General features: G+C 65.7%; 110 protein-coding genes, 5 pseudogenes and 1 riboswitch (1 of these 116 cut by a window edge). Of the genes and pseudogenes, 53 read left to right on the forward strand and 62 right to left on the reverse strand.

All coding sequences use genetic code 11. The annotated features are described in order from the left end of the window. The coding region (locus A9W99_RS10980; RefSeq protein ID WP_067376889.1) for an IS481 family transposase at positions 1–921 on the forward strand (921 nt) is incomplete at its 5' end. A 233-nt stretch (positions 922–1,154) separates the two neighbouring features. Here A9W99_RS10980 and A9W99_RS10985 read toward each other — a convergent pair. After that, positions 1,155–1,807 (reverse strand): annotated as a pseudogene (locus tag A9W99_RS10985) (DUF2293 domain-containing protein); the annotation flags it as partial. Positions 1,808–1,904: 97 nt separating this feature from the next. On the opposite strand from A9W99_RS10985, the pseudogene A9W99_RS10990 reads away from it, so the two are divergent. Next, positions 1,905–2,859 (forward strand): annotated as a pseudogene (locus tag A9W99_RS10990) (dipeptidase). A 119-nt stretch (positions 2,860–2,978) separates the two neighbouring features. Here the strand turns inward: A9W99_RS10990 and A9W99_RS26540 are convergent. After that, positions 2,979–3,377 (reverse strand): hypothetical protein, encoded by a 399-nt coding sequence (locus tag A9W99_RS26540; protein ID WP_156623057.1) that lies wholly within the window; start codon positions 3,375–3,377, stop codon positions 2,979–2,981. Positions 3,378–4,067: 690 nt separating this feature from the next. Here A9W99_RS26540 and A9W99_RS11000 point away from each other — a divergent pair. Genes A9W99_RS11000 through A9W99_RS11010 form a run of 3 tightly spaced genes read left to right on the forward strand, consistent with a single transcriptional unit; the run spans position 4,068 to position 7,298 of the window. After that, positions 4,068–5,303, forward strand: a complete 1,236-nt coding sequence (locus tag A9W99_RS11000; RefSeq protein WP_067376895.1) for an acetyl-CoA acetyltransferase — start codon at positions 4,068–4,070, stop codon at positions 5,301–5,303. Between the two features lies 1 nt (position 5,304). Continuing rightward, positions 5,305–6,819: a carotenoid oxygenase family protein gene (locus A9W99_RS11005; protein ID WP_067376898.1), complete on the forward strand. Its 1,515-nt coding sequence runs from the start codon at positions 5,305–5,307 to the stop codon at positions 6,817–6,819. Further along, a complete protein-coding gene (locus tag A9W99_RS11010) occupies positions 6,816–7,298 on the forward strand; it encodes a VOC family protein (RefSeq protein ID WP_067377440.1) in 483 nt (160 codons plus the stop codon). Before A9W99_RS11005 ends, A9W99_RS11010 begins: the two co-directional genes overlap by 4 nt. Positions 7,299–7,303: 5 nt before the next feature. Here the strand turns inward: A9W99_RS11010 and A9W99_RS11015 are convergent, their stop codons facing one another. The 8 genes from A9W99_RS11015 to A9W99_RS11050 all read right to left on the reverse strand — a co-directional run bounded on the left by A9W99_RS11015 (position 7,304) and on the right by A9W99_RS11050 (position 16,380). Next, entirely contained in the window at positions 7,304–7,735 is a 432-nt protein-coding gene (locus A9W99_RS11015) for a hypothetical protein (RefSeq protein ID WP_067376901.1), read from the reverse strand. Positions 7,736–7,745: 10 nt separating this feature from the next. Then, positions 7,746–10,901, reverse strand: coding sequence for an adenylate/guanylate cyclase domain-containing protein (locus A9W99_RS11020; protein WP_067377443.1), 3,156 nt, complete (start codon positions 10,899–10,901; stop codon positions 7,746–7,748). A 152-nt stretch (positions 10,902–11,053) separates the two neighbouring features. Continuing rightward, positions 11,054–11,827 carry a VOC family protein gene (locus tag A9W99_RS11025; protein ID WP_067376904.1) on the reverse strand — a complete coding sequence of 258 codons (774 nt, stop codon included), beginning with the start codon at positions 11,825–11,827 and terminating at the stop codon, positions 11,054–11,056. 103 nt (positions 11,828–11,930) lie between these two features. Continuing rightward, positions 11,931–12,404, reverse strand: coding sequence for an SRPBCC family protein (locus A9W99_RS11030; protein ID WP_067376907.1), 474 nt, complete (start codon positions 12,402–12,404; stop codon positions 11,931–11,933). Between the two features lie 4 nt (positions 12,405–12,408). Continuing rightward, on the reverse strand, positions 12,409–12,600 hold the full coding sequence (locus A9W99_RS11035) for an antitoxin (protein WP_067376910.1): 192 nt from the start codon (positions 12,598–12,600) through the stop codon (positions 12,409–12,411). 258 nt (positions 12,601–12,858) lie between these two features. After that, complete coding sequence (locus A9W99_RS11040) at positions 12,859–14,427, reverse strand: serine hydrolase (RefSeq protein ID WP_067376913.1); 1,569 nt, start codon at positions 14,425–14,427, stop codon at positions 12,859–12,861. A gap of 97 nt (positions 14,428–14,524) precedes the next feature. After that, a complete protein-coding gene (locus A9W99_RS11045; protein ID WP_067376915.1) occupies positions 14,525–15,643 on the reverse strand; it encodes an MBL fold metallo-hydrolase in 1,119 nt (372 codons plus the stop codon). A gap of 5 nt (positions 15,644–15,648) precedes the next feature. Further along, entirely contained in the window at positions 15,649–16,380 is a 732-nt protein-coding gene (locus tag A9W99_RS11050; RefSeq protein WP_067376918.1) for an enoyl-CoA hydratase, read from the reverse strand. A gap of 85 nt (positions 16,381–16,465) precedes the next feature. Here A9W99_RS11050 and A9W99_RS11055 point away from each other — a divergent pair, with 85 nt between their 5' ends. Beyond that, positions 16,466–17,965 carry a carboxyl transferase domain-containing protein gene (locus A9W99_RS11055; protein WP_067376921.1) on the forward strand — a complete coding sequence of 500 codons (1,500 nt, stop codon included), beginning with the start codon at positions 16,466–16,468 and terminating at the stop codon, positions 17,963–17,965. A 29-nt stretch (positions 17,966–17,994) separates the two neighbouring features. On the opposite strand, the gene A9W99_RS11060 is transcribed toward A9W99_RS11055, so the two are convergent. Next, on the reverse strand, positions 17,995–18,579 hold the full coding sequence (locus tag A9W99_RS11060) for a TetR family transcriptional regulator (RefSeq protein WP_067376924.1): 585 nt from the start codon (positions 18,577–18,579) through the stop codon (positions 17,995–17,997). 104 nt (positions 18,580–18,683) lie between these two features. On the opposite strand from A9W99_RS11060, the gene A9W99_RS11065 reads away from it, so the two are divergent. The 5 genes from A9W99_RS11065 to A9W99_RS11085 are packed head-to-tail and all read left to right on the forward strand — an operon-like array spanning position 18,684 to position 23,783. Continuing rightward, complete coding sequence (locus A9W99_RS11065) at positions 18,684–19,817, forward strand: FAD-dependent monooxygenase (RefSeq protein ID WP_067376927.1); 1,134 nt, start codon at positions 18,684–18,686, stop codon at positions 19,815–19,817. A 33-nt stretch (positions 19,818–19,850) separates the two neighbouring features. Beyond that, on the forward strand, positions 19,851–20,561 hold the full coding sequence (gene prrA, locus A9W99_RS11070) for a two-component system response regulator PrrA (protein WP_156623058.1): 711 nt from the start codon (positions 19,851–19,853) through the stop codon (positions 20,559–20,561). A 26-nt stretch (positions 20,562–20,587) separates the two neighbouring features. After that, complete coding sequence (locus A9W99_RS11075) at positions 20,588–21,931, forward strand: HAMP domain-containing sensor histidine kinase (RefSeq protein WP_067376929.1); 1,344 nt, start codon at positions 20,588–20,590, stop codon at positions 21,929–21,931. 37 nt (positions 21,932–21,968) lie between these two features. Continuing rightward, a complete protein-coding gene (locus A9W99_RS11080) occupies positions 21,969–22,232 on the forward strand; it encodes a DUF2630 family protein (protein ID WP_067376931.1) in 264 nt (87 codons plus the stop codon). A 3-nt stretch (positions 22,233–22,235) separates the two neighbouring features. Then, positions 22,236–23,783, forward strand: a complete 1,548-nt coding sequence (locus A9W99_RS11085; RefSeq protein WP_067376935.1) for an NAD(P)/FAD-dependent oxidoreductase — start codon at positions 22,236–22,238, stop codon at positions 23,781–23,783. A 71-nt stretch (positions 23,784–23,854) separates the two neighbouring features. Here A9W99_RS11085 and A9W99_RS11090 read toward each other — a convergent pair whose 3' ends face one another. Continuing rightward, the gene (locus tag A9W99_RS11090; RefSeq protein ID WP_067376938.1) at positions 23,855–25,150 is read right to left on the reverse strand and encodes a citrate synthase; all 1,296 of its coding nucleotides are present in this window, start codon (positions 25,148–25,150) and stop codon (positions 23,855–23,857) included. 189 nt (positions 25,151–25,339) lie between these two features. After that, positions 25,340–25,999 (reverse strand): pyridoxamine 5'-phosphate oxidase, encoded by a 660-nt coding sequence (gene pdxH, locus A9W99_RS11095; protein WP_067376941.1) that lies wholly within the window; start codon positions 25,997–25,999, stop codon positions 25,340–25,342. A 72-nt stretch (positions 26,000–26,071) separates the two neighbouring features. Here pdxH and A9W99_RS11100 point away from each other — a divergent pair, with 72 nt between their 5' ends. Both A9W99_RS11100 and A9W99_RS11105 read left to right on the forward strand, forming a co-directional pair. Further along, positions 26,072–27,199: a citrate synthase 2 gene (locus tag A9W99_RS11100; protein ID WP_067376943.1), complete on the forward strand. Its 1,128-nt coding sequence runs from the start codon at positions 26,072–26,074 to the stop codon at positions 27,197–27,199. Positions 27,200–27,846: 647 nt separating this feature from the next. Further along, positions 27,847–28,305 (forward strand): VOC family protein, encoded by a 459-nt coding sequence (locus A9W99_RS11105; protein ID WP_067377446.1) that lies wholly within the window; start codon positions 27,847–27,849, stop codon positions 28,303–28,305. A 5-nt stretch (positions 28,306–28,310) separates the two neighbouring features. Here A9W99_RS11105 and A9W99_RS11110 read toward each other — a convergent pair whose 3' ends face one another. Continuing rightward, entirely contained in the window at positions 28,311–30,008 is a 1,698-nt protein-coding gene (locus tag A9W99_RS11110; RefSeq protein ID WP_067376946.1) for an FAD-dependent oxidoreductase, read from the reverse strand. Between the two features lie 31 nt (positions 30,009–30,039). Then, positions 30,040–31,065, reverse strand: coding sequence for a diiron oxygenase (locus tag A9W99_RS11115; RefSeq protein ID WP_067376949.1), 1,026 nt, complete (start codon positions 31,063–31,065; stop codon positions 30,040–30,042). 208 nt (positions 31,066–31,273) lie between these two features. Between A9W99_RS11115 and serC the strand changes: the two genes are divergently transcribed. Then, positions 31,274–32,392, forward strand: coding sequence for a phosphoserine transaminase (serC, locus tag A9W99_RS11120; RefSeq protein WP_067376952.1), 1,119 nt, complete (start codon positions 31,274–31,276; stop codon positions 32,390–32,392). Between the two features lie 103 nt (positions 32,393–32,495). Further along, entirely contained in the window at positions 32,496–33,266 is a 771-nt protein-coding gene (gene sepH / locus A9W99_RS11125; RefSeq protein WP_067376957.1) for a septation protein SepH, read from the forward strand. Here sepH and A9W99_RS11130 read toward each other — a convergent pair. From A9W99_RS11130 to A9W99_RS11140, 3 genes are read right to left on the reverse strand one after another with little or no spacing between them, the layout of a single operon-like run. Beyond that, entirely contained in the window at positions 33,263–33,535 is a 273-nt protein-coding gene (locus A9W99_RS11130; protein WP_067376960.1) for a DUF2537 domain-containing protein, read from the reverse strand. The two genes, sepH and A9W99_RS11130, sit on opposite strands and share 4 nt — an antisense overlap. Positions 33,536–33,566: 31 nt before the next feature. Further along, positions 33,567–34,379: an RNA methyltransferase gene (locus A9W99_RS11135; RefSeq protein WP_067376963.1), complete on the reverse strand. Its 813-nt coding sequence runs from the start codon at positions 34,377–34,379 to the stop codon at positions 33,567–33,569. Further along, complete coding sequence (locus A9W99_RS11140; protein ID WP_371514951.1) at positions 34,376–34,771, reverse strand: MarR family transcriptional regulator; 396 nt, start codon at positions 34,769–34,771, stop codon at positions 34,376–34,378. The genes A9W99_RS11135 and A9W99_RS11140 overlap by 4 nt, the downstream gene beginning before the upstream one ends. Positions 34,772–34,951: 180 nt before the next feature. Here A9W99_RS11140 and A9W99_RS11145 point away from each other — a divergent pair, with 180 nt between their 5' ends. Both A9W99_RS11145 and A9W99_RS11150 read left to right on the forward strand, forming a co-directional pair. Continuing rightward, positions 34,952–35,227: a DUF2530 domain-containing protein gene (locus A9W99_RS11145; protein WP_067376969.1), complete on the forward strand. Its 276-nt coding sequence runs from the start codon at positions 34,952–34,954 to the stop codon at positions 35,225–35,227. Between the two features lie 41 nt (positions 35,228–35,268). Then, entirely contained in the window at positions 35,269–35,724 is a 456-nt protein-coding gene (locus A9W99_RS11150; RefSeq protein ID WP_067376972.1) for an SRPBCC family protein, read from the forward strand. Here A9W99_RS11150 and A9W99_RS11155 read toward each other — a convergent pair. Beyond that, the gene (locus A9W99_RS11155; protein ID WP_067376975.1) at positions 35,721–36,530 is read right to left on the reverse strand and encodes a DUF3027 domain-containing protein; all 810 of its coding nucleotides are present in this window, start codon (positions 36,528–36,530) and stop codon (positions 35,721–35,723) included. The genes A9W99_RS11150 and A9W99_RS11155 overlap by 4 nt on opposite strands. A 203-nt stretch (positions 36,531–36,733) precedes the next feature. Between A9W99_RS11155 and A9W99_RS11160 the strand changes: the two genes are divergently transcribed. Both A9W99_RS11160 and A9W99_RS11165 read left to right on the forward strand, forming a co-directional pair. After that, positions 36,734–38,341, forward strand: a complete 1,608-nt coding sequence (locus tag A9W99_RS11160; RefSeq protein WP_156623067.1) for an MFS transporter — start codon at positions 36,734–36,736, stop codon at positions 38,339–38,341. Next, positions 38,338–38,829: a DUF2771 domain-containing protein gene (locus A9W99_RS11165; RefSeq protein ID WP_067376981.1), complete on the forward strand. Its 492-nt coding sequence runs from the start codon at positions 38,338–38,340 to the stop codon at positions 38,827–38,829. The genes A9W99_RS11160 and A9W99_RS11165 overlap by 4 nt, the downstream gene beginning before the upstream one ends. Positions 38,830–38,946: 117 nt before the next feature. Here A9W99_RS11165 and A9W99_RS11170 read toward each other — a convergent pair whose 3' ends face one another. From A9W99_RS11170 to A9W99_RS11180, 3 genes are all read right to left on the reverse strand, one after another. Next, the gene (locus A9W99_RS11170; RefSeq protein WP_067377449.1) at positions 38,947–39,951 is read right to left on the reverse strand and encodes a glutathione S-transferase family protein; all 1,005 of its coding nucleotides are present in this window, start codon (positions 39,949–39,951) and stop codon (positions 38,947–38,949) included. A 40-nt stretch (positions 39,952–39,991) separates the two neighbouring features. Continuing rightward, positions 39,992–41,941, reverse strand: a complete 1,950-nt coding sequence (locus A9W99_RS11175) for an acyl-CoA dehydrogenase family protein (protein WP_067376984.1) — start codon at positions 41,939–41,941, stop codon at positions 39,992–39,994. A 127-nt stretch (positions 41,942–42,068) separates the two neighbouring features. Beyond that, positions 42,069–42,476, reverse strand: coding sequence for a cold-shock protein (locus A9W99_RS11180; protein WP_067376987.1), 408 nt, complete (start codon positions 42,474–42,476; stop codon positions 42,069–42,071). A 164-nt stretch (positions 42,477–42,640) separates the two neighbouring features. On the opposite strand from A9W99_RS11180, the gene A9W99_RS11185 reads away from it, so the two are divergent. The 4 genes from A9W99_RS11185 to A9W99_RS11200 all read left to right on the forward strand — a co-directional run bounded on the left by A9W99_RS11185 (position 42,641) and on the right by A9W99_RS11200 (position 45,658). Next, positions 42,641–43,045, forward strand: coding sequence for a YccF domain-containing protein (locus tag A9W99_RS11185; RefSeq protein ID WP_067376990.1), 405 nt, complete (start codon positions 42,641–42,643; stop codon positions 43,043–43,045). Next, positions 43,042–44,124, forward strand: a complete 1,083-nt coding sequence (moaA, locus tag A9W99_RS11190; RefSeq protein WP_067376992.1) for a GTP 3',8-cyclase MoaA — start codon at positions 43,042–43,044, stop codon at positions 44,122–44,124. Before A9W99_RS11185 ends, moaA begins: the two co-directional genes overlap by 4 nt. 6 nt (positions 44,125–44,130) lie before the next feature. Beyond that, positions 44,131–44,400 carry a MoaD/ThiS family protein gene (locus A9W99_RS11195; protein WP_067376995.1) on the forward strand — a complete coding sequence of 90 codons (270 nt, stop codon included), beginning with the start codon at positions 44,131–44,133 and terminating at the stop codon, positions 44,398–44,400. 205 nt (positions 44,401–44,605) lie between these two features. Continuing rightward, positions 44,606–44,818, forward strand: a riboswitch (cyclic di-AMP (ydaO/yuaA leader). A 6-nt stretch (positions 44,819–44,824) separates the two neighbouring features. After that, positions 44,825–45,658, forward strand: a complete 834-nt coding sequence (locus A9W99_RS11200) for a transglycosylase family protein (RefSeq protein WP_067376998.1) — start codon at positions 44,825–44,827, stop codon at positions 45,656–45,658. Between the two features lie 97 nt (positions 45,659–45,755). On the opposite strand, the gene A9W99_RS11205 is transcribed toward A9W99_RS11200, so the two are convergent. From A9W99_RS11205 to A9W99_RS11220, 4 genes are read right to left on the reverse strand one after another with little or no spacing between them, the layout of a single operon-like run. Next, positions 45,756–46,184 carry a molybdenum cofactor biosynthesis protein MoaE gene (locus A9W99_RS11205; protein WP_067377002.1) on the reverse strand — a complete coding sequence of 143 codons (429 nt, stop codon included), beginning with the start codon at positions 46,182–46,184 and terminating at the stop codon, positions 45,756–45,758. Then, on the reverse strand, positions 46,181–46,663 hold the full coding sequence (locus tag A9W99_RS11210; protein WP_067377004.1) for a molybdenum cofactor biosynthesis protein B: 483 nt from the start codon (positions 46,661–46,663) through the stop codon (positions 46,181–46,183). Before A9W99_RS11210 ends, A9W99_RS11205 begins: the two co-directional genes overlap by 4 nt. Then, a complete protein-coding gene (gene moaC / locus A9W99_RS11215) occupies positions 46,660–47,196 on the reverse strand; it encodes a cyclic pyranopterin monophosphate synthase MoaC (protein ID WP_067377007.1) in 537 nt (178 codons plus the stop codon). The genes A9W99_RS11210 and moaC overlap by 4 nt, the downstream gene beginning before the upstream one ends. A 9-nt stretch (positions 47,197–47,205) precedes the next feature. Beyond that, entirely contained in the window at positions 47,206–47,406 is a 201-nt protein-coding gene (locus A9W99_RS11220) for a hypothetical protein (protein ID WP_156623059.1), read from the reverse strand. 143 nt (positions 47,407–47,549) lie between these two features. On the opposite strand from A9W99_RS11220, the gene A9W99_RS11225 reads away from it, so the two are divergent. Both A9W99_RS11225 and A9W99_RS11230 read left to right on the forward strand, forming a co-directional pair. Next, positions 47,550–49,805 (forward strand): helicase-associated domain-containing protein, encoded by a 2,256-nt coding sequence (locus tag A9W99_RS11225; protein ID WP_067377013.1) that lies wholly within the window; start codon positions 47,550–47,552, stop codon positions 49,803–49,805. Between the two features lie 46 nt (positions 49,806–49,851). Beyond that, the gene (locus A9W99_RS11230; protein ID WP_067377452.1) at positions 49,852–51,501 is read left to right on the forward strand and encodes a DNA repair helicase XPB; all 1,650 of its coding nucleotides are present in this window, start codon (positions 49,852–49,854) and stop codon (positions 51,499–51,501) included. Between the two features lie 409 nt (positions 51,502–51,910). Here A9W99_RS11230 and A9W99_RS11235 read toward each other — a convergent pair whose 3' ends face one another. From A9W99_RS11235 to A9W99_RS11240, 3 genes and pseudogenes are all read right to left on the reverse strand, one after another. Further along, positions 51,911–53,056: a thiolase family protein gene (locus A9W99_RS11235; RefSeq protein ID WP_067377016.1), complete on the reverse strand. Its 1,146-nt coding sequence runs from the start codon at positions 53,054–53,056 to the stop codon at positions 51,911–51,913. After that, positions 53,053–53,223 (reverse strand): annotated as a pseudogene (locus A9W99_RS27735) (hypothetical protein); the annotation flags it as partial. The pseudogene A9W99_RS27735 and the gene A9W99_RS11235, both read right to left, overlap by 4 nt. Beyond that, positions 53,223–53,636, reverse strand: coding sequence for a Zn-ribbon domain-containing OB-fold protein (locus A9W99_RS11240; RefSeq protein ID WP_067377019.1), 414 nt, complete (start codon positions 53,634–53,636; stop codon positions 53,223–53,225). The gene A9W99_RS11240 and the pseudogene A9W99_RS27735, both read right to left, overlap by 1 nt. 149 nt (positions 53,637–53,785) lie before the next feature. Here A9W99_RS11240 and A9W99_RS11245 point away from each other — a divergent pair, with 149 nt between their 5' ends. Beyond that, a complete protein-coding gene (locus A9W99_RS11245) occupies positions 53,786–54,079 on the forward strand; it encodes a putative quinol monooxygenase (RefSeq protein WP_067377023.1) in 294 nt (97 codons plus the stop codon). Here A9W99_RS11245 and A9W99_RS11250 read toward each other — a convergent pair. Both A9W99_RS11250 and A9W99_RS11255 read right to left on the reverse strand, forming a co-directional pair. Beyond that, positions 54,076–55,059 (reverse strand): LLM class F420-dependent oxidoreductase, encoded by a 984-nt coding sequence (locus A9W99_RS11250; RefSeq protein ID WP_067377026.1) that lies wholly within the window; start codon positions 55,057–55,059, stop codon positions 54,076–54,078. The genes A9W99_RS11245 and A9W99_RS11250 overlap by 4 nt on opposite strands. Before the next feature lie 38 nt (positions 55,060–55,097). Further along, entirely contained in the window at positions 55,098–55,634 is a 537-nt protein-coding gene (locus A9W99_RS11255; RefSeq protein WP_067377029.1) for a TetR/AcrR family transcriptional regulator, read from the reverse strand. Between the two features lie 79 nt (positions 55,635–55,713). Here A9W99_RS11255 and A9W99_RS11260 point away from each other — a divergent pair, with 79 nt between their 5' ends. Beyond that, complete coding sequence (locus A9W99_RS11260) at positions 55,714–56,916, forward strand: FAD-dependent monooxygenase (RefSeq protein ID WP_067377031.1); 1,203 nt, start codon at positions 55,714–55,716, stop codon at positions 56,914–56,916. 106 nt (positions 56,917–57,022) lie between these two features. Then, on the forward strand, positions 57,023–57,625 hold the full coding sequence (locus A9W99_RS11265) for a class I SAM-dependent methyltransferase (RefSeq protein ID WP_067377034.1): 603 nt from the start codon (positions 57,023–57,025) through the stop codon (positions 57,623–57,625). Between the two features lie 72 nt (positions 57,626–57,697). On the opposite strand, the gene A9W99_RS11270 is transcribed toward A9W99_RS11265, so the two are convergent. Further along, positions 57,698–58,597 (reverse strand): alpha/beta hydrolase family protein, encoded by a 900-nt coding sequence (locus A9W99_RS11270; RefSeq protein WP_067377037.1) that lies wholly within the window; start codon positions 58,595–58,597, stop codon positions 57,698–57,700. 72 nt (positions 58,598–58,669) lie between these two features. On the opposite strand from A9W99_RS11270, the gene A9W99_RS11275 reads away from it, so the two are divergent. After that, positions 58,670–59,287 carry a TetR/AcrR family transcriptional regulator gene (locus A9W99_RS11275; RefSeq protein ID WP_067377041.1) on the forward strand — a complete coding sequence of 206 codons (618 nt, stop codon included), beginning with the start codon at positions 58,670–58,672 and terminating at the stop codon, positions 59,285–59,287. Here A9W99_RS11275 and A9W99_RS11280 read toward each other — a convergent pair. Then, a pseudogene (locus A9W99_RS11280) lies at positions 59,241–60,022 on the reverse strand (DUF429 domain-containing protein). The gene A9W99_RS11275 and the pseudogene A9W99_RS11280 sit on opposite strands and share 47 nt — an antisense overlap. A 113-nt stretch (positions 60,023–60,135) precedes the next feature. Between A9W99_RS11280 and purB the strand changes: the two are divergent. The 3 genes from purB to A9W99_RS11295 are packed head-to-tail and all read left to right on the forward strand — an operon-like array spanning position 60,136 to position 63,772. Continuing rightward, a complete protein-coding gene (gene purB, locus A9W99_RS11285) occupies positions 60,136–61,554 on the forward strand; it encodes an adenylosuccinate lyase (RefSeq protein WP_067377047.1) in 1,419 nt (472 codons plus the stop codon). Next, a complete protein-coding gene (locus A9W99_RS11290; protein ID WP_067377050.1) occupies positions 61,551–62,789 on the forward strand; it encodes a cytochrome P450 in 1,239 nt (412 codons plus the stop codon). Before purB ends, A9W99_RS11290 begins: the two co-directional genes overlap by 4 nt. Next, positions 62,786–63,772, forward strand: coding sequence for a tellurite resistance/C4-dicarboxylate transporter family protein (locus A9W99_RS11295; RefSeq protein ID WP_067377053.1), 987 nt, complete (start codon positions 62,786–62,788; stop codon positions 63,770–63,772). Before A9W99_RS11290 ends, A9W99_RS11295 begins: the two co-directional genes overlap by 4 nt. Before the next feature lie 204 nt (positions 63,773–63,976). On the opposite strand, the gene A9W99_RS11300 is transcribed toward A9W99_RS11295, so the two are convergent. Continuing rightward, complete coding sequence (locus A9W99_RS11300) at positions 63,977–64,594, reverse strand: hypothetical protein (protein ID WP_067377056.1); 618 nt, start codon at positions 64,592–64,594, stop codon at positions 63,977–63,979. Between the two features lie 51 nt (positions 64,595–64,645). Between A9W99_RS11300 and A9W99_RS11305 the strand changes: the two genes are divergently transcribed. Continuing rightward, the gene (locus A9W99_RS11305) at positions 64,646–65,539 is read left to right on the forward strand and encodes a phosphoribosylaminoimidazolesuccinocarboxamide synthase (RefSeq protein WP_067377059.1); all 894 of its coding nucleotides are present in this window, start codon (positions 64,646–64,648) and stop codon (positions 65,537–65,539) included. Further along, the gene (locus tag A9W99_RS11310) at positions 65,536–67,647 is read left to right on the forward strand and encodes a S9 family peptidase (protein WP_067377061.1); all 2,112 of its coding nucleotides are present in this window, start codon (positions 65,536–65,538) and stop codon (positions 67,645–67,647) included. The genes A9W99_RS11305 and A9W99_RS11310 overlap by 4 nt, the downstream gene beginning before the upstream one ends. Positions 67,648–67,656: 9 nt before the next feature. Here the strand turns inward: A9W99_RS11310 and A9W99_RS11315 are convergent, their stop codons facing one another. Beyond that, positions 67,657–69,264 (reverse strand): DHA2 family efflux MFS transporter permease subunit, encoded by a 1,608-nt coding sequence (locus tag A9W99_RS11315; RefSeq protein ID WP_067377064.1) that lies wholly within the window; start codon positions 69,262–69,264, stop codon positions 67,657–67,659. 179 nt (positions 69,265–69,443) lie between these two features. On the opposite strand from A9W99_RS11315, the gene A9W99_RS11320 reads away from it, so the two are divergent. Further along, positions 69,444–70,148 carry a DUF2334 domain-containing protein gene (locus tag A9W99_RS11320; RefSeq protein WP_067377068.1) on the forward strand — a complete coding sequence of 235 codons (705 nt, stop codon included), beginning with the start codon at positions 69,444–69,446 and terminating at the stop codon, positions 70,146–70,148. Positions 70,149–70,185: 37 nt separating this feature from the next. Further along, positions 70,186–71,862, forward strand: coding sequence for an FAD-binding dehydrogenase (locus tag A9W99_RS11325; protein ID WP_067377071.1), 1,677 nt, complete (start codon positions 70,186–70,188; stop codon positions 71,860–71,862). Positions 71,863–71,920: 58 nt separating this feature from the next. On the opposite strand, the gene A9W99_RS11330 is transcribed toward A9W99_RS11325, so the two are convergent. Further along, a complete protein-coding gene (locus A9W99_RS11330; protein WP_067377074.1) occupies positions 71,921–72,559 on the reverse strand; it encodes an MBL fold metallo-hydrolase in 639 nt (212 codons plus the stop codon). Between the two features lie 128 nt (positions 72,560–72,687). Between A9W99_RS11330 and purS the strand changes: the two genes are divergently transcribed. Both purS and purQ read left to right on the forward strand, forming a co-directional pair. Beyond that, positions 72,688–72,927 (forward strand): phosphoribosylformylglycinamidine synthase subunit PurS, encoded by a 240-nt coding sequence (gene purS / locus A9W99_RS11335; RefSeq protein ID WP_067377454.1) that lies wholly within the window; start codon positions 72,688–72,690, stop codon positions 72,925–72,927. Further along, positions 72,924–73,598 carry a phosphoribosylformylglycinamidine synthase subunit PurQ gene (gene purQ, locus A9W99_RS11340; protein ID WP_067377077.1) on the forward strand — a complete coding sequence of 225 codons (675 nt, stop codon included), beginning with the start codon at positions 72,924–72,926 and terminating at the stop codon, positions 73,596–73,598. Before purS ends, purQ begins: the two co-directional genes overlap by 4 nt. On the opposite strand, the gene A9W99_RS11345 is transcribed toward purQ, so the two are convergent. Together A9W99_RS11345 and A9W99_RS11350 are read right to left on the reverse strand one after the other, a co-directional pair. Further along, positions 73,565–74,998, reverse strand: a complete 1,434-nt coding sequence (locus A9W99_RS11345) for a wax ester/triacylglycerol synthase family O-acyltransferase (protein ID WP_067377080.1) — start codon at positions 74,996–74,998, stop codon at positions 73,565–73,567. The genes purQ and A9W99_RS11345 overlap by 34 nt on opposite strands. A gap of 1 nt (position 74,999) precedes the next feature. Beyond that, positions 75,000–75,812: a lysophospholipid acyltransferase family protein gene (locus A9W99_RS11350; protein ID WP_067377083.1), complete on the reverse strand. Its 813-nt coding sequence runs from the start codon at positions 75,810–75,812 to the stop codon at positions 75,000–75,002. A gap of 145 nt (positions 75,813–75,957) precedes the next feature. On the opposite strand from A9W99_RS11350, the gene A9W99_RS11355 reads away from it, so the two are divergent. Then, positions 75,958–77,037: an NAD(P)-dependent oxidoreductase gene (locus A9W99_RS11355; RefSeq protein WP_067377086.1), complete on the forward strand. Its 1,080-nt coding sequence runs from the start codon at positions 75,958–75,960 to the stop codon at positions 77,035–77,037. On the opposite strand, the gene A9W99_RS11360 is transcribed toward A9W99_RS11355, so the two are convergent. From A9W99_RS11360 to A9W99_RS11410, 10 genes and pseudogenes are all read right to left on the reverse strand, one after another. Continuing rightward, positions 77,038–77,502, reverse strand: a complete 465-nt coding sequence (locus A9W99_RS11360; RefSeq protein ID WP_067377089.1) for a hypothetical protein — start codon at positions 77,500–77,502, stop codon at positions 77,038–77,040. Between the two features lie 163 nt (positions 77,503–77,665). Next, positions 77,666–78,121 (reverse strand): cupin domain-containing protein, encoded by a 456-nt coding sequence (locus A9W99_RS11365; protein WP_067377092.1) that lies wholly within the window; start codon positions 78,119–78,121, stop codon positions 77,666–77,668. After that, on the reverse strand, positions 78,118–79,569 hold the full coding sequence (locus A9W99_RS11370; protein WP_082929951.1) for an NAD(P)/FAD-dependent oxidoreductase: 1,452 nt from the start codon (positions 79,567–79,569) through the stop codon (positions 78,118–78,120). The genes A9W99_RS11365 and A9W99_RS11370 overlap by 4 nt, the downstream gene beginning before the upstream one ends. 39 nt (positions 79,570–79,608) lie before the next feature. Further along, positions 79,609–80,292: a haloacid dehalogenase type II gene (locus tag A9W99_RS11375; protein ID WP_067377098.1), complete on the reverse strand. Its 684-nt coding sequence runs from the start codon at positions 80,290–80,292 to the stop codon at positions 79,609–79,611. A gap of 3 nt (positions 80,293–80,295) precedes the next feature. Then, on the reverse strand, positions 80,296–80,889 hold the full coding sequence (locus A9W99_RS11380) for a TMEM175 family protein (protein WP_067377101.1): 594 nt from the start codon (positions 80,887–80,889) through the stop codon (positions 80,296–80,298). 17 nt (positions 80,890–80,906) lie between these two features. After that, entirely contained in the window at positions 80,907–81,338 is a 432-nt protein-coding gene (locus tag A9W99_RS11385) for a VOC family protein (RefSeq protein WP_067377104.1), read from the reverse strand. Then, the gene (locus A9W99_RS11390) at positions 81,335–82,216 is read right to left on the reverse strand and encodes a DUF427 domain-containing protein (protein WP_067377457.1); all 882 of its coding nucleotides are present in this window, start codon (positions 82,214–82,216) and stop codon (positions 81,335–81,337) included. The genes A9W99_RS11385 and A9W99_RS11390 overlap by 4 nt, the downstream gene beginning before the upstream one ends. A gap of 44 nt (positions 82,217–82,260) precedes the next feature. Continuing rightward, on the reverse strand, positions 82,261–83,322 hold the full coding sequence (locus A9W99_RS11395; RefSeq protein ID WP_082929952.1) for a zinc-binding alcohol dehydrogenase family protein: 1,062 nt from the start codon (positions 83,320–83,322) through the stop codon (positions 82,261–82,263). A gap of 293 nt (positions 83,323–83,615) precedes the next feature. Further along, positions 83,616–84,992 (reverse strand): annotated as a pseudogene (locus tag A9W99_RS27740) (TetR/AcrR family transcriptional regulator). Positions 84,993–85,067: 75 nt separating this feature from the next. Beyond that, positions 85,068–85,940 carry an alpha/beta fold hydrolase gene (locus tag A9W99_RS11410; RefSeq protein ID WP_067377113.1) on the reverse strand — a complete coding sequence of 291 codons (873 nt, stop codon included), beginning with the start codon at positions 85,938–85,940 and terminating at the stop codon, positions 85,068–85,070. 229 nt (positions 85,941–86,169) lie between these two features. On the opposite strand from A9W99_RS11410, the gene A9W99_RS11415 reads away from it, so the two are divergent. Beyond that, positions 86,170–87,879, forward strand: a complete 1,710-nt coding sequence (locus A9W99_RS11415; RefSeq protein ID WP_067377116.1) for an MOSC and FAD-binding oxidoreductase domain-containing protein — start codon at positions 86,170–86,172, stop codon at positions 87,877–87,879. 112 nt (positions 87,880–87,991) lie between these two features. Here A9W99_RS11415 and A9W99_RS11420 read toward each other — a convergent pair whose 3' ends face one another. Beyond that, positions 87,992–88,486: a YkgB family protein gene (locus tag A9W99_RS11420; protein ID WP_253869743.1), complete on the reverse strand. Its 495-nt coding sequence runs from the start codon at positions 88,484–88,486 to the stop codon at positions 87,992–87,994. Between the two features lie 204 nt (positions 88,487–88,690). Here A9W99_RS11420 and A9W99_RS11425 point away from each other — a divergent pair, with 204 nt between their 5' ends. Next, a complete protein-coding gene (locus tag A9W99_RS11425) occupies positions 88,691–89,320 on the forward strand; it encodes a TetR/AcrR family transcriptional regulator (RefSeq protein ID WP_067377466.1) in 630 nt (209 codons plus the stop codon). Positions 89,321–89,475: 155 nt separating this feature from the next. On the opposite strand, the gene A9W99_RS11430 is transcribed toward A9W99_RS11425, so the two are convergent. Beyond that, complete coding sequence (locus tag A9W99_RS11430) at positions 89,476–90,273, reverse strand: family 1 encapsulin nanocompartment shell protein (protein WP_067377119.1); 798 nt, start codon at positions 90,271–90,273, stop codon at positions 89,476–89,478. After that, complete coding sequence (locus A9W99_RS11435) at positions 90,270–91,289, reverse strand: Dyp-type peroxidase (protein WP_067377122.1); 1,020 nt, start codon at positions 91,287–91,289, stop codon at positions 90,270–90,272. The genes A9W99_RS11430 and A9W99_RS11435 overlap by 4 nt, the downstream gene beginning before the upstream one ends. A 109-nt stretch (positions 91,290–91,398) precedes the next feature. Here A9W99_RS11435 and A9W99_RS11440 point away from each other — a divergent pair, with 109 nt between their 5' ends. The 7 genes from A9W99_RS11440 (at position 91,399) to purM (ending at position 99,279) form a co-directional block, all read left to right on the forward strand. Further along, positions 91,399–92,664, forward strand: coding sequence for a M18 family aminopeptidase (locus tag A9W99_RS11440; protein WP_172828852.1), 1,266 nt, complete (start codon positions 91,399–91,401; stop codon positions 92,662–92,664). 87 nt (positions 92,665–92,751) lie between these two features. Then, a complete protein-coding gene (locus A9W99_RS11445) occupies positions 92,752–93,099 on the forward strand; it encodes a VOC family protein (RefSeq protein ID WP_067377127.1) in 348 nt (115 codons plus the stop codon). 69 nt (positions 93,100–93,168) lie between these two features. Further along, positions 93,169–95,433 carry a phosphoribosylformylglycinamidine synthase subunit PurL gene (purL, locus tag A9W99_RS11450; RefSeq protein ID WP_067377130.1) on the forward strand — a complete coding sequence of 755 codons (2,265 nt, stop codon included), beginning with the start codon at positions 93,169–93,171 and terminating at the stop codon, positions 95,431–95,433. Further along, the gene (locus tag A9W99_RS11455) at positions 95,430–96,056 is read left to right on the forward strand and encodes a CPBP family intramembrane glutamic endopeptidase (RefSeq protein WP_172828853.1); all 627 of its coding nucleotides are present in this window, start codon (positions 95,430–95,432) and stop codon (positions 96,054–96,056) included. The genes purL and A9W99_RS11455 overlap by 4 nt, the downstream gene beginning before the upstream one ends. A gap of 12 nt (positions 96,057–96,068) precedes the next feature. After that, positions 96,069–96,464 (forward strand): sterol carrier family protein, encoded by a 396-nt coding sequence (locus tag A9W99_RS11460; RefSeq protein WP_067377136.1) that lies wholly within the window; start codon positions 96,069–96,071, stop codon positions 96,462–96,464. 132 nt (positions 96,465–96,596) lie between these two features. Continuing rightward, entirely contained in the window at positions 96,597–98,123 is a 1,527-nt protein-coding gene (purF, locus tag A9W99_RS11465) for an amidophosphoribosyltransferase (protein WP_067377139.1), read from the forward strand. Between the two features lie 70 nt (positions 98,124–98,193). Next, a complete protein-coding gene (gene purM / locus A9W99_RS11470; RefSeq protein ID WP_067377142.1) occupies positions 98,194–99,279 on the forward strand; it encodes a phosphoribosylformylglycinamidine cyclo-ligase in 1,086 nt (361 codons plus the stop codon). A gap of 73 nt (positions 99,280–99,352) precedes the next feature. Here the strand turns inward: purM and A9W99_RS11475 are convergent, their stop codons facing one another. Both A9W99_RS11475 and A9W99_RS11480 read right to left on the reverse strand, forming a co-directional pair. Continuing rightward, a complete protein-coding gene (locus tag A9W99_RS11475) occupies positions 99,353–99,538 on the reverse strand; it encodes a DUF3073 domain-containing protein (RefSeq protein ID WP_067377145.1) in 186 nt (61 codons plus the stop codon). Between the two features lie 147 nt (positions 99,539–99,685). Continuing rightward, on the reverse strand, positions 99,686–100,783 hold the full coding sequence (locus A9W99_RS11480) for a folate-binding protein YgfZ (protein WP_067377148.1): 1,098 nt from the start codon (positions 100,781–100,783) through the stop codon (positions 99,686–99,688). Positions 100,784–100,912: 129 nt separating this feature from the next. Between A9W99_RS11480 and A9W99_RS11485 the strand changes: the two genes are divergently transcribed. After that, positions 100,913–101,788, forward strand: a complete 876-nt coding sequence (locus tag A9W99_RS11485) for an aminodeoxychorismate lyase (protein WP_067377151.1) — start codon at positions 100,913–100,915, stop codon at positions 101,786–101,788. 245 nt (positions 101,789–102,033) lie between these two features. Here A9W99_RS11485 and A9W99_RS11490 read toward each other — a convergent pair whose 3' ends face one another. From A9W99_RS11490 to lmeA, 5 genes are all read right to left on the reverse strand, one after another. Then, positions 102,034–102,669 (reverse strand): FABP family protein, encoded by a 636-nt coding sequence (locus tag A9W99_RS11490; RefSeq protein ID WP_253869757.1) that lies wholly within the window; start codon positions 102,667–102,669, stop codon positions 102,034–102,036. A gap of 163 nt (positions 102,670–102,832) precedes the next feature. Beyond that, the gene (locus tag A9W99_RS11495) at positions 102,833–103,135 is read right to left on the reverse strand and encodes a DUF1416 domain-containing protein (protein ID WP_067233032.1); all 303 of its coding nucleotides are present in this window, start codon (positions 103,133–103,135) and stop codon (positions 102,833–102,835) included. A 1-nt stretch (position 103,136) separates the two neighbouring features. Continuing rightward, entirely contained in the window at positions 103,137–103,970 is an 834-nt protein-coding gene (locus tag A9W99_RS11500; RefSeq protein ID WP_067377157.1) for a sulfurtransferase, read from the reverse strand. 242 nt (positions 103,971–104,212) lie between these two features. Beyond that, positions 104,213–104,326, reverse strand: a complete 114-nt coding sequence (locus A9W99_RS27745; protein ID WP_371514948.1) for an Ms5788A family Cys-rich leader peptide — start codon at positions 104,324–104,326, stop codon at positions 104,213–104,215. A 238-nt stretch (positions 104,327–104,564) separates the two neighbouring features. Next, positions 104,565–105,371 (reverse strand): mannan chain length control protein LmeA, encoded by an 807-nt coding sequence (lmeA, locus tag A9W99_RS11505; RefSeq protein ID WP_371514949.1) that lies wholly within the window; start codon positions 105,369–105,371, stop codon positions 104,565–104,567. A gap of 164 nt (positions 105,372–105,535) precedes the next feature. On the opposite strand from lmeA, the gene A9W99_RS11510 reads away from it, so the two are divergent. The 4 genes from A9W99_RS11510 (at position 105,536) to pstB (ending at position 109,251) form a co-directional block, all read left to right on the forward strand. Beyond that, positions 105,536–106,303, forward strand: a complete 768-nt coding sequence (locus tag A9W99_RS11510) for a response regulator transcription factor (protein WP_067377160.1) — start codon at positions 105,536–105,538, stop codon at positions 106,301–106,303. Further along, positions 106,300–107,250, forward strand: coding sequence for a mycothiol synthase (gene mshD / locus A9W99_RS11515; RefSeq protein WP_067377164.1), 951 nt, complete (start codon positions 106,300–106,302; stop codon positions 107,248–107,250). The genes A9W99_RS11510 and mshD overlap by 4 nt, the downstream gene beginning before the upstream one ends. A 63-nt stretch (positions 107,251–107,313) precedes the next feature. Beyond that, the gene (pstS, locus tag A9W99_RS11520; protein ID WP_067377167.1) at positions 107,314–108,414 is read left to right on the forward strand and encodes a phosphate ABC transporter substrate-binding protein PstS; all 1,101 of its coding nucleotides are present in this window, start codon (positions 107,314–107,316) and stop codon (positions 108,412–108,414) included. Positions 108,415–108,474: 60 nt separating this feature from the next. Then, on the forward strand, positions 108,475–109,251 hold the full coding sequence (gene pstB / locus A9W99_RS11525) for a phosphate ABC transporter ATP-binding protein PstB (RefSeq protein WP_067377170.1): 777 nt from the start codon (positions 108,475–108,477) through the stop codon (positions 109,249–109,251). 118 nt (positions 109,252–109,369) lie between these two features. Here the strand turns inward: pstB and phoU are convergent, their stop codons facing one another. The 4 genes from phoU to A9W99_RS11545 form a co-directional block, all read right to left on the reverse strand. Continuing rightward, a complete protein-coding gene (phoU, locus tag A9W99_RS11530; RefSeq protein WP_067377173.1) occupies positions 109,370–110,026 on the reverse strand; it encodes a phosphate signaling complex protein PhoU in 657 nt (218 codons plus the stop codon). 66 nt (positions 110,027–110,092) lie between these two features. Continuing rightward, on the reverse strand, positions 110,093–112,261 hold the full coding sequence (locus A9W99_RS11535) for an LCP family protein (RefSeq protein WP_067377176.1): 2,169 nt from the start codon (positions 112,259–112,261) through the stop codon (positions 110,093–110,095). A 183-nt stretch (positions 112,262–112,444) separates the two neighbouring features. Then, entirely contained in the window at positions 112,445–113,578 is a 1,134-nt protein-coding gene (gene dusB / locus A9W99_RS11540) for a tRNA dihydrouridine synthase DusB (protein WP_067377179.1), read from the reverse strand. 17 nt (positions 113,579–113,595) lie between these two features. Further along, on the reverse strand, positions 113,596–114,040 hold the end of the coding sequence (locus tag A9W99_RS11545; protein ID WP_067233010.1) for an acyl-ACP desaturase. It continues 572 nt past the right edge of the window; 445 of the gene's 1,017 nt are visible here — the last part of the coding sequence; its start codon lies off the right edge, out of view — the gene reads right to left on this strand; its stop codon occupies positions 113,596–113,598.

Here is a 114,040-nt window from a genome sequence, read left to right on the forward strand (position 1 = left end):
CGGCTGGTGTTCGAGTTGGATAAGCGCGGGGTGAGACCGTTGCCGTCGGAGTCTGCGGCGTATCGGGCGTTGCTGCGCGCCGCCATGATCGATCCGGGGGAGCGTGATCGGCGTTCGCGTAAGTGGAAACGCTGGGAACGCGGGGCGCCGATGGAGCTGTGGCAATTGGACGTCGTGGGCGGCTTTCCGCTTGCTGATGGTGGCTGCGCTAAAGCCCTGACCGGAATCGATGACCATTTGCGGCTGTGTGTGGCGGCCAAGGTGATGGCCGCTGAACGGACCCGGGCGGTCTGTGATGGGTTCCGCGCGGCCTTGGCGAAATACGGGGCGCCGCAGCAGGCGCTCACCGATAACGGCAAGGTCTTCACCGGCCGGTTTCATCACCCTCCGGTGGAGGTGCTTTTCGATGCGATCTGTCGTGAGCACGGGATTGATCATCTGTTGACTCAGCCGCGCAGCCCGACGACCACGGGCAAGATCGAGCGATTCCACCGCAGCCTGCGCGCTGAATTCCTCAGTGAGCAGCGACCTTTCACTAACCTCAAGACCGCTCAGCAAGCCGTCGATGAGTGGGTGGATTACTACAACAACCAGCGGCCACATCAAGCATTGGACATGGCCACCCCCGCCGAACGGTTCGGCTGCACTGTCGCGGCGCCGCGCCCGAAGACCGCAGCGCCGGGCGTGGATCGTGGCGGTCAGGATTGGGTCAGCCGGCGAGTGACGACCAATGGCGTGGTCAGCGTGGCCTGGCAACAGGTCTGCGTCGGCGCTCACCATGCCGGCGCCCGCTGCGATGTTCACGTCGATGGTGATCTGCTGCGGTTTTTCATCGGCGATGATCTGGTCAAGACCGTCGCGCGAACCAGCCGCGGCGAGGTAAGAAACAAACGGACCTTCCGCACCCGCGAACAGGCCTAACTACTAACCCAGAGTGTCAAGGATCAACCGACACAGAAATGTCAACCATCAACCGACTCTGAACAGGGGCACGTCAGGGCATGTATTACCTCGGGGCACGGCCGGGGGCACTGCCGGGGGCACCACCGAGGGCGCTGCCGGGGGGAACATTATTGCCGTTGGCTCCGCGTCCATGGCGGAAAAGTTCGAGTCCGTCGCGCCATAACCGCAGAATCAACTTCGGCGTCGACGCGCTAATGCGCCTGTCGCCAACCGCTCAACACATCCTCGACGTGCTGGCGTACCCGTTCCCGAGCCTTGTCCCGGTCGAGACCAGACATCAGCAACTCGTCGTAGGCCGTGTCGACGTGCCGTACCGATGCCGCAACGGCGAGGTGAACGGCCTCTGGGTCCAGGGTCCGTCCGGCCGCGCTGCGCCCGACCCGTCCGCTGCCGCGCATCGCCGCGTGCCGTGCGATCGCCTCGGCCCTGGCGGGCGGACAACCGGGAAACAATTTGCTGATTGCGGCGGCGAACTCGGCCTGGAACCGCACGTCTGCCGATTCACGTCGCACCTTATCCCGCTCGCGGTGGCGTGCACGGGCCTCGGCGTCGGAAAGGCACTGTTCTTCGGCACGCTCGATCGCGTCTGCTTCGGCCAGGATCCCTGGCGCTCGTAGCGCTTCCGCGTGCGACTCCACTGCACCGCCACCGCCGACAGCTTGCTGTTTGCCTTCGATCGCCTGGTCAGTGCCGCGTCTCCGGACGGCAAGAAAACGAGGTGACCGAGGTCGGCGCAGTCCATACACAGCGGGCCGCGGTCTTCCATTTTCAGGAAGTTGCCGGTGCCCGCGCAGGACGCGCAAGTCCACTCCTTGAGCGGCATTATCACCAGGAGATCCGATGGGTGACTGGCCAGCTTCGTCACCTTATCTGGCATTCAGACTGTCCTTGCACGAGTGCGTTGCACCGCTGCTGGCCGCCATCCTGCACTATCGGTATTCGTGACGTCACTGCTGTGGGACCAGCATGCCTGTCTGCCGCTAAAGCCCGATAGCGACGTCGAGCCCCTGACCCGCTACCTGCGCCGAGGTGGCGCATTCGTATCGGTCAATGCGGGGTATTCGCCGCACAGCTTCGACGACACAATGGCGCGCTGCTGCGGCACTATCGCGCCGCCATCGATGGCCACCCGGATCTGGAGTTGGCGGCTCACGCCGACGACGTCGCAACGATCACGTCCGCCGGCCGCATCGCGGTGGTGTTCGACCTGGAAGACTCCCGTCCCCTTGACGACAACCTCGACAACCTGGCCACGCTGGCCAACCTCGGCGTGCGCACCCTGCTGCCCACCTACAACCACGCCAACCGCGCAGGCAGCGGCTGCCTGGATACCGACGACGGCGGTCTCACCAGGTGGGGGCGTTCGATCGTCACCGAAATGAACAAGGTCGGTATCATCCCCGACAGTTCGCACTGCAGCGCCCGCACCGGCCTCGACATGTGCGAAACCTCAACCGGCCCAGTCGTATACAGCCACTCTTGCATGCGCGGGGTATGGGACCACCCGCGCAACATCACCGACGACCAGGCCCGGGCCTGCGCGGCTACCGGAGGTGTCGTCGGAATCACCGGCGTCGGGATCTTCCTCGGACCCAATACCCCCACGCTCGAAGCGATGACTCGGCACCTTGAATATGCCGTCGACCTGGTCGGCATCGACCACGTCGGGATTAGCTCGGACTTCTCTTTCGACTACGCCGACTTCGTCGAAGAACTCACGCGCAACCCTCAACTGTTCGACGCAGCTATACGCGGTGGGGACCAATCCAGTGGATGCCTCCGGAAACGCTGCTGACGCTAGGCGATCACCTCAACAGCCGCGGCTGGGCCGAAAGCGATATCCGCCCGGTGCTCGGCGACAACTTTCACCGCGTCGCGCGACACACCTGGAGCTGACGCGGCGCCGCTACTCGATGGCGGCGACCCGCAGCGCCCGGCTGCGCCGCGCTCGCGATCGCCGCTGGCTCGATGGCGGCGACCCGCCGCGCCCGGCTGCGCCGCGCTCGCGATCGCCGCTACAACCCGGGCAGGCACAGCGGGAAGATGCAGGGCGACGTAGGAGGCGTCTGCTCTTTCCGGAGAATGTCCGCCAGCCTGACGACCGCCACTCCCAGCATTGCTTCCACCTCCGGTTGTTGCTCGGGAGGCAGGTTGCGGGTGTCCCTGTCCACCACGGTGACCTGTTGCTGCAGCCCCGCTATTCGCTGATTTCGCTCAGCTGGGGAAAGACTGTCCCATTGGTCATCCAGTTCGGAGATCTGCCGCAGCAGCTCTTGAACCTCCGACTTGGGGTCGTTCTGCAGCTTGGGAACGGGGCTCAGCGCCGGCAGCGCGGTCAACTCGGCCTGGGCCGGACTCGTCGTGATCAGCGTGCCAGCCACCAGACAAGCCATCACTATCACCGTGAACTTCATGACGGTCCCCTTCTGCGCAACGCGGACAAGCACTTAGGCTGCCGCGCAACCCTTGTAAGTCCGTGGCGAAATCCTTGCGGAATTCTTGCGGAATCGTCAGGCCCCGGCCGATCCGTGGCACGGACCGCCGGGTAGACGCAGCCGGTGCATCGGGCCTGACCACTCATGTACCGTCAGTTACTCCTGCGGCGAGCTGAGCTGCTATAACCAGCGAGGGGCCATAACCGGGACTTTTGTACCAATACAGTGAAAGTCGTTGCGCCGCGGGCGATCAGCGTGTCGGCGGTTCACGTCCGGGCGTTTGCGTGCGGGTGCGTCGCCGTCCGCGAAGGCCGAAGCTGTTACTGATACGCGTGTGCAACACGGCCTCATGGCGGTGTCGAGCCGGTAAAGCCTTACCAACGTAGGGGTTTCACCGCCACCCGACCGCCCGTTGGTGCCCGACGGTACGCGTCGCAGCGGTCCTTCGCATTCCGCTCGATTTTTTCTGGGATGGGCCACCGGACCTGCCGTACATGTTTGTCAACGGCTACAGGTGGTAATGCACCCTGGGAGGCTGACGCGTTAGCCGGCTGATGCGTCCCTCTAGGTCCCGTCGGTTCAGCCCGAGAGCCGACGGGGCCGCCACTACTTGTTCCGCGTGATCCGATCTTCCGACGGACGACCTGATCTGTTGTACCGTTGCCGAATATGGACGGCTCGACGGGCTCTGCACCTGTGTGGATTCTCGCTGGCTACCAAAGCGACTTTGCCCGCAACCTCACCAAAGAGAATCGCGACTTCGCGGCTCTGACCGCAGAGGTGGTGGAACGCACGCTGAACTCCGCTCGAGTGGAAGCCGCGGATATCGGGGTGGTCCACATCGGCAACGCGTTCGGCGAGATGTTTGCCGGTCAGGGTCATCTAGGGGCGATGCCGGCCACGGTGTGCGCCGAGCTGTGGGACACCCCGGCCGCGCGGCACGAAGCCGCGTGCGCATCGGGCAGCATCGCGGTGCTGGCCGCGATGGCGGACTTGCGGTCGGGTGCTTATAACAGCGCGCTGGTCGTGGGCCTCGAATTGGAGAAGACGGTACCCGGCGACACCGCAGCCCAGTATCTAGGTGCCGCCGCGTGGACCGGGCACGAGGGAACTAATGCGCGCTACTTGTGGCCTTCGATGTTCGCCGAGGTCGCCGACGAGTACGACCGGCGCTACGGCGTCGACGAGACACACCTGCGGGCCATCGCGCAGCTCAACTTCGCCAACGCACGCCGCAATCCCAACGCGCAGACCCGCGGGTGGACGGTCCCCGACCCGATCACCGACGACGACGCGACCAACCCGATCACCGAAGGCCGGCTGCGCCGGTACGACTGCAGCCAAATGACCGACGGCGGAGCCGGGCTGGTTCTGGTCAACGACTCCTACCTGCGCGACCATCCCGATGTGCGCCCGATCGGCCGGATCGATGGCTGGGGGCATCGCACCGTCGGGCTGGGTCTGCGCCAGAAGCTGGACCGTAACGTCGACGATCCTTACGTGACGCCGCACGTGCGGGTGGCGGTGCTCGACGCCCTGCGCCGCGCGCAGGTGAACCTCGATGACGTCGACGGGTTCGAGGTGCATGACTGCTTCACCCCGAGCGAGTACCTGGCCATCGACCACATCGGGCTGACCGGCCCGGGCGAATCGTGGAAGGCGATCGAAAACGGCGAGATCGAGATCGGCGGCAGGCTGCCGATCAATCCCAGCGGCGGGCTGATCGGCGGCGGGCATCCGGTCGGAGCGTCGGGTGTGCGGATGCTGCTCGATGCGGCGAAACAAGTCAGCGGAACGGCCGGTGACTACCAGGTCGAGGGCGCAAGAAGGTTCGGCACCTTGAATTTCGGTGGCAGCACGGCGACCACGGTGAGTTTCGTTGTTTCAAGTGCAAGAGGCGAGTGACATGGACGTTGAGCTGGTCGGCAAGTATCTGTCGACGCTGCCCGAGGACGACGACCACCCCTATCGCACCGGTCCGTGGCGGCCCCAGTCCAACGAGTGGGACGCCGACGACCTGACCGCCGTCGAAGGAGCACTCCCCCACGACCTGGACGGCATCTACCTGCGCAACACCGAGAACCCGTTGCATCCGTCGTTTCAGACTTACCACCCGTTCGACGGCGACGGCATGCTGCACGTCGTAGGCTTCCGCGACGGAAAAGCCTTCTACCGCAACCGTTTCATCCAAACCGAAGGTTTCCTGGCGGAAAACGAGGCGGGTGAGGCGCTGTGGCCCGGACTGGCCGAGCCGGTCCAACTTGCGAAACGCGAAAAGGGTTGGGGCGCACGCACGCTGATGAAAGACGCGTCGAGCACCGACGTCATCGTGCATCGCGGTATCGCCCTGACCAGTTTCTACCAGTGTGGCGACCTGTACCGGATCGACCCGTACTCGGCCGCCACGCTGGGCAAGGAGAGCTGGAACGGCAGCTTCCCGGCCGACTGGGGCGTCTCGGCGCATCCGAAGGTGGACAACAAGACCGGCGAACTGTTGTTCTTCAACTACAGCAAGCAGCCCCCGTACATGCGCTACGGCGTGGTGGACGCGAACGGCGAACTGGTGAACTACGTCGACGTGCCACTGCCCGGGCCACGACTTCCGCACGATATGGCGTTCACCGAAAACTACGCGATTCTCAATGATTTCCCGCTGTTCTGGGATCCGAGACTGCTCGAGCACGATGTGCACCTGCCCCGCTTCTATCCCGACATTCCGTCGCGCTTCGCGGTGTTGCCACGTCACGGTGGAACGGACGACATCCGATGGTTCGAGGCGGACCCGACGTTCGTGCTGCACTTCGTCAACGCCTATGAGGACGGCGACGAGATCGTCCTCGATGGCTTCTTCGAGGGCGATCCTCAACCGCTTGACACTGGTGGATCCAAGTGGGACAAGGTCTTTCGCTTCCTGGCACTGGACCGCTTGCAGACCCGATTGCACCGATGGCGGCTCAACCTGGTAACCGGCGCGGTGAAGGAGGAGCAACTGTCGGAGTCCATCACCGAATTCGGGACCATGAACCCCGACTACGCGACCCTCAATTACCGCTACGCTTACGCCGCGACCGGTAAGCCGGGTTGGTTTCTCTTCGACGGGTTGATGAAACATGACCTGGTCACGGGAAACCAGGAGCGCTTCCGGTTTGGCGACGGCGTATACGGCAGTGAGACGCAAATGGCCCCGCGGCGGGGAGGCCGCGGGGAGGACGACGGCTACCTGATCACCCTAACCACCGACATGGACGCAGACGCGTCGTACTGCCTGGTCTTCGATGCCGACCGGGTCGGTGACGGGCCGGTGTGCAAACTTCAACTGCCGGAACGTATTTCCAGCGGGACACACTCGGCGTGGGTCGCCGGGTCGGAGTTGCGCCGGTGGAGTACGGCGGAGTCGGCGGCTGGGGCGGTCGGGCTATGAATACCCACCCGCCCCGTCGGAGAACGCACTGGCCCAGGGAGCTGGCGTCGATCGGGGGCATTCGCTTTGCTCGCCGCTCGCAGAACTTCGGCGAAACCGTTCGGTTCTACCGCGACTTGGTGGGGCTACCCCTCTTCGAGACTTTTGAGGCCAGCTACGGCAGCAACGGCGCAATCTTCGGCCTGCCCAGCTTCAACCTGACGATGGAGATCGTGGAGGCGGCCGACGCGGTCGCGGTCGACCACCATGAGCAGCTGTGCCTGTACTTCCCTGATCGAGAGGCGCAACAGGCGGCGATAGCCCGCCTGCAGCGGGCGGGCGCGGAGCCGGTGGAGCAGCATCCGTACTGGGAAGCGACTGGAGCAGTGACCTATCGGGATCCCGATGGCCGCGAGGTTGTGTTCGCGCCCTTCGTATTCGGAGTCAACGAGCCTGATAGCAGTGCCGTCTCAGGTAAGCACGAGTTTCCGTCAGGCTGAGCGTCCTACCGTGTAATGCGACGGGAAGCCACTCCCGCGATCACCGACCACACCGAACACCCCACCGCGAAGACGGCGCCGGCCCCACCGATATACAGCCCGTATTGGGCCGAGACGGTCGGGCTGATGTTGAGTTTGTAGTACCACACTATGAGTGCGGCGATGAGCAGCGAAATGACCAGTGCCGCAACAGAAGCGATAATCATAGACAGACCGCGGCCGACCATCGCGCCGGCCACCAGCAACGTCGACGCCAGCAACACGATGAGCTGGCCCGCACCGAACCCCGGCGGCAGAACTATCCGATGGGCCCCCCCGATGGCGTTGGCCCACCCCCCGCCGTTCTCCGAGGTCGTCAGCCAGGGCAGCCAGGCGCTCACCGAAACAACCAAGGCGAAGAACGCCACCAGCCACCCGGGGTGCAGGCGGCGAGTCATGATTGCGAGATTAGCTCATCGCGTCGGCCCACTGCATATGTCCTTCAAAACCAAGCGAATTCGCCATCGCGCGGTAGCGGTCACGGAAGTCGCGGTAGGCGATTTGGTCACCGCGCGTCTGGGCTTCCAGGGCCCGCATTCGCAGCAGCCAGATGTCGTTTGAGACGAAACCGGTTTCGGTCGGCACCGCGGCCAGCCGCTCGATGGCCGCTTGCGCTTCCTGAAGGTCGCCGGGCGCGGCTCTGCGCAGCAGCACTTCTACCAGAGCAGCGACGGCTGCCGCGCGAAGGTTCATTTCGCCGGACGCGTATTCCATCTCGACTGCCGCGCGAGCGAGCTCGATTGCGCCACCGAGATCCCCGACTCGTACCTTCTCTCGGGCGAAGTAGATGTCGACGAACGCCGTCAGAATCAGCGTAGAGCGCTCCTGCACCGCGGCATTGCGGGCCTTCGCAAGCAACGTAATCCCGTCGTCGCGCGCTGGACCACCTTGCACCAGGAGCGTCAAGCCGCGAACGTATTGAGCGCAACTAAGTGCGAAATCGTGGCCGGATCGTTCGGCGATCTCGAGCACTTCAGCTGTCTCATGCGCGGCCGCAGCGTCCGGCACCCACGCCCCATTCACCACCATGGTGTATTTGAAGACCAGCAGCACCGCACGCATCGGCACATCGAACGCGCGCACCATCGCCGCTGACCGCTCCACGTCATCTCGCCATCGCGGGTCGCCCAGAGCGCCGCGCGCGCAACCGCGCAACATGATTGCACCAGCTAGTGGGGACGCGATTATGAGGTTGCCCATGGTGGCGTCGCCGTCGGCCAGGTCGATCGCCCGTTGCGACAAGCGGATGGACTCGGCCACCTCGGCGCCCTGGAGTTTGGCGGTGTATGCCGCATAGGAAAGCCCAGCTGTCAACAGCGGGTCTCCGATTGACTCGAGCAGGTCGACTAGTTCGGAGGCCGAGCGTGACGCTTCCTGAAATCGGGCGTGCACGGTCAGCGTCGATATCCACCCAGTCATCCCCATGGCCAGCGACACCTTGTCGCCGGCCGCGGCGGCGAGATCGCGTAGCTCGTCGAAGCCGGCGTCGGCGAGGCTGCCGCCGGCCATCCAGGCGGTGCCGCACAGCAACGTGCGCGGGGCGATGCGCATTGCGGTGCGTTGCGGGTCCGTATCGGGCAACCGGTCGGCGACGTCTCGTGCGCGCTGCCAGCTGGCCCGCGCCGCGGCGAGGTCGCGGTGGGTCAGCCAGTTGCCCGCGCGCATGTGCCAGGCGAAGGCGGCATGCAGATCGCCGGCCGCTTTGAAGTGCTCGGCGATCAGGGCGGCGTTTTCGTCGGGCGGTTCGCGTTGTTCGATCGCGGCAGCGAGGCGCCGGTGCAGCTCGGCGCGGTCCGATTTCAGCTGCGATTCATAGGCCACGGCGCGAATTAGCGGATGCCGGAACGCATATTGGATCCGCGGGGTGAACCCGACCTGATCGACCAGCTCAGCCTTGACCAGCTCGTCGAGCTTAGGCTCGGTTCCCAACGCGGTGACCAACTCGGGGCTGAACCGTGATCCGATGACAGCCGCGGTGCTCAGCGTGCGTTTGGCTGCGGCACTGAGCCGGTCGACGCGTGCGGCGATGGCCGCCTGCAGGGTTGCCGGCACACTGACGTCGGCAACCGCATCCTCGAGCACATACGAACCTTGTGCGCCGCGGATCGCCCCGCGTTCGGACAGGTCGCGCACGATCTCTTCGGCGAAAAATGGGTTGCCGGAAGCGCGTTCGGCGATGACTTCCGTCAATGGGCGCACAGAGGAATCCATACCGAGCAGCTCACCGATCAGTGCTGTGGTCTGTATCGCGTTGAGCGGCCGCAATGCGATGGTTTGCGCACCCGGCATCGTGGTCAGCACGCCGCGGTACTCGGGACGATATGTGATCAGCACCATCGAAGGGGTTTGCGGAATCACCGCCAAGAAATCGGCCAGCAGCGACTCACTCACCTCGTCAATCCAATGCGCGTCCTCAATCACAAACACTGCCGGCTCAGTGCGCGCCAACGACGCGGCATTGATCAGCGCAGTCAGCCGCCGCCGCCGGGCATCGGCTTCGATGTCGGGCAGTTCGACGTCGGGATCGGCGATGCCGAGCAGGTCATCCAGCAGCAGTAGATCTTCCGGATCGGCGCCGTCGATGCGGGAGCGGATCAGTGTCCGGCCGTCTGCGTCGTCGAGGCAGTCGACACCCAGCGCGGCCCGCAACAATCCGGTCACCGCGTGAAAGGGAATGTCGCTGGTGTGGGATTCGCAGAAGGTGGTGAACACCTTGACACCGCGTGATGCTGCCAGCGTTGCGGCTTCACGCGCGATACGGCTCTTGCCGATGCCCGGTGGCCCCAAGACGCCAATCACGCACCCGGCCCCTGCTATGGCCTCGTCGAGAATTGCGGCGACGGTGCTCAGCTCCCAAGTGCGCCCGACCAATGGCAGGTCGCTGCGCCGATGGTGGTCGCTGGTCGTCGCAACTAAGCGGCGTGCGATAACCTCAGCGCTTGCGCCTTTGATATGTACCAATTCAGGATCGGCCAGTATGGCGGTGTCCTCCACGAGCCGGGCGGTGCACTCGCTGAGCATCACTCCACCGGGCGGCGCCACCGACTCCATGCGCTGCGCCATGCCCACTTGCTCGCCGATCGCGGTGTAACCCAAAGCGGCAGCGCCGATTTCGCCGGCGATCACCTGGCCCGAGTTCAGACCCACCCGCAGCTGCAGGCTCACCCCGTCGCGGACGGCGACCACACCCGCTATGCGTTGCGCTTCTTCTTGTATCCACAGCGCCGCAAGGCACGCACGAAAGGCATGGTCCTCCAACGCAACTGGCGCGCCGAAGACCGCCATGATGCCGTCGCCGGTGAACTTGTCCACCGTGCCGCCGAATCGCCGCACCACCGCCGACGCCGCCACGACAAGCTGCGCCATGATCTCACGCAGTCGCTCCGCGCCCACCGCGGCGGCAATGTCCATCGAATGCACGACGTCGGCGAAGAGCACGGTCACCTGCTTGTACTCCGCCGGTGCTGCGGCCGCGTTGATGGGCGACCCGCACTCGTCGCAGAACTTCGCCGTGGCACGCACTTCGGTGCCGCACTTCGCGCAGGCGATCTCTGTCGCAGTCATGCGAGCACCACCGATCCGGGCCACGTCGGCCACTGGGTCAGAATAAGGCGCTTGCCCGGCGAATACGGCGCTATCGCTGCTGCTGCGCGAACGTCACACCAGAGTGGCGTTAGCCGCCCAGCGCCACGCCAGCGTGACGCTCGCCATCGGTGTTAACTCTGCAAGGACGACAAATTGAACACCGCTCCCGTCGGATCGGCCGCCGTGGCAAGGCGTCCGTACGGAGTGTCCTCGGCCGGTCGCAGCACAGCCCCACCGTTGTCCCCGATCACCTGCAGCGTCTTGTCAACGTCTGCGGCGCCGAAGTAGATCGTCCAATTCGACGGCACACCTTCGGGTAGGAACCCCGTGCCGTCCATCACGCCGAGTAGCTGCTGATCGTCGAACGATGCTGTGGTGTAGCGGAATTCGTCAGTGTCAGACACGGACTCGGTCCGCCACCCGAAGACCGCTCGATAGAAATCGATGGCCGCTCGATAGTCACGGGTGGTCAGCTGGTGCCAGACAGGCGCTCCGGCTTCGCCGATCAGCTCGAAGCCGCGATGCTCCAGTGGCTGCCACAAGCCGAACATCGCTCCCGACGGGTCCGTCGCCACAGCCATGAGGCCCTTTGCGGGCACCTCCATCACTCCCATGCATGTCGCGCCGCCGGCAGACGTCACCGCGGAGGTGGTCGCATTGATGTCGGCGGTGTGAAAGTAGGTGCTCCAGCCGTCCGGCGCCTGAGACTCTGGGTTGTTGGCCATCATCCCTGCGACCGGATGGCCGTCCTTCGCGGCGTTGACGTATCCGCCATATTCGGGTCCGGCGGACTCGAACGTCCAACCGAACACCCTGCCGTAGAAGTCTTGGGCGCGTTCGACGTTCGACGACATTAGATCGATCCAGCAGGGGGCGCCCAGCGGCGCGCTGTTTCGGGTGGGCACGATGTTCTCCTTCTGGTGTCGGCAGGCCCCAAGCGGGGCTCACGGATATGGACCGGCGCCGGACTGAAAAGTCACCGCAATCCCGTGACCGACCGCGAGCTGGTCAGCTACCGACGCCTCGGTTGCCATTCAAGCTCGGGTCGGGCCCGGCGAACACTCTGACGAAGTTCTCCAACGATTCGCGAATGTCGCTGCGCAGCGCGGCTGCGACGATCATGCCGATTGGGCCGAACAGCGCCGGGCCACCCAGGTGCACGTTGAAGCTGACGACGGAGCCGTCGTCTTTGGGCTGCACCTTGGCGATCAGCTTGACCTTGACGCCGCCCACGCCGTCACCGTTGAGCGTCATGGCTTCCGGCGGTTTGTAGTGCACGATCGTCCATTTGATTCGGTTGGGCATGCCCTTGACCTCAACGTAGGACTCGATGACCGTGCCCTTCTCCAGCACGTCAGGCAGCTCGCCGCGCCAAAGGCGATGGATCGTCAGCCAGTCCTTGAACCGAGACAGATCCGAGGCATGCTTCCACGCCTGCTCGGGCGGCAGCGGTACGTCAATGGATCCGGAGAGTTTGGCCATGCGCTCAGTTCTGCTGGTCGCCCGACTCGTCCCCCGAGGCGGTGGCCTTCTTGGCCTCTTCCTGCACCTTGTGGATGGTGTCGGAGTACTTGCCCTTGGTCTTGTCGTCCACGAACTCGCCGGCCTTATCGATCGCCGTCCCGACCTTGTCGGCGTTCTGCGATAACAGACCTTTTGCCTTGTCCAGGAAACTCATGCTTCGTCCTTCCCCCGGGTTTGCCGCGTGCGGTCAAACCGCAACTCGCTTCGGGTGATGGTAAACCAAGCCAGCCCGGCGACCCGACGGGCTACGGGCCGACGGGCGCTGCAGTCGCATCCGTCACACCAGCCACGCGTGCCCCTGGCGGGCTCGGCCAGTCGATCTGAAAGCGATAGCGCCGGCGCTATCAGATTGCACTAGAACATGGCCCACATTTTGGGACCAAAGTGGCCTGTGTGACATAACCATTGCCAATCATCGGGTAAATGTTCCCAACTTGTTGGAGTCGAAATACTCGAGGTTCAGCGTGTTGTCGGCAAAGGTGGCCTTGGAAATCGTTCCGGCTGGGGCGTTTTCGGTTATCAGGCCGAATGTGAACGTGTCACCGTCCCAGTGTGTCAGAGGGTACGACTGGTTCTTGGGACCGAGCGAAAGCTGCAGCGCGCCATCGCGTTCTGCTACCACGGCGGGACCCCAGTAGTCGTTGGCGTAGACGCCGACGTAGTCGCCGAGCGGTCGGGCCGGAGCCGGGTTGGCCGGAGGCTGCTTGCCCAACAGCGATCCGTGCGGGTTGTTGATGGCGGCGATGCCCTGCCTGTACAGCGCAGACCAGTCCTCGCGAACCTGGCCGTACTGAACCAGGTCCATGAATTGCGCGGTCAGCGTTTCCGGCACGCCATAGGGTGCGGCGTTGGTGAGGGCGATGATGGCAACGTCCTCGGATGGCATCACCACAAAGTTTGTCGCCTCTCCCATAGTGAAGGCGCCGGAATGGCTGTAGGTGGTGCGCCCTGAGGAGTTCACCGACACGGCGAACCCGTGGCCGTAGAAACTGGCCCGCTCCTTCGGCGTGGCCGGGGGCGTCGAAACGGACTGCGGGGTAACGGCGGGGAGCAGCGCCTCGGGCGCCGCGATCCGCTGGCCGTTGTAGGTTCCGTTGGCCAGCACCATCGTCAGCCAGCGAGCCATGTCGTTGACCGATGAACTTACCCCGGCGGCGGGCGACTGCGGATCGGGATCCCGCTGGAAGCGCGGCTCCCATTTGTCGCCGACCTTGACATGGTTGACGGCATGGTTGGGCCGGGCGATGAAGTCGGCGAACCGCGAGCTTGTGGACGCCATTCCCAGCGGCCGGTAGAGCACCTCGTCGGACAGGTCCTCCCACGGTTTGCCCGCCGCAGCCGCGACCGCTTCAGCGGCCGCCGTAAGCCCGAAGTTGGTGTAGGCGTAGCTGTTTCGGAAGGGGGCCAGCGGCAGATAACGTAGCCGCTCAAGCGATTGGCGGCGGTCGTAATCCATGTCCTCTAAGGGGTCAGCGGCGTGGTCGGGCAGTCCGGAACGATGCGAGTACAGGTCGGCGACCGTCACATGGTCGGTGACGTAGGGATCGCTGAGCGCGAACCACGGCAGCTTGGATACCACCGGCATGTCCCAGCTGGCCACCTTGTCGGTTACCTCATGCGCCACCACCGTCGCACCGACAGATTTCGATATCGATGCCAATTGAAAGACGGTGTCGGCGTTCACCTTATTGTCCTGGCCGCTGCCATTCCTGACGTCTTTGACACCAAACCCTTTGGCATACACCGTCTTTCCACCATGCACGATGGCCACAGCCATGCCCGGGATGCCCGAACTCTTCATCAGCTCCGCGACCAGGCCGTCGACCTTGGCGATCGCGTCGTCGACGCGGCCGGCCGGGACGTCCAGGCCCGACACCTCGTTGGGCGGTCCGGTGAGGTAGGGCCGGTTGGCCACCCGGGAGGTGCATCCCGTCAGCGCCAACACCGCTATGACAGCGGCCGTCGCCGCGCGTTTTACCATGGCCGCACTTTAGCGAGCAGACGCAAAATCCCCCGCGCACACGGCGTGTCGGGTGAGTTTGCGTTCCCCCGCAAGCGGGTGGTGCCCCCAGCTCGCGCTAGAAACGCCACCACGGGTTGAAGCGCAGCGGTCCGGCCGGATCGATCCGTTGACCGGGCGTCGGCACCGCCACCTGCACGTCAGCAGGCTCCGCGGCCTTCAGCAACCGCTCGACCGGCTCCGCCCATGGATGCGGGGCCAGCCGGAAAGTGCCCCAATGAATCGGAACCAGCAGCCCCGCACCCGAGTCGGTGAGATCCAGGTGCGCCCGCACTGCTTCCTCGGGGTTCATGTGGATGTCCGGCCACGCGGCGTTGTACGCCCCGATGGGCAGCAGCGCCAGATCGAATGGTCCGTGGTCGGCGCCGATGTCCGCGAAGCTCTTGGTGTAGCCAGTGTCGCCGCCGAAATATGCGCGGCGATTCGGGCCGATGAACGCCCACGACGCCCACAATGTGTTGTTGCGGTTGAGGGTTCGCCCCGAGAAGTGCCGCGCCGGCACGCAAATCACGGTGAGCTCGTCGACGGAAGCGCTTTGATTCCAGTCCAATTCGATGATGCGATGCGCGGGAACACCCCACGCGCGCAAATGCGCGCCGACTCCGAGCGGTACGAAAAACGGCGCCCGCTGCATCCGGGCCAGCGCGACGATCGTCTCGTGATCCAGGTGGTCGTAGTGGTCGTGGCTGATCACCACCGCGTCTACTGCCGGCAGTCCTTCCAACGGCACCGGCGGCGGATGCAGGCGCCGCGGTCCGACGATGTCCGACGGCGAGCACCGGTCACTCCACATCGGATCGGTGAGCACTCGGTAACCGTCGATTTCCACCAGCGTCGTGGAATGACCGAACCAGCTGACCGCAAGCGGGCCGGCATCACCGCGATAGATCTGCGGCGATGCCAACGGAATCGGCACGGGAGGCCTGCTGGCGCTGCGCGGACCCAACATCGCCCAAGCGATTTGGCGCATTTGCTCGCGGTCCATCACGAACATGGTGGCGGGGTCGAGGTTTTCGAAGACGCCGTCCCGGTAGTTCGGCGATTGCTCGCACACCGCGCGGATCGACGCGGGGTCGGCGCCCGTTTCGGTCTGCACACCGTGCACCGCCCGCAACATCCAGCCGCCGGTGGCCAGGGAGACCGTGCCGGCTACCTTCCGCAGCGCGGAATGCACCATGACGCCTATGCTCCTCGGAACTTCGGCGGTCGCTTCTCCACCCGCGCGATCTGTGCCTCGATGACATCCTGGCTGGCCCAGGCCTTGTCGAAGAGCTCCTTGTGCTCCGGCCACGCCTCTTCGATGGAGCCGTCGTCGTTGAGCACGCGTTTGGCGTGCTGCAGCGCCAGCGGCGCCAGCCCGGCGACCTCGGCGGCCCACTCCTGCGCGTCGGTCAGCGTCCCGATCCGGTTGGCCATCCCGGTGAGCTGCGCAGTGTCTGCGGTCAGCTTTTCGGCGGTCAGCAGCATTGCCCGTGCCCGCCCGTGCCCGACCAGCGAAGACAGCCGCCGGATGCTCCAATTGTCCAGGGCCAAGCCGTATTTCGACGTCGGGAACTGAAAGAACGCCTCCGGCGCCACGACCCGCAGATCGCACTGCATGGCAAGCTGCAGGCCCGCGCCGATGGCTGGGCCGTTGATGAAGCCGATGATCGGCAGCGGGGTGGCGTCCATGACCTTGTGCAATTCGATGAGCCGGTCGGGATAGTCGGCCGCGAACGCATCACCGCTGAGGTCCGCGCCTGCGCAGAACACCGTGCCCTGGCCGGTGAGCACGATGACCCGGGTGCTGCCGTCGCCGGCCTTCAGCACGGCCTCCCGCAGCTCCTCGACTAGCTGGGAGTTCAGGGCATTGCGGCGTTCGGGGCGCTGCAGCTCAATCGTCATAACCGCTTCGGCCTGGGTGACACCGATCATGGGGGCCAGCCTATATAAGGCGAACCGGTCGACTCGGACGAGTGTTAGGCGTCGCCGCGTATTCCACGCCGTTTAGCCTCGTCGCGTGAGCCATATCACTGCCAGCCAGGTGCTGGACGCGGTCCTGGACGAGGGCTCTTTCGTCAGCTGGGACGCCGCGCCGCCGGCAATCTCGATATCTGAGTCGTATGCCCGCGAGCTCGCCGACGCCCGAGCCGCCACCGGCCTGGACGAGTCGGTGCAGACCGGCGAGGGGCGGGTACACGGGCGCCGGGTGGCGGTGGTGGTCTGCGAGTTCGGCTTCCTCGGTGGCTCGATTGGGGTGGCGGCGGCCGAACGCATCACCTCCGCCGTCCAGCGAGCCACCGCTGAGCGGTTGCCCCTGCTGGCCTCGCCGAGCTCGGGCGGCACCCGCATGCAAGAGGGCACGGTCGCGTTCCTGCAGATGGTCAAGATCGCTGCCGCCGTCCAGCTGCACAAACAAGCGCACCTGCCCTACCTGGTCTACCTGCGCAACCCGACTACGGGCGGGGTGTTCGCATCGTGGGGGTCGCTGGGCCACGTGACGGTCGCCGAACCCGGTGCGCTGATCGGTTTCCTCGGACCGCGGGTTTATCAGCTGCTCTACGGCGAGCCGTTTCCGGCCGGAGTTCAGACCGCCGAAAACCTGCAGCGGCACGGTGTGGTCGACGCCGTGGTCCCGGTCGAGGAACTGCGCGCCACGCTGGACCGTGCGCTGACGGTGATCGCCGACGCCCCCGACGCGGCGCCCGTCGCGGAGCCATCCCCATCCGTGCCCGACGTGCCCGCGTGGCAGTCGGTGGTGGCGTCGCGCCGGCCTGACCGGCCCGGCGTAGGGCATCTGCTGCGGCACGGCGCCACTGATCAAGTGCTGCTATCCGGCACCGGTCAGGGCGAAGCGGCGACCACCCTGCTGGCGCTGTCCCGATTCACCGGCCAACCCGCCGTGGTGCTGGGTCAGCAGCGGATCTCCGGCGGGATGGGAGCCCGAGTCGGGCCAGTCTCGCTGCGTGAAGCCCGCCGCGGCATGGCGCTGGCCGCCGAACTGCGTTTGCCGCTGGTGCTGGTGATCGACACCGCGGGGCCGGCGTTGTCGGCCGAAGCCGAACAGGGCGGGCTGGCCGGCCAGATCGCCCAGTGCCTCGCCGAGCTGGTCACGCTGGATACCCCGACGGTGTCGGTGCTACTCGGACAGGGCAGCGGCGGTCCCGCGCTGGCGATGGTGCCCGCCGACCGGGTATTGGCTGCCCTGCACGGCTGGCTGGCGCCGCTGCCGCCCGAGGGCGCCAGCGCGATTGTCTTCCGGGACACCGACCACGCCGCCGAACTGGCTGCGGCTCAAGGCATTCGGTCGGCCGATCTGCTGAAGGCCGGAATCGTCGACGCCATCGTTCCGGAGTATCCGGACGCCGCCGACGAACCGGTGGAATTCTCCCGGCGACTGTCGAGGGCCATAGCCGTCGAGGTCCATGCGTTGCGCGCGATACCCGATGACGAACGCCTGGCCGGTCGGCTGCGGCGCTATCGCCGCATCGGCCTGCCTGCGCTGGGGCACGAAACTTAGACCGACACGCCGAAAAATCTTGCGCTGGTTTAAGTTTCGGCCATGTCCTCGACGCCGACGTCCCTCCCGACGAGGTACCGCTGGATCGTCGGGCCGAGCCACTGCACCACGTCGTCTCGACTCATCTCGGCGACCGGCGGCAACCGCAGCACAAATCGGCACAACGCCAGTCCGAGGATCTGGGTGGCAACAAGCCCGGCCCGCGTCGAAACCTCAGAAGCCTCCGACGCCGGCGCGAACGACGCCACGAGCGGCTGCAGCTGGCTGCCGAAAATCTCCTGCATCCGTTGCGCGGCCTCGGCATTCGTGGCGCTGGAGCGCAGCAGGATCACCAGCGCGTCGTCGGCCTCCCAGCGTTCCAGAAAATGCCGGACCAAAGACCAGCCCAATCGAGCGCGGTCGACCCCGGCGAAATCCGGAAACTGCAGATCGAAGTCGGCGGCGGCGGCGAAGAGCCTGTCTTTGTTGCCGAAGTAGCGCATGACCATCGCCGGATCCACGCCGGCATCTGCGGCGATCCCGCGAATGGTGGTGGCCTGAAAGCCGGCCTCGCCGAACCGCTCCCGGGCCGCCGCGAGGATGACCGACTTGGTTTCCGTAGACGATCGCCTCATGTCAACGATTGTAGGCCAACAACTGTTGACATACGGCCTAAACGCGCGCATCCTAGAGCTATGCCAACAAGCGTTGACTAACGGCACTAGGAGAGCGAGCCACCATGAACGACACCGATGTCCTGGTAGTGGGCGCCGGCCCAACCGGCCTGACACTGGCCGCATCCCTGCTGACGCGAGGCGTCCATGTCGAGGTGGTCGACAAGCTGCCGCAGGGTGCAAACACCTCGCGCGCGGCCGCCGTGAATGCCCGCACGCTCGAGGTTCTCGAAGATCTCGACGTGTCCCGTCGACTGGTCAAGGCCGGGCTGATCGCTCCGCGCTTCACCATGCGCGAGGGTTCGAAGCTCTTGATCGCGGTCGACTTCAGCACACTGCCCACGCAGTATCCGTACACGCTGATGATCTCTCAGGCCGTTACCGAGCGGCTGCTGGAAGAGCGCCTCAACGAGCTGGGCACCGAAGTGGTCCGGCCCAAGTCGCTGACCGGCCTGGACCAGGACGCCACCGGTGTCACTGCCACCTTCGACGACGGCGACGCCATCAGGGCGCGCTACGTCGTCGGCGCCGACGGCATGCACAGCAGCGTGCGCGAACAGGCCGGAATCGGCTTCGCCGGCGGCGAGTTCGCCGAATCGTTCGCGCTCGCCGACGTCCGCGTCACCGGCGAGGCGCCCCGCGACGAGGTGATCCTGTTCTACGGCAAGGACGGCCTGAACGTGCTGGCACCGCTGCCCGACGACATCTTCCGGGTTGTCGCGCCCGCCGCCGACGTGCCGCCGGTGCCGTCAGCCGAGTTCGTCCAGCAGCTGTTGGACACTCGCGGCTTCGGGCCGGGCCGCACGGTGGTCACCGAGCTGGTGTGGGGGTCGCGCTTCCGGATCCACCACCGCGTCGCCGACGGCTACCGGGCCGGTCGGCTGCTACTGGCCGGCGACGCCGCACACGTGCACAGCCCCGCCGGCGGCCAGGGCATGAACCTCGGCATCACCGACGCGATCGCCCTGGGCAAGGCCCTCGCGGAGGTGCTGCGCGACGGCTCGGAAGCTCGGCTCGATGCTTACAGCGCGGCGCAACGCCAGAAGGCCCAGCAGGTGCTGACGCTGACCGGACGGCTCACCCGGGTCGCGACCATGCCGCGGCTTCTCCGCCCCATCCGCAATTCGGCCATGCGCGCGGCCTCGCATGTTCCGGCGGCGCGACGGCAATTGGCCCGGCGGTTGAGCGGCATCTCGTGAGCCTCCCACGCCCATAGGCAGCGGTCAGGCAAAATGGGCGCCATGGACACTGGTCCCACCTCGCCCCGGGTCTTGGTCGTCGACGACGACTCCGACGTGCTCGCTTCGCTGGAACGCGGTCTGCGCCTGTCCGGATTCGAGGTGTCCACGGCGGTCGACGGCGCCGAAGCGCTACGCAGCGCCACCGAGACCCGGCCCGACGCGATCGTGCTGGACATCAACATGCCCGTGCTCGACGGCGTCAGCGTGGTCACCGCGTTGCGAGCGATGGACAACGACGTCCCCGTGTGCGTGCTCAGCGCGCGCAGTTCTGTGGACGACCGGGTGGCCGGCCTGGAGGCCGGTGCCGACGATTACCTGGTCAAGCCGTTCGTGCTGGCCGAGCTGGTCGCCCGAGTGAAGGCTCTGCTGCGCCGCCGCGGCTCCACGGCGACGTCATCGTCGGAAACCATCACCGTAGGTCCGCTGGAAGTCGACATTCCCGGCCGGCGGGCAAGGGTCAACGGTGTCGACGTGGACCTGACCAAGCGGGAATTCGACCTGCTCGCGGTGCTGGCCGAGCACAAGACCGCGGTTTTATCGCGTGCCCAGCTATTGGAGCTGGTGTGGGGTTACGACTTCGCCGCCGACACAAACGTCGTCGACGTCTTTATCGGCTACCTGCGTCGCAAGCTCGAGGCTAACGGCGGCCCCCGGCTGCTGCACACAGTCCGCGGGGTCGGATTCGTGCTGCGCATGCAATAGATTGAGCGGACCAGTAAGAACCAGTGATGAGCCTGCTGTCGCGAATTGTTGCCCGGACGCCTTCGTTGCGTACCCGGGTGGTGGTGGCGACGGCCATCGGCGCCGCGATTCCGGTACTCATCGTCGGCACCATCGTCTGGTTCGGCATCACCAACGACCGCAAGGAGCGTCTGGACCGCCGCCTCGACGAGGCCGCGGGTTTCGCAATCCCGTTCCTGCCGCGCGGCCTTGACGCGATCCCGCGTTCGCCCAACGACCGGGGCGCCATCATCACGGTCCGCCGCGGCGACACGGTCAAGTCGAGTTCCGACGACGTCACGCTGCCCAAGCTGCAAGCCGACTACGCCGACACCTACGTACACGGGGTGCGTTACCGGGTGCGCACGGTGGAGATCCCCGGACCCGAACCGACATCGGTGGCCGTCGGCGCCACCTACGACGCGACGATCGCCGAAACCAACAACCTGCACCGCCGGGTGCTGTTGATCTGTGGCTTCGCCATCAGCGCGGCGGCGGTGTTCGCGTGGCTGCTGGCCATATTCGCGGTGCGCCCGTTCAAACAGCTGGCCCAGCAAACCCGGAATATCGACGCGGGCGACGAAGCGCCGCAGGTCGAAGTGCACGGCGCCAGCGAAGCCATCGAGATCGCCGAGGCGATGCGAGGCATGTTGCAGCGGATCTGGGACGAACAGAACCGCACCAAGGAGGCCCTCGCGTCGGCCCGCGACTTCGCTGCGGTGTCCTCCCATGAGCTGCGCACGCCGCTGACCGCGATGCGCACCAACCTGGAGGTGCTGGCCACTCTCGATCTGCCCGACGACCAGCGCAAGGAAGTGCTCAACGACGTCATCCGGACCCAGTCGCGGATTGAGGCCACCCTGAGCGCGCTGGAGCGGTTGGCCCAGGGCGAGCTGTCCACGTCCGACGATCACGTACCGGTCGACATCACCGACCTGCTGGACCGTGCCGCCCACGACGCCACTCGGATCTACCCGGATCTCGACGTCTCGCTGGTGCCGTCGCCCACCTGCATCATCGTGGGGTTGCCGGCCGGGTTGCGGCTGGCCGTGGACAACGCGATCGCCAACGCGGTCAAGCATGGCGGCGCCACCGAGGTCCAGCTGTCCGCGGTCAGCTCACGCGCTGGCGTGGAGATCGCGATCGACGACAACGGCAGCGGAGTGCCCGAAGAGGAACGCCAAGTGGTCTTCGAGCGGTTCTCCCGCGGGTCTACGGCATCGCACTCCGGGTCGGGGCTAGGCCTGGCCCTGGTTGCCCAACAGGCCCACTTGCATGGTGGAACGGCGTCGCTGGAGAACAGTCCGCTGGGCGGTGCCCGGTTGGTGCTACGGCTTCCCGGCCCCAGCTAAGCCTCTGCTCCGGGCGCTCGTCCTGCACACTGGAGCGATGGCTAACGGGAGTAAACCGACCGACAACGAGACCATGGCGCACATCCGCGACCTGGTGGCCGAAGAAAAAGAGCTACGGGCCCAGCTGCAGCGCGGCGACATCGGCACGACCGAGGAGCACGATCGGCTGCGCCGGCTCGAGACCGAACTGGACCAGTGCTGGGACCTACTGCGACAGCGGCGGGCGCTGCGTGACTCCGGGGGTGACCCGCGCGAAGCAACCGTGCGCCCGGCCGACGAGGTCGAAGGTTACCTCGGCTAGCGAATGGGCGACGGCGCGCGGGAGTTCGACGTGGTCGTCGTCGGCGGTGGCCACAACGGCCTGGTCGCGGCCGCTTATCTAGCCCGGGCGGGCCTGCGGGTGCGGTTGCTGGAGCGACTGGACCACACCGGCGGGGCTGCGGTATCCGCGCAGGCGTTCGACGGCGTCGACGTCCGGGTGTCGCGCTACTCCTACCTCGTCAGCCTCTTGCCGTCGCGCATCGTGGAGGACTTGGGAGCTCCCATTCGGCTGGCGCGGCGGCAGTTTTCGTCGTACACACCGGACCCGGCGACCGCCGGTCGCACCGGCCTGCTCGTCGGGCCAGACTACGAAACATTTGCCGCCATCGGCGCCGGCGGTGATCGGCGCGGATTCGCCGAGTTCTACCGACGCTGCCAGCTGGTGACCACGCGACTCTGGCCGACGCTCATCGAACCGCTACCCAGCCGGAAGGAAGCTCGACGCCGTGTCCTTGAAGACCCCGACGGGGCGGCCGCTTGGAAGGCGATGGTGGACCAGCCGATCGGGCACGCCATCGCCGATGCCGTGAGCAACGACGTGGTCCGCGGGGTAATCGCCACCGATGCCCTGATCGGAACCTTCGCCCGCCTCGACGACGAGTCGCTGCGGCAAAACATCTGCTTTCTGTACCACGTGCTCGGCGGCGGCACCGGCGACTGGAACGTCCCGGTCGGCGGCATGGGCTCGGTGACCGCGGCGCTGAGCGCGGCGGCCAGAGGGTATGGCGCCGAAATAGTCACTGACGCAGAAGTTTTCGCTATCAATCCGGACGGCGAGGTGCGCTACCGCACCGACGACGACGAACACCTCATCGCCGGCCGCTTCGTGCTGGCCGGCGTCACACCGGCGGTACTGGCCGAGTTGCTCGGTGAACCCGCGCCGCCAGTCGCCCCGGGATCGCAGGTCAAGGTGAACATGGTGTTGCGCCGACTTCCGCGTCTGCGCGACGAGAGCGTGACGGCGCGGCACGCTTTCACGGGGACGTTCCACGTCAACGAGACATGGACCCAACTGGACAGCGCCTACACGCAGGCGGCCGCCGGGCGGCGGCCGAATCCCTTGCCGTGCGAGGCGTATTGCCATTCGCTGACCGACCCCAGCATTTTGTCGCCCGGGCTCCGAGACTCGGGCGCGCAGACGATGACGGTGTTCGGGCTGCACACACCGCACGGGTTGGGCACCACGCCCGAAGCCTTGACCGAATCGGTCCTAGCGTCGCTGAATTCCGTTCTGGCCGAGCCGATTCAAGGTCTGCTGATGACCGACGCGCACGGTAAGCCGTGCATCGAGACGACGACCACCCTGGACTTGGAACGCACACTGCGGTTGACCGCCGGCAATATTTTCCACGGCTCGTTGTCGTGGCCGTTCGCCGACGAGGATGACCCGCTGGACACTCCCGCGCGGCGATGGGGCGTCTCCACTGCGCACCCGCGAATCATGTTGTGCGGCTCGGGCGCTCGTCGCGGCGGGGCAGTCTCGGGTATCGGCGGCCACAACGCCGCGATGGCCGTGCTGGCTTCGTTTTGACCGCGAGCAGTCGCAAACCCGCCTAAAAACCGCCGGAATTGGGGGACTTTGCGTCTGCTCGGCGAAAAGAACTAGCGGCCGTCGATGGCGACGTAGTTCCGCTCGGTGTAGCCGGTATAGATCTGGCGCGGACGTCCGATCTTGCTGTCGCCCTCGTCGTGCATCTCCCGCCAGTGCGCGATCCAGCCCGGCAACCGGCCCAACGCGAACAGCACCGTGAACATCCGGGTCGGGAAGCCGAGGGCCCGGTAGATCAGGCCGGTGTAGAAGTCGACATTCGGGTAGAGCTTGCGCTCGACGAAGTAGTCGTCGGTCAACGCCGCCTCTTCGAGCTGCTTGGCGATGTCCAGCAGGTCGTCGTCGCCGCCGAGCTTGGACAGGATCTTGTCGGCCTGCTCCTTGACGATCCGGGCGCGCGGATCGTAGTTCTTGTAGACCCGGTGGCCGAAGCCCATCAACTTGACGCCGGCTTCGCGGTTCTTCACTTTCCGGACGAACTCGTTGACGTCGTCGTCGCTCTCGCGGATCTCTTCGAGCATCTCGAGCACCGCCTGGTTGGCCCCGCCGTGCAGTGGGCCCCACAGCGCATTGATGCCGCCGGAAATAGAGGTGAACAGGTTGGCCCGCGACGAGCCGACCAGACGCACCGTCGACGTCGAGCAGTTCTGCTCGTGGTCGGCGTGCAGGATGAACAGCATGTCCAGCGCCCGCACCACCTCGGGATCGGGCTCGTAGGGCTCGGCCGGGAAGCCGAACGTCATCCGCAAGAAGTTCTCCACGAGCGACAGCGAGTTGTCCGGGTAGAGGAAGGGCTGGCCGACGGACTTCTTGTAGGCGTACGCGGCGATGGTGGGCAGCTTGGCCAGCAGGCGGATAGTCGACAGTTCGACCTGGCCATTGTCGATGGGGTCAAGCGCATCTTGGTAGTAGGCCGAGAGCGCATTCACCACGCTCGACAACACCGGCATTGGGTGCGCATTACGCGGAAAGCCGTCGAAGAACCGCTTCAGATCCTCGTGCAACATGGTGTGCCGCTGGATCCGGTGGGTGAACTCGGCAAGCTGCTCGGTGTTCGGCAGCTCACCGTAAATCAGCAGGTAGCTGACCTCGATGAAAGTCGACTTCTCGGCCAGCTGCTCGATGGGATAGCCGCGGTAGCGCAGAATGCCGGCGTCGCCGTCGATGTAGGTGATGGCGCTCTTGCAGGCGGCGGTATTGCCGTAACCGACGTCGAATGTGGTGTATCCGGTCTTGGCCAACAGCGGGCCGAGCGCAATGCCGTCGTTCCCCTCGGTGGCTTGCACGATCTGCAGGTCCACCTCGCCGCCCGGGTACCGGAGGTTGGCGGTGTCGTCGTTGTCGGCCACGAGAACCCCTTTGCGCTCTGCTGACTGGCTGCCCACACCAGGTGCATCTAGTGCGTATAGGTGAAGGTAGTCGTTATCGCGGCCCCGTGTCTGCCCGGGGTGGAAACTGCTGGTGCTCACTTCGCGAGCAGGCCGAATCGAGCGAATCGGGCGCTGCCGAGCCGGAGTGGGCAACGGCCACGAGCCAACTCAGGGCTGTAGGCGTTCGACCCGATCGCCGACGACACGAATCCGGTTATGCACCCGGTTTTCCCGGCCTTGCCAGAATTCCACCACGTCCGGCGCAATGAGGTAGCCGCCCCAGTTCGGCGGCACCGGGACCTGCTCAAGGTTGGCGAACCGGGCCGTCACCTCCGACAGCTGGTCCAGCAGTGCCGCGCGCGAGGCGATCGGCCGCGACTGGTGCGACGCCCAAGCACCCAGTTGGGAGCCGCGCGGCCGCTTCGACCAGTAGTCCTCGGTGACCTGGGGGTCGACCTTGCTCACCGGCCCACGGACATGCACCTGGCGCCCCAGCTGATACCACGGAAAGGTCGCCGACGCGTACGGTGTCGCCGCCAGCTCGGCGCCCTTGTCCGAGTCATAGTTGGTGAAAAATGTGATGCCGGTCTCGTCGGCGCTCTTGCACAACACCGATCGGCTCACTGGCCTCCCCGCTGCGACGGTCGCCAGCACAAACGCGTTCGGCTCGGCGAGGCCGGCCTGTTCGGCATCGTCAATCCACTTGCGGAACAACGCAAGCCAGCCATTGTCGAGCCATTCGGCGTCTAAATCCGGGCTGCCGTCTTTCTCCGCCGCCCCATACTCCACTCGCATCCGCGCCAGGTGCTGCTCGTCTGGGCTTGCCATTGCTCCAACGCTACCGGCGCTTGCTACCGGCCGGTAGCATCGGGCCGGAACGCGGGTGCGAGAATTTTCCGTATGACTGTGGTCCCGCAAGATTTCGTCCCCGGCCTCAATGGAGTGGTGGCATTCACCACCGAGATCGCCGAGCCGGACAAAGATGGTGGCGCGCTGCGATACCGCGGTGTCGATATCGAGGATCTGGTCAACCAGCAGATCACATTCGGTGACGTATGGGCGCTGCTGGTGGACGGCAAGTTCGGCAGCGGCCTGCCGCCGGCCGAGCCTTTCCCGCTGCCGATCCACACCGGCGACGTGCGGGTCGACGTCCAGGCCGGTCTGGCGATGCTGGCGCCCATCTGGGGATACAAGCCGCTACTGGACATCGAGGACGACACCGCCCGCGAACAGCTGGCCCGTGCGTCAGTGATGGCACTGTCTTACGTCGCTCAGTCGGCACGCGGTATTTACCAGCCTGCGGTGCCGCAGCGGATCATTGACGAATGCTCAACGGTCACAGCACGTTTCATGACTCGCTGGCAGGGCGAGCCGGATCCCCGCCACGTCGAGGCCATTGACGCCTACTGGGTTTCAGCCGCCGAACACGGCATGAACGCCTCGACGTTCACCTCGCGGGTGATCGCCTCTACCGGCGCCGACGTAGCCGCCGCACTGTCCGGTGCAATCGGTGCGATGAGCGGACCGTTGCACGGCGGGGCGCCCGCGCGCGTCCTGCCGATGCTGGAAGAGGTGGAGCGCACCGGCGACGCCCGCGGTCTGGTCAAGGGAATTCTGGACCGCGGCGAGAAGCTGATGGGCTTCGGGCACCGGGTCTACCGCGCGGAAGACCCCCGCGCGCGGGTGCTGCGGGCCGCGTCCGAACGGCTTGGCGCGCCCCGCCACGACGTCGCCGTCGCGCTGGAACAGGCCGCCCTCTCTGAGCTGCGCGAACGTCGTCCGGACCACCCCATCGAGACCAACGTCGAGTTCTGGGCCGCGGTCATCCTGGACTTCGCCCGAGTGCCGGCCAACATGATGCCGGCGATGTTCACCTGCGGCCGCACAGCTGGATGGTGCGCCCACATCCTCGAGCAGAAGCGACTCGGTAAGCTGGTGCGCCCGTCGGCCATCTATGTCGGGCCGGGCCCGCGTAGCCCAGAATCTGTCGAAGGTTGGGACCGAGTTCTCACCGGGGCGAGGGCCTAGCTCTAAGCGCCGTGGGCTGTGTGCGGCGTGACTCGGTTCACCATTGGATCGACTCGGTACACCATTGGCCACACCGGCCACTCCCATCACCGGAGAATAGGCGTGTGTGTTTTGTCCGACTCTGAGCGACAATTGGCTTGCCGCGCAACGCTTGTCGCTAGGTGGACAAAAACTACACATCCTGACATGCGGGCCGTCGATTATGCGCACCCGGCCCGACAGCATGTTTGAGACAGCCCGAGCTAGATTTGTCGCTCCCGACGGCGCACCCATCGTCTAGGCGCCCACGGCAAATTCGCTGTCTCGGCTTTTCGAGCGTGAATCCTGGGCTTTGCCAGTGAATCCTGGGCTTTGCCAGTGCATCCTGGGCGGACAAATCGGCGGACTGCCGGCCTGGCTTCACGCGCAAGGCCCTCAGCTCACGCGCAAAGCCCTCGCGTCACAGCCAACGCCCTCAGCTCACACCCAACGCCGTCTGTTCAACCCAACGCCCTCGGTACATGCCGATAGCCGGTTCATGCATCCGGTTTTGTCGGTACCTCGCGATTGAATGCCTGTGTCGCGATGACTTCTCATCGCGCGCACGGTCTATAACCGTGAGCCCGGGCCAAAGCCTGGTCCGGGATACCGACAGCAAGGAGAACACGATGGCGATCAACGTCGAGCCCGCTCTGTCCCCGCACCTGGTAGTCGACGACGCCGCCGCAGCGATCGATTTCTACGTCAAGGCCTTCGATGCCGTCGAGCTGGGCCGAGTTCCCGGCCCGGAGGGCAAGTTGGTCCACGCCGCGGTGCGCATCAACGGCTTCCTGGTCATGCTCGCCGACGACTTTCCGGAAATGTGTGGCGGCAAGTCGATGACCCCGAAGTCACTGGGCGGAACGCCGGTCACCATCCATCTGACCGTCACCGACGTGGACGCGAAGTTTCAGCGGGCGGTGGACGCGGGCGCCACGGTAGTAATGCCAGTGGACGACCAGTTCTGGGGAGACCGCTACGGGATAGTCGCCGACCCGTTCGGCCACCAGTGGTCGCTGGGACAGCCGGTGCGCGAGCTCAGCATGGAAGAGGTCCAGGAGGCGATGGCCGCGCAGGCGGGCGGCTAACCGAGCTAGGTCGCGGAAAGTTCACGCAGTCGAGCGGTCAGCCGGCGCCGTAACGACGTCGGCTGCGCGGCGGCCGCGGCGGCCAGCATGTCGTCGACGTCGGTGAACTTGTTGCGCGGGCGGCCGGAGGCCTTGCCCCGCGCAACCTCGGCGGCGTCGATGGCGTGCCATCCGGCCGAATCCACGACGTCGGGCTGACGAGCCCGCACCAATTTGGACAGCGCCGCGGACCCGGCCACCGGCTCGGTCAGCTTGCCGGCGTTGAAATCGGCGACCAGGTTATGGATGGTTTGCAGCGAGCAGGACTTGTTGGTGCCGATGAAGCCGGTGGGTCCGCGCTTGACCCAGCCGGCGACATAAGCGCCCGGTACCGGCTCGCCGGATCCGACGTCGACGACACGACCGCCGTCGTTGGGCACGACAGCCGACGCAGCGTCGAATGGCAAATCGCGAATCGGCTTGCCGCGGTAGCCAATTGATGTCAGTACCAAGCCGGCATCAAGTTGGCGGCGCCGCTCGGTACCGGTGAGGGTGAACTCGACGCCGGTTGCCCGCTGCGGCCCGAGGACCTGCACGGGGGTCAGCCGATACGCCAACCGGACGCGCGGGCGCGAACTCGGCACTGAGCTGTCGCCGAGTTTGCTCAGGATCTCCAGTTTGTTCTTGGTCAGCGGGTCGGAGGCGGTCGCAAAATCCTGGGCGACCAGCTCGTGGTCGGCGGCGTCGAGTACCACATCGGAGGCGCCCGTCAGCCCGATCAACTCGGGCAGTGTGAACGCCGAGTGCGCGGGGCCGCGCCTGGCGGCGATCACCACCTCGCGGACCGCGGAGTTGCGCAACGCCTGCAGCGCGCGGTCGGAGATGTCGGTGCGGGCCAAGTCGTCTGGGTCGGCGGTGAGCACGCGGGCCACGTCGAGGGCAACGTTGCCGTTACCGATGATCACGACCCGCTCGTGATTGAGATCGATTGGCAAATGGGCGAATTCGGGATGCCCGTTGATCCAGGCGACCAACTCTGTCGCGGTTGCGGTGCCCGGCAAACCCATTCCGTCGATATCCAGCCGATGGTCGTCGGGCGCGCCAACCGCGTACAGCACGGCATGGTGGTGCGCCAGCAATTCGGCGTGGCTCAGGTGCTTGCCGATCTCGACGTTGAGATAGAACCGGAAGCGGCGATGACTGGCCACCCGGTCGAAGAGCCGGGTGACCCGCTTGGTGCTCTGATGATCGGGTGCCACTCCGGCACGCACCAGCCCGTAAGGGGTCGGCAGCTTCTCGAACACGTTGACGCGCACGCCGTGCTGGACCAGCAGCTCGTCGGCCGCGTACATCGCCGCGGGCCCGGAACCCACGATGGCAACCGTCAGCGGCTGAGAGCGCGCCCGCACCTCCGGGGCAGGGATCACCGGCGCTAGTTTCGACGTCGGCGGCAGTTTCACGTCGGCGGGTCGCTCCGGATAGAACGACGCGTTGATCTCGATGAACGGCAGTTGCTTTGGCTCCAGCCTGGTATCGGGCGCGATCGCACCGACCGGGCAGGCACTCACACAGGCGCCGCAGTCCACGCAGGCAACCGGATCGATATACAACATCTCCGACGTGGCGAACCCCGGCTCGTCCGGCGACGGGTGGATGCAATTGACCGGGCACGCGAAGACGCAAGACCCGTCATTGCAGCACGACTGAGTAATAACGTGCGGCATCAGCAGCTAAAGCTTCGAAAAACTCGCGGAGTTACGCGGCCGGCGCAGCGGCCAGGTGCTGGCGCTGCGGCTCGCTGCGGTAGCGCGACGGTTTGCCGTTTATCTTGCAGATGCGCCACATGAGCCGGGCAGAGCGAGTTTCCATCAGACCGGTGTCATACGCCAACATCCGGACATCGGAGAACATGTCGCGCAACCACTTTCGCGACTCCGGCGACCGGAAGAACAGCTCCTTCTTGACCGAGCGCGGAATATCGAACTCCTGCCAGAACGACTTGGGCGGAATCAAAATCGCATTGCACAACGTGCGCATCGTCAACGGGAAGTACAGCGAAACCCAGAATCGCTGCCTGCGAGTCAACTCCGGCAACCGCCGGCGCAGGAACTCATGGGCGAACGATATGTGCCTTGCTTCCTCGGCCACGTGAATGGCCATCACCCGTTCCATGATCGGGTGCAGCGACTTGCCCTCCCGAAGCACCTGCTTCTGGGTGTGATCGATGGGCTCTTCACCGGCGAGCACACCGATGAAGAACGCAACCGGCAGTGGTCCGGCCACCAGCGGCACCAGCGGCGAAATCCAACGCAGCCGCCTCGGCATCCCCGGGACATCGGCGCCGATGCGGTTGACCATCTCCTGGAACATCATGGTGTGGTTGCACTCTTCGACGGATTCGTGCAGGCAGTACCGGTATTCCGGCGACCCGTTGGGCACCCAGAAGGTGTAGTTCATCAGCCCGCGGATCAAGATGGACTCGAAGTGCAATCCCACCTTGGCCACGTTGGCCTGCCGCCACATGCCGATCTTGATCTGGCGTTCCAGCGGCTGTGCCTGATACCAGGGATGACGGCCCAGAGGGTCGGTCGCCGGGAGAACCCACCGAGGATCGTTCTCGGTGACTTTGAATTCCGGTGACTTCCAGTCGATATCGGTGTACGGGTTGAAGTTTCGCCGCACCGACCCCTCGGACAGTGTGGCGAGCATCTCCACGTACTCAGCGTCGTCGCGCACCTCCATGTTGCGGCGCCATCGCTGAACCATTCGCGTCCTGGCCATTCAGCCCTCCCCAATGAGGTTTACGTTGGGACGTGTACCCAAGACGGTACCGGCGGTACCGCGAATTCACCAGGCTTGGCCAAAGCAGTGTGGCCTGACCAGTGGTCACGCTTTTCGAGTGACCTAGGTCACACTGCGCTCGCTCCCGGGACCTCGGCTGTCAGCCCGCCGCCGGGGCACTTCCGGACCGCTCACTACCCTGGTGGCCATGGCTGAGCCCCTCCAGATTCCCGCTGACATCAAACCCCGCGACGGTCGCTTCGGATCGGGCCCGTCGAAGGTCCGGCCCGAACAATTGCAGGCGCTGGCCACCACGGCTGCCGAGCTGTTCGGCACGTCGCATCGGCAGGCGCCGGTGAAGAATCTGGTCGGTCGGGTGCGTTCGGGGCTGGCCGAGCTGTTCTCCATACCGGATGGCTACGAGGTGATCCTGGGCAACGGCGGTGCGACCGCCTTCTGGGATGCCGCCGCCTTCGGCCTGATCGACAAGCGCTCGTTGCACCTGGCCTACGGCGAGTTCAGCTCCAAGTTCGCCTCCGCCGTCAGCAAGAACCCGTTCGTCGCCGACCCCGTGATCATCAAGGCGGACCCCGGCAGCGCGCCAGCTCCGCAGAGTGACCCGTCCGTCGACGTGATCGCCTGGGCGCACAACGAGACATCGACCGGGGTCGCGGTCCCGGTGCGCCGCCCCGCGGGCTCGGGTGACGCGTTGATCGTCATCGACGCGACATCCGGCGCCGGCGGGCTGCCGGTCGACATCGCCGACACCGACGCGTACTACTTCGCGCCCCAGAAGAACTTCGCCAGCGACGGCGGCCTGTGGCTGGCGATCATGAGCCCGGCCGCGCTGGCCCGCGTCGAGTCCATCGCCGATTCCGGTCGCTGGGTGCCCGACTTTTTGTCCCTGCCGATCGCCGTCGAGAACAGCCTGAAAAACCAGACCTACAACACCCCGGCCATCGGCACCCTGGCGCTGCTGGCCGAGCAGCTCGACTGGATGCTGGGCAACGGCGGCCTGCAATGGGCGGTCAAGCGCACGGCGGACTCGTCGCAGCGGTTGTACTCGTGGGCGCAGGAGCGGCCGTACACCACGCCGTTCGTCACCGACCCGGAGCTGCGGTCCCAGGTGGTCGGCACGATCGATTTCGCCGACGAGGTGGACGCCGCGGCCGTCGCGAAGATCCTGCGGACCAACGGCATCGTCGATACCGAGCCGTACCGCAAACTCGGCCGCAACCAGCTGCGGGTGGCGATGTTCCCCGCGGTCGAGCCCGACGACGTCAGCGCTCTGACCGAATGCGTCGACTGGGTGGTCGAGCGGCTGTAGTCCGGCGAGCTCCCGCGTGTCACCAAGGTCAACGACGTTTGTCGCACTAGAGTGCGCAGCTAACAGGTCGTGCTGACCCGCACGAAACCTGCGAGGAGATGCCATGCGGGAACTCAAAGTGGTCGGGCTCGATGCCGACGGGAAATGCATCATCTGCGAGGGGGATGACACCGCAGAAAGGTTCAAGCTCCCGGCCGATGACCGACTGCGGGCGGCCCTCGACGGCGAGCCGGCGCAGCCGGAACAACCGCAGCTCGACATCGAAGTCACCAACATGCTGAGCCCCAAGGAAATTCAGGCCCGCATCCGCGCCGGTGCATCCGTCGAACAGGTAGCCGCGGCTTCGGGATCGGATGTCAACCGGATTCGACGGTTCGCGAACCCGGTATTGCTGGAACGTTTTCGCGCCGCGGAGCTGGCGACGGCCGCGCACCCGCTGCTGGCCGACGGTCCCTCGGTGCTGACACTGCTGGAGACCATCACCGCCGCGCTGATGACGCGCGGTTTGCAGGCCGACCGACTCAGCTGGGACGCCTGGCGCAACGAAGACGGCCGCTGGACGGTGCAGCTGACGTGGAAGGCTGGCAGGTCGGACAACCGTGCCCATTTCCGGTTCACCCCCGGCGCCCACGGCGGTACCGTCAGCGCGATCGACGATGCCGCCAGTGAGCTGATCGACCCGGACTTCAAGGCGCCCCTGCGGCCGCTAGCGCCGGTCTCCCACATTGCGTTTGAAGCCTTCGACGACTTCGAGGAGCCAGCCGCGCCAGAAGCCCCGCAGCCGCAGCAGCAGGCGAGCAGCCGACGTGGCAAGCCGCCGGTCCCGGCCTGGGAGGACGTGCTGCTCGGGGTGCGCTCGAGCGGGCAGCGCTAGCTGCTGCCGACCATCGCCAGGAGCGCCAGCCACGCACCCGCGACGCCAACCCCCGCACCCAGCACGAACCAGCGCAGCACCGGGGTGCGCCGCCAGCCCCACACCGTCGGCGCCAGTCCCCCAACCGCCACGATGTTGAGTCCCACGGCCAGCAGCGCATGCACCCGTATCAGGCCGAGGCTGAGCACCACCACGGCGGTTCCGATGACCGCGGCCACGAAACCGGCCACCGTCAAACCCGTTGCCCACGGCGTGGATTGGTCCGTCACGAGCCGAGCCTAACTCGCATTGTCCGCCTCCTCATCGAGCCGCGCAGCGCTCGTAGAAGGCCAGCGCCGCCGCCGTCGCGACGTTGAGCGAGTCGGTCCCCCGCGACATCGGGATGCGCACCCGCACATCGCTGCGCCCCAGGGCGGCCGGCGTCAGTCCCGGGCCCTCCGCCCCGACCAGCACCGCAATCCGCTCGTCGCGGACGTCCGCCATCGCCTCGGCCAGCGGGCGCGCATCGCCGTGCGGAGTCATCGCCAGCAACCGGAAGCCGCTTTGTTTCAGCTTCGCCAGATCGACGGGCCAGTCGGTTGCTCGCGCATATGGCACCAGCAACGCGTGGCCCATGGATACCCGGACCGCGCGGCGGTAGAGCGGATCGGCGCAGCCACTGCCGAACACCACCGCATCCACGCCCAGCCCCGCCGCATTGCGGAAGATCGAGCCCAGGTTCTCGTGGTCGTTGACGCCTTCCAGCACCGCGACGGTACGGGCGCCGTCGACCACTTCGGCAACGCCGGGTTCGGGCACCCGCCGCGCGGCGGCCAGCACTCCGCGGTTGAGGTGAAAGCCGACCACCCGCGCCATCACATCAGCGGAGACGCGATAGAAGGGCGCCCTGGCGCCGGCCAGGTCGCCGTGGAGTTCGGCCAGCCTGCGGTCGGTGCCCAGCAACGCGAACGGCGTGAACCGGGATGCCAGCATGCGCTGCACCACCAGCACACCCTCGGCGATCACCAGCCCTTTGCCGGTGGGCAGATCGGGACGACGGTCGACGCTGTTCAGGTCGCGGAAATCGTCGAGCCGTGGATCGTCTGGATCGTCAATGTCGAAGACGTCGCTCACGGGCGTCCGTCGGCCCTGTCGTCCACTAAAGCCAGCATCAGATCGGCCGCGCAGCGCAGGATGTCACGCTGGTTGTCGTCCAGCGTCGCGAGCCGCTCGGCCAGCCACTCCTGGCGGGCGCGGCGCGCCGCCTTGACCAGCTCGGCACCGGCCTCGGACACCGAGACCAGCACCTGGCGACCGTCGACAGGATGCGGTGTGCGGTCCACGAAGCCCATGTCGGCCAACGAGGCGACCACCCGCGTCATCGACGGCGGCCGTACTCGTTCCCGAAGCGCCAGCGCCCCGGGAGTCATCGCCCCTTCGTTGGCCAGTGTGGTCAGCACCGACAACTGGGACAGCGACACCGGCGACTGCGGATTGCGGAACCGCAGCTGCCGCGCCAGCCGCATGACCGCCAACGACAAGTCGCTGGCCAGGCGGGCATCGCTGTCAGGCACAGCGCGAGGTTACAACGGAACCTGAGAAAGAACACTCGAAACGCGAGCGACGGACCTCGCCCCATTCACCGCGAGGCGCTATTTCGTCAGCCGCGAAACGTCCTTAACCGTCGCCCGGCTAGATTTGTCGCGATGTCTGTCGAACGTGATCAGAACATTGAGCCGCCGCCGCTGCCACCGAAGTTGCTCGCGGTGTGGCCGGTCATTGTGGTCGGCGTGCTGGGTTGGCTGATCGCGGCGGCAGTGGCGTTTCTGGTGCCGACACTGGCGAGTTGGCGTCCGCTGACCGTGGCCGGACTGGTAACCGGAGTGGTCGGTACGAGCATCTTTCTGTGGCAACTCGCCGCTGCCCGGCGTGGCGCGCGCGGCGCGCAATCCGGACTCGAAACCTTTCTCAACCCGAAATAGATCGCAACAGCAATTCACAACGACGCGTCCCGGGAGGATCAGTGGTAGCACCACTTCTACAAGCGCACGTCGACATCGACGCGCCGGCATCGAAAGTCTGGGCGCTGATTTCTGATTTCCGGCGAATGCCGGAATGGAGTCCGCAATGCCGCTGGATGCGGCCTTTCGGTCCGCTGCGCCAGGGCACCCGCACGCTGAACTTCAACCGACGCAATCGACTTTTCTGGCCCACTACGTCCACCGTGATCGAGGTGATCCCGGAGAAGAAGCTGACATTCCGGGTCGACGCCAACCGCACCGTGTGGAGCTACGAGCTCGAGCCGAACGGCGAGGGCACCCGGGTGATCGAGAGCCGGCACGCCGAAAACGGTGTCAGCGCGTTTTCGAACATGTCGGTTAACGCCTTCTTGGGCGGAACGACGAACTTCGAGCGCGAGCTGCTGGACGGCATGAACACGTCGCTGGCGAACATCAAAGCCGCCGCCGAGCGAGGTTAATCCGACTCCTCTTCGGAGGGCTGCACTGGCGGTGTCTCCAGCATGTCGAGGACACCGTCGTCGTACGGCTCGTAGATCGGAGAGCCAGTGCCCGCGGGGGCCGGGGTGTCGGAGTGAGCGCCGCAGCCGTACTGCTTGTCGACGACGTGTCCGTCGGCGGACAACTCGTTGCCGCAAACGCCGAACATCGCGCCGAGCGACCCGGCCAACGGCAGGAAGAAGCCGCAGTCGCGACAGACGCGCTTGGTGGACCGAGCCATCGCCGACGCGGGACCGTAGTCGCCCTCGTGCCATCTTTCGGCGGCCTCGGCGCGACCCCAGGCACTCATCACCCAGCGCCGGCCCAGCCCGATCTCCGCGGCGGTCTCGTCTACCTGCGGGTCACCGCTGGCGGCATAGCCGGGAGCCAGCCGCGGGTCGTCCGCGGCCGGAGCCAGCAGGTCACCAGGGCTCAAATCCCCCGGCTTGACGCGCTGCTCCCACGGCACCCACTCGGGCGCTAACAGCGCCGTCGGCCCGGGGACCAGCACCACTTCGCTCACGGTGGCGTGATCGGCACCCGGATACGCGGCGACGACGACGGACCACTGCCACCCCTGATAGCCGGGCAGATGCGCCAGGAACCGATGGGTGGCGGCGGCGGGGTCTTCATACCCGACGCCCAGATAGTCACCCACCGTGTCGGCTCCGCTGACCTCCGCGATCGCGGCCCTGGCCTGGTCGACCGCGCCCGTCAGCACCGCCGCCAACCCCTCGGGCCACTCGTCCACGGTTGACACGGCGGCTTCCTCGATGGGTCCGCTCACACTGCTACCTTCCTGTCCCGCTGTAGGTGTCCTCAATACTGCCGAAAACGACGTTGCCGAGCCACACTGGCCACTTGCCGACGCATGCAGCCGGCATAGGACAGAATTGAACGGTGTCTGGACGGCGGCGTGATCACCCGGGCCCCGAGGCCCCCTACCCGGGCCGCCGGCCCCGCACCGGACCGGTCAACGAACACCCCGGCATGGCCAACTACCCGGCCGACCCCACCAACGAAGCCGATTATCGCCGCACGCGCCGTCCCCCGCCGATGCCCAGCGCCAATCGCTACCTCCCGCCGCTCGGCGAGAACCCACCGCAGTCCGGCCGAAGCGGGCCACCGCCGCCACGCGGTCCCGCGTCCGGCGAGCGCATCACCGTCACCCGGGCCGCGGCCATGCGCAGCCGCGAAATGGGTTCGCGCATGTACTGGATGGTCCAGCGCGCCGCCACCGCCGACGGCGCCGACAAGTCCGGACTCACCGCGCTGACCTGGCCGGTGGTGGCGAATTTCGCCACCGACGCGGCGATGGCGGTGGCACTGGCCAATACGTTGTTCTTCGCCGCCGCCAGTGCCGAGAGCAAGTCCAAAGTGGCGCTGTATCTACTGATCACCATCGCGCCGTTTGCGGTCGTCGCGCCGCTGATCGGTCCGGCGTTGGACAAGTTGCAGCACGGCCGCCGGGTCGCGCTGGCGGCGTCGTTCGCGCTTCGCACCCTGCTGGCGTTGGTGCTGATCATGAACTACGACGGCCCTCACAGCAGCTATCCGTCGTGGGTGCTGTACCCGTGCGCGCTGGCCATGATGGTGTTCTCGAAATCGTTTTCGGTCCTGCGCAGCGCGGTGACGCCCAGGGTGATGCCACCAACCATCGACCTGGTCCGGGTCAACTCTCGGCTGACCATGTTCGGCCTGCTCGGCGGGACCATCGCCGGCGGCACCGTGGCGGCCGGCATCGAGTTCGCCTGCGTTCACCTGTTCAAGCTGCCGGGTGCCCTATTCGTGGTCGTCGCGGTTACGCTGGCCGGCGCGTTTCTCTCGATGCGGATACCACGCTGGGTCGAGGTGACCGCAGGTGAGGTGCCGGCCACGTTGAGCTACCACCGGGATAGCCCGCACCCGCAAAGTCCGCCGCAGCAAATCAAGAACATGGTCGGATCGCTGCGACAACCGCTGGGCCGCAACATCATTACCTCGCTATGGGGTAACTGCACCATCAAGGTGATGGTGGGTTTCCTGTTCCTGTATCCGGCGTTTGTCGCCAAGGCGCAGCATGCCACCGGCTGGGCCCAGCTTGAACTCCTGGGCATGATCGGCGCGGCAGCCGCGATCGGCAATTTCGTCGGGAACTTCATCAGCGCTCGCCTCAAATTGGGCAGGCCGGCTGTGATGGTCGTGCGCTGCGCGATCGCGGTGACCATCATGGCGCTGGCAGCCGCGGTGGCCGGCGACCGAGTGGTGGCGGCTATCGCCACGCTGATTACATCGGGTGCCAGCGCCATTGCCAAGGCCTCGCTGGATGCGTCGCTACAGCATGATCTGCCGGAGGAATCGCGAGCATCGGCCTTCGGTCGCTCGGAGTCGATGCTGCAGCTGGCCTGGGTGCTCGGCGGCACTGTCGGCGTCTTGGTGTACACCGAATTGACGGTCGGGTTCACCGCAATCAGCGCCCTACTGATTTTCGGCCTGGCACAGACCATCGTCAGCTTCCGTGGCGAGTCGTTGATTCCGGGCTTGGGAGGTAACCGGCCGGTGATGGTGGAGCAGGAGCTCACCCGGCCCGGCGTCGCACAGTCTGGAGTGCCCAGGTGAAACGCCCTGTGGCCGTGCTGCTGGCCGTCGCGGTGGTGGTGCTTGCCGCGGGGGCCGGGGTCGGCGCGTGGTTGTTGGCGCGCAAGCCAGGTCCGCATCGACCCGAGATCAGCGTGTATTCGCGCGGCCACCTGACCCGGGTGGGACCTTACATGTACTGCAATGTGCTCGACCTCAACGACTGCCAGAACCCGGAGACCATCGGCGAATTGCGGGTCAGCGCACGCTATCCGGTGCAGCTCTCGGTGCCGGAAGCAATTTCGCGCGGGCCTTGGCAGCTACTGCGGGAGTACGAGGATCCCAACGATCGCACCAGCATTCTCTTCCTGCCGGGTACCAAACTGGCGGTCACCATTCCCACCGTCGACCCGCAGCGAGGGCGCCTCAAAGGCATTGTCGTGCAGTTACTGACGGTGGCGGTCGACCGCTCGACCGGTGAACAGGTCTATCCGCCACACGCGGAATGGTCTGTGCGACTGGTCGATTGAGGCTGCACAGCTTTGGGCGTGAATCGTTGGCTTTGCGGGTGAAGCTTGGGCGGCCCGATCGCCCGACTTCCCGCCCTATGTACACCCCCAAAACGCAACGCCCGGGCCGTCGCGCAGCTATGCTCCGTGACCGGCGGGCACCCGTTCGCCCTCGACCGTCGGCCCTGGAGGCGTGCCATCCCCGAAAGGCCTGCCGCCCAATGCTTCCCGGCCGTGCGGGGATAGCCACCCGGACAGGTCGGGGCCCTTCGGCACAATCCGGGTGGGGTTGATGTCGGCGTGCACGATGTAGTAGTGCTGCTTGATCTGGACGAAATCGGTGGTATCGCCAAAACCCGGTGTCTGGAACAGGTCTCGGGCATAGGCCCACAGCACCGGCATCTCGGACAGCTTGGTTCTATTGCATTTGAAGTGCCCGTGATAGACCGGGTCGAAGCGGGCCAGTGTGGTGAACAGGCGCACGTCGGCCTCGGTGATGGTGTCTCCCACCAGGTAGCGTTGCCCGGACAGCCGATCACTCACCCAGTCCAGCGCGGTGAACAGCCGGTCGTAGGCTGCTTCATACGCTTCCTGCGAGCCGGCGAATCCACAGCGGTACACGCCGTTGTTGATCTCGGTGTAAATCCTCTTGCTCACCTCGTCGATCTCGGCCCGCAACTCCTGCGGGTACAACTGCGGCGCCCCCTCGCGGTGGTAGGCGGCCCATTCGGTGGAAAAGTCGAGGGTGATCTGGGCGAAGTCGTTGGTGACCACAGCTCCGGTAGGAATGTCGACGATCGCCGGGACCGTAATGCCTTTGGGATAATCCGGAAAGCGCTTGAAGTAGGCGTCTTGCAGCCGCGGGATCTTGAGCACCGGATCCACACCGCCGGGGTCGAGGTCGAAAGTCCAACTGCGCTCGTCGTGAGTAGGCCCGCAGAAGCCGATGGAGATAACGCTTTCCAGGCCCAGCAGCCGTCTGACAATGATCGTCCGGTTCGCCCACGGACACGCGCGCGCAACGACGAGCCGGTACCGGCCGGGCCCTACCGGATATCCGTCGCGTCCGTCGGCGGTAATGCGGGTGGTGATGTAGTTGGTGTCGCGGGTGAATTCACCTTTCCCGGCAATGTAAGTGGCCATGACCACCATCCTGCCCCACGTCGCGCATCACTACCGCGGGTTAGAAGGTGGCGTCCGTCGGCGACACCGTCAGAAAGCGCCGAGCCACGTTGGCTTCGGTAGAGGGACCCGGTTCCCAGTTCGCGATCCAGGGGCCGGTGCCGGCCGACTGGTCGATGATGCCCTCCTCGAGCCAGGTGTATCGGTCCTCCAGCACCGCGTCGGTGAGCCGAACGTCGCTGCCGTCGGTGTTGGCCCACAAGGCATGGAACAACGCCTCGACCCGAAGTGTCGCTTGCTCACAAAACGTCTGGGCCAGTTCGTAGGCCTGTTGCCCGGCGGCCGGGTCCGCTGCCCGCGTAGCCTCGGCCCGCACGCACGCCGCCGACATGGCGAACAGCTCGGCCCCGATGTCGACTATGCGTCCGAGGAATCCCTGCTTCTCCTCAAGCTTGGCCTGCCAGCGCGCCATGCCATAGAAGGTGTTGCGGGCCAGCTTGCGTGACGACCGCTCAACGAATCGCAGGTGCGACGCCAAGGGCCCGAACTCACTGAATGCCCTGGGGCGTTGGCCTTCACCAAAGACCAACTGCGGCAACCACTTTGCATAGAATCCGCTAGCCCCCACCGCTGCGGAAGCCTTCTTCCGCAGGTCGGCTTTCGGGTTCGCCAGATCACCGGCGGCGCTCAGGTGCGCATCGACGGCCTCTCGCGCGATGAGTAGGCGCATGATCTCGCTTGAGCCTTCGAAGATCCGGTTGATCCGCAGGTCCCGCACCACCTGCTCCACCGGTACCGCACGTTCCCCGCGCGCCGCGAGGGATTCGGCGGTCTCGTAGCCGCGCCCGCCGCGGATCTGCATGAGCTCGTCGCCGATCAGACCGGCCATCTCGCTGGACCACAATTTGGCCAACGCGGCTTCGATCCGGATGTCGTTGCGGCCCTCGTCGGCCATTTGACCGGACAGTTCGAGCACCGCGTCGAGCGCATAGTTGGTGGCAGCGATAAACGAAATCTTCTTGGCAACCGCTTCGTGCTTGCCGAGAGGCTTGCCCCACTGCACCCGTTCCTGAGACCACTCCCGCGCAATCTTCAGCGTCCATTTGGTAACCCCCGCCACGACCGCGGGTATCGACAGCCGCCCGGCGTTCAGTGTGGTCAGCGCGATCTTCAGACCATCGCCCTCCCGGCCGATCAGGTTCTCGCGAGGGACCCGCACGCGGTGCAGCCTGGTGACGCCGTTTTCGATGCCGCGCAGTCCCATGAACTTGTTGCGGCGCTCTACCGTGATCCCGGGCGAATCTGCTTCGACCACAAACGCGCTGATGCCGCCGCGATGTCCCTCACTACGCGGCACCCGAGCCATGATCACCAGCAGGTCGGCGACAACGCCATTGGTGGTCCACAGCTTCACACCCTCGAGTTCGTAGGCCTGCCCGTCCTCGATGGGTGTCGCCGTCGAAGCCAGGCGCGCCGGGTCGGAACCGACGTCGGGTTCGGTGAGGAGAAACGCAGAGATGGCGCCGGCAGCACAGCGCGGCAGGAACCTCCGTTTCTGCTCTTCGGTTCCGGCCAGCTTGAGCGGTTCGGGTACGCCGATCGACTGATGAGCCGACAGCAGTCCGGCGAGACTGGGATTAATGGACGCCACCATCGCCAGCGCGCGGTTGTAGGCAACCTGCGACATTGCCAGACCGCCGTACTCCGACGGGATCTTCATGCCGAAGCAGCCCAAATCGGCCAAACCCTTCACGTACTCGTCGGGAATTTGAGCGTCGCGCTCGATGACCGCGCCGTCCAGCGTGTTGAGGAATTCTCGTAGCTTCTGCAGAAACTCGCGGGTCCGGGCCTCCTCCTCGTCAGACGGGCCCGGGAATGGATGTATGAGATCCAGCGGAAAGCGGCCGAGGAACAGCTCTTTGGCGAAAGATGGTTTATCCCAACCACTTTCGCGAGATTCCTCGGCGAGCGCCCGGGCTTGCTCCGCGGTGACCTGTGCTTGCTGCGCCATCGACGCCTCCTCGCTGACGAATCACATTTAGGGCATGAGTACCCCGTGTCTGCCCGAATGTTACGCGCCAGTAGCTTTGCAGCGCACTCGTCTCTTGGGCGCGCCGAACAAAGCGGTCTAACCCCGATTAAGCCTCGAACTCCCGGGCCACCGCTTTGACCACTTCGGAGACGCGACGAGCCGTCTTGCGGTCCGGGTAGCGGCCCTTGCGCAACTCGGGCTGCACCGTGCTCTCCAGCAACGTGATCATGTCCTCGACCATGCCGTGCAGCTCGTCGGGGCTGTGCTTGTGCTCAGCAGGCGTCTCGCGGCGTGGTCTGGACAGGGTGGGCGGCGGGTCGATCAGTTTCAGACTGAGCGCCTGCGGTCCGCGGCGCCCGGACGCCACGCCGAACTCCACCCGCTGCCCGGTCTTGAGCCCTTCGACACCCGCGGGCAACGCCGACGAGCGCACGTAGACGTCCTCGCCGTCCTCCTGCGACAAGAAGCCGAACCCCTTCTCGGGGTCGTACCACTTCACCTTGCCGGTCGGCACTGCTCTCACCTGCTTTGTCTGACGGATCGTTACTATGGGCAACAGAATGAAGCGTCCCGCTTGCGCAGGACGCAATGTGGTTTCCGATCCTACTCGGATGGCTGCGCGCGGAGCACCCCTGTTTACCCCGTACTCGGTAGGGTGGCAGTACCGCTGGAGGAAAGATGCGCCTGGTTCTGAACGTTATCTGGCTGGTTTTCGGTGGCCTTTGGATGGCCCTCGGCTACCTGCTCGCAGCGCTCGTCAGCTTCCTCCTCATCATCACCATCCCGTTCGGCTTCGCCTCGCTGCGGATCGCGTCGTATGCCTTGTGGCCCTTCGGCCGCACGATCGTCGACAAGCCGAGCGCGGGAACGCTGACACTGATCGGCAACGTCATCTGGGTGTTGTTGTTCGGCCTGTGGCTGGCGATCGGGCATTTGGTGAGCGCCGCGGCCATGGCGGTCACGGTCGTCGGCATCCCATTGGCGCTGGCTCAGCTCAAGCTGATCCCGGTGTCGCTGTTGCCGTTGGGCAAGGAGATTGTTCCCGTGGGAGCAGCGGCTGGCAGCGAACGGATGGCCGCATGACGCTGACCGCCTTGGGGGTCCCGACGGTGCGCCGCGGGTCGGACCAGCACGGCACCGGACGTGAGATGCCCACCGCGGGGCCTTTGCTGGACACATTCGGCAGGGTCGCCACCGACCTGAGAGTGTCGCTCACCGACCGCTGCAACCTGCGTTGCAGTTACTGCATGCCGGCCGAAGGCCTGGACTGGTTGCCCCGTGAGCAGCTGCTGCGGCCCGATGAGCTGGCCCGGCTGATGAAAATCGCCGTCACCCGGCTCGGTGTCACCAGCGTGCGGTTCACCGGCGGCGAGCCGCTGTTGGCCCGGCACCTGGAGGAAGTAGTGGCTGCGGCGGCCAGTCTGCGGCCACGCCCGGAGATCTCGCTGACCACCAACGGCGTCGGGTTGGCGGAGCGAGCCGCCGCTCTCGTTGCGGCGGGCCTCGACCGGGTCAACGTGTCACTGGACAGCGTGAACCGCGACCATTTCACCGCCATCACGCGCCGGGATCGGCTCGCCGATGTACTGGACGGGCTGGCGGCCGCCGGCGCCGCCGGCCTGACGCCGGTCAAGGTGAACGCCGTCCTCGATCCCCACACCGGCCGCGAGGATGTCGTCGAGCTGCTGCGGTTCTGCCTGAACCACGGTTACCAGTTGCGCGTCATCGAGCAGATGCCGCTGGACGCCGGACATCAGTGGCGCCGCGGCGCCGCGCTGAGCGCCGACGACGTGTTGGCGGCGCTGCGGCCGCACTTTCGGCTGCGTCCGGACCCTGCGCCGCGTGGGTCGGCTCCGGCCGAACTCTGGCTCGTCGACTCGGGCCCGGGCACGGCGGCTGGGAAGTTCGGTGTCATCGCCTCGGTGTCGCACGCGTTCTGCTCCACGTGTGACCGCACCCGGCTGACGGCAGACGGGCAAATCCGCAGCTGCCTGTTCTCCGCCGAGGAGACCGACCTACGGGGTCTGCTGCGCAGCGGCGCGGACGATGACGCGATCGAGGCGGCGTGGCGCGCGGCGATGTGGGCCAAGCCGGCCGGCCACGGCATCAACGACCCCGACTTCATCCAGCCGAAACGCCCGATGAGCGCAATCGGGGGCTAGCCGACAATGGGTCACGCCCCAGAACAAATACAGGTGACAGTCCGCTTCTTTGCGGCCGCGCAGGCTGCCGTCGGTTCCGAGTCGGAGACGGTCCGGCTCGGGCCGGGCGCCACGATCGCCGAGCTGGTCGACGGCCTGGCCGCGCGCAACGCTCAACTGGCGACGGTGCTGCGCCGATGCTCATACCTGTGCGACGGCATCGCCGTCCGCGACGACACCACAGCGTTGCGATCCGGCGACACGATTGACGTACTCCCGCCCTTCGCCGGCGGATAAAAGTGTGAAATATCTCACGTAACGGAACGATAACGGCGCGGACACGCTCCTATCTCGGGCACCAGTGACCTGCGCAAATCGGACGCGTTCCTGGCGATTTATCAGATGTAATCGCGGAAAACGCCGGGTTTCGCAAAAAGTGACGGGACAAACAGAACCCGCTACCGTCTCCCGTGGCTCGCCAAGCTGACCCGTGGCGATCCCCCTACCTATCGCGCCGAGCTCCATCCAATAGGCAGGGTTACCGACCGTGGATGGAGGCGGGGGACCCACCGGTTCACCGTGATCGGACCGGAGCCGACTACCGGCTCCTTGGGGTGAAGCCTGCGCGGGGTCCCTTGCGGATGCCGCGTTGGCCGGGTGGCCTCTCCAACCCGAACCCGACAGCTGACCTCGCAGGCGCGTAGCGAGAGGAATACCCGTTTTGAGTGGACGTCATCGCAAACCCACTAATTCAGGCGTCAGCGTCGCCAAAATCGCCGTCACCGGTGCTGTAATCGGTGGCGGCGGCATCGCTTTAGCCGCCCAAGCGGGCGCAGCCACGGACAGCGAATGGGACCGAGTCGCCAGCTGCGAGTCGGGTGGCAACTGGGCGATCAACACCGGCAATGGCTTCCACGGCGGCCTGCAGTTCACCCAAGGCACCTGGGCATCCCACGGCGGCACGCAGTACGCCCCGTCGGCGCAGCTGGCCAGCAGGGAACAGCAGATCGCCGTCGCTGAGCGAGTGCTGGCGAGTCAGGGCCGAGGTGCCTGGCCGGTGTGCGGTCACGGCCTGTCGGGCCCGACCCCCCGCAATGTCCTCCCGGAGCCGGCTGGGCTGAACGCTCCGCTGGACGCGCCGGGCCTCAACGGCGAGCCCGCACCGCCGGCCGATGCTCCCCCGCCCGCCGCTCCGGCACCGGTGGTGCAGCTGGCCAGCAACGATCAAATCGCGCCGCCGCCGGATGCTCCGCCTCCGGCCGACGCACCGCCTGCGGACGCACCTCCTCCGGCCGACGTGGCACCCGCGCCACCCGCCGACGCGCCGCCGCCTGCGGACGCCGTGGCACCCGCTCCTGCCGACGCACCGCCTCCGGCGGACCCGGCGCCGCCTGCCGACGCACCCATTACGGCGGATGCGCCCAAGGCGGTCATCGGTGAGCCACGGGGAGCCGAAACCGTCGCCTACACCAAGCGGCTGTGGGAGGCGATCCGGGGCCAGGACGTCCACGGCAACGACGCGCTGGACGCTCTCGCCCAGCCGTCGATGGTCTGACGCTCCGCGCTAAAACGCGGCCGAGCAGACGCAGAATCGCCTAGAAGAACTGATCTAGGGCGATTCTGCGTCTGCTCGCGCGGGAAAAGCAGCGCGATCAGGCCGAGCCCACCCACTCTTCGGTCCCGTCGTCGAAGAACTGGTGTTTCCACACCGGTAGCCGTGCCTTGATCGTGTCCACCAGCTGAGCGCAGGTGGTGAACGCCGCCCGCCGATGGTCCGCGGCAACGGCAACCACCAGGGCCGCGTCGCCGACCTGCAGGACGCCGATCCGGTGGCTGGCCGCCACTGCACGCACCCCGCTGGACTGCTCGGCCACCTCGGTCACCGTTTCGGCCAGCACCTGTGCGGCCGACGGATGCGCGGAATAGTCCAGCCTGGTCACCCCGCGTCCACCGTCATGGTCGCGGACCATTCCGTCGAAGCCGACGATGGCTCCGGCCGATTGATGGCTCACCAGGTCCTCGTGCTCGGCCAGTGAGATCGGCTGGTCGGTCAGGGCGGCACGCAGGACCAGCGGCGTCATTGCTGGTGATCTCCGCCCGCGAGTTGATCCAGCGCGTGGTCCAACACGCCGTCGAGCACGCCCAGGCCGTCGCGGACCCCGCCTGACGAGCCGGGCAGATTGACGATCAAAGTCCGGCCGGCCACTCCGCACACCCCGCGCGAGAGCACCGACGTCGGCACTTTCGGCAGGCCGGCACGACGGATCGCATCAGCCAGGCCAGGGATCATGTAATCCAGTACCGCCACCGTCTGATCCGGGGTGCTGTCCGTGGGCGAAATTCCGGTGCCCCCGGAGGTGATGATCAGGTCAACGGCGGCGCCGAGTGCATCGTTCAGCGCCTCCCCGACCGGGTTGCCGTCCGCCACAACCTGCGGCTCGGTCGGTGAAAACCCATGCTGGCCAAGCCATTCCGCGATGATCGGCCCGCATTTGTCGGTGTATACACCTGCTGACGCGCGGGTCGAGGCAATGATGATCCGCGCGGTTCGCTCGCTCATGACGGTGTCCAGGTTCCGCTGCGACCGCCTTCCTTGCGGAGCACCCGAACGTCGTCGATGCGTGCGGCCGGGTCAACCGCTTTGATCATGTCGTAAAGCGTCAGCGCCGCTACGCTGACCGCGGTCAGCGCCTCCATCTCCACACCCGTGCGGTCGGTGCTGCGCACCGTCGCATTGATCTCGATGTCCGCCTCGCCCACGGTGAAGTCGACGTCGACGCCAGTGAGCGCCAGCTGGTGGCACAACGGGATCAGGTCGCTGGTGCGTTTGGCCGCCAGAATGCCCGCCACCCTCGCGGTAGCCAGCGCATCGCCCTTGGGTAGCCCGCCGGTGGAGATCAGCGCCACCACGTGCGCCGTGGTGCGCAAGGCGCCCGCAGCGATCGCGGTGCGCCTGGTTGCCCCCTTCTCGGTGACATCGACCATGTGCGCCGCCCCCCGCTCATCCAGGTGCGAGAGCGCTTCGAAGTGGGATTCGCCTGAGCCGTGGGCCCCCGAGACCCCCGACGGGCCAACCTCCCCGGCCCGAGCCATCCCGACGACCTACCGGTTGACGACGGTTACCGGATGAAGATAGGGCAGGTCGTCGGAGGGCAACGGAAACGCCAGCTCGCCAAACGGTGATAACGCACCGGTCCGATCCGTCGCCAATTCGCTTACCGCGTGGTCGTCGGGATCCGTCGTCGGCCAGCCGTTGTCGACGTACCTGGTTTTCCGCCCCTTGCCATCAGCAGTGTCAGCCACGAGGTCCATTCTGACAGGTCACTTGCGGGCACAGTGCGAGAAGGCCGATTCCAGACCGCTCTGGCCGTAATCCGCGCCGGTGATCGCGGGCCGTCCCCACGGCCGACTTTTCAGGTTCCAAGACTCAATTACGCTGGTCGGCGATGACTGACAACAGCCCGCATATCCCGCTGGGATCTTGGCTGGCCGAACTGCCCGACGAACGGCTGATCCGGCTTTTGGAGCTACGGCCGGACCTTGCCCAGCCGCCACCCGGGAGCATCGCCGCGCTGGCCGCGCGCGCTCAGGCACGGCAGTCGATCAAGGCCGCCACCGACGAGCTCGACTTCCTGCGACTGGCGGTGCTGGACGCGTTGCTGGTGCTGCATGCCGACAGCACGCCGGTGCCGACCGCCAAGCTGCTGGCGTTGATCGGCGACCGCGCTCCGGAATCCGAGGTCACCGCCGCGCTGGACGACCTCAGGCATCGTGTGCTGGTCTGGGGCGACAGCGCGGTCCGGGTGGCCGGCGACGCCGGCACTGGATTGCCGTGGCATCCGGGGCAGGTCACCCTCGAGGACACCTCGCAGACCGAACAGCAGATTGTGGACCTGATCGCCGATCTCGACGAGGCGCAAACCGACGTGCTGGAGAAACTGCTCGAGGGCTCCCCAATGGGGCGTACCCGCGACGCCGCGCCCGGTGCCCCCGCGGATCGACCGGTGCCGAGGCTGCTGGCGATGGGCCTGCTAAGGCGGGTGGACGCCGACACGGTGATCCTGCCGCGCCACGTCGGACAGGTGCTGCGCGGCGAGCAGCCCGGGCCGATGCAGCTCACCGCACCCGATCCGGTGGTGTCCAGCACGACACCTGAAGACGTCGACGCCACGGCGGCCGGAGCCGTCATCGATTTGCTGCGCGAGCTCGACGTTCTCCTCGAAACACTTAGTGCCGCACCTGTTTCCGAGTTGCGCACCGGAGGGATGGGCATCCGCGAAGTCAAGCGGCTGGCGAAGACGACCGGGATCGACGAGCCGCGGCTGGGCCTGATCCTCGAGATCGCGGCCGTTGCCGGACTGATCGCCAGCGGCATGCCCGATCCGGAACCAAACCACGGTGATCCGCCATATTGGGCGCCGACGGTGGCCGCCGACCGGCTCGCCGCGATGTCGCCGGCCCAACGGTGGCACCTGCTTGCCAGCACCTGGCTCGACCTGCCGGGCCGGCCGGCACTGATCGGTAGCCGCGGCCCAGACGCCAAACCGTATGGCGCCCTGTCGCATTCGCTGTACTCGACAGCTGCCCCGCTGGATCGCCGGCTGTTGCTGGGCATGCTTGCGGAATTGCCGGCGGGTGCCGGCGTCGACGCATCCACGGCGGCAGAGGCCCTGGTCTGGCGGCGGCCGCGCTGGGCCAGGCGACTACAACCGGGGCCTGTCGCAGACCTGCTGACGGAGGCGCACGCGCTGGGCCTGGTAGGACGCGGGGCCATCAGCGCGCCCGGGCGCGCGCTGTTGGAAGACGTCGCCGATCCCGGGGCCGCAATCGATGCGATGACACGGGCGATGCCCACACCGATCGACCACTTCCTGGTCCAGGCCGACCTCACCGTCGTGGTGCCCGGGCCGCTGCAGCGCGACCTGGCCGACGACCTGGCCAGCGTCGCCAAGGTCGAATCCGCCGGCGCGGCAATGGTTTACCGGGTCAGCGAGCAGTCGATCCGGCATGCCCTCGACATCGGTAAGAGTCGCGACTGGATGCACGCACTTTTTTCCAACCACTCGAAAACGCCCGTGCCGCAAGGGCTGACGTATCTTATCGACGACGTCGCACGACGGCACGGCCAGCTGCGCATCGGAATGGCCGCGTCATTTGTGCGTTGCGAGGATCCGGCGCTGCTGGCTCAGGCGGTGGCCGCACCCGGCGCTGAAGAGCTGCAACTGCGGGCGCTGGCACCGACGGTCGCGGTCTCGCCCGCACCGATAGCCGAGGTGCTGGCGGTGTTGCGCAGCGCGGGCTTCGCGCCTGCCGCCGAAGACTCTACCGGGGCCATCGTCGACGTCCGGCCCCGCGGGGCGCGTGTCCCCGTGCCTCAGCACCGTCGCTCGTACCGCCCGGCGCCGCGCCCCGGCAGCGAGACACTAAGCGCCGTCGTCGCGGTATTGCGGAAGGTGACTGCCGCGCCGTTCGGCAATACCCGAATGGACCCCGCGGTGACCATGTCGCTTCTGCAGGGGGCGGCACGCGATCAGGAGACGCTGCTGATCGGCTATCTCGACGCGGCGGGTGTGGCCACTCAACGGGTGGTGTCGCCGATCACCATCCGCGGCGGTCAGCTGGTGGCCTTCGATCCGGCGTCCGGGCGGCTGCGCGACTTCGCCATCCACCGCATCACATCGGTGATGTCGGTCGACGATTGAATAATGGGCGCATGACCCGCGCCCGCGATGAAGAGGAGTGGCCCCATTGACTGACGGGCCGTTGATCGTGCAGTCCGACAAGACGGTCCTGCTCGAAGTTGACCATGAGCTGGCCGGCGCGGCACGCGCCGCCATCGCACCGTTCGCCGAGCTGGAACGCGCCCCCGAACACGTGCACACCTACCGGATCACGCCGCTGGCGCTGTGGAACGCCCGCGCCGCCGGCCATGACGCCGAGCAGGTCGTCGACGCGCTGGTCAGTTTCTCCCGCTACGCGGTGCCCCAGCCGTTACTGGTCGACATCGTCGACACCATGGCACGCTATGGTCGTCTGCAGCTGGTGAAGAATCCTGCACACGGCCTGACGCTGGTGAGCCTCGATCGCGCGGTGCTCGAGGAAGTGTTGCGCAACAAGAAGATCGCACCGATGCTGGGTGCCCGGATTGACGACGACACAGTTATCGTGCACCCGAGCGAACGCGGCCGCGTCAAACAGATGCTGCTCAAAATCGGTTGGCCCGCTGAGGATCTCGCCGGCTACGTCGACGGCGAGGCACATCCGATCAGTCTGCACGAGGATGGCTGGAAGCTGCGCGACTACCAACAGCTGGCCACGGACTCGTTCTGGTCGGGCGGCTCGGGCGTGGTCGTGCTTCCATGTGGCGCGGGCAAGACGCTGGTCGGTGCGGCCGCGATGGCGAAAGCGCAAGCGACGACGCTGATTCTGGTCACCAACATCGTGGCGGCCCGGCAATGGAAACGCGAGCTTGTTGCGCGTACCTCGTTGACCGACGACGAGATCGGCGAATACTCCGGCGAGCGTAAGGAGATTCGGCCCGTCACCATCTCGACGTACCAGATGGTCACCCGCCGCACCAGGGGCGAATACCGGCATCTGGAGTTGTTCGACAGCCGCGACTGGGGCCTTATCATCTACGACGAGGTGCATCTGCTGCCGGCACCGGTTTTCCGGATGACCGCCGACTTGCAATCCAAACGGCGCTTGGGCCTGACCGCCACGTTGATCCGCGAAGACGGCCGCGAAGGCGACGTGTTCTCGCTGATCGGTCCGAAACGCTACGACGCACCGTGGAAAGACATTGAGGCGCAAGGCTGGATCGCACCGGCCGAGTGTGTGGAAGTCCGGGTCACGATGACCGACAACGAACGGATGATGTATGCCACCGCCGAGCCCGAGGAGCGCTACCGGCTGTGCTCGACGGTGCATACCAAAATCGCAGTGGTCAAGTCGATTCTGGAGAAGCACCCAGGCGAGCAAACCCTGGTGATCGGCGCCTATCTGGACCAGCTCGATGAACTCGGCGCCGAGTTGGACGCTCCGGTGATCCAGGGTTCGACGAGAACGCGTGAACGCGAAGCACTGTTCGACGCCTTTCGCCGCGGCGAGGTCTCCAGACTGGTGGTGTCCAAGGTCGCCAACTTTTCCATCGACCTACCGGAAGCCTCAGTGGCGGTTCAGGTTTCGGGGACGTTCGGATCGCGTCAAGAGGAGGCTCAACGGCTCGGCCGGCTGCTGCGTCCCAAGGCCGACGGTGGTGGCGCCGTCTTCTACTCCGTGGTGGCCCGCGACAGCCTGGACGCCGAGTACGCCGCGCACCGGCAGCGGTTTCTCGCCGAACAGGGCTACGGCTACATCATCCGCGACGCCGACGACCTGCTGGGCCCGGCCATTTAGTTGGCGCGAGCAGACGCAAAATCACCCGAATCCTCGGCGTGTCGCGGGCTTTTGGGTCTGCTCGGCGCGGCCCATAGCGACGGTATGGTCGCCGATGCCGCGCCGACCTCTGCGCAAGCGTTCAATGTGCACTGATGTCTTTCGGTGTGGATCCTTGGCTTTGGTTGTGAATCCTTGGCTTTCATTGTGCGTGTAAGGCGTCGATCAGCGCGAATTCACGCCCAGGCTGCACACTTAAAACCAACGATTCACACCCAATGGCAGAGACGGCAATGTCACCTCCGACGCCGCCACGAGCACCTATACATCTGCCGCCCGGCGACAAATCAATTGGCGCGCAAGAGCTGTCGGACAAAGACACACGTGAATGCCTCGTGGCCCTGGGACTCAGGATGAACGCTCGCGCTCGCTAGAGCGACAGGATGGTCGCCGACGCCGTGCCAGGCGCCCCGTACACCTGCGCCAGGCCGACGCGCGGGTTGCCGGGCACCTGTCGTTCACCAGCCTCACCACGCAGCTGCCGCACCAGCTCGTGCACCTGTCGCAATCCTGACGCACCGATCGGCTCACCGTTGGCGATCAGCCCACCGTCGGTGTTGATCGGCAGCTCCCCACCGATCGCGGTAGCGCCATCGGCCACCAGCTTCTCCTGCTCGCCGTCGGCGCACAGACCCGTCTCGGCCATGTGGATGACCTCCGCGCCGGCGTCGGTGTCCTGCAGTTGGGCGATGTCGACGTCCTCGGGGCCGATGCCCGCTGCCTCGTAAGCGGACTTGGCGGCATACACCGTCGGCGAAGCGTCCTCATCCAGCGGAGCGAACGTCGCGTGCACTTCATAAGCGCCATAGCGGCGGGTGCGAATTTCGCTGGCGCGCACGTACACCGGCTTGTCAGTAAACTTTTGCGCCAGGTCGGCACGGCACATGACGACCGCGGCCGCACCCTCGTCGGGCGCACAGAACATGTACTGCGTCAGCGGATAGTTCAGCACGGTCGAGTTGAGGATCTCCTCCTCGGGAAGTGCCTTGCGGCGGAACGCATTCGGGTTCAACGACCCGTTGCGGTAGTTCTTGGCGGCGACCTTGGCCAGCGTGGCCGGGGAGATGTGGTGATCGTGCAGGTACTTGTTGGCCTTCATACCGAAGAACTTCGTCGTGACGAACTGCCCGTTCTGCGCATACCACTGCGGCAGCGCCAGTTTGGCCGGGTCATCGGTGAAGGCGCCGCGCGGGTGCTTGTCGAGCCCGATCGCGATACCGATGTCGTACTTGCCCAGCCGGATGGTGTCAGCGGTCTGCTGAATGGCGCTGGCCGCGGTGGCGCAGGCGTTGAACACGTTGGTGAACGTGATGCCGGTCAACCCGACCAGCCGAGTCACCGCGTCGGGATTGGACACCTCGTGGCTGCCGCCGAAGCCGAACTGGATGTCCTTCCACTCGACACCGGCGTCGCTGAGCGCTGATTGGATAGCCTCGGCGCCCATCTGCATCGCGGTCTTCTCGAACCTGCCGAATGGATGCAGGCCCACGCCGATGATGGCCACGTCGTTACTCATCGCAGACTCCCTTTGGGTGGATGGTGGCGACCCACTGCCGCCGCGCTCGCGATCGCCCTGGGTAGATGGTGGCGACCCGCTTCACCCGGCTCCGCCGCGCTCGCGATCGCCCTGGGTAGATGGTGGCGACCCGCTTCACCCGGCTCCGCCGCGCTCGCGATCGCCACTAGACCGGCTGGAAAGCGTAGGTAAGGATCTCGTTGCCATCGCCGTCGGTGGTCAACGGCACCATGGTGAGCTCGACCTCCTGGCCGAATTGCAGTTTGGCCGGGTCGTTCTCGGTCAGCCTGCCCTCCACGCGGATCACGTCCCCAAGCTGGATCAGCCCGATACCGAACGGCACGAAATCCTTTCCGGTCGGCCCGGCGTAGGGCGGTCCGGGCGGGAACCCCTGGGTGGTCCAGGCGACGACGATGCCGCGGCGCGGCAATAACACCTCGCTCATCTGTCCGCCACTGCAACGTGGACACCACTGCTGCACGGGGAAAGCGGTGGCACCGCAGGCGCCGCAGCGACTGCCGATGAGCTGCGGGTTCTCGTCGGGCCAAGTCGAGATTTCGGGGGCAAGTGCCTTCTGCATCGAGCGATCCTCCAGCGATCCTTCACAACCTGCCAACCAGATGGGCTCCCCAAAAGGTACAACAGCATTCCATAAAAGTGGAAATCTCGTTCTCGCAGCTGTGCGGCCGATGCTAGGTTTGCCTCCGGACAAGATTCAAGGAGAAAACCATGCCGGTCACGGTCATGCTTGAGCTCAGACTGAAGCCCGACGCGGTGCAAGCGGCCCGCGAGCTAATGCACCGGACGCTCCAAGACACCCGGGAATTCGACGGTAACCTGCGCACCGAGGTGCTCGTCGACGACGACGACGAAGCGCACTGGCTTATCTACGAACTCTGGGACACCGTCGAACACGACGAGGCTTATCGTGCCTTTCGCGCCGGCGAAGGCAAAGTGACCGAGCTCCCTCCGCTGCTGGCGGCCCCTCCCGTCAAGACGCGGTATACCGCCAGCGATATCTAACTCAGGGCCGGAATCACTTCGCGTTCGAACAATTCGATGCCTGAGCGGTCGTAGGCGGCCTCCGGGAAATAGCAGATCGCATACTCACACCCGAGGTCCCGAATCTTGGCCAGCCGCTCGATCACCTGTTCCGTCGTGCCGGTCGTCGAATCGGGAACACCGGCGACCATCGAATCTGCCACCGCCTCAGGCACATAACCGGCCAGCCGGTCGCGCACCCGTTTCAGACGATCCTGGACATCGGCCTCGGACGAGCCGACGACGGCGGTGAAGTTGGCCGAGCGCACGATCGCGTTGAAGTCGGTGCCCAGCTTGCTGCAGTGCTGCGCCAGCACCTCCGACTTGTGCGCAAATGCGTCGGGCTCCGGCGTGAAGTTGGTGTACTGCGCGTACTTCGCGGCGATGCGCAGGGTCACCTTCTCGCCGCCGCCGGCAATCCACAACGGAATCCCGTTATCCTGCAACGGCTTCGGAGCAACAATCGCACCGTCGACCTGATAGTGCTGACCCTGGAAGCTGACTTTTCCGGCACGCCAGGCATCACGCATGATCTGCACACCTTCGTCCAGTCGGCCCAACCGAACGCCGGCCGACGGGAAGCCGTAACCGTAAGCGCGCCATTCGTGTTCGTACCAGCCGCCGCCGATACCCATTTGGATGCGGCCACCGGAGATGATGTCCGTCGTGGCCGCCACCTTGGCCAGGTAGACGGGATTGCGGTAGCTCATGGCAGTACACATCTGGCCGAGCTTGATTCGCGACGTGGTGGCCGCGTAGGCCGCCATCAGGGACCACGCCTCGTGTGTGGCTTCGTCGCTCGGCAGCGGCACGGTGTGGAAGTGGTCGTAGACCCACAAGGAGTCCCAGGCGCCGCCGTCGGCGTAGGTCGCCAAGTCCCGCATCACCGCCCAGTGCCGCTCCGGTTCGATGCCTACCAGATCCATTCGCCAACCCTGCGGAATGAAGAGACCAAAGCGCATAGCGCTAAATCTAGCCCGAGCCCCGCCGGTCACCGCGCTTACATACCCAGCGCAGCCAGAGCGGCCTGCACCGACGCCGCGCGCAACGCCTCGTACGGAGTGTCGGGAAACTGCAGGCAGCAGTCCTGCAGTCCGCCGAAGGCGACCACCGCGCGCGTGGACTCGGCGAGCGTTGGCCGTGGACCGAAGACCAGTTTGCCCAGCCGATCACGCCAGGCCAGCACCTTGTCGATGAGGCCGAGGTCGGCCAGCATCGTCAACTCGGCCAGCACCAGCACCATGTCCTGGCGGTGCCGGTAGTGGAAATCGAAATACCCTTCCAGCAATTCACGGGCATCGGTGTCGGCGCGGCGTTCCTGGTCTTCCACGAATCGTTCACCCTCGTCGATCAACGGGACAAGGATGCTGCGCACCAACTCTTCTCGCGACGCGAAGTGGTAGTACAACGCGGGTTTGGTGATCCCCAGCTTGTCCGCGATGTCCTGCAGGCTGGTGCGCTGAACTCCCTGTTGCACGAACAAGTCGCGGGCGACCTCTTGGATCCGCTGTCTGGTGTCCGACCGGGGCCCAGTCACCCCACGAGCATAACTGACTTACCGATAAGTAAGCGCAAGTGCTATGCTTACCGAACGTTAAGTAAGCCAGGAGGCCGTCGTGCGGATTCTCATCTCAGGCGCCAGCATCTCCGGCCCCGTACTGGCCTACTGGCTCGCCCAATACGGGTTCGATGTCACCGTCGTCGAACGGGCGCCCGAGCTGCGCAAGACCGGTGGCCACGCCGTCGACCTGTTTCGGCCCGCGATGGAGATCTCAGAGAAGATGGGCGTGCTGTCGCAGATCGAAGCGCTGGCTACCGGGACGACCGAGCTGACCATGTATCGCCAAGGCGCCCGTCGACCGGCACGCATCGACCTCACCAAGGTCACCGGCGCCGCATCCGACCGGCACGTGGAGATCATGCGCGACGATCTCAGCGAGGTCTACTTCGACGTCGGCCGGGACGATGTCGAGTATTTGTTCGGCGACTCGATCACGGCGATATCCCCTGACGGCACAGTAATTTTCGAGCAGGGTGCGCCACGCACCTTCGATGTGGTGATCGGCGCCGACGGGCTGCACTCAAACGTTCGCCGCCTGGTGTTCGGCGATGACGCCGGGCGCACGCAGTTCCTCGGCGGGTACTTAGCCGTGCAGTCAGTACCCAAAGCGCTTGCGCGCGACGGTGAGATGGTGGTCCACCTGGGCGTCGGCCGCCTTGCCGGGATCTACACCGCGCAGCCTCTTGACGACGCGCGTGCGCTGTTCATGTTCCGCAGCAAGCAGGAGCTGCAATACCACCACCGAGATGCCCTGCGGCAAAAGGAAATACTGCGCGAAGCATTCGCCGGGATGCATCCGCAAGTAGAACGGTGGCTCGCCCAGCTCGACGGCACGGCGTCTTTCTACTTCGACTCGATCACCCAATTGCAACTGGACACGTGGTCGCGGGGACGGGTCACGCTGGTCGGCGATGCCGGGTACTGTCCGGGACCCGCGGTCGGCGGCAGCACCAGCATCGCGGTGCTCGGCGCCTACATACTGGCCGGTGAACTGGCACAGGCAGGAGCGGACTATCCGCGCGCGTTCGCGGCCTACGAACAGCAGATGGGCGAGGCGGTGCGCCGCAGCCGCGCCTTTGCTCGCGGCGTGGCCAAGAGCATCGTTCCCAACTCCACTGCCGGGGTATGGGCGCTGACCCGCGGCGCGCAGCTCGTTTCGCTGCTGCCCACCGGGCTGACCAAGGCCGTCGCGAAGCTGAACACCAAAGGTGTGCGGCTCTACGACTCCATGCAGTTCAAGGAGTACTCACCCACTTAGAGCACTGAGACGCACAAGCACCCGTCCGCTCGGCGTGTCAGGTGCTTTTGCGTTCCCCTACCTGCGGTGTGGGCCCAGCTCGCGCCAATGGGCTTACCGTGAATCCATGGCTTCCAAGCACACCCTCTTTCGGATCTTCTATGGCATCGGCTTCACCCCGTGGGACGGTCACCCTATCGCCCAGACACTGCGCAACCTGGTCGAGGGAACCAGTGACACACCTCCGCTGCCCGCGGGGACGGCCGTCGACATCGGATGCGGTACCGGCGACTCTTCGATCTACCTTGCGCGACACGGCTGGAAAGTCACCGGCGTTGATTTTGTGCCGAAGGCTCTGGACAAGGCTCGCGCCAAGGCAGCGGCCGCCGGCGCTCCGGTCGACTTCGCCCAGGCCGACGTCACGAAGCTGAGCCAAGCCGGGATCGGGTCGGACTTCCAGTTGATCGTCGACAATGGCTGCCTGCACAACATGGCCGACGCCGATCGCGACGCCTACGTCCGGGAGGTCAGCGCCGTGGCTGCGCCCGACGCCAGCCTGTTGGTCGTCGCGTTCCTTCCCGGCGGAAGGTTCGGCGTGCGAGGGATCGAACCCGACGAAATGGAACGAAGATTCGCCTCCGGCTGGAAGCTGCTGTCCGCCGGCGAGGAGCGGGAGATGGACCGCGAGAAGACGCCCGCGCGGCATTACCTCTTTCAGCGCGCCGTCTAGTCCGGCGAGCAGACGCAAAATCACCCGACACGCCGTGCGTGCGGGTGATTTTGCGTCTGCTCGGCATAAGACTCACGCCGTCAGCAGCGGCGCCATCCAGGTCAGCTCGGCCGGCAGCTGTGAACTCCAGAAGCCGGCGTTGTGGCCGCCGGGGGAGAAGCCGCCCGCGGGCGGGTTGGGCAGCTGCGCCACGAATTGCTTTGTCGCGGCGTAGAACGGGTCGCTGTCGCCGCAATCGACCCGGATGGGGATGGACGCCAGCGCGGGCAACCCGAACACCGAGTTCGCCGACCAGTCGTCGGCGCCGTCAAACGCACCGGGCGCCGTCGCGCCGGGCGACAGCCACAGCGCCGGGCTCACCGCGCAGATTGCCGCGGTGCGGCCCGGCCCCAGCCGGCTGCCCAACAGCAAGGCGCCGTAGCCGCCCATCGACCAGCCCAAGAACGCCACCCGTGAGGTGTCCAGATTCTGGCCGCCCAGCATCGGGATGAGCTCGTCGAGCACCATGGCTCCGGAATCCTCGCCGGAAGCCCTTTTGTGCCAATAACTTCCGCCACCGTCGACGGCTACCACAGCGAACGGCGGCAGGCCCGCGTTGACCGCCTGGGCCAAGCCCTGCTCAACGCCGCCGGCCATCACGGTGGACGCGTCGCTGCCTTTCCCGTGTAGCGCGATGACCGGCCGCAACGGCTTGGTCTGACCCGGGGGACGCGCGATCGCCCAGTTGGTCGATATCCCGCCACGGGCGGCCGACACGAAGGAACCGGTCACCATGGTCGGCGCGGCCTGAGTAGCTGGCGCCGGCTCGAGTGGTGGCGGGGGCGCTAACGGTGCTTGGGGTCTGGTCCACGACACCGGCGCGGCGTGCGACGGTCGCGGCTGCACCAATACGTTAAGCGCATAAGCACTCACCGCGCCGACGGCGGCGCTGGCACCGAGACCGAGCACCGCGCGGCGGCTCAAGTCGGGCATCCGGATATCATGCCACGGCCGTTTGGCCGAAATGGCAATGCGGTACCACTTTCACTGGCACCATAACTAGGCGTGACTGCAGCGGTTACTCCGAAAGGAGAACGTCGGCGGTACGCGCTCGTGAGCGCGGCTGCCGAGCTGCTTGGCGAAGGCGGGTTCGAGGCGGTACGGCACCGCGCGGTCGCCCGGCGAGCCGGCCTGCCGTTGGCGTCCACCACGTACTACTTCTCGTCACTTGACGATTTGATTGCCCGCGCCGTCGAACATGTCGGCATGCTCGAGGTGGCCCAGCTGCGTGCTCGGGTCAATGCGTTGTCCCGGCGGCGCAGGGGCCCGGAGACGACCGCCGAGGTGCTGGTTGAACTGCTTGTCGGGGACGTGTCCGGTCCGGGCCTCGCCGAGCAGCTGATATCGCGCTATGAACGTCACATCGCCTGTACACGTCTGCCCGCGTTGCGGGAAAGCATGCGTCGCAGTCTGCGGCAGCGGGCCGAGGCGGTGGCCGAGGCCATCGATCGTTCCGGTCGCTCGGTTCGCATCGAGTTGGTGTGCACGCTGATCTGCGCTGTCGACGGTTCGGTGGTGTCGGCCCTCGTCGAGGGCCGGGACCCACGGGATGCTGCGCTGGCGACCGTGGTCGACCTCATCGACGTGCTGGCACCCGTCGACCAGCGACCGGTGCGAATCTGAGACTCAGGCTGGAAGCGACGGCGTCACGATGTAGCCGGTGGCCAAGTTGCCATAGATGGTCACGTTGGCCGGGCAGCGTTCGGCATACAACGCCACATAGGCGCACACGACGGCGTCTATCGGATCCTCGGCCCGGCGCAGCTCACTCTTCCGCTGGGCGGTTTCGACGTTCCGGCGCAACTCGACCCAGCCCTGGTGACAGGCGACGTGCAACGGAACGGCGGCGCCCGCCAGGTTTTCGAGGCCGTCCATGAGCAGGAGCAGCTGCGACTTGAGCTGCCCGACGTCACGGCCCGGCTTGGCCTTGTATTTGAGTGTCCGGGGCAGCCGGAACAGGGCCACCATCGCGGCGTGCGGGTAGACCTCGATGGCGCGTCGTGTGGCCTTCGACCGCGGATCCAGGTCCAGGTTCAGCGCGCGGGCCAAGCGTCCACCGCGAGGACCGTCGGCGAATTCCGGTTTACCGGTGTTGGCCGGGTGCGCGCCTGCTTCGAACCTGCGGAAGTCGCGGTTGAGCGCGGCTTCGGCGGGCCGCTGGCCGGTTGGGTTGATCACCACCAGCGGCGCATCAAAGCCGACGAGACAAGGGCCGCGGACATACGCGCTCAACGCGGCCAGCACGTCGGCGTCGTCGCGGGCGGCGCCGACTTCCACCAAGCGGCCGTGCGCGTCCACCACTGCGACACCCGTCGGATTGCGCACACCCCAGGCGAGGTCCACGCCGGCGAAGTACACCGACCCACAGTACGGTCGCGACCGGGCAATCAGCGACGGCGCTACTCGGGGAATGCGTTGCCAGTCGCACTTTCGCGGTGCCAGAAGCCCGGCCGACCGTAAGCTGTTTGTCTGTGAGCATTCCGAACGTGCTGGCCAACCGGTACGCCAGCGCCGAGATGATCGCGATCTGGTCGCCGGAGGCCAAGATTGTCGCCGAGCGGCGACTGTGGCTGGCCGTTTTGAAGGCGCAAGCCGAACTGGGCGTGCCCGTGCCCGACGAAGCAGTGGCGGACTACGAGCGAGTACTCGATGACGTCGACCTGGACTCGATCGCTGCCCGGGAACGGCTGCTGCGCCACGACGTCAAGGCCCGCATCGAGGAATACAACGCACTGGCCGGCCATGAGCATGTGCACAAGGGCATGACCAGTCGTGACCTCACCGAGAACGTGGAGCAGTTGCAGATCCGCCGATCGATGGAACTGGTCTTCTCCCACTCGGTGGCGGTGGTGGCGCGGCTTGCCGAGCGTGCGGTGTCCTACCGCGATCTGGTGATGGCCGGTCGTAGCCACAACGTCGCCGCCCAGGCGACGACGTTGGGCAAGCGGTTCGCTTCTACGGCCCAAGAGACGCTGATTGCGATGACGAGGCTGCGGGAACTCATCGACCGCTATCCGCTGCGCGGCATCAAGGGCCCGATGGGCACCGCCCAGGACATGCTCGACCTGTTGGGTGGTGATGCCGCAAAGCTGACATCGCTCGAGCAGCGAGTCGCCGAATTCCTGGGATTCTCAACGGTTCTGGCGAGCGTCGGCCAGGTGTATCCACGTTCGCTGGACCATGACGTGCTCTCCGCGCTGGTGCAGGTGGGCGCGGGCCCGTCCTCGCTGGCGCACACCATCCGGCTGATGGCCGGCCACGAGCTGGTCACCGAGGGCTTCGCACCGGGCCAGGTCGGATCGTCGGCGATGCCACACAAGATGAACACCCGCAGCTGTGAACGTGTCAACGGGCTGCAGGTGGTATTGCGCGGCTATGCCTCGATGGCGGCCGAGTTGGCCGGCGCACAGTGGAACGAGGGCGACGTCTTCTGCTCGGTGGTGCGCCGGGTTGCGTTGCCGGACAGCTTCTTTGCCATCGACGGTCAAATCGAGACATTCCTGACTGTGCTCGACGAGTTCGGCGCGTACCCGGCGGTGATCCAGCGCGAGCTCGACCGCTATCTGCCGTTCCTGGCCACCACCAAGGTGTTGATGGCGGCGGTGCGCGCGGGTATGGGTCGTGAGTCCGCCCATCACGTGATACGCGAACATGCGGTGGCGACCGCACTGGCCATGCGTGAGCAAGGCGCCGAGCCCGACTTAATCAACAGGCTGGCCGCCGATCCGCGGCTGCCGCTGGGTCGGGATGCGCTGGACGCGGCGCTGGCCGACAAAAACGCATTCACCGGTGCCGCGGCGGAGCAGGTCGACGAGGTGGTCGCAATGGTGGATACCTTGGTGGGCCGCTATCCGGAGGCCGCCAAATACACGCCGGGCGCGATCCTGTGACGCTCGCCGGCGCTCTTTCGCGGATCGACTTCACCGATCTGGACAACTTCGCCAACGGATTTCCGCACGAGTTGTTCGCCGTGCATCGACGCGAGGCTCCGGTGTACTGGCACGAGCCGACCGACAATACCCCAGATGCCGAGGGGTTCTGGTCCGTCGCAACCTACCCGGAAACGCTTGCAGTGCTGAAGGATCCGGTGACGTACTCGTCGGTTTCCGGCGGGTCGCGGCCTTTTGGCGGCACGCTGCTGCAAGACCTGGCCATTGCGGGCCAGGTGCTCAACATGATGGACGACCCGCGGCATGCGCAGATTCGGCGCCTGGTCAGCTCCGGGCTGACGCCGCGGATGATCCGTCGCGTCGAGGACGATCTGCGGGCCCGCACCCGACGGCTGCTGGACGCCGTGGTGCTGGGCGAACCGTTCGACTTCGTGGTGGAGATCGCCGCTGAGCTGCCGATGCAGATGATCTGCATTCTGTTGGGAGTGCCGGAATCCGAACGGCATTGGCTATTCGAGGCTATCGAGCCGCAGTTCGACTTCGGCGGCTCGCGCAAAGCGTCCCTGTCACAGTTGTCGGTCGAAGAGGCCGGGTCGCGGATGTACTCCTACGGTCAGGAGCTGATCGCCTCGAAGCGTGCGCAGCCCACCGACGACATGCTGTCGGTGGTCGCCAATGCGATGCTCGACGACGCCGACTCGGCGGCGCTGTCCGATATCGAGGTGTATCTGTTCTTCAGCCTGCTGTTCAGCGCCGGCGCGGAGACGACGCGCAACGCTGTCGCCGGCGGACTGCTGGCGCTGGCCGAGCATCCGTCGCAATTACAGGCGCTGCGTGCTGATTTCGAGTTGTTGCCGACGGCGATCGAAGAGATTGTTCGCTGGACGTCGCCGTCGCCGTCGAAGCGGCGGACGGCCACCCGCGACGTGACGCTTGGTGGACAGTCCATCGAAGCGGGGCAGAAGGTTCAGATCTGGGAGGGTTCGGCCAACCGCGACGCCGACGTGTTCGACCACGCCGATCAGTTGGATGTCACCCGAAAGCCCAACCCGCACCTGGGATTTGGCCAGGGCGTGCACTACTGCCTGGGCGCCAACCTGGCCCGGCTGGAGTTGCGGGTGCTCTACGAGGAGACGTTGTCGCGGTTCGATTCGGTCCGTGTCGTCGCGCCCGTCGAATGGACACGCAGCAACCGGCACACCGGTATTCGGCACCTGGTCGTGGAATTGCAGTGAGCAGCCGGCTCGCCGACGTCGAGCCGTCACCCGATGTGTTCGCCGCGGTGATGGCGACCGGAATCGTCTCGATAGCCGCGCGCAACCACCACTATCGGGTGATCAGTGACGCGTTGGGCGTCCTGGCCACGCTTGGCCTCGTAATGCTCGTCGTCCTGGTGGTCGTCGTCGCAGTTGCCAAGCGCTCCCTCTGGGACCTCAAGGATCCCGATGTGACGCTGCGCTTGTTCACCTTTGTTGCGGCGTGCGCGGTGCTGGACAGCCGGCTGGCGTCCCATCGTGCGGTGTTAGAGGTCCTCGGCGTAGTGGCGGTATCCGCGTGGGTGGTGTTGAGTGTGCTCACGGTGCGCAATATGTCGGCACGTTCATGGGCGGCGCTGCGCGACGGTTCCCACGGTGCGTGGGAGCTGGGCAGCGTTGGCACTTCCGGACTTTCGATCGTGGCGGCCACCGTCGCCCGCCATGTGCACTGGTGGCTGTGGGTGGCAGTGCCCGTCTGGGTGGCGGCGTTGTGCATCTACGGGCTGATGACGTGGCTGATCCTGTGGCGGGCCGTCAGCGAGCGACAGGATCTAGACGGATTTGAGCCCGACACGTGGATCCTGATGGGCGGTTTGGCGATTGGCACGTTGGCCGGTGACATCATCCACGGCCTGGCTCCCGGCTGGCTGGCCCCTACCGTCCGTATCGTGACCGTGGTGACCTGGGTGGCAGCCACGCTGTGGATACCACCATTGATCTACTTCGGCCTGCACCGCATCAGCCGGCGGCCCGAGATGCTGCACTTCGCCGGCGTGTGGTGGGCCTTCGTGTTCCCGTTGGGCATGTATTCGGCGGCCAGCTACGCCATGTCGGCCGAGATCAATCAGCGCTCGTTGGGGACTGTTTCGCTGGTCTTCTTCTGGGATGCGTTGGCGGCGTGGGCGATTGTTGTAATTGCGGGGCTGCTGCGCGTGCTGGGGCGCGTCGCGGGTAAGCGCTAGACGCCCAACACAATCCGCTTGGCCGACCCGGGAAAGTGGGCGCCGCTAGGTCACTTTCGGCGTTGCCGATTCATCGAGCTGGCCGCAAAGGCGGCGGTGTGATATCGCCCGCGATATCGAATTAGAGAATGCAACATGCCCCGCTTCTCGGGGAACGCGAGTGACCGGTGTGACGCAATTGCCGAGTGAAGGGCCCCGGACCCATCAGGGCATGCGGATCCTGATCCCGGCCGCCTTCAGTTCAAGCGCCGCCAGCCCACGTATGACGACGGGATCCTCGCGGCGCCATCCGCCGATCGGATCCTCGCTGACCCCGGCCAGCTTGCCCGGTGCCCGGTTCGCCAACGCCCGCAACGCCAGCAGTTGCTGCCCGGCCGCGGTGGCGGCCAACGCGGTCACCGCCAACTTGCGCCGGAAGAACCGCACCCTCAGGTACAACCACGGCATGGTCACCGCGAGGATGGGAGTCGCCGCGACCGCCAGCGCCAGCACCACCGCCAGCCAGCTCGCCGTGGTGTCCAAGTCGTGCCCGGCGCTTGCGATGTCGAGGGCGGCCTGGCTGGCCGCGGTGAGCGGCTTGCTCATCGCATCACCGACCAGCGGAATGTGCTGGGTGCCATGGCCTGCCGACGCCAGGTTGCCGGCAATTCCCTTCGAGCCGCTCTCGACCTGCCGGCCGGCGACGGCGATGGTGGAGATCGCGCTGTGTACGGCCAGGCCGACGAACACCCATACCGTCGTCCACAACGAGACGGTGATATCGCTCATCAGTTGGACGAACAGCCGCAGGGGTCTGGTGGAATAGGGCAGCAAGAACCTCATAGCACTTGATACCAGCAACTCTGCGTCCAGGCTGCCGGATAGGCTGGCCCGATGCGCCCCGCATTGTCCGACTACCAGCATCTGGCCAGCGGCAAGGTCCGTGAGCTGTACCGGGTCGATGACGAGCATCTGCTCCTGGTCGCCTCCGACCGGATTTCGGCGTACGACTATGTCCTGGACAGCACCATCCCGGACAAGGGCCGCATCCTGACCGCGATGAGCGTGTTCTTCTTCGGCCTCGTCGACGCCCCCAACCACCTGGCCGGACCGCCCGACGACCCGCGAATACCTGACGAGGTGCTGGGCCGCGCGCTGGTGGTTCGACGGCTGGAGATGTTCCCCGTGGAATGCGTGGCTCGCGGCTATCTGACCGGCTCGGGGTTGCTGGACTATCAGGCGACCGGGAAGGTATGTGGCGTCGCATTGCCCCCGGGATTGGTTGAGGCCAGCAAGTTCGAAACGCCGTTGTTCACCCCTGCAACCAAAGCCGCCCTGGGAAACCACGATGAGAACATCTCGTTCGCCCAGGTAATCGAGATGGTCGGCGCGGTCCACGCCAATCAATTGCGCGACCGCACATTACAGATTTACGTGCAGGCCGCCGATCACGCCCTGAAAAAGGGAATCATCATCGCCGACACCAAGTTCGAATTCGGTGTCGACCCGGCCGGCAACGTGCTGCTGGCCGACGAGATCTTCACGCCGGACTCGTCACGGTACTGGCCGGCCGAAGATTACCGGCCCGGCGTCGTGCAGACCAGCTTCGACAAACAGTTCGTCCGCAACTGGCTCACCAGCTCCGCATCAGGGTGGGACCGCAACGGCACGCAGCCACCACCCCCGCTCCCCGATGACATCATCGATGCCACCCGCGACCGCTACATCAATGCCTACGAACGGATCTCCGGCTTGAGCTTCGACGACTGGATCGGCCCGCACGCATGACAGAAGGACTCGAGCCGCCCGTCGCCAAACGGGTCGACACCAGGCGTGAGCATCACGGTGACGTCTTCGTCGACCCCTACGAATGGCTGCGCGACAAGTCGGACCCGGAAGTCATCGCCTACCTGGCGGCCGAGAACGCGTATGCGGACCAGACGACGGCTCATCTCGAGTCGTTGCGGCAAACCATCTTCGACGAAATCAAGGCACGTACCAAGGAGACCGACCTTTCGGTGCCCGTTCGGCAAGGCGACTGGTGGTATTACGGTCGCACCTTCGAGGGAAAGCAGTATCGCGTCCAGTGTCGTTGTCCGGTGACAGATTCCAATGATTGGAGTCCGCCGGTGCTGGACGAGGAAACCGAGATCCCGGGCGAGCAGATCCTGCTGGACTCGAACGTCGAGGCCGAAGGCCATGAATTCTTCGCGCTTGGCGCCTGCCTGGTCAGCTTGGACGGCAACCTGCTGGCATACTCCGTCGACGTCGTCGGCGACGAGCGATACACGATGCGGTTCAAGGATTTACGAACCGGAGACATCTTCCCCGACGAGATTGCCCCGGTCGGTGCCGGGGTGACCTGGGCTGCCGACAATCGCACCGTGTACTACACGACCCTGGATGAGGCCCGCCGTCCGGACAAAGTGTGGCGCTACCGACTCGGCTCCGGTGCGCCATCGGAGCAGGTTTACCACGAAGCCGATGAACGCTTTTGGGTTGGGGTGGGCCTCACCCGAAGCGAGGCGTACGTCATCATCGCCTCGGGATCGGCGATCACCTCCGAGATCCGGTACGCAGACGCGGACGATGCCGCCGCGGAGTTCACCGTGGTGCTGCCACGGCGCGACGACGTCGAGTACTCGCTGGAGCACGCCGTCATCGGCGGCGAAGACCGCTTCTTGATTCTGCACAACGACGGGGCGGTTAACTTCACGCTCGTCGAAGCCCCGGTCAGCGATCCGGCTCGACAGCGCATCCTGATTCCGCACCGCGACGACGTGCGCCTCGACTATGTGGACGCCTTCGCCCGTCACCTGGTGATCAGCTATCGCCGTGAGGCTTTGCCCCGCATCCAGCTGTGGCCGATCGCGTCAGACGGAAACTACCTAGAACCAGAAGAGATTTCGTTCGACTCCGAGCTGACAGCGTCGGGCCTGGGTGCCAATCCGAATTGGGACTCGCCCAAACTGCGGATCCGGGCGGGGTCGTTCATCATCCCGCCCCGAATCTATGACCTGGACCTGGAAACCGGGGAGCGCACGTTGCTACGCGAACAACCGGTTCTCGGTGACTACCGGCCCTCGGACTATATCGAGCGGCGCGACTGGGCGCACGCCGACGACGGCGCGCGAATCCCGGTGTCGATCGTGCACCGCGTCGATACCGAATTCCCGGCGCCGGCATTGCTTTACGGATACGGCGCGTACGAAATCTGCACAGACCCCAGCTTTTCCATCGCCCGATTGTCACTGCTGGATCGCGGCATGGTCTTCGTCGTTGCACATGTCCGCGGCGGCGGTGAGATGGGCCGGCTGTGGTACGAGCACGGCAAGCTGCTGGAGAAGAAGAACACCTTCACCGACTTCATCGCGGTGGCAAGGCATCTGGTGGACTCGGGGCTGACCAGGCCGGAGCAACTGGTGGCCCTGGGTGGCAGCGCCGGCGGTCTGCTGGTGGGTGCGGTAGCCAACATGGCCCCGGAGCTGTTCGCCGGAATCCTCGCGCAGGTGCCCTTTGTCGACCCGCTAACCACCATCCTGGATCCGTCCTTGCCATTGACGGTCACCGAGTGGGACGAATGGGGAAACCCGTTGAGCGACAGCGATGTCTACGGCTACATGAAGTCCTATTCGCCCTATGAGAACGTCGAGGCCAAACACTACCCGGCGATCCTGGCCATGACGTCGTTGAACGACACCAGGGTCTACTACGTGGAGCCGGCGAAATGGGTTGCGGCGCTTCGTCACGCCAAGACGGGCGGAAATCCGGTGCTGCTCAAGACTCAGATGGCGGCGGGCCACGGCGGCGTCAGTGGCCGCTACCGGGCCTGGAAGGAAACGGCGTACCAGTACGCCTGGCTGCTATCCGCGGCTGACGGCGACCGCTACGCGTGAGGGCGTGCGCTATTCTCCGGCAGGCATCTTCGGCAGCAGCGCCGCCGGCATGATGGTGCACAGCACCAAGACCACGGCGACGACGAATACCGTTGTGTACGCCTGCGAAAGGTCGTGCAGCAGGTTGGCCGCAAAGCCGGGAGCAAGTGTTTGGCGCGGTATCGCCGACTGCTCAACCGGCACCCCGCTGGTGGCGGCCTGCTGCTGTAGCGCCGCGAGTTTTCGGGCCGCGGTGATGTTTTCGCTTCGATTGAACTGATTGGTCAGGATCATCGACATCAGTGCGGTCCCCATCGAGCCGCCCACCTGCTGGCTAACGCTGATCAGAGTGGTGCCCCGGGCGATCTGATGCGGTGCCAGTGACTGCACCGACGCCACCGAGAGGGGCATCATGGTGCAGCCCATGCCCAGGCCCATGATCGCCAGGCCCACCAGCAGGGTGGGTACGTAGTGCGCCTGCCTGGCGACGCCGAAGGCGAAGGTGCCCAGACCTGCGGTGATCAGCGCGATACCGACCAGCACGATCTTGCCCGGTCCTTGCCTGTCGACCACTGGCCCGGTCAGCCGCATGGTCAACATGGCTCCCAGTCCCTGGGGGATCATGTGCATGCCCGCCTGCATCGGCGTCTGGTGCAGCACTTGCTGGAAGTAGCTCGGCAGCACCAGGCAGGCGCCGAAGAAGGCGACGGCAAAAACCACCATCGTCACATTGGCGTTGGTCAGCACCCGGTTGCTGAACAGTCGCAGATCTATCAGCGGGTGGTCGGCGCGGCGCCGCGCGTGCACGACAAACGCCGCGACCAGCGCCAAACCGACGGCCGCCGGTATCAGCACGTGACGATCCGCCACGGTCCCGCGCCCCGGAATCGACGACACGGCGAACAGGAACGTCGCCAGGCCGGGGGAGAGCAACAGCACGCCGACGACGTCGAAGGTCTCCGAGCGCGCCGGGTGGTCCTTGGGGAAGATGATGGCTGCCAGGGCGACCGTGGCGAGCCCGAAAGGCAGGTTGATCAGGAAGATCCAGCGCCAGCTGGAGGTGTCGATGAGCCAGCCGCCCAGGATCGGCCCGCCGATCGGGGCGAGCAGCATGGGAATGCTCAGGATCGACATCAGGCGACCCAGCCGACGCGGTCCGGCCTCGCGGGTCAGGATCATGAATCCCAGCGGCAGCAAGCTGCCCCCACCTACGCCCTGTACCACTCGAAAAAGGATGAGCTGCGGGATGTTTGCCGCCACCGCGCACAGTAACGAGCCCAGCGTGAAGGCGAGCACCGAGCCCATGAAGAGCCGTTTGGTGCCGAACCGGTCGGCTGCCCAGCCGGTTATCGGGATGACGGTTGCCAAGGCGAGCGTGTAGCCGGTCATCGTCCAGCCGACGACGGCCTGGGTCGAGCCGAACTGGTCGATGAACGTGCGTTGAGCGACGCTGACGACCGTGACATCCAGGATCGCCATCACCGTGGCCAGAATGCATACCCCGGAGATCCGTAGCAGCCTGGCATCCAGTTTGTCGGGATAGACCTGGTCACCCGCGCCTGACTGCAGGGTGGGGGTGGCGGGCGGCGGGACAGCCGCCGCGGTGGGATGGGCCTTCTCCATGGCGTTGGTTAGCATATCGAACCGATTAGCCTGGCCGGGCGCCGTGGGCGTGGTGAGCAGACGCAAAATCCCCTATTTGGATGCCGAAACAGGGGATTTTGCGTCTGCTCGCGCCCTCGAGCCGCGATCGGATATATGCCTGCCGTCTGCATGTACTTCACCGTCCCGACATGTGGGATCGGCAAACTGCAGATGTGTCCGGAAAACTGATCGTCTCGGTCTCGGGGATAGGGGATCGCACCCTGGCCGACGTCGAGGCGTTTTGCGCACAGATGGATGCCCGCTCGGTGCCGGTGTCGTTGCTGGTGGCTCCTCGCCTGTCGGGCGACTACCGGCTAAGCGACGACCCGCTCACCGTCGAATGGCTGACGACCCGGCGCGCGGGCGGCGACGCCATCGTCCTGCACGGCTACGACGACGCGGCCACCAAGAAGCGGCGCGGCGAGTTCGCTCTGCTGCCTGCGCACGAGGCCAACTTGCGCCTGATGGCCGCTGACCGGGTGCTCGAGCACCTCGGACTGCGCACCCGGCTGTTCGCGGCCCCGGGCTGGGTGGTATCACCGGGCGTCGTCAAGGCATTGCCCCGCAACGGTTTTCGGCTGCTCGCCGATCTGCACGGGATCACTGATCTGGTGCGGAACACCACCGCACGCGCCCGCGTCCTGGGCATCGGAGAAGGGTTCCTGACGGAGCCGTGGTGGTGCCGGATGGTGGTGCTGTCTGCTGAGCGAATCGCCCGCCGCGGTGGGATCGTTCGAGTCGCCGTCGCCGCCCGTCACCTGCGCAAGCCCGGTCCGCTGCAGGCGATGCTGGATGCCGTCGACCTCGCCTGCATGCACGGCTGCACTCCGACGGTCTATCAGTGGCGGGCCGATAAGGCGATTCTCGACGCTGCCTGAGCGCTGCTAGTCCAAGGGGTCGCTACCCTGTAGCGACATGGGCGATTCTTCGGCCGGGCCCGCGGGGTTCGGCGCTGACGTCATCGTCGTCGGAGCCGGCCTAGCGGGCCTGGTGGCTGCGTGCGAATTAATCGACAGCGGTTTGCGGGTGCTGATCGTCGATCAGGAGAACAGCGCCAATCTCGGAGGGCAGGCCTTCTGGTCTTTCGGCGGCCTGTTCTTCGTCGACAGCCCCGAGCAACGGCGTCTCGGCATTAGAGACAGCCACGAACTCGCCTTGCAGGACTGGCTGGGGACGGCAGGATTTGACCGGCCCGAGGACCATTGGCCGCGGCAATGGGCGCACGCTTACGTCGATTTCGCGGCCGGAGAGAAGCGCCGTTGGCTGCATGACCGCGGGCTGAAGATCTTCCCCCTCGTGGGCTGGGCCGAACGTGGCGGCTACGGCGCTCAAGGACACGGCAACTCGGTGCCGCGGTTCCACATCACGTGGGGTACCGGGCCCGCATTGGTCGACATCTTCGCTCGTCGGCTCGCGGACCGCTCGACAGTGCGCTTCGCGCACCGACATCAGGTCGACGAGTTGATCGTCGAACGCGGCGTGGTGACGGGTGTTCGCGGCACCGTGCTGGAACCATCGGCTGAGCCGCGGGGGGTGGCGTCGTCACGAAAAGCTGTGGGCCAGTTCGAATTCCGGGCATCAGCGGTTATCGTGACCAGCGGCGGCATAGGAGGCAATCATGATCTGGTGCGCAAGAACTGGCCCAAGCGAATGGGCCGCGTGCCCGAACAGCTGCTCTGCGGAGTTCCGGCCCACGTAGACGGCCGGATGATCGAGATCTCCCAGCGGGCCGGGGCACGGGTGATCAATCCCGACCGGATGTGGCATTACACAGAAGGCATCACCAACTACGACCCGGTGTGGCCGGACCACGGCATCCGAATCATTCCCGGACCGTCCTCGCTGTGGCTGGACGGCGCCGGCAAGCGGTTGCCGGTTCCGTTGTACCCCGGGTTCGACACCCTGGGGACTTTGGAGTACATCACCAGGTCCGGTTACGACTACACCTGGTTCTTGTTGAACGCCAAGATCATTGAGAAGGAATTCGCACTTTCGGGTCAAGAGCAGAATCCGGACCTGACCGGGCAGAGCATCGTTCGGTTGGTGCGGTCCCGGGCCGGGGGCGGCCCGCCCGGGCCGGTGCAGGCATTCGTCGACCGGGGGGTGGACTTTGTCAGCGCAAACTCGTTGCGCGAGTTGGTGACCGGGATGAACAAACTGCCTGACGTGGTGCCGCTGGACTACGCGACGGTGAAAGCCGAGGTCACCGCCCGCGATCGCGAGGTGGCCAATCGGTTCACCAAGGACGGTCAGATCACCGCGATCCGGGCGGCTCGCGGTTATCTGGGTGACCGGTACACCCGCGTGGTGGCCCCGCACCGATTGACCGACCCGAAGGCCGGCCCGTTGATCGCGGTCAAGCTGCACATCCTTACCCGAAAGACGTTGGGCGGCATCGAAACCGACTTGGACTCACGCGTGCTCAAGGCCGACGGCACTGCAATTGGCGGCTTGTACGCGGCCGGCGAGGCCGCCGGGTTCGGAGGCGGCGGCGTGCACGGGTACCGCGCCTTGGAGGGGACGTTTTTGGGTGGGTGCATCTTCTCCGGCCGGGCCGCCGGCCGCGGCGCCGCGGCCGACATCAGGGGGTGAGCAGACGCAAAATCCCCTAGACACGCCGTGTCAGAGGGGATCTTGCGTCTGCTCGCGGTCAGAAGGTGACCGCGTCCTCCTCGGGGAGGACTTGGAAGTCGGTGGAGGTCATCTCGGCGAGTCGGCCGTAGTAAATGCCGCGCGCGTCAGGAGCGATGATCCCCTGGTGAATGGGCACCGCTCGGGCCGGTGCCACCGCACGCAGATACTCGACGGCCTCGGCGATCTTCATCCACGGCGCCGCCGCCGGAGTGGCCAGGACGTCGACGGGCTCATCGGGCACGAACAGCGCGTCACCGGGATGCATCAGCCGGACGGGATGCTCGCCGTCGCCGACAAGGTACGAGATGTTGTCTATCACTGGGATTTCCGGATGGATCACGGCGTGCCGTCCGCCGACGGCCCGGATGGTCAACTCCCCGACCGGCAGTGTGTCGCCCACGCGTACCGCCTGGCACGGCGCGCCGAGTTGCTCAGCGGTCTGCGGGTCGGCGTACAGCGCGACACCGGGGTTGCCCTCGAGCAGCGCAGGCAGTCGCGTGACGTCGATATGGTCGGGGTGCTGATGGGTGATCACGATCGCGGACAGGCCGGTTATGCCCTCGAAGCCGTGCGCGAACGTGCCGGGGTCGAAGAGCAAGCTGGTGTCGCCGAACTCGGCAAGCAGACAGGAGTGGCCGAAGTGCGTCAGTTGCATACCTATAGATTGTGCCCTCATCGGACGCCGCGGCGCCGGTCGCCGGTAGAGTTGGCGCGGACCTTCTGCCCGGTAGCTAACGCGGCGCCTCGCTGGGCGGAGCAATCCGAGCTTGAGGAGGAGTGCCCGTGGCCCGGGTGGTCGTGCATGTGATGCCCAAGGCGGAGATTCTCGACCCGCAGGGCCAGGCCATCGTCGGTGCGCTGGGGCGGCTGGGGCATGCCGGTATCTCAGATGTGCGTCAGGGCAAGAGATTCGAGTTAGAGGTCGATGACGCGGTCGACGACGCCGAGCTGGCCGAAATTGCCGAATCACTGCTGGCGAACACGGTGATCGAGGACTGGACGATAAGCAGGGAAGCGCAGTGACGGTCCGGATCGGCGTGATCACGTTCCCCGGCAGCCTCGACGACGTGGATGCCGTGCGCGCGGCGGAGCACGTTGGAGCCGAGGCGGTAAATCTTTGGCATGCCGACGCCGACCTCAAGGGTGTCGACGCCGTGGTGGTGCCCGGTGGGTTTTCCTACGGCGATTACCTTCGAGCCGGCGCGATCGCCAGATTCGCGCCGGTGATGGGCGAGGTGGTGGCCGTCGCCGGCCGCGGTATGCCGGTGTTGGGCATTTGCAACGGCTTTCAGGTGCTGTGCGAGGCCGGGCTGTTGCCGGGCGCCTTGACTCGCAACGCCGGTCTGCACTTCGTCTGCCGCGACGTGTGGCTGCGGGTGACATCGACTTCGACGGCGTGGACATCGCGTTTCGAGCCGGACGCCGACCTGCTGGTGCCGCTGAAGTCAGGCGAAGGACGATACGTGGCGCCGAAAAATGTCCTCGAGGAATTGGAAGCTGAGGGCCGAGTGGTGTTCCGCTATCACGAGAATGTCAACGGCTCGCTGCACGATATCGCCGGCATCAGCTCGGCCAACGGCCGCGTCGTCGGGCTGATGCCGCATCCCGAGCACGCCATCGAGGCATTGACCGGCCCGTCCGACGACGGATTGGGCCTGTTCTATTCAGCCCTGGACGCCGTTTTGGCGGCTTGAGGCGGACCGCCCGCGCCGATCAACTGGTAAACCCCAGCGGCACTGCGTAATTCGGCGAATGCGGACCGCAGAGCATCGGTAGCCTCATGTGGGTCGTTGAAGGTTTTATCGTCGGTGAGCACGGCGACGCCGAGCTGGTCGACGTAGCTCCACACGGTGATGTTGACGGGCGCCCCGGGCGAGAGCACACCGGTCGAGTAGATCTCGCTGACCGGTGCGCCCGCGACGTGGCCGCGTTCACGCGGTCCCATGACGCTGGACACTGCCACATTCATGATCTTGTTCGGTGCGTCGCGACGGCCGAGCCAGCGAAACGCGGCCGGCGCGATCGCGGGCGGCAGATAAGCCATCATCCGCCCGTAGAGGGTGGGACCGAGGACCTCGTGGTCCTCCTTGGCCGTCCGGGTCGCCAACGCGACCAGCCTGGCCCGCTGTGCCGGGTCGCCGACGTGGACCGGCAGCGACACGGACAATCCGCTGATCTCGTTGCCGGTGACGCGGTCCGACTTGTCGGTTGCCGTCGGCACCGAGGCGATGATCGGCCGGTCGGCCTTGCCGTCGTAGGCCAACAAGAGCTTGCGCAGTCCGCCGGCCGCTACCGTCAGGATGGCGTCGTTGAGCGTGATGCCCAGCGCCTTGGCGGTCGCTTTGACCTCGGCCAGCGGCAGCGTCGTGGTGGCGAACCGGCGCTGCGGCGACACCACATGGTTGAGGAACGTTGGGGGCGCGTCGAACGAGGCGGCCAGATCGGGGTGCTCGCCGCGTTGCCTGGCCCGGCGGCGTACCCGCGTCATACCCACCACGGCGTCTCGCACCAACCGGGGCAGTTCGACCAGCTGGCGGGCGTGGTCGCGGCCGGCGGCGCGCACCAATTCGGCCGCAGACTCGGCATGGTCGGCTTCGCGCCCGTCGCCGACGCCGCTTCCGTCGGTCAGGTCCATCGCGCGTTCCAGCAAGTTCACCGATGCGACGCCGTCGGCCAGCGCGTGGTGCACCTTGCCGATCACCGCGAACCGATTCTCGGCCAGGCCCTCGGCGAAATGAAACTCCCACAGTGGACGGCTGCGGTCCAGCGGGGTGGAGGCCACCTGCCCGACGACCTCGTCCAGCTCCCGGCGACCGCCCGGCGCCGGCACCTGCACGCGCCTAAGGTGGTAGTCCAGGTCGACCTTGCAGTCTGGTCGCCACACCGGGTGGTGCAGCCGCCACGGGGTGTTGACGAGCTGGTAGCGGAACGGTTCCAGCAGGTGCAGCCGGCTGCGCAGATGCTCGCGAAACGCCTCGAAGCCGAACTCGGGGGATTCCGCAGCGTCGATGACCACCACCTTCAACGTGTGCGTGTGCAGGTTGGGCGTCTCGCTGTAGATCAGCATGGCGTCCATGCCGTTGAGCCGTTTCATGTCAGCCCAGGAACGGGAAGCGGCGTTGACTGGCCAGCCGGTCGAGGGCGCGCTGCATCACTGAGCGCACGTAAGCGTCGACTTCGTCGATGTCGGGGTCGTCGCCGAACAACGTGGTGACGTCGATCGGTTCGAGTATCTCGGTGACGATCTTGGCGGGCAGCGGGAAATTCGCCGGCAGGATCGGCGTCAAGCCGAACGGAAAGCCGAAGCTTAACGGCAAAACGTTCAGCCGGATCTTGGTCAGGCCCAGCCGACGGGCCAGCGCGGTGCCACGAGTCAAGAACAGCTGGGTTTCCTGCCCACCGATCGACACCATCGGCACGATCGGCACACCGGCTTCGATGGCGGTGTTGACATAGCCGGTGTGGCCGTTGAAGTCGACCTTATTGGCGCTCACTGTGGGCCGGAAGGAGTCGTACTCGCCGCCCGGGAACACCAGCACCAGCGCGTCCGAATTCAATGCGGCCGCCGCGTTTTCGCGCGTCGCGTCGACGACCCCCAGCCGTAGCAGATATCTGCGCAGCGGGCCGGTGAGCTTCAGCAGCCCGTAGTGCGCCAGCACGTAGACGGGGCGGTGATACCCGAATTTGTCGTAGAGCGGCGGCACGAAGATAAACCCATCGGGTGTGGTCATTCCGCCCGAGTGGTTGGAGACCAGCAACGCGCCACCGACTGGTGGCACGTTTTCGACGTTTCGGACCTCGGCGCGAAACCAGCGCTTGATTACTGAGCCGGCCGTGTTCGCGACTTGCCTGACGAACGTCGGATCCCATTTGGCGATCTCGTGGTTGTCGGGCGGGTCACCGCTCATCGTCTTCTCCGGGTTGTCTTGGTGCCTGTGCGCAGGTGATGAACATTACCCTGTCGGGCTCTCTACATCCGTAGAGAATACGGTACTCTCTAATTAAGAGAATGCCATATCCACTCTTGTGGAATAGCCCACAGTCAGGGGAAACATGACCGAGAAGATTCTTGTCACGGGCGGCTTCGGGCTGGTCGGGTCGCAAACGGTGCGCCGGCTCGCTGCCGAGGGTCACCGGGTAATCGCGTCTGACCTCGGTACCGAGGAGCAGCGCAAAGCGCCTCTGCCGGACGGCGTCGAAGCGCGGTGGGCCGATCTGACCGATCCCGTTGAAGTAGATCGTCTGCTTGCCGAGACGGCGCCGACGGTGATCATTCACCTGGCCGCCGTCATACCGCCGGTGATCTATCGTCAACCAGAACTCGCGCGCCGGGTGAACGTCGACGCCACCGTGGCATTGCTGCGCGCCGCGCAGGCGTGCCCGCGACCGCCACGTTTCATCCAGGCGTCCAGCAACGCCGTGCATGGCGCCCGCAACCCGCATCGGCACCATGAGCTGCTACGCGACGACACCCCGGTGCGGCCGTCGGATCTTTACGGCGCGCACAAAGCCGAAGCCGAAGAGCATGTGCGGTCCTCCGGCCTGCCGTGGGTGATATTGCGTCTCGGCGGGGTCATGAGCGTCGACCCCGGCGCCATGCCCTTCAGCCTCGACGCGCTGTTCTTCGAGAGCGCACTCCCGGCCGACGGGCGCATGCACAGCGTCGACGTACGCGATGTCGCGGCCGCGTTCGTCGCTGCGACGACGGCCGATGTGCTGGGTGAGACGTTGTTGATCGGCGGCGACGAGACGCACCTGCTTCGGCAGGGAGACGTCGGTAAGGCGCTGGCCGCAGCCCGGGGTCTGGTCGACGTGTTGCCCGACGGCAGGCCCGGTGACCCCGACAGCGACGACAACTGGTTCATCACCGACTGGATGGACACCACGCGCGCGCAGCAGGCGTTGTCTTTTCAGCATCACTCCTGGCCGGACATGCTTGACGAGATGCGCGCCGCCGCCGGCTGGCGGCGCTACCCGATGCAGTTCGTCGCACCGCTCGCCCGGCTCATGCTCAAGCGCCGTGCCGCGTATCGAAATGCGCCGGGGCGGCGCTACGCCGATCCCTGGACCGCCATCGGAGCCCGGATGGGCAACCCGCGCCCGGACGTCGAAGCGCACCTCGCGGTCGTGTGATCAGCCGGCGTCGCGCAGCACCGGCTGCTGCGTCTCGCCGATGGGCGCAAGCTCGCTGAACAGCCCGATTGCCGCCTCGATGGTGCGGTTGACGTACGAAGCGAAATCCTCGAAGGAAATGCGATCTTTGATCCGCCGTGCGCTGGTGACATAGAGACCGATGCGCTGCGGGTCGGAGGATCCGTGCACAACAGCCGTCACTTCGGGGTTCTGCTGGTTCCACACATCGGTGAGTTGCGCCAGCCGAGCGTCTTCGGCGGCAGGGAAGAAATGGGCGGGCGCGATGCGAATTGTGAATACGTCGGAATGCCAGCGAGAGACCCCGAAGTGGACATACAGGCGGCGGGGCAGCGCGTCGGCGATGAAGAAGTATTCCCCGTCGTGCTGGCCGGAGAAGTAGCGGCGCCCGCGTCGGCGCACGTAGCGCTCGATCAGGTCGGCGAGCGGGAGCTGTGGCTCGGTCATGGTAGCTATGGTCGGGGCCCTGCCTTGGTGAATCCTTGGAGCCGAGCCGGCTCGGATCGAAGAATCTGTTGAGAACTTGCTGAGACCAAGGGCGCGTGGCGAGGGTGAGCAGACGCAAAGTCCCCAAAAATCCCTGTCCGGGGAACTTCGGGTCTGCTCACCTTCATAGTGGATACAGCTCCGGGAGATTGACCACGATCGCTTCTTGGGTGCTGCGCGCGATCACCACCTCTGCCGGGTTGTCGGGGTCGGGATTTTCTTCACGGTGGGGCAAATACGGCGGGACGAAGATGTAATCGCCCGGCTGCGTCGAGATCCGCACTTCGCCGCTACCGTCGTGAAAGACGAACTGCGGATTGCCGCTTCGTACGTAAATGGCCGTCTCCGACTCGCCATGGTGATGATTGGCCGACACTGTCTCGGGTGCGACGTGCGTCTCGCCCATCCAGAGCTTCTCGGCGCCGACGGATCGACCACTGAGTGCGGCGAAGCGTTGCAGACCGTCGGTTTGCGCGGTGTCGGAGCTGATCTCCGACGCCTTGATGTGGTGCACGCGATTGCGTGTCGCTAGGCGGTCGGCGTCGTCGAAGTCAGGATGGAATCCGTCTGAAGTACTCATGCCGACGAATCCCGATAAGCCTCAAGCAGTCTTAGCCACAGTTCACTGACCGTTGGGAAGCAGGGGACCGCGTGCCATAATCGGTCGATCGGTACCTGGCCGGCGACGGCGATAGTTGCCGCGTGCAGCAGTTCCGTGGCACCGGGGCCGACCAAAGTCACGCCGAGCACATGACCCCGATCCACATCGACCACCATCCGCGCGCGCCCGGTGTACCCGTCGGCGTAGAGCTTGGCTCCCATCGCGACGTCACCAATTTCGAGGTCAACCGTGCGGACGCGGTGCCCTTGTTGTTCCGCCTGCTGGGCGGTGAATCCGACGGCGGCCGCTTCGGGATCGGTGAAGAATGCCTGCGGCACCGCGTGGTGGTCGGCGGTGGTCGTATGCGCTCCCCATGGGGAGTTGTCCAACCGCGTTCCCGCCGCGCGGGCGCCGATGGCCGCACCGGCTATGCGCGCTTGATATTTGCCCTGATGGGTCAGCAGCGCCCGATGATTCACATCGCCCGCCGCGTAGAGCCAACCGTCGTCGATGCCCAACACGCGGCAGGTGTCATCGACCTCGAGCCAACTGCCGGGTGTCAGCCCTACCGTCTCCAAGCCGATGTCGTCGGTGAGCGGGGCTCGGCCGGTCGCGAAAAGTATTTCATCGGCGACCAATTCGGTCCCGTCGTTCAGTTCTACGACGGCCGGTCCGCCGGCGGACCGTCGTAGCGCGCGGACCCAAACACCCATCCGGACATCCACGCCCGCATCGGTGAGTCCGCGGCCAATGAGTTCACCGACGAAAGGCTCCATCCGGGGTAGCAGGCGGGACCCCCGGGCCAGCAGGGTTACCTCGGAGCCCAATCCCTGCCAGGCCGTGGCCATTTCGACGCCCACACCGCCGGCACCGACGATGGCGAGCCGCTCGGGGACGTAACTGCTGTCGGTGGCCTGGCGGTTGGTCCATGGCCTGACTTCGGCGATGCCCGGCAGGTCGGGCAGCGCAGGCCGGCTTCCGGTGCAGACGACAACCGCTTGCCGGGCGGTGAGCAGCATCTGCTCGTCGCCTGGCGTGGAGACGGCTACCTGCCGCGGACCGGCCAGCCGACCATGGCCACGCACCAGGTCCGCGCCGATGCCAGCCACCCAGTCGGCCTGGCCGGTATCGTCCCAGTCGCTGACGTAACGGTCGCGGCGGCCGAAAACGCCGGTTGGACTGATGGATCCGGTGACCGCCTCGCGTGCCCCATCCAGCCGACGAACATCAGAGAGGGCAAGGACCGGACGAAGCAACGCCTTGCTCGGCACGCAGGCCCAGTACGAACATTCACCGCCGACGAGTTCGCGCTCGACCACCGCAACCCGCAGCCCGCTGGCCCTGGCGCGATCTGCGGCGTTCTGTCCGACTGGTCCGGCGCCGAGGACGACTACGTCGTAGTCCCGTTCCTGCTGTTGTGGCGTCAATGTCGAGAGTCCTTCCAATGCAGTGGTACGGGATGGCGTTCATTCTGCTCCGCTGGCGAGTTGCGCGCCGAGCTCATCTAGACCACGTGCCACCAGGGTCGGTTGGGGCAGACCGTCGATCGGCAGCGGCGCGTTGCCCGGGCGCGTAATCAGCGCGGAACTGAAGCCGACATTGTGCGCGCCGAGCAGATCCCACACGTGCGCGGCGACCATCATGCACTGGGCGGGCTCCACATCTAGCACCTGGCACACGTGTCGGTAGACCGCCGCAGCAGGCTTGAAGGCGTGGCAAGTGTCGACAGTCAGCTGCTGTTCGAAGAATTCCGCGAGCCCTGCGTTCTCAAGCGGTGTTGCCCCGTCCGGCGGGTGAGGAGAGTTGGTCAGGGTAACTAGCCGAAAGCCCTTGGCGCGCAGCTCTAATAGACCGGGCGCCACGTCGGGATGCGCCGGCATACGGCGCATCGCAGACCCCAACTCGTGCACATCATCTTTGGTGACGCTCACCCGGTAGATGTCGGCGAGCATGCGAAGCACTCCCTGGGCAAGCTCGGACAAGTTCGTGTAGTGCTCGGCCAAGGTGAGAGTCATCGAGTACATGATGAGCTGACCGAACCACTCCCGGAGCACGCGCTCATTGCCGAACAACTTCTTGAATAGTGGTGCGAGGGAATTGATATCGAGCAAGGTCTCGTTCACATCAAACACCAGCACAGATGGCGGCACGGGTCAGCTCCCAACTGATTTCGGCTCGGGGATGTCCGGCCGCAGGTATCCGATCAAACATAGGCAGATCAATATCATTCCGATCGCCGGCCACTTGAGAGCGACGAGCGCGGCAGTCAGAAAGACGCCGACGGTGATGAACGATCTCATCCGCAACAATCTGCGAACCCGCTGCGGTATGTCCTCGTGCGAGGGCCGGTCGACGGCCTCCCAACAGAGCGCAAGATATGTGATGTTCACCAGGACGAAGACCGACGCATACAACGTCACCGGTGCGGCAGCCAGTCTGCTGGCCGCAATCCACTCGGTGGTGAACGGGATCAGGGATACCGAGAAAAGGTGCGCGAAATTGGACCACACCAGCCGCGGCGTCGCCTCATCCGCATAGTTGAACAGGTGATGATGGTTAACCCACACGATCGCGATGAACAGGTAACTGACCACATAACTCAGCCCGGTGGGCCACAGTGGCAGCAATGCGCTGAAGGTATCGGGGTGCGGCGGATTCAGCTTGAGAACCAGAATCGTGATGAGTACCGCGAAGACACCGTCGGAGAACGCTCTCACTCGGTCAGGACTGGCTTTTCGCGCAGCCATTGCTACTCCCGCTGGGTTCAGGCCGGTCGGTGATTGCGTTCTTGCAGCACCCAGGCATTTCCGTCCGGATCGCGAAAGTCGGCGAAGCTGGCGTAATCGGCGCGGTCAGGGTCTACGCCCGGAAGAAAACCGCCATGCCAACCGCCCTCGGCGTTCTTGTGCCGGATCTCGCTGACAGTCACCCTGCGCCCGGCCAATACCGCGCGGTAGCCCTCGATGTCGTCGACCACCAAATAAAGTCCTTGGACCGAGCCTGGCCGAGCGTCGGTCAGCCCGACACCGAACTGGATGGACGCGGCCGACCCTTCGGGCGTCAGCTGAATGACCCGAAAGTCTGGCACCGGTGCGTAGTCAACGTCCAGGACGAAGCCGACCTGGTCGCGGTAAAACCGCAATGACCGGTCGGGGTCGGAAACCGGAAGAACGACAACCTCCAGCAGTGCATTCATCCCGCCCTCCCGGAGCCGGTTCGCCCCAGCACTTCATCGGTATCGAGACCGCGGTCGACACCATGAGGGATGACGGTTTGGCCGGGCTCGAGCTGGAGCTGCTTGCCGTCGAGGTAAACGTCGATCTTGTCCGGTTCGAAGGACACCAGATTACCTACACGTCCCACCTCGGTCCACGCGTTGATGTACGACCAGGCAGCGCGCTTGTTTTCGCCGACGTCGTAGTACGAGGCTAGTCCTTTGTAGGGGCAGAAAGTCTGCCCCGCAACGGGTTTGAGCGTATTTTCGTCGACATCCTCACGGGGCACGTACCAGCGCGGGGCGAATCCCGACTCGTACAACACCAGCGGGCGTTGGGTGTCGGCAATGACCTTCTCGCCGTCGCGGACTACGAGATGCCTTGAGGTGGAACGGATATCAATGCGATGGTAGGCGTCGGCAGCATGACCCACAATGCGCTCGTCTTCCTCGTAGAAGGCGTCCATTGAGCGCCAGGCGAATGCCAGTCGGCCGTCGAGGACACTCGCATGCCGTGGGAGTTGGGTGTGTTGCCAGGCGCTGTGGTTCGCCTCTCGCTCGGGAACCTTGACGGTGTACCACTGCGTCTCACCGAGATCGCGATGCTGAGTCACCCGGTTCTCGATGATCAGGATTTCCGGTTCGATGTCACCGCGCGGGAAGTAGGCGACGGGATACCGGCCCGGCTCGTGAAACAACACGACGTCTTCGCTGTCTGCGATCCAGCGGTCGGCGAAACGTATTCGCATGCGGCGCCGCAACGGCTCAGCGTAGAGCAACCGCGCCGGCAGTGGTTGCTCCGTGAGAAAGTGCCCCACCGACCCGGCCGCCAGCGGACCTTGCTGCCATGCCAACCCCATCGCCATGTCCTTTCTTCGCCCAAAGCTGTTATCAGCGGCCGCGTTCAGTCCAAGACGACGACCATCTTTCCGCCGGCTTCTCCGGCCTCCATCACCCGATGTGCTTCGTGAATCTCGTCGAACGAGAACACGCGCGCCGGCTTCGCATCGATCCTGCCATCGGCGACTTGCCGTGCGATGTCCTTGAGCGGGACATCGGAGAGCGGAAAGCCCGGCGACCCAAAGACGAAGCTGCCGAAGAAGTTCAGGTTGACCCCACTGGGCATGCGAAGCAACGGGTTGAAATCGCCGATCGGGTCAAGCCCACCCAACCATCCGGCCAGGCAGGCCGTGCCGCCCCGCCGCAACATGTCGAGGGAGTCCAGGATGGTGCTGTTGCCCACGAGATCGAGGACGGCGTCGATGTGTTTTGCTTCGGCGATGTGTGCGGCCAGGTCGTGTCGTTCCAACTCGACGCGCGAAGCGCCCAGTTGCTCGAGCATCGGGATACGTTTTTCGCTGCGCGCGGTGGCGATGACGCGTGCGTCGGCGGCGACCGCCATCTTGAGTGCGGCCTGACCGAACGCGGACGTCGCGCCGCGAAGTACCAGCGTCTGTCCCGGCTGCAGGTTGAGGTTGCGGAAAAGGCATGTCCAAGCGACGGCATAAGTTTCGGGTAATGCCGCCAATTGTGACCAGGGCAAGTCGGATTCGATAAGGGCGACGTTGGCCGTACGCACGCGGGTGTACTCGGCGTAGCTGCCGTTGATTGTCCGTCCCAGACCTCCCATCAGTGCCGCCACCTTGGCGCCGACCGGAAATTCCCCGCTCGGGCACGAGTCGACAATGCCGACACATTCGATGCCGCTGACTTCGGCCGCTTCTGCCCATTCCCCTCGCCGCATGTGCATCTCGGCGTGGTTGACGCCGAATCCTTTCACTGCGATCACCGCTTCGCCGTCCTTCGGGAGCGGCTTCGGGAGAACGGTGTACACCAGTTTGTCCAGCCCGCCGAACCCGTCCAGAATGATCGCACGCATGGTTTCTCCGCCCGGCCGTTCCCGCACCACCGCGGGTGCGGTAGGCAGCGAGGTGGCGGTCGCGGATTTATTGCGAGTGGCGGTCATAGTTGTTGCTTTCCAATGATGTTCAGTCGATGATCACTTCACGGCGGTATGCCGGGTATGCGTGCCGGTCGGCGCGACAACGGCGTGGCCCGCGACCGTTGTATCGAGTTCCGCAGGTCGACCGACGGACTTTGGCGACCTGATGGTGGACATTGCCTGCCTCGTTCCGAATAGTCAGCAGGCCCTCGGACCGACGGGCGAACCGAAATACTCCCGCACAGATTGGGCCAACTAACCCATTATTATGGATGCTCAGACCAAAAGTTGTCCAGCGTGTTGGCAATCGGGCAGGGTCAGGATTTGTCGCGACGCCGCGTCCGGAGTTTGGGCTCCGCTCGGGCCGCATAGCAGCGCACGTAGTCGAGGGCGGCAGTGACGGCGGCCCGCAATGGTTCCGCGTCGCCCGTCGCGTGGGTGATCATGGCGCCGCCTTGGTGTGCGGCGACAAGCGCGGCTGCCAGGTGACGTGGGTCGGCATCGGAGCGCAGATCGCCGCGCTGTCGCATTGCCGTGAGGCCGCTCCGAAACAGTTCGAGCCATTCGTCGTACCCGGCGCAAAGTTCGTCATGTATTTCGTCGTCGCCGTCGACCAGCTCACCAGCCAGCGACCCATAGACGCATCCGCCCCTGCGATAGACGGTGTCGATGTCGGCAATGCAGGCGTCCGCCCATGCCTGCAGCGCCTCGAAACTGTCCAGTGCACCGAGGGTGGGCTGAGTATGGAAGGCAACGACGTCGTTGCGCCTTGTCGCGATGACCTGACGGATCAGATCACGCTTGTCACGGAAATAGTGCGAGATCTGCGATCCGCCCACCCGAGCGCTATTGCGCACTTCGTCGATGCTGGTATTGCCGACGCCGCGTTCGAACATCAGCCTAGCCGCGACGCCTACGATACGTGCCCGCGTGGCCAGGCCCTTGCGGGTGAACCGCGCTGTGCTTCGGTCAGACACATTGCCGCCTTTGCCGTTACGTCAGGACGCCTCTGCCGCCGATCGCCTCGCGCGGGGCCGCCGCGGCGGGCGCGCCGTTCGTTGCTCGGGATCGGTGGCGAACATGCGAAGGTAGTTGACTGCGAAGCGAGTAGCGTCGGCATGCGGCCATTCGGCCCGATAGGTAAATGCCAGGGTGCCACCGCCCTGGTGCGCGCTGACAATGACCAACGCCAGTCGCCGGGGGTCGGCGTCGGGAACCAGAATCCCGCGTTCCTTCATCCGCTGGATCGAGTGTTCGAGGAGCGAGATCCATTGCCAATAGCCAGCTCCCAATGTGGCGCGCGTCGCTTCGTCGGTCTTCGCCAGCTGTGCTGTCAGGGCGTGGTAGGTGGGTGTGCCCGAAAATCCGATGCGTCTCAGGTAGCGCATATTGAGGTCGAGCCATCGCTCGAAATCGTCGAACGAATTCAGCGCGCCCAGTTTGGGTTGCCGGTGGAAGTCCAGCACCACGCCGATCTGGTGGGTTACCACCGCGCGCACCAGCGCGCTCTTGTCAGCGAAATAGTGAGCAAGCTGCGAGCCGCTCACCGCGGCAGCTTTACGCACGCGGTCCATGTTGAACGCCGCGACGCCCTCGGTGACGATCAGCCTCGCGGCCTCCCGCACGATTCGATCGCGGGTGGCACGCCCTTTGGGAGTCAACCGCTTTTCGGTCCGGGCATCGGGATGGGCCATCGCGTCAGGCTAGCTTGCGGGCGTTTCGGTTTATGGGATATTCAGCCCACTAGTTGAGTCACGCCCTTGCTTTTGTCATGCGGCCTCGCGGGCTTTGCCGAGGAAGTCGCGGATTAGTGCAGTCGCCTGGTCGGCAGCCGACTCCAGCAGGAAGTGCCCGCCGTCGAGCAGATGAATCTCAGCGTTGGGTAAATCGTCTGCGAACGCCTTCGCTCCCGCGGGCCCGAAGATCTCGTCGCCGCGACCCCAGACCGCCAGCAGCGGCACTTCGGTCGAGCGGAAGTAGTCGTGCAGGCGCGGATACAACGGTGAATTGGTGGCGTAATCGCGGAACAGCTTCAACTGAACCTTGTCATTGCCCGGTCGAGAGATCAGTGCATAGTCGTGATGCCAGCATTCTGGGTCCACCAGCGTCTCGTCGGGGACACCGGTGAGATACTGCCAGCGGGTGGCGTCCATGGTGAGGAATTGCCGAACTGCTTTTTCGGTTTCGGCGGTCTGCTCAGTTTGGTAGGCCCACACTATTTTCCAGAAGCTCTCGACGAATCCAGCATCGTAACCGTTGCCGTTTTGGGTGATGATCGCGGTGATCGCGGTCGGGTCACGTAGGGCTAGGCGCCATCCGATGGGAGCCCCGTAGTCCTGCACGTAGATCGCGTATCGGTCGATGCCCAGCGAACTCAATAAGCCCGCTGTCAAGTCGGTCAGCGCGTCGAAGGTGTAGTCAAATTCCTCGACGGGCGGTGCATCGGACAGGCCAAAGCCCAGATGGTCCGGCGCTACCACGTGGTAACTGTCGGCGAGCGCTGGAATCAAATACCGGAACATGCGCGAACTAGTCGGGAATCCATGCAACAGCACCAGGGCGGGCGCGTCCTGTTCGCCGGCTTCACGAAAGAACAGCCGATGACCGTCGACGGTGGCGTAGCGGTGATGAACAGCTGGCATAGGACCCTCCTGAGCAGATTCAGTGCCGCGGCGAACAGAAGGCAGGGTCGCGCCGTCGATAGACTCTGCGGCGATATTTCTGGGATGTGTAACCCATTATGCAGTAAATCCGACGACACGCAATAGCTCCGCCGAAGGTGTTGACCTGGTCACAGGGCCGAGCATATTCTGGGTCGGCCAGCCCAATCTAAATCGTTGGGCGTGGCATCGACACCACGAGGAGGCGGACGTGGCGCGGCTTGTCTCCGTCAATGTGGGCAAGCCCCAGCGGGTTCAATGGCGCGACAAGACCGTCTACACCGGGATCTGGAAAACCCCCGTCGAGGGACCAGTCATGGTGCGCCGCCTCAACATCGACGGCGACGGCCAAGGCGACCTGGCCGGGCATGGTGGCGAACAACGTGCTGTCATGGTGTACCAGACGGAGTCGTACGACTTCTGGAAGACCTACTTGCACCGTGACGACCTCGCGCCCGGCAACTTCGGTGAAAACTTCACCGTGACCGGCCTCGCCGATGACGACGTATGCATCGGAGACCGCTACCGCATCGGCGACGCTGAATTCGAGGTCACCCAGCCCCGCGTTACCTGCTTCCGTGTGGGCATGCGGCTCAACGAGCCGGCCATGCCTAATCTGCTTGTCTCGCAGCACCGTCCGGGTTTCTACTTTCGGGTCATCACCGAGGGGAACGTCTGCGCCGGAGACGACATCGTGCGAACACGTCGTGGCCGCCACCAACTCAGCGTCGCCGATATCGATGCATTGCTTTATCTGCCGAATCGCGACGTCGACCAACTCCGTAGAGCTGTCGACGTTTCCGCGCTCAGTCCTGGTTGGCAACAGTCATTCCAGGACATGTTGGCGGCACAAGATGCGGGCGTCAAGACGGCAGCGCCCGTCGGAGCCATGCCTGCGTGGAATGGGTTTCGTCAGTTGCGGGTGAGCGCGATATGTCGGGAAAGCGCGCAGGTGATGTCGATCCGGCTGGAAGCCGACGACCATGCGTCGCTGCCACCACCGCTTGCCGGCCAGTATCTGACGCTGAGGATTCCGGCTGCCGGCGACCCGCCGCCGATGCGTAGCTACTCGCTCTCCGGTGAGCTCGGCTCTGGCAGCTACCGCATCAGCGTCAAACGCGAGGAACAGGGCTTGGTGAGCCGCTGGCTGCATGATCATGTCCAACCGGGGTCGGTCATTGAGGCCGCTGCACCTCGCGGCGACTTCTACCTGATCGAGGCCGAAAATCCAGTGCTGCTGATCTCCGCGGGAATCGGTGTGACTCCGGTACTGGCGATGTTGCATGCCCTGTCGACACTCCACAGCAGTCGCGAGGTCTGGTGGCTGCACACCACTCACAGTCGTGAAACCCAGGTATTTGCAACCGAAGTCACGACGCTGATCGGATCGTTGCCGAACGCCCGCCAGCAGGTGTTCTACACGCAGGAACAGAATCGCCTGGACCGATCGGCGATTGCGGCATTGGGCCTTCCAGCTGATGCTGATGCGTATCTTTGCGGCCCAACCCAATTCATGACCGACCTGCGCGACGCACTCACCGCAGCCGGGCTCGATCCGGTGCGAATTCACACCGAATTGTTCGGCGCCCTACCGCCGATCAACCCGGGCATCGTCGCCGGCTCCTCGTGCAACCGACCGCACCCCCCTGCGGGAAAGCCCGGGACCGGGCCGCCGATCACCTTCTCCCGCAGCGGGCTTACGGTCAATTGGTCGAGCGATTACCGCAATATCCTCGACCTCGCCGAAGCATGCGATGTGCCAACTCGGTTCTCGTGTCGAAGCGGGGTGTGCCACGTGTGCGTCACCGGAGTCGTCAGCGGGACCACGACTTACGTCCAGCAACCGCTGGAACCGCCCGCCTCGGGAGAAGTGCTGATTTGCTCAGCCTCGCCGCAAAGCGATCTGGTGTTAGACCTGTAGCTACCAATGACGGAGCGCATTACTTCGTATAGACGTGGCGGACAACAGCACTGGAGGAGGCTCGCGGGAGAATCTACACCGGATCGGCTCGCGACGACTTCTCGTCGATAATTTACGACGGAAGCTCTAGCTCGGCCACGACCGGTCGCGCAGCACCCAGCGACTCTCCGAGTGTCCATAGCGCCACCCCGATCAGCACGAGATCCTTGAGCAGGAACTGACCGGGCTGGGCTGACAATACGGGTAAGCCCACGGCGTGGGATTTGACTACCCCTGGCGTGGTGAACAGGAAGCTTAACGTGCCTAGGAAGAGCACTACCGCAAGCGCGCTGCCTATCGCCGACACCCGGGGCCATACTGGCCCCACCGCAATCAGAAGGGCGGCAATTATCTCCATGGTTCCCAGCCCGCGTGCCACCGTGCCGGCGCTGAACACGTGGTAGATCCAGCTCATCAGCGGGCTGTGTTCGATCAGCACGCGGGCTTCCATCTTGACGAACTTGCCGAACCCGATCCAGGCCAGCACGACTACCAGGCCATAGCGGCTGACCAGCACCCCGCAACGGGTCAGTAAAAGTGACGCATAGTGTTGGACATCGTCGGTCACAGGTAGAGATCCTTTCGCAAAATTGGCCCCTGGCGTTCGGTCGCTGCACGACGTCGGCGGCCACCTCACAGCCGTGCGGGACAGCAGCCCAACACTTTTCGGCCGCCGACGGGCGAGACCGATGTGTTCAGCGTTCAGCCTCAAAAATGGAGTGTCAACTCCAAAACAGGTAGATTATGCATGTCTGACACCCAGGAGAGGCTCATGGCACCTGCCCCTTACGACAGGCTCACCGCAAAAGGACGCGCAACCCGAGAACGCATCGTTGCTGCGGCATCGGAATTGATGTTGCAGCGCGGCGTAGCACGCACCACCATCGAGGACATCCAGGAAGCTGCGGCCATCAGCACGTCGCAGATGTACCACTACTTCGCGGACAAGAACGATCTCGTCGCTGCGGTCATCGAATTTCAGACCGAGAATGTGCTCGGCACACAGCATCTCGGGCTCGACCGAATCGAGAGCGTCCAGGACTTGTACCGCTGGCGCGACATCATGGTCGAGTTGGTGCGCGGACTCGGCTGCGTGGGTGGTTGCCCGCTCGGATCGATGGCTAACGAGCTTTCCGAGACGGATCCCCTGGCACGTGCCCGGCTCGCACAGTCATTTGCCCAGTGGGAGAGCGTAATCCACGACAGCCTTACGACCATTGCCGCGCGCGGTGAGTTGCCCGACGGAACGGACGTTGGACGTGCCGCGTTGGCGCTGCTTGCGGGGATACAGGGCGGCTTGTTACTCAGCCAAATCCGCCGCGATACGGCCCCGCTTGAAGCCGCGATGGACGCGATGATCGAACACCTCTGCCAGCACACCCGCCCTACCCGGCGACATTGAGCGGCACCACAGCTGCGACCTCTTGGACACCGGACAGCTCGCTGAATGGCGGTTGGCCAGCATGCACCACGACGGCGTCTTGCTTTCCAAATACCCCTATGTGTGCGTCACATGTGCTGGGCAGTCGTGGCCAGAGCCTGGTGTGAGACCTCTAGTTACGACCCGAGCGCGACCGAAGCTTCCGCCGTGTAGCACAGGAATGTCAGCGTCTCCTGCATGTACAGCTCGACGGTGTCGGCGTCGTGGCTGGTGTAACCGATTGCGACGTCGGTGCCCAGCTGCAGATCGAAGTCACCGCCGCGAGTTGTCAGCACAAACGCGCCGTCGATGGCGGGCGCCCAGATGATGTCCCCGTCGACCAACCGGTTCAGGTGCTCACGGATCGGATATCCGTGTGCGGTGGTCTCGCTGACCTTGGTGTAGACGTCGGCGGACAACAGGACGGAGTAGGGGCCGTCGACGCCGGCCAGGCGAAGCTCCGACAACGCCTGCGAGATGACGTCGGGCATGTCTTTCGCATCCTCGGGCAGTGTCAACTTCGGGTTCGAGCTGGCGCTGCGGACTCCCTCGATCGACGCGGCACTGTAGCCCTCGAACATGGTGCGGTCCTCCACGAAAGCCAGCTTCTTGGCGGCCTTCTTGACGGGATCCCAGTCGGCGTCCTGCGCGCCACGCTCGACGTCGTCGATCTCGTTGCGCGACAAGGTGAACGGAACCCGGAGCCGGACCAGAGGCTTGCTGGCCCGTAGGTGTGCCACCACACCATCGGTGGGCGCCTGCACGTCGATCAGCCGCCCGGTGCCGACCGCCGCGGTGCCGGGGCCGCCGGGACCGCTCACGTCAACCACCCGCCGCCCGGCGATGTGGCGTTTGAAGGTGCGGGTCGCCTCCTCTTCGATTTCCGCCCAGGCCGCTTCGGTGACCGGCGCCAGATCGCGATACAGGTTGTTCATCGGGAGGTTCCTTTCAGGCTGCCGATCGAGAGTGAGCCGTCCGCGGAATCGGACGCGGCTGTCGTTGTGGGCGAGGGTGATTGGGGCAGGGGCGGTGGATCGTCGAGGAAGTCGACGGTGGGCGAGAAGAACATGCCGCCCGTCAGCGCGGTGGAGAAATCCAAAATGCGGTCGGTGTTTCCCGGCGGATCACCGAGGAACATGTTGCGCAACATCCGCTCGGTTACCCGTGGCGTGCGCGAATAGCCGATGTAGTAGGTGCCGAACTCGCCTCTGCCGAGCTCGCCAAATGGCATGTTGTGCCGCACAATCTTCAGCTCGGTGCCGTCGTCGTCGGTGATCACGTTGAGCGCCAGGTGGGAGTTGGCGGGCTTCACGTCATCGTCCATCTCGATGTCTTCGAGTTTGCTCCGGCCGAACGCGCGTTCTTGCTCGGTGACCGACAAAGATTCCCAGGACGCCATGTCGTGCACATACTTCTGCACGTGCACATAGCATGAGCCCGCGAAGTCGGGATCTTCGTCGCCGATCGTCGTGGCGCTGACGGCAATTGGGCCGTCGGGGTTCTCGGTTCCGTCGACGAAGCCCAGCAGGTCGCGGTTGTCGAAGTAGCGGAAACCGTGCACCTCGTCGACAACGGTCACCGCACCGGCCATCGCCTTGAGGATGCGGCCGGCCAGCTCGAAGCAGACGTCCAGGGACTCCGCGCGGATGTGCAACAAGATGTCGCCCGGCGTGGCCGGAGCGATGTGCCGCGGTCCGGTCAGCGCGACGAACGGGTGTAGCTCGGCGGGTCGTGGACCGGAGAACAGTCGGTCCCAGGCATCGGAACCGATCGAGAGGATCGCGGACAAGCGCTTGGTCGGATCGCGGAAGCCGATTGCGCGGACCAGACCGGATACGTCGCCCAATGCGTCGTGCACGGTCGCCTCGCCGCCTTCGTCGATCGTGAGAACAAGGAAGATCGCGGCAGGCGTCAGAGGCGCGAGAATGGGTTGCGGCTGAACCGGAGGCACTCTGCAGACCCTAGCGTGGCGACGGCGAGCGCCGGAAGCGGCGAGGGGGACAGCGCGCAACCGGCCCCGGAATGGACCTCGTCGGCCCAGGACAGCCATGATGTTGGACATGTCGGCCAGCGCAGCAGGCCTCTGCGAGTTCATCGACGCCTCTCCGTCGCCGTTCCATGCCTGCGCCGCGGTCGCCGCCCGGCTCGAGGAGGCCGGATACGCCGAATTGAGCGAGGCGGCCCGCTGGCCTGACCAACCGGGCCGGTACTTCACCCTTCGTGCCGGGTCGCTAGTGGCTTGGAACAGCGAGCGTCCGGACGGCCCCTTCCGGATCGTCGGAGCGCACACCGACAGCCCGAACCTGCGGGTCAAGCAGCATCCCGATCGATTGATCGCCGGCTGGCGGGTGGTGGCATTGCAGCCCTACGGAGGTGCGTGGCTCAACTCCTGGCTGGACCGCGACCTGGGCATCAGCGGACGCTTATCCGTGCGGGAGGCGAGTTCGGGTCACGGCGTCACTCACCGGCTCGTCAGGATCGACGCTCCGATCCTGCGGGTCCCTCAGCTGGCCATCCATCTAGCCGAGGACCGCAAGTCGCTGACATTGGACCCGCAGCGGCACGTCAACGCGGTGTGGGGGATTGATGCCGAACTGGGGTCCTTCGTCGATTATGTCGCCGAGCGGGCCGGCGTGGCTCCGGCCGACGTGCTGGCCGCCGACCTGATGACGCACGACCTGACGCCGTCGCGAGTGGTCGGTGCCGACGCCAGCCTGCTCAGCGCCCCGCGGCTGGACAACCTGGCTAGTTGCTACGCCGGGATGGAGGCGCTGCTGGCCGCCGAGCCACGTGCTGAACTGCCGGTGCTGGCGTTGTTCGACCACGAGGAGGTTGGCTCGTCGTCAGACCACGGCGCGCAGTCGGACCTGCTGGGCACCGTGCTGGAGCGCGTAGTGCTGGCGGCCGGCGGCAGCCGGGAAGATTTCCTGCGACGGGTCCCGGTTTCGCTGCTGGCCTCGGCGGACATGGCGCACGCGACGCATCCCAACTACCCGGAGCGGCACGAGCCCGGCCATCTCATCGAGGTCAACGCCGGGCCGGTGCTCAAGGTGCACCCCAACCTGCGATACGCCACCGACGGTCGCACGGCGGCTGCGTTCGAGCTGGCCTGTCGACAGGCCGGAGTTCCGTTGCAGCGCTATGAGCACCGCGCCGATTTGCCGTGTGGCACCACCATCGGCCCGTTGGCCTCGGCCCGGACCGGCATCCCCACCGTCGACGTCGGCGCCGCCCAGCTGGCCATGCATTCCGCACGTGAGGTCATGGGGGCACAGGACGTGACGGCCTACTCGGCGGCGATGCGCGCGTTCCTATCACCCGAATAGCGTCGGCCACGAGCGCGCGCAAAATGCTGGCCCGAACGGCGTGTCGTCGTACAAACGCGCACCCTCGCGGCCATCTACGATCCGGTTATGGCGCTCAAGGTGGAGATGATCACTTTCGACAGCACTGACCCCGCGACGCTGGCCGGTTGGTGGGCCGAAAACTTCGACGGCGAGACCCGCGAGCTGATCCCCGGAGAATTCTTCGCGGTCACTCGATCGAGTGGACCGCGTATCGGATTCCAGAAGGTGCCCGATCCAACACCGGGAAAAAACCGTGTGCACCTCGATTTCGGCGCCGATGATGTGGACGCCGAAGTGTCACGTCTGACTGGGGCCGGAGCCGCGGAGGTCGACCGGCACCGCATCGGTGACAACTTCCGTTGGGTGGTGCTGGCGGACCCGGAGGGCAACCGGTTCTGCGTGGCCGGGCGGTAGCGCGCTCACCGCGGCGGCCCGACCTAGACTGTCGGGCGTGACGAGCGCGTGGCACCTAGGTGCGCCGAGATGACAGACTCCGTCGAGCACGCCGCGGCCACGCCAGATCACCCCCAGCCGTTTCACGAGCTGGGCCTCAAGGACGACGAGTACCAGCGGATCCGTGAGATCTTGGGGCGGCGGCCCACTGACACCGAACTGGCGATGTACTCGGTGATGTGGAGCGAACACTGCTCCTACAAGTCCTCCAAGGTCCACCTGCGCTACTTCGGCGAGACCACCACCGACGAAATGCGCGCCGGCATGCTCGCCGGCATCGGCGAGAACGCCGGCGTCGTCGACATCGGCGACGGCTGGGCGGTCACGTTCAAGGTGGAGTCGCACAACCACCCGTCCTACGTCGAGCCCTACCAGGGTGCAGCGACCGGCGTCGGCGGCATCGTCCGCGACATCATGGCCATGGGCGCGCGCCCGGTTGCGGTGATGGACCAGCTTCGGTTCGGCGCCGCCGACGCGCCCGATACCCGCCGGGTGGTCGACGGCGTGGTGCGCGGTATCGGCGGCTACGGAAATTCGCTGGGCCTGCCCAACATCGGCGGCGAGACCGTCTTCGACGCATGCTATGCGGGCAACCCGTTGGTCAACGCGATGTGTGTGGGCGTATTGCGCCAGGAGGACCTGCATTTGGCGTTCGCCTCCGGCGCCGGAAACAAAATCATCCTGTTCGGCGCGCGCACCGGGCTGGATGGCATCGGCGGGGTGTCGGTGCTGGCGTCGGACACCTTCGACTCCGAAGGCTCCCGTAAGAAGCTGCCCTCGGTTCAAGTGGGCGACCCGTTCATGGAGAAGGTGCTCATCGAATGCTGCCTGGAGCTGTACGCGGGCGGACTGGTGATCGGCATCCAGGATCTGGGCGGAGCCGGGTTAGCTTGCGCCACATCGGAATTGGCATCCGCCGGGGATGGCGGAATGGCCATCCAACTCGACACCGTTCCGCTCCGGGCCAAGGAGATGGCGCCCGCCGAGGTGCTCTGCAGTGAATCGCAGGAGCGGATGTGTGCGGTGGTCGCGCCCGAGAACGTGGATGCCTTCCTCGCGGTCTGCCGCAGATGGGAAGTGCTGGCCACCGTGATCGGTGAGGTGACCGGCGGTGGCCGGTTGCGGATCACCTGGCACGGCGACACGGTAGTCGACGTGCCGCCGCGCACCGTGGCGCACGAAGGTCCGGTGTACGAGCGGCCGGTCGCCCGTCCCGAATCGCAGGACGCATTGAACGCCGACTGCTCGAAATCGCTGCCACGGCCGGCGACGGGCGACGAGTTGCGCGCGACTTTGCTTGCGCTGCTTGGCAGTCCACACCTGTGCAGCCGTGCGTTCATCACCGAGCAGTACGACCGGTACGTGCGCGGTAACACCGTGCTGGCCGAGCACGCCGACGGAGGCGTGCTGCGCATCGACGAGGCCACGGGCCGGGGCATCGCGCTGTCGACCGACGCGTCGGGTCGCTATACGCTGCTGGATCCCTACGCCGGTGCACAACTGGCGCTGGCCGAGGCATACCGCAACGTCGCAGTCACCGGCGCCACCCCGGTCGCCGTGACCAACTGCCTCAACTTCGGTTCGCCCGAAGACCCGGGGGTGATGTGGCAGTTCGCGCGGGCGGTACGCGGCCTAGCGGATGGCTGTGCGGCCCTTGGGATTCCGGTGACCGGCGGCAACGTCAGCTTCTACAACCAAACCGGGTCGACGGCGATCCACCCGACACCCGTGGTCGGCGTGCTCGGCGTCATCGACGACGTGCAGCGCCGCATCCCAACGGCATTCGGCAGCGAACCGGGAGAAACCCTGATACTGCTGGGCGACACGCGCGACGAGTTCGACGGCTCCATCTGGGCGCAGGTGAGCGCCGACCATCTCGGCGGGCTACCTCCTGTCGTCGACCTGCAGCGAGAGAGGTTGTTGGCCGACGTGCTGCATTCGGCATCGCGCGACGGGCTGGTGTCCGCGGCCCACGATCTGTCCGAGGGTGGGCTGGCACAGGCCATCGTGGAATCGGCGCTCGCGGGTGAAACAGGTTGCCGCATAGTGCTTCCCGACGACGCAAATCCGTTCGTGATGCTGTTTTCCGAATCGGCCGGCCGGGTGCTGGTCGCCGTCCCGCGCACCGAGGAGAGCCGGTTCCGGTCGATGTGTGAGGCACGCGAACTGCCCGCCGCGCGGATCGGCGTCGTCGATCAGGCGTCGGATGTGCTTGAGGTGCAAGGCCTGTTCACGTTGTCCCTGGCTGAACTGCGGACGACCTTCGAGGCGGTGCTGCCGCGATTCTTCGGTTGAGTCGCCTTCGTGCGGTCCGTTTGGCCGGCGCTCTGGTGGGCTGGAGTTTCGTCGGTCCACGGCTTCCGGCCTCGTGGCGCGTGGTTGTGCAGGCGGGCATGGGTGCGCTGCTGGTGCTGGTGACCCGTGCACCGCTGGGCCTGGCCGCGCCGCGACTGTGGGCTGGGGTGCGACTGGGCTCGGCTGCCGGGGCGGTGGCGGCAACCGCAATCGCGGCGACCACAGCCGTCCCGATCGTACGGCTGTCCATGGCCGCGCGTGAGTTGCCCGCGTCGGCGCCGGGCTGGCTGGGGTTGCGGATTCCCGTCGGCACGGTTTGGGCCGAAGAGGCGGCGTTCCGAGCGGCGCTTGCCACCGTGGCCGCCGAGGGTTTCGGTCCGTCCGCCGGAAGGCTGTTGCAGGCCGCCGCTTTTGGCCTGTCTCACATCGCCGATGCACTCGAGACAGGTGAGCCGCCGGCGGCCACCGTCCTGGTCACCGGCGTCGCGGGGTGGGTGTTCGGGTGGCTGGCCGACCGTTCCGGCAGCCTCGCCGCGCCGATGCTGCTACACCTGGCGATCAACGAGGCCGGTGCGGTGGCCGCGCTGGTGGTACAGCGTCGTGCGCAGCACGAAGAGTCTTAGGCTTTCTCTGCTATGGCCGCCCGAGATCGCGTCGATCCGACAAAGACTCGAGAGGCCGTGCTGGCCATTGCGGATTGGCTGCGCGACGTGACCCGCCCGGCGCCCGAGCGCGCTGCGCTGGCGACCGCGGTTCGGCTCACCGCCCGCACCCTTGCGGCGCTCGCGCCCGGCGCCAGCGTCGAGGTCCGCGTACCGCCGTTCGTCGCCGTGCAATGTGTCTCCGGACCCAGGCACACCCGCGGAACACCGCCCAACGTCGTCGAAACCGATGCGCGAACCTGGCTGCTGCTGGTTACCGGGCTGTCATCACTGGCGCAGGCAAAGGCCACCGGAACGCTCACGCTTTCCGGCTCGCGGGCCGGTGAAATCGAACACTGGCTGCCGCTGTTCGATGTGGGCAGAATATAACCCTGAACTGCAGGTTTAGGGTCGCAGAAGGGAATTTCGGGCGCCCAACACGCGTGCCTGATTCGGCGGTGGACAGGTCGTGGCCGTAGACTCCGTTACGTCACTAACCGCGCCCCAGGGAGCCGCCAAGCCGTGACCGTCCCGCAACCCGAGCAAGACCTGAACGCGCCTCGCGAAGAATGTGGTGTATTCGGGGTCTGGGCCCCCGGTGAAGAAGTAGCCAAACTCACCTACTACGGCCTCTACGCGTTGCAGCATCGCGGCCAGGAGGCCGCGGGCATCGCCGTCGCCGACGGATCCCAGGTGCTGGTCTTCAAAGACCTCGGCCTGGTCAGCCAGGTGTTCGACGAGCAAACGCTGGCCGCCATGGAAGGCCACGTCGCCATCGGGCACTGCCGGTACTCGACCACCGGCGACACCACCTGGGAAAACGCTCAGCCCGTTTTCCGCAACACCGCGGCCGGAACCGGCGTTGCGTTGGGGCACAACGGAAATCTGGTCAACACCGCCGAGCTCGCCGCACGTGCCCGCGACGCGGGACTGATCGCCAGGCGCTGCCCGGCCCCGGCTACGACGGACTCCGACATCCTGGGCGCGTTACTGGCCCACGGCGCCGCCGATTCCTCGCTGGAACAGGCGGCGCTGGAGTTACTACCGACCGTGCGCGGCGCGTTCTGCCTGACATTCATGGACGAGAACACGCTGTATGCCTGCCGGGATCCGCATGGGGTACGCCCGCTGTCGCTCGGACGGCTGGACCGCGGCTGGGTGGTGGCCTCCGAAACCGCGGCGCTCGACATCGTCGGCGCCTCCTTCGTCCGCGACATCGAGCCGGGCGAGCTGCTGGCGATCGACGCCGACGGCGTGCGTTCCACCCGCTTCGCCAATCCCACACCCAAGGGCTGCGTCTTCGAATACGTCTATCTGGCCCGTCCCGACAGCACGCTGGCCGGCCGGTCGGTGCATGCTGCCCGGCTGGAGATCGGCCGGCGTCTCGCCCGCGAATGCCCGGTCGAGGCCGACCTGGTCATTGGTGTGCCGGAATCCGGCACCCCCGCCGCGGTGGGATACGCGCAGGAGTCCGGCATCCCCTACGGGCAGGGCCTGATGAAGAACGCCTACGTCGGCCGCACCTTCATCCAGCCGTCCCAAACCATCCGACAGCTGGGTATCCGGCTGAAGCTCAACCCGCTGCGCGAGATAATCCGCGGCAAGCGGCTCATCGTCGTCGATGACTCGATCGTGCGCGGGAACACCCAGCGCGCGCTGGTGCGGATGCTGCGCGAAGCGGGTGCCGTCGAGGTCCATGTGCGCATCGCGTCGCCGCCGGTGAAGTGGCCCTGCTTCTACGGCATCGACTTCCCGTCACCGGCTGAGCTGATCGCCAACGCCGTCGAAGACAAGGGCGAGATGCTCGAAGCGGTACGCCATGCCATCAACGCCGACACGTTGGGCTACATCTCCCTGCGCGGTCTGATCGCGGCCACCGAGCAACCCGCCTCGCGACTGTGCTGCGCGTGCTTCGACGGCACATATCCCATCGAGCTGCCCAGCGAGACCGCGCTGGGCAAGAATGTCATCGAACACATGCTGGCCAATGCCGCACGCGGAGTGGGCCTGGACGACCTGGCGCCCGACGACGTGCCGGTCAGTCGCTGACAAGAACTAACTTGGCGCTGAAAGTGGTTTGCTCCCGGCGGATGCGTGCCGCCCGGTAGCCTTTATCGCGATGACGGATCCCGCAAAAAGCTCCGGAAGAGGCCAGGGCATCACCTACGCGTCGGCGGGGGTGGACATCGAAGCCGGTGATCGCGCCGTCGAATTGTTCAAGCCGCTGGCGGGAAGGGCGACCAGACCCGAGGTGCGCGGCGGGCTGGGCGGATTCGCCGGCCTGTTCGCGCTGCGCGGCGACTACCGCGAACCGGTGCTGGCGGCCTCCACCGACGGTGTCGGTACCAAGCTGGCCGTCGCGCAGGCGATGGACAAGCACGACACCGTCGGCCTCGACCTGGTCGCGATGGTGGTCGACGATCTGGTGGTCTGCGGCGCCGAGCCGCTTTTCCTGCAGGACTACATCGCAGTCGGCCGAACGGTGCCGGAACGACTGAGCGCCATCGTCAGTGGCATCGCCGAAGGGTGCGTGCGGGCGGGCTGTGCGCTGCTGGGGGGCGAGACGGCCGAACACCCCGGCCTGATGGAACCCGACCACTACGACATCTCGGCCACGGGAGTCGGCGTGGTGGAGGCCGACGACGTCCTGGGCCCCGACCGCGTCAGACCCGGTGACGTCATCATCGCGATGGGCTCGTCGGGATTGCATTCCAACGGGTATTCGCTGGCCCGCTCGGTTCTGCTGGAGATCGACCGGATGAACCTGGCCGGCTATGTGGAGGAGTTCGGCCGCACCTTGGGCGAGGAGTTGCTGGAACCCACCCGCATCTACGCCAAAGACTGCCTGGCGCTTGCCGCCGAAACCCACGTCCGCACGTTCTGCCACGTCACCGGTGGAGGAGTGGCCGGCAACCTGCAACGCGTCATCCCGCACGGGTTGGTGGCCGAAATCGACCGCGGCACCTGGACGCCCGCACCGGTGTTCGCCATGATCGCCCAGCGTGGCCGGGTCAGGCGTGAGGAGATGGAGAAGACGTTCAACATGGGCGTGGGGATGATCGCCGTCGTCGCGCCCGAGGACACCGATCGAGCTCTGGCGATCTTGACCGCCCGGCACTTGGACTGCTGGGTGCTGGGAACCGTGGCCAAAGGCGGAAAAGAAGGCCCGCGCGCCAAACTGGTGGGACAACACCCGAGGTTCTGAGCGCTGGCTGTCAGAACTATACGGAATTCAGGGCGCCGACGCGCCTCGCATCGGCAGGGACAAGTGCGAAGGGTTAGCGGCGCCAGTGCGGTTCGTCATCCCACGCGTCGTCTGGGCTGTCGCCATCCAGATCGTTGGAATCGTCGGCACCCGTTCCGGACAGCTCGCGCTGGAGCCGTTGGAAGTCGGTCTGCGGGGAGCTGTACTTAAGTTCTCGAGCAACCTTGGTCTGCTTTGCCTTAGCCCGGCCGCGGCCCATGGGGGAACCCCCTCGCGCAATAACGGAGCGGCCTAAAGTAGGCGGCTCCGATCTCTGGTGTCGTTTATTGTCCTGCCGACAGTTTACCGTGCCTCACGGTTAGACGTCGGTGACCCCTGTCCGCCGTGTGGTGGACCTTGTAGTCAATCATCGCCTACCACTCCGCAACCGTTCAACAGCCAGTCTGCCCGCGCCGACCCCGTCCGCAGGCGGCAGCGAGTCCGCGTCGATCGCCGCGGCGACGAATTCGTTTTCCGGGCCTACCGGCCCGATCGCTAGCTCGGTGTCGGCTGGTAGCCCTCGTTTGACGAGTGCCAGCGCCACCGGACCGAGATCCACGTGCTCGACGACTGTGCCCAGGCGCCCGACAGCGCGACCGCCGGCCAGTACCGGGGCACCGGTGGATGGCCTTTCCACAGAGCCGTCGAGGTGCAGCAATACCAGCATGCGAGGCGGTTTGCCGAGATTTTGCACCCGCGCGACGGTCTCTTGGCCGCGATAGCAGCCCTTGTCAAGGTGGACCGCCGCGCCGATCCAACCCACTTCGTGGGGGATGGTGCGCTCGTCGGTGTCGACGCCAAGGCGCGGGCGCAGTGCCGTGACCCGATGCGCCTCATAGGCCCACACGCCTGCCGGTCGGACTCCCGCCCGCGTCAAACGCTGCTTCCAATCGGCGCACTGGTCACGCGCGACCAGCATGTCCAGTTCGAGTTGGTCGACGGGGGAATCTGGCGTTCGGCGGATGAACCCACCGCCGGGCAGTGGAACTGCGGTTGTTTCGGTGGGTAGCTCGTCCAGCCCCAGCGCCTCTAGCACGGCCGGGTCGGACAACCGCGGTCCCAGCAGCGACAGCACCGACATGTCCGCGGTGTCCGGGGTGACGTCGGACCAGAACACCATCTTGCGCAGGTAAGCCAGCAACGGTTCGCCGCGCCAAGGCTCGGTGTCCAGATACGTGGTGCCGTCCAGCTCGGTTTGGATCCAGTGATCCTCAACGCGGCCTTGGCCGTCCAGGCTGAGATTCTGCGTGCTGGCGCCATCGGAAAGTTCCGAGACGTGCTGCGTCGAGATGTTGTGCAACCAAGCCTGCCGGTCACCCCCGGCCAACGTGAGCACCGCGCGGTGCGAGCGGTCCACCAGCACGGCGCCGGTCTCTGCCGCACGCTGCTCGCCCAGCGGATCGCCGTAATGCCAAATCGAGCCGGCGTCGGGTCCGGGATCGGGTGCAGGCACTGCGTGGTTCACGTCTCAACTCTACGGATTGGGCGCCGCGGCCCCGGCCCGCCGAGCGTGAAGCCAGCTTCACGATGGGCGACGAGCGTGCGGCCGGCTTCACGCTCGCGGCTCGTTCGAAGGCCGTTAGGCTGCTAATCAATGACTAAGCAAGGCGTCGTTGTCACGCTCGCGGGCGAGATCGTCGCTCCCGGAACGCCGTTGTTGTCCGCCGACGACCTCGCCGCCGTGCGTGGCGACGGAGTTTTCGAGACGCTGCTGGTGCGCGGCGGCCGGGCCTGTCTGGTCGAGCCGCATCTGCAGCGGCTGACCCAATCGGCCAGGTACCTGGATCTGCCCGAACCCGACCTGCCGCAGTGGCGGCGCGCCATCGAGACGGCTACGCAGCGGTGGGCAGCAAGCACCGCTGACGAAGGTGCGCTGCGGTTGATCTACAGCCGCGGCCGCGAGAGCGGTTCCGCCCCGACCGCCTACGTGATGATCAACGCGGTCCCTGAGCGAGTGGCGGCCGTGCGGCGCAACGGCGTGTCGGCGGTGACGCTGGATCGCGGGCTCCCAGCGGTCGGCGCCGATGCGATGCCCTGGCTGCTCGCCGGCGCCAAGACCCTGTCCTACGCGGTCAACATGGCCGCGTTGCGCCACGCCGCCCGGCAGGGCGCCGGCGACGTCATCTTCGTCAGTTCCGACGGTTACCTCCTGGAAGGACCGCGCTCGACGGTGGTGATCGCCACCGTTGACGGCGATACTCCGTGCCTGCTGACGCCACCACCGTGGTATCCGATCCTGCGCGGCACCACGCAGCAGGCGCTCTTCGAGGTGGCCCGCCCTAAAGGGTACGACTGCGACTACCGTGCCCTGCGGAAAGCCGACCTTCTTGCCGCACAAGGCATCTGGCTTATCTCGAGCATGACCCTGGCCGCCCGCGTACACACCCTCGAGGGTCGGCTGCTGCCCCCTTCGCCGATGGCCGCAGAATTCAGCGCGCTGATCGACGCCGCGATCATCAGCGACCGCTGACGCCGAATCCTGTTGAGACATAGCAGGAGAGCAGGTACGGTCGGCCGTACACAAGGAAGGAGGTGGTCCGCGAAATTGTTAGCTTCATGGACATGTGAGGTGGCTGCGCGCTAGCACCACTGGCTCGGAGAAGCTAGCAGCCAACGCGCGCTGGCGAATTCCCCGCAGCCACCCGGCCCCCGAGCTTCCGGTCTTGTCCAACCAGGAGCTTCGCTCGGGGGCCGCTCCATGTCTGGACGGCCGCGTTACCCGACGAATCGGGACAACCGTGCCGACAGGTGTGGCACCAGCCCGCCGTCCGCGTCCACGCGTTCCTCGACGTAAGCGAGGTCGCCGCCTTCGACGATGCCGTAGAGCCGCTTGGCGCCACCCACCAGCACGCCGGACCGGCTCCGGGCCAACGCGTCGGTGACCAGCTCCCAAGAGGACTGGGTGCGGGGACGCCCGTAGAACAGCTCGACGTAGCCGGCGGAATGCGCCAGCAGCAGCTCGATCGCCTGCGACTCGCTAGGGTCGTCGGGATCGGTGACGAACCGCCAAAATCCCGTCTCGCGAAGGCCGGGTTCCTGGTACTCACCGGTGTGATCGACGCGCCAGGATCGGGATTCCCAAATCAGATAATCGCCGCCATCGTGGGATACCACGATCTGCTGGCCGAATCGATAGTCGCCGTCGGGAGCGCGTCCCTCGCCTTCGCCGCGCCACACGCCGACCAGTGGCAGCAGCGCCAGCAGCGCGTCGCTCAGATTCGCGCCCTTGCGCAGGTTCGCCGTGTCGGCGGGCACCGGCAGATCATCGAAGGCTGGGATATTGCGGGCGGCGGTCACCTTGGCGCGCTCGGCCGCGGCCTGAACCGCATCACCGGTGGCTGCAGGACCAATCGGGACGTCGGGGCCCTCGCCGGTCACGACTCGTCGGTGATCAGCCGGTACAGCGTGTACAGCGCGAACCAAGTGATGACGATGGTCGCCACCACCAGCATGATCTCGAAGAAGAGCACCACGGGGACGAGTCTATTCGCCCCGAATCTCGCGTGGCAGCCCGTCAGGCGATCTTGACGTCCACCTCGTGGATGCCCGCGCCCGACGGCGCCACCACGGCGTCGCCGTTGCCGATCGCCGACAAGGCACGCAGCGTCCAGGACCCGGGGGCGGCGAAAAACCGGAAGTCACCCGTGGCCGACGCGACCACCTCAGCCGTGAACTCGTCGGACGAGTCCAGCAGGCGGACGAACGCGCCGCCGACGGCCTGGCCATCGCGGTCCACCACGCGGCCGGTGATCACCGTTTCCTTCTCCAGGTCGACGCTCGCGGGCAGCGTCAGTCCTTGCTTGGGTCCAGAGCACATATCAGCTTCCCAACTCGATCGGGGCGCCCACCAGGGAGCCGTATTCCGTCCAACTGCCGTCGTAGTTCTTCACATTCCGATGTCCGAGCAATTCCTGCAGAACGAACCAGGTGTGCGAGGACCGTTCCCCGATTCGGCAGTACGCAATCGTTTCCTTGTTGCCGTTCAGCCCCGCGTCGGCGTAGATCTTGGCCAGCTCCTCGTCCGACTTGAAGGTGCCGTCCTCGTTGGCGGCCTTGCTCCACGGCACGTTGATGGCGCCCGGGATGTGCCCGGGGCGCTGGCTCTGTTCCTGCGGCAGGTGAGCGGGCGCCAGGATCTTGCCGGAGAACTCGTCGGGCGACCGCACGTCGACCAGGTTCTTGACGTTGATGGCCGCGATGACCTCGTCGCGAAACGCCCGGATCGAGTTGTCCGGAGCTGACGCGGTGTAGGAGGTCGCGGGCCTGCTGACGGGGTCGCTGGACAGCGGGCGGCCGTCGAGCTCCCACTTCTTGCGCCCACCGTCGAGCAGCTTCACGTTCTCGTGCCCGTACAGCTTGAAGTACCAGTACGCGTAGGCCGCGAACCAGTTGTTGTTGCCGCCGTAGAGAATCACCGTGTCGTCGTTGGCGATGCCGCGGTCGGACAGCAGCTTGGAGAATTGCTCTGCGTCGACGAAGTCGCGCTTGACCGGGTCCTGCAAGTCGGCGCGCCAGTCCAGCTTGACCGCGCCGGCGATGTGGCCGCCGTCGTAGGCGCTGGTGTCTTCGTCCACTTCGACGAATACGACGTTAGCGGCGTCGAGATTGCTCTCAGCCCAGTCGGCAGAGACCAGGACGTCGGAGCGTGCCATGGGGTATTCCTTTCGATTTCTTTCTAAGCAGCCTGATTAGGCGGGATGGGGCCGCGTCGCGGATTCAAGGCGGACAAACGCAGGACGAGTTCGTTTACTGCCCAATTTGGCGGGGGCGTTACTGCTCGACACGGTGTACTCCTAGGTCTCCTATGGCACGGAACATGGACGAGGCAGGGGGAGACGGGGCCGCGGTAGGACTCCGAGGCTGCTCCGAGTGCGGCGCTAAAGGGCGCGGCTACTCAGCAGCTACAGCAACAACAACATCCCGCGATGCGGCACAGATCGACTGCGCGACGCCTGGTGAGCATGGGCTCGATGCGGGATAACACGTCGGACAGCTTACCCAATCGCATAGTGATGAAGCCAACAGCGGTACCAGGGCCGACGCGGATCGGTGTCTGGTATTGCCGGCCGAGTGTTCAGGCTTGCGCGTGAATCCAAGGCGTTGACTGTGAATCGTGGGCTTTCCGAGTGTAGCCAGGGCGGAAATCCGCGCCGAATCCCGCCACAGGCTCACACCGAAAGCCGTGAATTCACACCGAAAGCCGTGAATTCACACCAAAAGCCCCGCCGCTGCGCCGACGGCGCACGTCACGACTGCTTGAACCCCTCCAGCGTCACCGTTACTCCGCGCGTGATGCCCTCGATGATGACATCTGAGCCGCGTGCTCCCACGGCGGTCGGCGCCACGCCGAACGGCAGTCGCTGGCTGGGCAGTCTGGCGTCGAATGCATGCAATACCGCGTCTCGCTTGTCATCCGGGACCGGCTCGTCGGCGGTGTTGGGTCCGGTCAGAACGCCGGTGGGGGTGAACACCAGCGTCGCCGGGTCGTCGGGCGCGATGGACAGGTCGACGGAGACGCTGACCCGGTGGCCGAAGCCGGCGGATTTCGGTGTGCCGCTGAACACCAGTCCGTGGTTGCCGGATACACCTGACTCGGTGGTACCGCCGGTGGCGTCGTTGGTCTCCTGGGGCGGTGCCTCGACCATCAGGTCGGCGATGCCCAGATAGCGACCCAGATGCGTCGAACTGATGATGATCCGGCTCTCCAGCTTGCCTACCGGGAGCTTCGCCTCGGGCCTGATCAACCAGGACGCGTCGGTCAGGCCAATCGAGTGCATGGTGGCTTCCAGGGTGGCCTTGCCGACCAAAGCGTGATCGACGGCGTTGGCCTTGATCTCCAGCTCGTTGTAGTGGCGGCGGATCGCCTGCGGGATGAACGGGAACGCCAGGATGGCGACGAACGGATCAGACCCCAGGTTGGCCGCTTTGCGGACGCTGGCCGACAGCCGGTATTCGGCGTAAATGCTCGCTCCGTAGTCGACGGCGATGGCGCCACCGACGATGACGGCCACGGCGACCGCCACCGAGGTCACAGCGACCACCATTCTGCGCATCCGAATATTGTGGCTCACCGTGCGCGAGCGCGCTGGCGCATCGTCGTCAGGCGAAACACCAGGTGGCAAGTTATCGTTAGATGACCTGGCCATTACGATCATGCAGGGCTATATGTCCTGATGAACTCGGGACATGCCTTCCCCACAAGCGCTGGAGGGGCTCGTTGGAGCTACTGCTGCTGACTTCGGAGCTGCATCCTGACCCGGTGCTGCCGGCCTTGTCGCTGCTCCCTCACGCGGTGCGGACGGCGCCGCCGGAGCCGTCGTCGTTGCTGGAGGCGGGAACGGCGGACGCGGTCATCGTCGACGCGCGCCAGGACCTGTCGGCGGGACGCGGTCTGTGCAGGTTGTTGAGCACGGCGGGCCGATCGGTCGCCGTCCTGGCCGTCGTGAGCGAAGGTGGTCTGGTAGCCGTCAGCACCGATTGGGGCCTCGACGACATCCTGCTGCCCAACACTGGCCCGGCCGAGATCGATGCCCGGCTGCGCTTGGTGATCGGCCGGCGCGGCGGGCTCGCCGACCAGGAAAGCGCCGGCAAGGTGACGCTCGGTGAGCTGGTGATCGACGAAGGCACCTACACCGCGCGGCTGCGTGGGCGTCCGCTTGACCTCACCTATAAAGAGTTCGAACTGCTGAAGTACCTCGCACAGCATGCCGGCCGAGTGTTCACCCGCGCGCAGCTGCTGCACGAGGTGTGGGGATATGACTTCTTCGGCGGCACCCGGACCGTCGACGTGCACGTGCGTCGACTGCGCGCCAAGTTAGGGTCCGAGCACGAAGCCCTGATCGGCACGGTACGCAACGTCGGTTACAAGGCGGTCCGGCCCGCGCGTGGGCGTGCGCCGATCGCACAGTCCGACGAGGACGAGGACGCCGAGACCGAGTTAGACGGCGCCGAAGAGCCACTGGTCGACCCGTTGCACACTCAGTGAGCGCACCTGAGTGGCGCTCGGCACTGACCTCCCAAGAGCAGCAGCAAATCCTTGAACTCGTCAGCGCGGCAGCCGAATTCGATGGCGTTGCGCCCGTGGGCGAGCAAGTCCTGCGAGAACTCGGTCAACAGCGCACCCGGCATTTGGTCACCGGATCGAGCGAGACGGTCAGCGGCTACCTCAATCTGAGCTCGCCGCGCGACGGCGAGGTCGCGATGGCCGAGATGGTGGTGCACCCGAAGGCCCGTCGTCGCGGCATCGGCACCGCGATGGCGCGGGCGGCACTGGCCAGGACCCGAGGGCGCAACCACTTCTGGGCCCACGGCACGCTCGAGCCGGCCCGGGCGACGGCCGCGGCGCTGGGCTTGGTCACCGTCCGCGAGCTCGTCCAGATGCGTCGCTCGCTGGCCGATATCCCTGAACCGGTGATCCCGGCCGGACTGCGGGTGCGGACGTATGCCGGCACCGCCGACGACGCTGAGCTGCTGCGGGTCAACAACGCCGCCTTCGCCTACCACCCGGAGCAGGGCGGGTGGAGTGCCGCGCAGCTCGAGGAGCGTCGCAATGAGTCTTGGTTCGACCCGCAGGGTCTGTTTTTGGCGTTCCCGAGCGAGTCCTCGAGCGACGAAGCGCGCCGGCTACTTGGCTTCCACTGGACCAAGATCCATGCCGATCAACCAGGCCTGGGCGAGGTCTACGTGCTGGGCGTCGACCCGGCCGCGCAGGGCCGCGCCCTGGGGAAGGTGTTGACGTCGATCGGCCTCGCATCACTGGCACAGCGGCTGTCGGGCTCTGCCGAACCTACCGTCATGCTCTATGTGGAGTCGGACAATGTTGCGGCGGTGCGCACCTACCAGCGGCTGGGCTTCACCACCTACAGCGTCGATACCGCCTACGCGGCGCCGCCGTCGTCCTCTGAACGGCCACCAGCCACGGGCACGCCCTAGCTGATATGCAGCGAAAGGTGCGGGGGAGCGCGAAATTTGGTAAGGCTCGACAGGGTGCGGAGGATGGTGGCGCTGGTGGTCACCGCGTGCGTCGTCACGGGTGTGCTGCTGACTGGCTGCGGCGGCGGCAACCGTCGCGGTGCTTCGATGTCGGCCAACTCGGGAGGACACACCGCCGCGGTGGACTGTGGCGGCAAGGGTGCACTGTCGGCAGAGGGGTCGAGCGCCCAACTGAACGCGATCGAGCTGTTCAACCAAGCCTGGAGCCAGCTGTGCCCGGGCAAGAAGGTGTCCTACACAGCCAGCGGGTCCGGTTCGGGCCGCGAGCAGTTCATCGCCGGCCACGTCGACTTCGCGGGGGCGGACTCGCCGCTGGTCTCACAGCAAATCGCTCCGGCCGCGAAACGCTGTAACGGACACCCCGCGTGGGACCTGCCGCTCCTGTTCGGTCCGGTCGCTTTGGTCTACAACCTGCCCGGCGTCGCGACGCTGGTCGTCAACGGCGACGCGCTGGCCAAGATCTTCAGCGGCCTGATCACGAGCTGGAACGATCCGACGCTGGCGGCTCTCAACCGTGGCGTTCCGCTGCCCGACGGCAGGATCACGCCGATCTATCGGACTGATCCGTCCGGGACCACCGACAACTTACAGAGGTATTTGACCGTCGCCGCACCACAGAGCTGGACCCAGGGTGTCGGCACCAAATTCCAGGGCGGCGCCGGCCAGGGCGTCGCCAGCTCGGAGGGCGTGATCCGGGCGGTGCGGGCCACCCCGGGGACCATCGGGTATGTCGAGAAGGGGTTCGCCGATCAGGCCGGCGTGCCGTACGCCCAGATCGACAACGGCAGCGGCGCGGTCCCGCTCACCAACGACACCGCCCGCAACGGCGCCAGCGCCGCCAAGTTCGTGGCGAGCGGCAACGATCTGGTGCTCGACCTGTACTCGGTCTATGGCATTCACGAGCCGAACGCTTACCCGTTTGTGCTTGCGACTTACCAGATCGTGTGCTCGGCGGGGTACGACGCGGACACCGCGGTGGCGATGAAATCCTTTCTCACCGCGGCCGCCAACGACGGTCAGAGCGGCCTTTCCTCACACGGCTATGTTCCGCTGCCCGATAAGGTCAAGGAGCGTCTGGTCACCGCGATCAACGCAATGCAATAACCAGATGATGCTGCGCGGCCTCCCCGATGGAGGCGGTGCGGACACGGGCAGGAGCAGTGAGTGGCTAAGCGGCTGGACCTCAAGCAGGTCAACATCTACTACGGGGCGTTTCACGCGGTCTCGGATGTGTCGCTGTCGATCCTGCCGCGTAGCGTGACGGCCTTCATCGGCGCCTCGGGCTGCGGCAAGACGACCGTGCTGCGCACGCTCAACCGGATGCACGAGGTCATACCCGGCGCCCGGGTCGAGGGCTCGGTGCTGCTCGACGACGAAGACATCTACGCCCCTGGCATCGACCCGGTCGGGGTGCGCAGGGCGATCGGGATGGTGTTCCAGCGACCGAACCCGTTCCCGGCCATGTCAATTCGAGACAACGTGGTAGCGGGCTTGAAGCTGCAGGGCGTTCGCAACCGCAAAGTGCTCGACGAGACGGCCGAGTACTCACTGCGCGGCGCGAACCTCTGGGACGAGGTCAAGGACCGGTTGCACAAGCCGGGCGGCGGGTTGTCCGGCGGGCAGCAACAGCGGTTGTGTATCGCACGGGCGATCGCGGTGCAGCCCGACGTGTTGCTGATGGACGAGCCCTGCTCCGCCCTTGACCCCATCTCGACGATGGCCATCGAGGATCTGATCGGTGATCTCAAGCAGAACTACACCATCGTCATCGTCACGCACAACATGCAGCAAGCCGCCCGGGTGAGCGACCACACGGCGTTCTTCAACCTGGAAGCGGTTGGGCGGCCAGGGCGGCTGGTGGAGATCGACGAGACCGAGAAGATCTTTTCCAATCCAAGCCAGAAGGCCACCGAGGACTACATCTCCGGCCGCTTCGGTTAACTCCGGCGAGCAGACGCAAAATCCCCCGCACGCACGGCGTGTCGGGGGATTTTACGTCTGCTCGCAAGCGGGTGGGCCCACACCGCAGGTAGGGGAGTGCCCCCAGCTCGCCTTAGGGCTAGCCGCTGCTTTCCTCCGGAAACTTGCCGGTCGCCTGGAAGATGACGCGCCGCGCGACTTCGACGGCGTGGTCGGCGAATCGTTCGTAGAATCGGCCCAGCAGCGTCACGTCGACGGCCGCGGCGACGCCGTGCCGCCATTCGCGGTCCATCAGCACGCTGAACAAATGCCGATGCAGATCGTCCATCGCATCGTCTTCTTCGCGGATCCGGGCGGCCTTCTCCGGATCCCGCGACAACAGCACCTCTTGCGCGCTGTTACCCAATTCGACTGCCACCCTGCCCATTTCGGCGAAGTAGCCGTTGACTTCCTCGGGCAACGCATGCTGGGGATGGCGCCGTCGGGCGATCTTGGCGACGTGCAGGGCCAATGCGCCCATCCGGTCGATATCAGCCACCATCTGGATCGCGCTGACGATGGATCTGAGATCACCTGCGACCGGTGCCTGCAAAGCCAGTAGGACGAAAGCACTTTCCTCGGCGCGGGCGCTCATCGCAGCGATCTTCTCGTGGTCGGAGATCACCTGCTCGGCCAGCACCAGATCGGCCTGCAGCAGGGCTTGGGTTGCCCGCTCCATCGCGATCCCCGCTAGGCCGCACATTTCGCCGAGCCGCTCGGACAATTCCGAGAGTTGCTCATGGTACGCGGTCCGCATGGGGTAAAGCCTACGTTCTCGACGTCGGAAAGGGCGGTCAGGCGGCTCTGAAACGCTTTGAAACGCCTACTCGCAAGTGGTGTCGGCGGCGTTCGTCACCGCAAGGTCCCCGGGCAGCTTGGTCGGCGGGCTGCTCGAGTTGCGCTCGATCTGGACGGTGACCGACGAGCCGCTGGGCGGGGGTGCGGTCACCGAGCTGAAGTCCGGACCGAGGACTACCTGAACGACGGGCCCAATGCCGGTCACCCGCTCGACCTTCGAGGTGGCGAACGCCGAAGCCACTGTGGCGGCCGCCTGTTCGTTGCCGGGAGAGAAGAACACCGTGGTGGTCCCCAGCGAACTCGGATAGTCGTCCGGTGCCATGACGTTGAAGCCGTTGCGCCGCAGCTGGTTACTGGCGATGGCGGCCAATCCGGCCTGCGCCGTCGAGTTGGAGACCTGAACGGTGACCTCGCGTGGCGAGGTCGTCATCACCTGCTCGCGGCGGCCTTCGGGCGTCGCGCTGGGTGGCGGTGCCTTCTTGGTACTGGGTGCGGTCGTCGGCGTTCTGCCCAGACTCTGGGCGTTGTGATCGTTTTCCAGTGGCAGCGGGTCGTCGCTGATGATGGCCGCGAACAGCGCCTTCATGTCGGCCGTGCGTGGTGGTTCGTCGCCGTTCTGGTCGGTCACCCCGGTCGGCACGGTGACGAACGTGACGTGTCCGGCAGCCATGTGCTGCAGCGATTGACCCAGCTGGACCAGGTCTCTGGTCCTGACGTTGTCGACGTAGCTGTTGCTGATGAAGATGTTGACGACGTTGTTGAGTTTGTTGAGGTTGAGCAGCGTGTTCGACGAGATCAATGTTCGCAACAGTGACGACACGAACAACTGCTGGCGTTTGATGCGGCCGTAGTCGCCATTGCTTTCGGTGGTGACCTGCCGGGCACGCACGTAGTTCAATGCGGTTGGCCCGTTGATCACCTGCCGTCCGGCGTGGTCGAGCACCGTGCCGAGTTCGTAGTCCTTCAGCGGGGTGGTGCTGCATACCTCCACGCCACCGAGTGCCTCGACCATTCGCGCGAAACCCACGAAGTCGACGGCGATGAACCGGTTGATGCTCAACCCAGAGAGCTTCTGGATTTCCTTCACCAGACATTTGGGACCGCCGAACGAGAACGTCGAGTTCAGCTTGGTCTCGGTGTACACCATTCGGGGTCCCGTCTTGCCGGTCTTCGGGTCATAGATGGGTCCGTACTTGCCGGTTTCGGGATTCCACGCTTCGCACTGCATGGGCGTGATCGCCAGGTCGCGCGGGAACGAGACGACGACCACCCGTTGGCGGTTGGCGGGAATGTTGACCAGCATCACCGTGTCCGACCGGGCACCACCGGCGTCATCGGCATCACCGGCGCCCATGTTGGCGTTGTCCCCGGCGCGGGAGTCCATTCCGACGATCAAGAAGTTCTCGTCGCCGTACTGCCCATCCGGGTCGATGATGTCCGAGGAATGCGGGTCGAGCGCGCTGACGGCTTTGAGGCGGTCGTTCTTCGAGTTGCTCCAATGCCATGCCGAGCCGGTCATGACCAGCGCCAGCACGGCGAACACCGCCGCCAGCGAACGCCCGGCCAGCAACATCGGCCGACGGGATTTGGGCTTGCCGGCAGGGGCCTCGGACGCCGAGGTTGCCGACGTCCTGCCGATCCCGTCCAGTTTCTCAGGGGGCTCGGCGGGTGCGCAGTCGGCTTCGAAGTCGTCGTCGGTCGGATAGTTGGCCGTGCCGAGCTCGGAAAGTTCAGAGCTGAACTCTAGTGAATACGCCGGGGTGTCGATGACCTGCGTGTTCAGCATTTGGTCGTAGTGGGCGTCGTCATCGGGCGAGGAATCCTCGTGATCGGAGGAATCGGTATCCGGGGCGACGTGACGTCGGCTTGGCCGGTCCGGCGGCGGGGCGCCGACCTTGGCGATCAGGTCCGCGACGCTGATTGCGCCGTTGGCGTGCGAAGCGGTTCTTTCCGTATGCGGCGCGGGCTCCGGCCGTGGATCGACGGCGTCCTCGATGAGTGGCTCGGGCGCATGCTTGCCGGGCGGCTCAGGCTGCCATAGGTGCGCGCCGTTGTCGGGTTCCGGGGTCGAGAACCGCTCCCACGGCGCGGAGCCCAGCGCTCGCCGCGGATTGGGCGTAATCCCTTGGCCATTGCTGCCGGCGCCGGATGCGCGCCGACGGCCAAGAGTGGCGTCGTACTCGCCGTCACCCATGTCCAGCCGGCCTCCGAAACTTTGATGCGGATGTCAGTGGTACCAACTGCTGCGGTCATCTGCAGTGCCGGCCCCAGACTGGGTCAACATCGCCGCCTGCACTACCGCAACCGAAACGCAATGCAGCAAGGCTCACATCGTACTGAGTTATCGGCGCATACGCGATTTCGAGTGTGTTTCGGTTCAACCACCCGAGTGCATGACGTCCGCCGCGGCGGGCACCGTGCAGTCGTCGGGATCGTCGAGCCAACCTGCGGGCAGCGCCACGCGGGCCGGTGAACCCTGCCGACCACGGGGTCCGTTCGCGGCACTGGGGAACGGGATGCTGCGGTCCAGCCGGTCCAGCAGCGAGTCGAGTTCGGTGAGCGTCTTGACCAGCGCCAGTGCTCGCCGTAAGTCCGACCCGGCCGGGAAGCCGTGCAGGTACCAGCCGATGTGCTTGCGGATGTCGCGCATGCCCTTTTCCTCGCCGAAATGCTCGGACAGCAACGTGCCGTGCCGGCGGATGATGTCGGCGATCTCGCCCAGCGTCGGGGGAGTAGGTGGCGGGCTGCCGGTGAACGCCGCCGACAGCTCGGCGAACAACCACGGCCGACCCAGGCAGCCCCGCCCGATGACCACGCCGTCGCATCCGGTGGCGGCCATCATGGTCAGCGCGTCGCTGGCGTCGTAGATATCCCCGTTGCCGAGCACGGGAATCGTCCGCACGTGCTGCTTGAGCGCGGCGATCTGGTCCCAGTCGGCAGTCCCGGAGTAGCGCTGTGCCGCGGTCCGGGCGTGCAGCGCCACCGCGGCGGCGCCTTCGGCTTCGGCGATGTGCCCGGCGTCCAGATGGGTGTGGTGGTGGTCATCGATGCCGATGCGGAACTTCACGGTCACCGGGATATCGGTGCCTTCGGTGGCGCGGACGGCGGCGGCGACGATCTGACCGAACAACTGCCGCTTGTACGGCAGCGCTGCCCCACCGCCGCGCTTGGTCACCTTCGGCACCGGGCAGCCGAAGTTCATGTCGATGTGATCGGCCAGGTCTTCCTGGGCGACCATCCTGGCGGCCGCGTACGTGGTGGCCGGGTCGACGGCGTAGAGCTGCAGCGAGCGGGGCGACTCGTCCGGGGAGAACGTCGTCATGTGCATGGTCACCGGGTGCCGCTCGACGAGCGCGCGCGCGGTGACCATTTCGCAGACGTAAAGCCCGCTGACGGTACCGACCTTCGACTGCTCCAGCTCACGGCACAGCGTCCGGAATGCGACGTTCGTCACACCGGCCATCGGAGCCAGCACCACCGGGCTGGCTAGTGTGATCCGACCGATCCGCAAGGTTTTTTCGCGTCGGGTTACCGACGGCTCATCGCCAGCTTGCCTGCAGTCTTGTGCAGCTCCATCGCGGTGGTCTTCTTGCCCGTACGGGCTTCGCGGTCGAGTTGGCGCTGCTTGGACACCTCGAACTTGTCGCAGGCCATCTCGAGGTCCTTGATCAGCACGGCTAGATCGTCGCGCAACGCGGCTGCCTCACCGGTGAAGTCCTCGCGCTCGAAGATGCGCCACTTCTTCAGTATCGGCATCACGACCTCGTCGAGGTGGATCCGCGGGTCGTAGACCCCCCCGACGGCGATGAAGACGGCTTTGCGTCGGAACTCGGGTACCTGGAAACCGGGCATCTGGAAGTTCCGCAGAATCAGGTGCAGTGATTTCATCGCTTGGTTGGGCACGAGGTCGAACGCGGCCTCGCTGACGTCGCGGTAGAAGATCATGTGCAGGTTCTCGTCGGCCGAGATCTTG

This window comes from Mycobacterium sp. 1164966.3 (assembly GCF_001665395.1).
Lineage (GTDB): Bacteria > Actinomycetota > Actinomycetes > Mycobacteriales > Mycobacteriaceae > Mycobacterium.

Coding starts and splice junctions, on each gene's coding strand:
- moaC (WP_067377007.1), bottom strand. CDS start 47,196: ATGGCTCGGGCCGGGGAGGTTGGCCCGTCGGGGGTCTCGGGGGCCCAC.
- A9W99_RS11250 (WP_067377026.1), bottom strand. CDS start 55,059: ATGCGCTTTGGTCTCTTCATTCCGCAGGGTTGGCGAATGGATCTGGTA.
- purL (WP_067377130.1), top strand. CDS start 93,169: ATGACAGACTCCGTCGAGCACGCCGCGGCCACGCCAGATCACCCCCAG.
- A9W99_RS11085 (WP_067376935.1), top strand. CDS start 22,236: ATGGGCGACGGCGCGCGGGAGTTCGACGTGGTCGTCGTCGGCGGTGGC.
- A9W99_RS11495 (WP_067233032.1), bottom strand. CDS start 103,135: ATGTGCTCTGGACCCAAGCAAGGACTGACGCTGCCCGCGAGCGTCGAC.
- A9W99_RS11170 (WP_067377449.1), bottom strand. CDS start 39,951: ATGGCCACTTACATTGCCGGGAAAGGTGAATTCACCCGCGACACCAAC.
- A9W99_RS11015 (WP_067376901.1), bottom strand. CDS start 7,735: ATGACTCGCCGCCTGCACCCCGGGTGGCTGGTGGCGTTCTTCGCCTTG.
- A9W99_RS11110 (WP_067376946.1), bottom strand. CDS start 30,008: ATGCCGCACGTTATTACTCAGTCGTGCTGCAATGACGGGTCTTGCGTC.
- A9W99_RS11145 (WP_067376969.1), top strand. CDS start 34,952: ATGTCTGTCGAACGTGATCAGAACATTGAGCCGCCGCCGCTGCCACCG.
- A9W99_RS11330 (WP_067377074.1), bottom strand. CDS start 72,559: ATGCAACTGACGCACTTCGGCCACTCCTGTCTGCTTGCCGAGTTCGGC.
- A9W99_RS27745 (WP_371514948.1), bottom strand. CDS start 104,326: ATGCGATTGGGTAAGCTGTCCGACGTGTTATCCCGCATCGAGCCCATG.
- A9W99_RS11005 (WP_067376898.1), top strand. CDS start 5,305: ATGGACGTTGAGCTGGTCGGCAAGTATCTGTCGACGCTGCCCGAGGAC.
- A9W99_RS11040 (WP_067376913.1), bottom strand. CDS start 14,427: ATGGTAAAACGCGCGGCGACGGCCGCTGTCATAGCGGTGTTGGCGCTG.
- A9W99_RS11315 (WP_067377064.1), bottom strand. CDS start 69,264: ATGCTAACCAACGCCATGGAGAAGGCCCATCCCACCGCGGCGGCTGTC.
- A9W99_RS11030 (WP_067376907.1), bottom strand. CDS start 12,404: ATGGCCAAACTCTCCGGATCCATTGACGTACCGCTGCCGCCCGAGCAG.
- pstS (WP_067377167.1), top strand. CDS start 107,314: ATGGTGGCGCTGGTGGTCACCGCGTGCGTCGTCACGGGTGTGCTGCTG.
- A9W99_RS11235 (WP_067377016.1), bottom strand. CDS start 53,056: ATGAGTAACGACGTGGCCATCATCGGCGTGGGCCTGCATCCATTCGGC.
- A9W99_RS11060 (WP_067376924.1), bottom strand. CDS start 18,579: ATGAGGCGATCGTCTACGGAAACCAAGTCGGTCATCCTCGCGGCGGCC.
- serC (WP_067376952.1), top strand. CDS start 31,274: ATGGCTGAGCCCCTCCAGATTCCCGCTGACATCAAACCCCGCGACGGT.
- A9W99_RS11035 (WP_067376910.1), bottom strand. CDS start 12,600: ATGAGTTTCCTGGACAAGGCAAAAGGTCTGTTATCGCAGAACGCCGAC.
- A9W99_RS11115 (WP_067376949.1), bottom strand. CDS start 31,065: ATGGCCAGGACGCGAATGGTTCAGCGATGGCGCCGCAACATGGAGGTG.
- phoU (WP_067377173.1), bottom strand. CDS start 110,026: ATGCGGACCGCGTACCATGAGCAACTCTCGGAATTGTCCGAGCGGCTC.
- A9W99_RS11045 (WP_067376915.1), bottom strand. CDS start 15,643: ATGGTGCATTCCGCGCTGCGGAAGGTAGCCGGCACGGTCTCCCTGGCC.
- A9W99_RS11205 (WP_067377002.1), bottom strand. CDS start 46,184: ATGACGCCGCTGGTCCTGCGTGCCGCCCTGACCGACCAGCCGATCTCA.
- A9W99_RS11140 (WP_371514951.1), bottom strand. CDS start 34,771: ATGCGGCTGGCGCGGCAGCTGCGGTTCCGCAATCCGCAGTCGCCGGTG.
- A9W99_RS11500 (WP_067377157.1), bottom strand. CDS start 103,970: ATGGCACGCTCCGACGTCCTGGTCTCTGCCGACTGGGCTGAGAGCAAT.
- A9W99_RS11460 (WP_067377136.1), top strand. CDS start 96,069: ATGGCCGCCCGAGATCGCGTCGATCCGACAAAGACTCGAGAGGCCGTG.
- A9W99_RS11430 (WP_067377119.1), bottom strand. CDS start 90,273: ATGAACAACCTGTATCGCGATCTGGCGCCGGTCACCGAAGCGGCCTGG.
- A9W99_RS11075 (WP_067376929.1), top strand. CDS start 20,588: ATGAGCCTGCTGTCGCGAATTGTTGCCCGGACGCCTTCGTTGCGTACC.
- A9W99_RS26540 (WP_156623057.1), bottom strand. CDS start 3,377: ATGAAGTTCACGGTGATAGTGATGGCTTGTCTGGTGGCTGGCACGCTG.
- A9W99_RS11225 (WP_067377013.1), top strand. CDS start 47,550: ATGACTGACAACAGCCCGCATATCCCGCTGGGATCTTGGCTGGCCGAA.
- A9W99_RS11050 (WP_067376918.1), bottom strand. CDS start 16,380: ATGATCGGTGTCACCCAGGCCGAAGCGGTTATGACGATTGAGCTGCAG.
- A9W99_RS11395 (WP_082929952.1), bottom strand. CDS start 83,322: ATGACCGCCACTCGCAATAAATCCGCGACCGCCACCTCGCTGCCTACC.
- A9W99_RS11100 (WP_067376943.1), top strand. CDS start 26,072: ATGACTGTGGTCCCGCAAGATTTCGTCCCCGGCCTCAATGGAGTGGTG.
- A9W99_RS11380 (WP_067377101.1), bottom strand. CDS start 80,889: ATGGCTGCGCGAAAAGCCAGTCCTGACCGAGTGAGAGCGTTCTCCGAC.
- A9W99_RS11245 (WP_067377023.1), top strand. CDS start 53,786: ATGCCGGTCACGGTCATGCTTGAGCTCAGACTGAAGCCCGACGCGGTG.
- A9W99_RS11300 (WP_067377056.1), bottom strand. CDS start 64,594: ATGAGGTTCTTGCTGCCCTATTCCACCAGACCCCTGCGGCTGTTCGTC.
- A9W99_RS11325 (WP_067377071.1), top strand. CDS start 70,186: ATGGGCGATTCTTCGGCCGGGCCCGCGGGGTTCGGCGCTGACGTCATC.
- A9W99_RS11350 (WP_067377083.1), bottom strand. CDS start 75,812: ATGAGCGGTGACCCGCCCGACAACCACGAGATCGCCAAATGGGATCCG.
- A9W99_RS11270 (WP_067377037.1), bottom strand. CDS start 58,597: ATGCCCGACTTGAGCCGCCGCGCGGTGCTCGGTCTCGGTGCCAGCGCC.
- pdxH (WP_067376941.1), bottom strand. CDS start 25,999: ATGGCAAGCCCAGACGAGCAGCACCTGGCGCGGATGCGAGTGGAGTAT.
- A9W99_RS11310 (WP_067377061.1), top strand. CDS start 65,536: ATGACAGAAGGACTCGAGCCGCCCGTCGCCAAACGGGTCGACACCAGG.
- A9W99_RS11425 (WP_067377466.1), top strand. CDS start 88,691: ATGGCACCTGCCCCTTACGACAGGCTCACCGCAAAAGGACGCGCAACC.
- A9W99_RS11010 (WP_067377440.1), top strand. CDS start 6,816: ATGAATACCCACCCGCCCCGTCGGAGAACGCACTGGCCCAGGGAGCTG.
- A9W99_RS11360 (WP_067377089.1), bottom strand. CDS start 77,502: ATGACCGAGCCACAGCTCCCGCTCGCCGACCTGATCGAGCGCTACGTG.
- A9W99_RS11210 (WP_067377004.1), bottom strand. CDS start 46,663: ATGAGCGAGCGAACCGCGCGGATCATCATTGCCTCGACCCGCGCGTCA.
- A9W99_RS11000 (WP_067376895.1), top strand. CDS start 4,068: ATGGACGGCTCGACGGGCTCTGCACCTGTGTGGATTCTCGCTGGCTAC.
- A9W99_RS11065 (WP_067376927.1), top strand. CDS start 18,684: ATGAACGACACCGATGTCCTGGTAGTGGGCGCCGGCCCAACCGGCCTG.
- A9W99_RS11265 (WP_067377034.1), top strand. CDS start 57,023: ATGGCTTCCAAGCACACCCTCTTTCGGATCTTCTATGGCATCGGCTTC.
- A9W99_RS11410 (WP_067377113.1), bottom strand. CDS start 85,940: ATGCCAGCTGTTCATCACCGCTACGCCACCGTCGACGGTCATCGGCTG.
- A9W99_RS11365 (WP_067377092.1), bottom strand. CDS start 78,121: ATGAGTACTTCAGACGGATTCCATCCTGACTTCGACGACGCCGACCGC.
- A9W99_RS11440 (WP_172828852.1), top strand. CDS start 91,399: ATGTCGGCCAGCGCAGCAGGCCTCTGCGAGTTCATCGACGCCTCTCCG.
- A9W99_RS11385 (WP_067377104.1), bottom strand. CDS start 81,338: ATGAATGCACTGCTGGAGGTTGTCGTTCTTCCGGTTTCCGACCCCGAC.
- lmeA (WP_371514949.1), bottom strand. CDS start 105,371: ATGCGCAGAATGGTGGTCGCTGTGACCTCGGTGGCGGTCGCCGTGGCC.
- A9W99_RS11175 (WP_067376984.1), bottom strand. CDS start 41,941: ATGGCGCAGCAAGCACAGGTCACCGCGGAGCAAGCCCGGGCGCTCGCC.
- A9W99_RS11445 (WP_067377127.1), top strand. CDS start 92,752: ATGGCGCTCAAGGTGGAGATGATCACTTTCGACAGCACTGACCCCGCG.
- A9W99_RS11355 (WP_067377086.1), top strand. CDS start 75,958: ATGACCGAGAAGATTCTTGTCACGGGCGGCTTCGGGCTGGTCGGGTCG.
- purM (WP_067377142.1), top strand. CDS start 98,194: ATGACGGATCCCGCAAAAAGCTCCGGAAGAGGCCAGGGCATCACCTAC.
- prrA (WP_156623058.1), top strand. CDS start 19,851: ATGGGCGCCATGGACACTGGTCCCACCTCGCCCCGGGTCTTGGTCGTC.
- A9W99_RS11020 (WP_067377443.1), bottom strand. CDS start 10,901: ATGACTGCGACAGAGATCGCCTGCGCGAAGTGCGGCACCGAAGTGCGT.
- A9W99_RS11105 (WP_067377446.1), top strand. CDS start 27,847: ATGGCGATCAACGTCGAGCCCGCTCTGTCCCCGCACCTGGTAGTCGAC.
- A9W99_RS11535 (WP_067377176.1), bottom strand. CDS start 112,261: ATGGGTGACGGCGAGTACGACGCCACTCTTGGCCGTCGGCGCGCATCC.
- A9W99_RS11240 (WP_067377019.1), bottom strand. CDS start 53,636: ATGCAGAAGGCACTTGCCCCCGAAATCTCGACTTGGCCCGACGAGAAC.
- A9W99_RS11185 (WP_067376990.1), top strand. CDS start 42,641: ATGCGCCTGGTTCTGAACGTTATCTGGCTGGTTTTCGGTGGCCTTTGG.
- A9W99_RS11160 (WP_156623067.1), top strand. CDS start 36,734: ATGGCCAACTACCCGGCCGACCCCACCAACGAAGCCGATTATCGCCGC.
- A9W99_RS11485 (WP_067377151.1), top strand. CDS start 100,913: ATGACTAAGCAAGGCGTCGTTGTCACGCTCGCGGGCGAGATCGTCGCT.
- A9W99_RS11345 (WP_067377080.1), bottom strand. CDS start 74,998: ATGAAACGGCTCAACGGCATGGACGCCATGCTGATCTACAGCGAGACG.
- sepH (WP_067376957.1), top strand. CDS start 32,496: ATGCGGGAACTCAAAGTGGTCGGGCTCGATGCCGACGGGAAATGCATC.
- A9W99_RS11080 (WP_067376931.1), top strand. CDS start 21,969: ATGGCTAACGGGAGTAAACCGACCGACAACGAGACCATGGCGCACATC.
- A9W99_RS11195 (WP_067376995.1), top strand. CDS start 44,131: ATGGGTCACGCCCCAGAACAAATACAGGTGACAGTCCGCTTCTTTGCG.
- moaA (WP_067376992.1), top strand. CDS start 43,042: ATGACGCTGACCGCCTTGGGGGTCCCGACGGTGCGCCGCGGGTCGGAC.
- A9W99_RS11305 (WP_067377059.1), top strand. CDS start 64,646: ATGCGCCCCGCATTGTCCGACTACCAGCATCTGGCCAGCGGCAAGGTC.
- A9W99_RS11390 (WP_067377457.1), bottom strand. CDS start 82,216: ATGGGGTTGGCATGGCAGCAAGGTCCGCTGGCGGCCGGGTCGGTGGGG.
- A9W99_RS11475 (WP_067377145.1), bottom strand. CDS start 99,538: ATGGGCCGCGGCCGGGCTAAGGCAAAGCAGACCAAGGTTGCTCGAGAA.